At 61.3% G+C, this 115,343-nt stretch carries 85 protein-coding genes and 5 pseudogenes (1 of these 90 cut by a window edge); 56 read left to right on the forward strand and 34 right to left on the reverse strand.

Features of this window, described 5'->3' with window-relative positions:
* The 5 genes from LRS11_RS15720 to LRS11_RS15740 all read left to right on the forward strand — a co-directional run.
* On the forward strand, window positions 1-313 hold the 3' end of the coding sequence (locus tag LRS11_RS15720; RefSeq protein WP_260493850.1) for an ATP-NAD kinase family protein. The gene continues 830 nt to the left of window position 1, outside the view; only the last 313 of its 1,143 coding nucleotides appear in the window; the start codon falls outside the window, past its left edge; the stop codon is at window positions 311-313.
* Between the two features lie 21 nt (window positions 314-334).
* The gene (locus tag LRS11_RS15725) at window positions 335-934 is read left to right on the forward strand and encodes a DUF1287 domain-containing protein (protein ID WP_409519817.1); all 600 of its coding nucleotides are present in this window, start codon (window positions 335-337) and stop codon (window positions 932-934) included.
* A gap of 39 nt (window positions 935-973) precedes the next feature.
* Entirely contained in the window at window positions 974-1,408 is a 435-nt protein-coding gene (locus LRS11_RS15730; protein WP_260493852.1) for a thiol-disulfide oxidoreductase DCC family protein, read from the forward strand.
* Between the two features lie 142 nt (window positions 1,409-1,550).
* Window positions 1,551-3,329 carry an ABC transporter transmembrane domain-containing protein gene (locus LRS11_RS15735; protein WP_260493853.1) on the forward strand — a complete coding sequence of 593 codons (1,779 nt, stop codon included), beginning with the start codon at window positions 1,551-1,553 and terminating at the stop codon, window positions 3,327-3,329.
* Between the two features lie 16 nt (window positions 3,330-3,345).
* On the forward strand, window positions 3,346-4,449 hold the full coding sequence (locus tag LRS11_RS15740; protein ID WP_260493854.1) for a saccharopine dehydrogenase family protein: 1,104 nt from the start codon (window positions 3,346-3,348) through the stop codon (window positions 4,447-4,449).
* A 211-nt stretch (window positions 4,450-4,660) separates the two neighbouring features.
* Here the strand turns inward: LRS11_RS15740 and rhtA are convergent, their stop codons facing one another.
* The 3 genes from rhtA to LRS11_RS15755 all read right to left on the reverse strand — a co-directional run bounded on the left by rhtA (window position 4,661) and on the right by LRS11_RS15755 (window position 6,522).
* A complete protein-coding gene (gene rhtA, locus LRS11_RS15745) occupies window positions 4,661-5,533 on the reverse strand; it encodes a threonine/homoserine exporter RhtA (protein ID WP_260493855.1) in 873 nt (290 codons plus the stop codon).
* 86 nt (window positions 5,534-5,619) lie between these two features.
* Window positions 5,620-5,901 carry a pyrimidine/purine nucleoside phosphorylase gene (locus LRS11_RS15750; RefSeq protein ID WP_260493856.1) on the reverse strand — a complete coding sequence of 94 codons (282 nt, stop codon included), beginning with the start codon at window positions 5,899-5,901 and terminating at the stop codon, window positions 5,620-5,622.
* Window positions 5,902-5,979: 78 nt separating this feature from the next.
* Complete coding sequence (locus LRS11_RS15755) at window positions 5,980-6,522, reverse strand: exonuclease domain-containing protein (RefSeq protein WP_260493857.1); 543 nt, start codon at window positions 6,520-6,522, stop codon at window positions 5,980-5,982.
* A 143-nt stretch (window positions 6,523-6,665) separates the two neighbouring features.
* On the opposite strand from LRS11_RS15755, the gene LRS11_RS15760 reads away from it, so the two are divergent.
* The gene (locus LRS11_RS15760) at window positions 6,666-7,544 is read left to right on the forward strand and encodes an NAD(P)-dependent oxidoreductase (protein WP_260493858.1); all 879 of its coding nucleotides are present in this window, start codon (window positions 6,666-6,668) and stop codon (window positions 7,542-7,544) included.
* Here LRS11_RS15760 and LRS11_RS15765 read toward each other — a convergent pair whose 3' ends face one another.
* Complete coding sequence (locus LRS11_RS15765; protein ID WP_260493859.1) at window positions 7,545-7,886, reverse strand: DMT family protein; 342 nt, start codon at window positions 7,884-7,886, stop codon at window positions 7,545-7,547.
* Between the two features lie 136 nt (window positions 7,887-8,022).
* On the opposite strand from LRS11_RS15765, the gene LRS11_RS15770 reads away from it, so the two are divergent.
* Entirely contained in the window at window positions 8,023-8,274 is a 252-nt protein-coding gene (locus LRS11_RS15770; protein WP_260493860.1) for a YkgJ family cysteine cluster protein, read from the forward strand.
* 57 nt (window positions 8,275-8,331) lie between these two features.
* The gene (locus LRS11_RS15775) at window positions 8,332-8,943 is read left to right on the forward strand and encodes an START domain-containing protein (RefSeq protein ID WP_260493861.1); all 612 of its coding nucleotides are present in this window, start codon (window positions 8,332-8,334) and stop codon (window positions 8,941-8,943) included.
* A gap of 69 nt (window positions 8,944-9,012) precedes the next feature.
* On the opposite strand, the gene cobA is transcribed toward LRS11_RS15775, so the two are convergent.
* The 7 genes and pseudogenes from cobA to LRS11_RS15810 form a co-directional block, all read right to left on the reverse strand.
* On the reverse strand, window positions 9,013-9,750 hold the full coding sequence (gene cobA / locus LRS11_RS15780) for a uroporphyrinogen-III C-methyltransferase (protein ID WP_260493862.1): 738 nt from the start codon (window positions 9,748-9,750) through the stop codon (window positions 9,013-9,015).
* A 10-nt stretch (window positions 9,751-9,760) separates the two neighbouring features.
* On the reverse strand, window positions 9,761-12,493 hold the full coding sequence (locus LRS11_RS15785; protein WP_260496934.1) for a nitrate reductase: 2,733 nt from the start codon (window positions 12,491-12,493) through the stop codon (window positions 9,761-9,763).
* Between the two features lie 52 nt (window positions 12,494-12,545).
* Window positions 12,546-13,754, reverse strand: a pseudogene (locus LRS11_RS15790) (NAD(P)/FAD-dependent oxidoreductase); the annotation flags it as partial.
* 407 nt (window positions 13,755-14,161) lie between these two features.
* Window positions 14,162-15,826, reverse strand: coding sequence for a bifunctional protein-serine/threonine kinase/phosphatase (locus LRS11_RS15795; protein WP_260493863.1), 1,665 nt, complete (start codon window positions 15,824-15,826; stop codon window positions 14,162-14,164).
* Window positions 15,827-16,022: 196 nt separating this feature from the next.
* A complete protein-coding gene (locus tag LRS11_RS15800) occupies window positions 16,023-17,234 on the reverse strand; it encodes a nitrate/nitrite transporter (RefSeq protein WP_260493864.1) in 1,212 nt (403 codons plus the stop codon).
* A gap of 420 nt (window positions 17,235-17,654) precedes the next feature.
* On the reverse strand, window positions 17,655-18,134 hold the full coding sequence (locus LRS11_RS15805; RefSeq protein ID WP_260493865.1) for a cytochrome C: 480 nt from the start codon (window positions 18,132-18,134) through the stop codon (window positions 17,655-17,657).
* Between the two features lie 78 nt (window positions 18,135-18,212).
* Window positions 18,213-18,653 carry a thioesterase family protein gene (locus LRS11_RS15810; RefSeq protein WP_260493866.1) on the reverse strand — a complete coding sequence of 147 codons (441 nt, stop codon included), beginning with the start codon at window positions 18,651-18,653 and terminating at the stop codon, window positions 18,213-18,215.
* 245 nt (window positions 18,654-18,898) lie between these two features.
* Here LRS11_RS15810 and pyrF point away from each other — a divergent pair, with 245 nt between their 5' ends.
* From pyrF to LRS11_RS15830, 4 genes are all read left to right on the forward strand, one after another.
* Window positions 18,899-19,594, forward strand: a complete 696-nt coding sequence (gene pyrF, locus LRS11_RS15815) for an orotidine-5'-phosphate decarboxylase (protein ID WP_260493867.1) — start codon at window positions 18,899-18,901, stop codon at window positions 19,592-19,594.
* Window positions 19,595-19,637: 43 nt separating this feature from the next.
* Complete coding sequence (locus LRS11_RS15820) at window positions 19,638-20,015, forward strand: hypothetical protein (protein ID WP_260493868.1); 378 nt, start codon at window positions 19,638-19,640, stop codon at window positions 20,013-20,015.
* A gap of 113 nt (window positions 20,016-20,128) precedes the next feature.
* A complete protein-coding gene (locus tag LRS11_RS15825; RefSeq protein WP_260493869.1) occupies window positions 20,129-20,890 on the forward strand; it encodes an SDR family oxidoreductase in 762 nt (253 codons plus the stop codon).
* A gap of 355 nt (window positions 20,891-21,245) precedes the next feature.
* Window positions 21,246-22,142, forward strand: a complete 897-nt coding sequence (locus LRS11_RS15830) for a bile acid:sodium symporter family protein (protein WP_260493870.1) — start codon at window positions 21,246-21,248, stop codon at window positions 22,140-22,142.
* Between the two features lie 123 nt (window positions 22,143-22,265).
* On the opposite strand, the gene LRS11_RS15835 is transcribed toward LRS11_RS15830, so the two are convergent.
* Together LRS11_RS15835 and LRS11_RS15840 are read right to left on the reverse strand one after the other, a co-directional pair.
* Entirely contained in the window at window positions 22,266-23,456 is a 1,191-nt protein-coding gene (locus LRS11_RS15835; protein WP_260493871.1) for a benzoate/H(+) symporter BenE family transporter, read from the reverse strand.
* Window positions 23,456-24,067, reverse strand: coding sequence for a LysE family translocator (locus LRS11_RS15840; RefSeq protein WP_260493872.1), 612 nt, complete (start codon window positions 24,065-24,067; stop codon window positions 23,456-23,458). Before LRS11_RS15840 ends, LRS11_RS15835 begins: the two co-directional genes overlap by 1 nt.
* 143 nt (window positions 24,068-24,210) lie before the next feature.
* Between LRS11_RS15840 and LRS11_RS15845 the strand changes: the two genes are divergently transcribed.
* Window positions 24,211-24,855: a hypothetical protein gene (locus LRS11_RS15845; protein WP_260493873.1), complete on the forward strand. Its 645-nt coding sequence runs from the start codon at window positions 24,211-24,213 to the stop codon at window positions 24,853-24,855.
* Here the strand turns inward: LRS11_RS15845 and LRS11_RS15850 are convergent, their stop codons facing one another.
* On the reverse strand, window positions 24,856-25,311 hold the full coding sequence (locus LRS11_RS15850) for a MarR family winged helix-turn-helix transcriptional regulator (protein WP_173206849.1): 456 nt from the start codon (window positions 25,309-25,311) through the stop codon (window positions 24,856-24,858).
* An 83-nt stretch (window positions 25,312-25,394) separates the two neighbouring features.
* Between LRS11_RS15850 and LRS11_RS15855 the strand changes: the two genes are divergently transcribed.
* Entirely contained in the window at window positions 25,395-26,555 is a 1,161-nt protein-coding gene (locus LRS11_RS15855) for a PLP-dependent aminotransferase family protein (RefSeq protein WP_260493874.1), read from the forward strand.
* A 1-nt stretch (window position 26,556) separates the two neighbouring features.
* Window positions 26,557-27,159, forward strand: a complete 603-nt coding sequence (locus LRS11_RS15860) for a glutathione S-transferase family protein (RefSeq protein ID WP_260493875.1) — start codon at window positions 26,557-26,559, stop codon at window positions 27,157-27,159.
* Window positions 27,160-27,201: 42 nt separating this feature from the next.
* Here the strand turns inward: LRS11_RS15860 and LRS11_RS15865 are convergent, their stop codons facing one another.
* The 5 genes from LRS11_RS15865 to LRS11_RS15885 form a co-directional block, all read right to left on the reverse strand.
* Window positions 27,202-27,573, reverse strand: a complete 372-nt coding sequence (locus LRS11_RS15865; RefSeq protein WP_260493876.1) for a glutaredoxin family protein — start codon at window positions 27,571-27,573, stop codon at window positions 27,202-27,204.
* Window positions 27,574-27,707: 134 nt separating this feature from the next.
* Window positions 27,708-28,253: a GTP cyclohydrolase I FolE gene (gene folE / locus LRS11_RS15870; protein ID WP_173206837.1), complete on the reverse strand. Its 546-nt coding sequence runs from the start codon at window positions 28,251-28,253 to the stop codon at window positions 27,708-27,710.
* Between the two features lie 95 nt (window positions 28,254-28,348).
* Window positions 28,349-28,906: a Smr/MutS family protein gene (locus LRS11_RS15875; protein WP_260493877.1), complete on the reverse strand. Its 558-nt coding sequence runs from the start codon at window positions 28,904-28,906 to the stop codon at window positions 28,349-28,351.
* Window positions 28,907-28,939: 33 nt separating this feature from the next.
* A complete protein-coding gene (locus LRS11_RS15880; protein WP_260493878.1) occupies window positions 28,940-29,266 on the reverse strand; it encodes a hypothetical protein in 327 nt (108 codons plus the stop codon).
* 94 nt (window positions 29,267-29,360) lie between these two features.
* Window positions 29,361-29,954, reverse strand: a complete 594-nt coding sequence (locus LRS11_RS15885; protein ID WP_260493879.1) for a cysteine hydrolase family protein — start codon at window positions 29,952-29,954, stop codon at window positions 29,361-29,363.
* Between the two features lie 146 nt (window positions 29,955-30,100).
* On the opposite strand from LRS11_RS15885, the gene prmB reads away from it, so the two are divergent.
* Complete coding sequence (gene prmB / locus LRS11_RS15890) at window positions 30,101-31,015, forward strand: 50S ribosomal protein L3 N(5)-glutamine methyltransferase (RefSeq protein ID WP_260493880.1); 915 nt, start codon at window positions 30,101-30,103, stop codon at window positions 31,013-31,015.
* A 219-nt stretch (window positions 31,016-31,234) separates the two neighbouring features.
* Here the strand turns inward: prmB and LRS11_RS15895 are convergent, their stop codons facing one another.
* Window positions 31,235-32,017 carry a hypothetical protein gene (locus LRS11_RS15895; protein WP_260493881.1) on the reverse strand — a complete coding sequence of 261 codons (783 nt, stop codon included), beginning with the start codon at window positions 32,015-32,017 and terminating at the stop codon, window positions 31,235-31,237.
* 189 nt (window positions 32,018-32,206) lie between these two features.
* Between LRS11_RS15895 and aroC the strand changes: the two genes are divergently transcribed.
* The 5 genes from aroC (at window position 32,207) to mtnC (ending at window position 36,614) form a co-directional block, all read left to right on the forward strand.
* The gene (gene aroC / locus LRS11_RS15900) at window positions 32,207-33,298 is read left to right on the forward strand and encodes a chorismate synthase (RefSeq protein WP_260493882.1); all 1,092 of its coding nucleotides are present in this window, start codon (window positions 32,207-32,209) and stop codon (window positions 33,296-33,298) included.
* Window positions 33,299-33,452: 154 nt separating this feature from the next.
* Window positions 33,453-34,592 (forward strand): MFS transporter, encoded by a 1,140-nt coding sequence (locus LRS11_RS15905; RefSeq protein WP_409519819.1) that lies wholly within the window; start codon window positions 33,453-33,455, stop codon window positions 34,590-34,592.
* Window positions 34,589-35,200 (forward strand): methylthioribulose 1-phosphate dehydratase, encoded by a 612-nt coding sequence (locus LRS11_RS15910; protein ID WP_260493883.1) that lies wholly within the window; start codon window positions 34,589-34,591, stop codon window positions 35,198-35,200. The genes LRS11_RS15905 and LRS11_RS15910 overlap by 4 nt, the downstream gene beginning before the upstream one ends.
* A 22-nt stretch (window positions 35,201-35,222) precedes the next feature.
* Window positions 35,223-35,768 carry an acireductone dioxygenase gene (locus tag LRS11_RS15915; protein WP_260493884.1) on the forward strand — a complete coding sequence of 182 codons (546 nt, stop codon included), beginning with the start codon at window positions 35,223-35,225 and terminating at the stop codon, window positions 35,766-35,768.
* Between the two features lie 162 nt (window positions 35,769-35,930).
* Window positions 35,931-36,614 carry an acireductone synthase gene (gene mtnC / locus LRS11_RS15920; protein WP_260493885.1) on the forward strand — a complete coding sequence of 228 codons (684 nt, stop codon included), beginning with the start codon at window positions 35,931-35,933 and terminating at the stop codon, window positions 36,612-36,614.
* A 141-nt stretch (window positions 36,615-36,755) separates the two neighbouring features.
* On the opposite strand, the gene LRS11_RS15925 is transcribed toward mtnC, so the two are convergent.
* Both LRS11_RS15925 and LRS11_RS15930 read right to left on the reverse strand, forming a co-directional pair.
* Window positions 36,756-37,901, reverse strand: coding sequence for a catalase family protein (locus tag LRS11_RS15925; RefSeq protein WP_260493886.1), 1,146 nt, complete (start codon window positions 37,899-37,901; stop codon window positions 36,756-36,758).
* Between the two features lie 14 nt (window positions 37,902-37,915).
* The gene (locus tag LRS11_RS15930; protein WP_260493887.1) at window positions 37,916-39,790 is read right to left on the reverse strand and encodes a di-heme-cytochrome C peroxidase; all 1,875 of its coding nucleotides are present in this window, start codon (window positions 39,788-39,790) and stop codon (window positions 37,916-37,918) included.
* Between the two features lie 123 nt (window positions 39,791-39,913).
* Here LRS11_RS15930 and LRS11_RS15935 point away from each other — a divergent pair, with 123 nt between their 5' ends.
* The gene (locus LRS11_RS15935) at window positions 39,914-40,042 is read left to right on the forward strand and encodes a hypothetical protein (protein ID WP_260493888.1); all 129 of its coding nucleotides are present in this window, start codon (window positions 39,914-39,916) and stop codon (window positions 40,040-40,042) included.
* Between the two features lie 183 nt (window positions 40,043-40,225).
* Window positions 40,226-40,648 (forward strand): DUF3429 domain-containing protein, encoded by a 423-nt coding sequence (locus tag LRS11_RS15940; protein WP_260493889.1) that lies wholly within the window; start codon window positions 40,226-40,228, stop codon window positions 40,646-40,648.
* Between the two features lie 4 nt (window positions 40,649-40,652).
* Here LRS11_RS15940 and LRS11_RS15945 read toward each other — a convergent pair whose 3' ends face one another.
* Window positions 40,653-41,267 (reverse strand): hypothetical protein, encoded by a 615-nt coding sequence (locus LRS11_RS15945; RefSeq protein WP_260493890.1) that lies wholly within the window; start codon window positions 41,265-41,267, stop codon window positions 40,653-40,655.
* A 588-nt stretch (window positions 41,268-41,855) separates the two neighbouring features.
* Between LRS11_RS15945 and LRS11_RS15955 the strand changes: the two genes are divergently transcribed.
* Together LRS11_RS15955 and LRS11_RS15960 are read left to right on the forward strand one after the other, a co-directional pair.
* On the forward strand, window positions 41,856-42,689 hold the full coding sequence (locus tag LRS11_RS15955; protein ID WP_260493891.1) for an undecaprenyl-diphosphate phosphatase: 834 nt from the start codon (window positions 41,856-41,858) through the stop codon (window positions 42,687-42,689).
* Between the two features lie 4 nt (window positions 42,690-42,693).
* Window positions 42,694-43,395 (forward strand): DUF1294 domain-containing protein, encoded by a 702-nt coding sequence (locus LRS11_RS15960; protein WP_260493892.1) that lies wholly within the window; start codon window positions 42,694-42,696, stop codon window positions 43,393-43,395.
* Here the strand turns inward: LRS11_RS15960 and LRS11_RS15965 are convergent.
* The gene (locus tag LRS11_RS15965; RefSeq protein WP_260496936.1) at window positions 43,389-43,739 is read right to left on the reverse strand and encodes an MmcQ/YjbR family DNA-binding protein; all 351 of its coding nucleotides are present in this window, start codon (window positions 43,737-43,739) and stop codon (window positions 43,389-43,391) included. The genes LRS11_RS15960 and LRS11_RS15965 overlap by 7 nt on opposite strands.
* A 79-nt stretch (window positions 43,740-43,818) precedes the next feature.
* Here LRS11_RS15965 and LRS11_RS15970 point away from each other — a divergent pair, with 79 nt between their 5' ends.
* Window positions 43,819-44,325, forward strand: coding sequence for a DUF1993 family protein (locus LRS11_RS15970; RefSeq protein ID WP_260493893.1), 507 nt, complete (start codon window positions 43,819-43,821; stop codon window positions 44,323-44,325).
* Between the two features lie 62 nt (window positions 44,326-44,387).
* Here the strand turns inward: LRS11_RS15970 and LRS11_RS15975 are convergent, their stop codons facing one another.
* The 3 genes from LRS11_RS15975 to LRS11_RS15985 all read right to left on the reverse strand — a co-directional run bounded on the left by LRS11_RS15975 (window position 44,388) and on the right by LRS11_RS15985 (window position 48,848).
* On the reverse strand, window positions 44,388-45,974 hold the full coding sequence (locus LRS11_RS15975) for an ABC-F family ATPase (RefSeq protein WP_260493894.1): 1,587 nt from the start codon (window positions 45,972-45,974) through the stop codon (window positions 44,388-44,390).
* 20 nt (window positions 45,975-45,994) lie between these two features.
* Window positions 45,995-47,188 (reverse strand): site-specific integrase, encoded by a 1,194-nt coding sequence (locus LRS11_RS15980; protein WP_260493895.1) that lies wholly within the window; start codon window positions 47,186-47,188, stop codon window positions 45,995-45,997.
* 1,531 nt (window positions 47,189-48,719) lie between these two features.
* Window positions 48,720-48,848: a LuxR C-terminal-related transcriptional regulator gene (locus LRS11_RS15985; RefSeq protein WP_312027008.1), complete on the reverse strand. Its 129-nt coding sequence runs from the start codon at window positions 48,846-48,848 to the stop codon at window positions 48,720-48,722.
* Between the two features lie 317 nt (window positions 48,849-49,165).
* Between LRS11_RS15985 and LRS11_RS15990 the strand changes: the two genes are divergently transcribed.
* Both LRS11_RS15990 and LRS11_RS15995 read left to right on the forward strand, forming a co-directional pair.
* Window positions 49,166-49,756, forward strand: a complete 591-nt coding sequence (locus LRS11_RS15990; RefSeq protein WP_260493896.1) for a restriction endonuclease subunit S — start codon at window positions 49,166-49,168, stop codon at window positions 49,754-49,756.
* Window positions 49,749-51,218, forward strand: a complete 1,470-nt coding sequence (locus LRS11_RS15995; protein WP_260493897.1) for an N-6 DNA methylase — start codon at window positions 49,749-49,751, stop codon at window positions 51,216-51,218. The genes LRS11_RS15990 and LRS11_RS15995 overlap by 8 nt, the downstream gene beginning before the upstream one ends.
* Window positions 51,219-51,706: 488 nt before the next feature.
* Here the strand turns inward: LRS11_RS15995 and LRS11_RS16000 are convergent, their stop codons facing one another.
* Window positions 51,707-55,927 (reverse strand): YCF48-related protein, encoded by a 4,221-nt coding sequence (locus tag LRS11_RS16000; RefSeq protein WP_260493898.1) that lies wholly within the window; start codon window positions 55,925-55,927, stop codon window positions 51,707-51,709.
* Here LRS11_RS16000 and LRS11_RS22530 point away from each other — a divergent pair.
* The 4 genes and pseudogenes from LRS11_RS22530 to LRS11_RS16010 all read left to right on the forward strand — a co-directional run.
* A pseudogene (locus LRS11_RS22530) lies at window positions 55,848-56,228 on the forward strand (hypothetical protein); the annotation flags it as partial. The gene LRS11_RS16000 and the pseudogene LRS11_RS22530 sit on opposite strands and share 80 nt — an antisense overlap.
* A gap of 25 nt (window positions 56,229-56,253) precedes the next feature.
* Window positions 56,254-56,373, forward strand: a pseudogene (locus LRS11_RS22535) (SulP family inorganic anion transporter); the annotation flags it as partial.
* Between the two features lie 181 nt (window positions 56,374-56,554).
* Window positions 56,555-56,986 (forward strand): SulP family inorganic anion transporter, encoded by a 432-nt coding sequence (locus tag LRS11_RS16005; RefSeq protein ID WP_260493899.1) that lies wholly within the window; start codon window positions 56,555-56,557, stop codon window positions 56,984-56,986.
* Window positions 56,987-57,009: 23 nt separating this feature from the next.
* Window positions 57,010-57,264, forward strand: a complete 255-nt coding sequence (locus LRS11_RS16010) for a hypothetical protein (protein WP_260493900.1) — start codon at window positions 57,010-57,012, stop codon at window positions 57,262-57,264.
* Between the two features lie 545 nt (window positions 57,265-57,809).
* Here the strand turns inward: LRS11_RS16010 and LRS11_RS16015 are convergent.
* Window positions 57,810-58,064 (reverse strand): hypothetical protein, encoded by a 255-nt coding sequence (locus tag LRS11_RS16015; RefSeq protein WP_260493901.1) that lies wholly within the window; start codon window positions 58,062-58,064, stop codon window positions 57,810-57,812.
* Window positions 58,065-58,961: 897 nt separating this feature from the next.
* A complete protein-coding gene (locus LRS11_RS16020; protein ID WP_260493902.1) occupies window positions 58,962-59,711 on the reverse strand; it encodes a hypothetical protein in 750 nt (249 codons plus the stop codon).
* A gap of 149 nt (window positions 59,712-59,860) precedes the next feature.
* On the opposite strand from LRS11_RS16020, the gene LRS11_RS16025 reads away from it, so the two are divergent.
* Window positions 59,861-60,169, forward strand: coding sequence for a helix-turn-helix domain-containing protein (locus LRS11_RS16025; protein WP_260493903.1), 309 nt, complete (start codon window positions 59,861-59,863; stop codon window positions 60,167-60,169).
* A 117-nt stretch (window positions 60,170-60,286) separates the two neighbouring features.
* On the opposite strand, the pseudogene LRS11_RS16030 reads toward LRS11_RS16025, so the two are convergent.
* Window positions 60,287-60,496: pseudogene (locus LRS11_RS16030) on the reverse strand (hypothetical protein); the annotation flags it as partial.
* Window positions 60,497-61,303: 807 nt separating this feature from the next.
* Here LRS11_RS16030 and LRS11_RS16035 point away from each other — a divergent pair.
* The 23 genes and pseudogenes from LRS11_RS16035 to LRS11_RS16145 all read left to right on the forward strand — a co-directional run bounded on the left by LRS11_RS16035 (window position 61,304) and on the right by LRS11_RS16145 (window position 111,557).
* Window positions 61,304-65,497 (forward strand): RHS repeat-associated core domain-containing protein, encoded by a 4,194-nt coding sequence (locus LRS11_RS16035; RefSeq protein WP_260493904.1) that lies wholly within the window; start codon window positions 61,304-61,306, stop codon window positions 65,495-65,497.
* The gene (locus LRS11_RS16040) at window positions 65,494-65,865 is read left to right on the forward strand and encodes a hypothetical protein (RefSeq protein ID WP_260493905.1); all 372 of its coding nucleotides are present in this window, start codon (window positions 65,494-65,496) and stop codon (window positions 65,863-65,865) included. The genes LRS11_RS16035 and LRS11_RS16040 overlap by 4 nt, the downstream gene beginning before the upstream one ends.
* Window positions 65,866-66,174: 309 nt before the next feature.
* Window positions 66,175-66,732, forward strand: a complete 558-nt coding sequence (locus tag LRS11_RS16045; RefSeq protein ID WP_260493906.1) for a type II secretion system protein N — start codon at window positions 66,175-66,177, stop codon at window positions 66,730-66,732.
* 1 nt (window position 66,733) lies between these two features.
* Complete coding sequence (gene gspD / locus LRS11_RS16050; protein ID WP_260493907.1) at window positions 66,734-68,545, forward strand: type II secretion system secretin GspD; 1,812 nt, start codon at window positions 66,734-66,736, stop codon at window positions 68,543-68,545.
* Window positions 68,535-69,227: a hypothetical protein gene (locus tag LRS11_RS16055; RefSeq protein ID WP_260493908.1), complete on the forward strand. Its 693-nt coding sequence runs from the start codon at window positions 68,535-68,537 to the stop codon at window positions 69,225-69,227. The genes gspD and LRS11_RS16055 overlap by 11 nt, the downstream gene beginning before the upstream one ends.
* Complete coding sequence (locus LRS11_RS16060; RefSeq protein WP_260493909.1) at window positions 69,190-69,990, forward strand: transglutaminase family protein; 801 nt, start codon at window positions 69,190-69,192, stop codon at window positions 69,988-69,990. The genes LRS11_RS16055 and LRS11_RS16060 overlap by 38 nt, the downstream gene beginning before the upstream one ends.
* A 14-nt stretch (window positions 69,991-70,004) precedes the next feature.
* On the forward strand, window positions 70,005-70,352 hold the full coding sequence (locus tag LRS11_RS16065; RefSeq protein ID WP_260493910.1) for a hypothetical protein: 348 nt from the start codon (window positions 70,005-70,007) through the stop codon (window positions 70,350-70,352).
* Window positions 70,349-81,766 (forward strand): hypothetical protein, encoded by an 11,418-nt coding sequence (locus tag LRS11_RS16070; protein ID WP_260493911.1) that lies wholly within the window; start codon window positions 70,349-70,351, stop codon window positions 81,764-81,766. The genes LRS11_RS16065 and LRS11_RS16070 overlap by 4 nt, the downstream gene beginning before the upstream one ends.
* A gap of 89 nt (window positions 81,767-81,855) precedes the next feature.
* On the forward strand, window positions 81,856-82,209 hold the full coding sequence (locus tag LRS11_RS16075) for a glutaredoxin (RefSeq protein WP_260493912.1): 354 nt from the start codon (window positions 81,856-81,858) through the stop codon (window positions 82,207-82,209).
* Between the two features lie 603 nt (window positions 82,210-82,812).
* Window positions 82,813-92,289: a hypothetical protein gene (locus LRS11_RS16080; RefSeq protein WP_260493913.1), complete on the forward strand. Its 9,477-nt coding sequence runs from the start codon at window positions 82,813-82,815 to the stop codon at window positions 92,287-92,289.
* Between the two features lie 175 nt (window positions 92,290-92,464).
* Entirely contained in the window at window positions 92,465-96,697 is a 4,233-nt protein-coding gene (locus tag LRS11_RS16085; RefSeq protein WP_260493914.1) for an RHS repeat-associated core domain-containing protein, read from the forward strand.
* 13 nt (window positions 96,698-96,710) lie between these two features.
* Window positions 96,711-97,178, forward strand: coding sequence for a hypothetical protein (locus LRS11_RS16090; protein ID WP_260493915.1), 468 nt, complete (start codon window positions 96,711-96,713; stop codon window positions 97,176-97,178).
* Between the two features lie 211 nt (window positions 97,179-97,389).
* The gene (locus tag LRS11_RS16095) at window positions 97,390-103,026 is read left to right on the forward strand and encodes a hypothetical protein (RefSeq protein WP_260493916.1); all 5,637 of its coding nucleotides are present in this window, start codon (window positions 97,390-97,392) and stop codon (window positions 103,024-103,026) included.
* Between the two features lie 253 nt (window positions 103,027-103,279).
* Window positions 103,280-104,800, forward strand: a complete 1,521-nt coding sequence (gene gspE / locus LRS11_RS16100) for a type II secretion system ATPase GspE (protein WP_260493917.1) — start codon at window positions 103,280-103,282, stop codon at window positions 104,798-104,800.
* A 16-nt stretch (window positions 104,801-104,816) separates the two neighbouring features.
* Complete coding sequence (gene xcpS, locus LRS11_RS16105) at window positions 104,817-106,031, forward strand: GspF family T2SS innner membrane protein variant XcpS (protein WP_260493918.1); 1,215 nt, start codon at window positions 104,817-104,819, stop codon at window positions 106,029-106,031.
* A gap of 149 nt (window positions 106,032-106,180) precedes the next feature.
* Window positions 106,181-106,603, forward strand: a pseudogene (gene gspG / locus LRS11_RS16110) (type II secretion system major pseudopilin GspG); the annotation flags it as partial.
* 6 nt (window positions 106,604-106,609) lie between these two features.
* Window positions 106,610-107,155 (forward strand): type II secretion system minor pseudopilin GspH, encoded by a 546-nt coding sequence (gene gspH, locus LRS11_RS16115; RefSeq protein WP_260493920.1) that lies wholly within the window; start codon window positions 106,610-106,612, stop codon window positions 107,153-107,155.
* 5 nt (window positions 107,156-107,160) lie between these two features.
* The gene (gene gspI / locus LRS11_RS16120; RefSeq protein ID WP_260493921.1) at window positions 107,161-107,550 is read left to right on the forward strand and encodes a type II secretion system minor pseudopilin GspI; all 390 of its coding nucleotides are present in this window, start codon (window positions 107,161-107,163) and stop codon (window positions 107,548-107,550) included.
* Window positions 107,547-108,245: a type II secretion system minor pseudopilin GspJ gene (gspJ, locus tag LRS11_RS16125; protein ID WP_260493922.1), complete on the forward strand. Its 699-nt coding sequence runs from the start codon at window positions 107,547-107,549 to the stop codon at window positions 108,243-108,245. Before gspI ends, gspJ begins: the two co-directional genes overlap by 4 nt.
* On the forward strand, window positions 108,242-109,222 hold the full coding sequence (gene gspK / locus LRS11_RS16130) for a type II secretion system minor pseudopilin GspK (RefSeq protein ID WP_260493923.1): 981 nt from the start codon (window positions 108,242-108,244) through the stop codon (window positions 109,220-109,222). Before gspJ ends, gspK begins: the two co-directional genes overlap by 4 nt.
* On the forward strand, window positions 109,222-110,328 hold the full coding sequence (gspL, locus tag LRS11_RS16135; protein ID WP_260496937.1) for a type II secretion system protein GspL: 1,107 nt from the start codon (window positions 109,222-109,224) through the stop codon (window positions 110,326-110,328). The genes gspK and gspL overlap by 1 nt, the downstream gene beginning before the upstream one ends.
* Window positions 110,325-110,852 carry a type II secretion system protein M gene (locus LRS11_RS16140; RefSeq protein WP_260493924.1) on the forward strand — a complete coding sequence of 176 codons (528 nt, stop codon included), beginning with the start codon at window positions 110,325-110,327 and terminating at the stop codon, window positions 110,850-110,852. Before gspL ends, LRS11_RS16140 begins: the two co-directional genes overlap by 4 nt.
* Window positions 110,853-111,047: 195 nt before the next feature.
* Window positions 111,048-111,557 carry a hypothetical protein gene (locus tag LRS11_RS16145; RefSeq protein ID WP_260493925.1) on the forward strand — a complete coding sequence of 170 codons (510 nt, stop codon included), beginning with the start codon at window positions 111,048-111,050 and terminating at the stop codon, window positions 111,555-111,557.
* Window positions 111,558-111,868: 311 nt separating this feature from the next.
* On the opposite strand, the gene LRS11_RS16150 is transcribed toward LRS11_RS16145, so the two are convergent.
* The 3 genes from LRS11_RS16150 to LRS11_RS16160 form a co-directional block, all read right to left on the reverse strand.
* Complete coding sequence (locus LRS11_RS16150) at window positions 111,869-112,489, reverse strand: hypothetical protein (protein ID WP_260493926.1); 621 nt, start codon at window positions 112,487-112,489, stop codon at window positions 111,869-111,871.
* Between the two features lie 79 nt (window positions 112,490-112,568).
* Window positions 112,569-114,152 (reverse strand): triacylglycerol lipase, encoded by a 1,584-nt coding sequence (locus LRS11_RS16155; RefSeq protein WP_260493927.1) that lies wholly within the window; start codon window positions 114,150-114,152, stop codon window positions 112,569-112,571.
* Window positions 114,153-114,216: 64 nt separating this feature from the next.
* Window positions 114,217-115,149, reverse strand: coding sequence for a peptidoglycan-binding protein (locus LRS11_RS16160; RefSeq protein WP_260493928.1), 933 nt, complete (start codon window positions 115,147-115,149; stop codon window positions 114,217-114,219).
* Window positions 115,150-115,343: the final 194 nt, after the last annotated feature.

The following is a 115,343-nucleotide window of genomic DNA, read 5'->3' on the forward strand; positions in this document are numbered from 1 at the left end:
CCAGCTGTTCGAGCTGGTCGACGGCTACCCTGCGCGCCTGCTGGTCACCGCCATCGGTGGCCAGGGCCATATCATCGGCCGCGGCAACCAGCAGATCAGCCCACGGGTGCTGCACGCCATCGGCCTGGAACACCTGCGGGTCATCGCCACCAAGCGCAAGCTCGCTACCCTGGAAGGCCGCCCGCTGCTGGTGGACAGCGGCGACCCGGCGCTGGACGAGGCTTTCCCCGATGCGGTGCGGGTGTGGGCCGGCTACAAGGAAGAGCTGCTCTATCCGGTAGGTTGGAGTGCGGAATCACCCAAGGAGGGTTAAATGCGCCAGGGTTGCAAGAGGATGGAGCGTTATCAGGCAGTGGGCCGTGCCGTTGTGGTCTGGCTGTGTCTGTGTCTGGCGCTGCCGGCATGGGCGCAGTCGATCCAGCCGGAGCAGCTGATCAGCGCCGCCCGCCAGCAGGTTGGCGTGACCCTCAGCTATGACCCTGTCTACCGCCAGCTCGACTATCCCGGCGGCGATGTACCGCTGGCTACCGGCGTGTGCACCGATGTGCTGATCCGCGCCCTGCGTGTCCAGAGCCTGGATCTGCAGCAGGCGGTGCACGAGGACATGCGCGGGCATTTCGCCGCCTACCCGCAGAACTGGGGGCTCAAGCGCCCTGACCGCAATATCGACCACCGCCGGGTGCCCAATCTGATGACCTGGTTCAAGCGTCAGGGCCTGGCCCAGCCGATCAGCCAGCAGGCGGCGGATTATCTGCCCGGCGATATCGTCACCTGGGATCTGGGCCGCGGCCTGACCCATATCGGCATCGTCTCCGATCGCCGTACCGCGCAGGGCGTGCCGCTGATCCTGCACAACATCGGTCGTGGCACCCAGGAAGAGGACATCCTGTTTGCCTTCACCGTGACCGGCCATTACCGCTTCGTCAGCCCTTGATTGGCGTAGCATGCAGGCAAGACTGCCAAGGAGCGTGCGATGACAGCTAAGCCGTTGCCACCCTTTATCCAGCCCGGCGAGCGCGTGGTGCTGTTCGACGGGGTGTGCAAGTTGTGCAATGGCTGGGCGAAGTTCCTTATCCGCCATGACCGCGAGGCACGCTTTCGCTTGTGCTCGGTGCAGTCCAGCGAAGGCCAGGCGATCCTGCAGTGGTTCGGTTTGCCGACCGATCATTTCGACACCATGGCCTATGTCGAAGGCGCCGAGCTGTTTGTCCGCTCCACGGCGGTGCTGAGAATCCTCGCCCAGCTGCCGGCGCCCTGGCGCTTCATGGCTGGGTTGCGGCTGATTCCGCGGCCGCTGCGTGACTGGTGCTACGACCGCATCGCGCTGAACCGCTACCGCCTGTTCGGGTGTTATGACCATTGCTTGCTGCCGGATGCCGACCATGCCCGGCGTTTCCTGCATGAATAAGCACGCCGGACACTGCTGGCTTGATCTGCTGCCGTACAGCCCCCATCTGCTGTAACAGGCCGTCTTATCGGCGAGCAATCTGAGCAAGCCGTTGCTGGCTTATTCGACTAATCCGGGCCACTGGCCTGTCTGCGAGAACCGCATGCCGTCGATTCTGTCTTCCCGCCAGCGCACCGCCTTGCGCATGGCCGCCCGCTTTGTCGCGCCGTATCGCTGGCGGGTGCTGGGCGCCTTGCTGGCCTTGATGTTCACCGCCGCTATCACCCTGTCCATGGGTCAGGGCATTCGCCTGCTGGTCGACCAGGGCCTGGCGACCCAGTCGCAGCAGGCGCTGAACCAGTCGATCGGGCTGTTCTTCGCCCTGGTGCTGGCCCTGGCGGTCGGTACCTTCACCCGTTTTTACCTGGTGTCGTGGATCGGCGAGCGTTTCGTAGCCGATATCCGCAAGCGCGTGTTCAATCACCTGATCGGCCTGCATCCGGGCTTCTACGAGAGCAACCGCGCCTCGGAAATCCAGTCGCGGTTGACCGCCGACACCACGCTGCTGCAGACGGTAATCGGCTCGTCGCTGTCGATGGCGCTGCGCAACATCATCATGATGCTCGGCGGCATCGTCCTGCTGTTCGTCACCAACCCCAAGCTCAGCGCCATCGTGATCGTCGCTTTGCCGCTGGTGGTGGCGCCGATCCTGATCTTCGGTCGGCGGGTGCGCGCGCTGTCCCGGCAGACCCAGGACCGCGTGGCCGATGTCGGCAGCTATGTCGGCGAAACCCTCGGCCAGATCAAGACCGTGCAGGCCTACAACCACCAGGCCCAGGACAAAAGCCGCTTCGGCCAGACGGTGGAGGCGGCCTTCGATACCGCACGCAAGCGCATCAAGCAGCGCGCCTGGCTGATCACCGTGGTCATCGTGCTGGTGCTCGGTGCGGTCGGGGTGATGCTCTGGGTCGGAGGCATGGACGTGATCGCCGGTAAGATTTCCGGCGGCGACCTGGCCGCCTTCGTGTTCTACAGCCTGATCGTCGGCATGGCCTTCGGTGCGGTCAGTGAGGTGATCGGCGAGCTGCAGAGCGCTGCCGGCGCCGCCGAGCGCATTGCCGAACTGCTGCAGACGGACAATGCCATCACTGCGCCGAGCGTTGACCTGCAACGCTTGCCAGCGCGGATCAGCGGCGAGTTGGCGCTGGAGGAACTGCGTTTTGCTTACCCGTCGCGGCCCGAGCATTTCGCCGTGGATGGCATCAGTTTGCAGGTGCGTGCTGGCGAGACCCTGGCCCTGGTCGGGCCGTCTGGCGCCGGCAAGTCGACCCTGTTCGACCTGCTGCTGCGTTTCTTCGATCCACAGGAGGGCAGGGTTCTGGTCGAAGGAGTGGCCATCGACCGCCTCGATCCGGCCGATCTGCGCCGCTGCTTCGCCTTGGTTTCGCAGAATCCGGCGCTGTTCTACGGCAGCGTGGAAGACAACCTGCGCTACGGCAAACCCGAGGCCAGTCAGGCCGAGGTCGAGGCGGCGGCGCGCGCGGCGCATGCCCACGAATTTATCCAGCGTCTGCCGCAGGGTTACCAGACCCACCTGGGCGATGCCGGCCTGGGCCTGTCCGGCGGCCAGCGTCAGCGCCTGGCGATTGCCCGCGCGCTGCTGGTGGACGCGCCGATCCTGCTGCTGGACGAGGCCACCAGCGCCCTCGATGCGGAAAGCGAACACCTGATCCAGCAGGCCCTGCCGACCCTGATGCAGGGCCGTACCACCCTGGTGATCGCCCATCGCCTGGCTACGGTGAAGAGTGCCGACCGCATCGCGGTGATCGAGCATGGCAAGCTGGTCGCGATCGGCAGCCACAGCGAGCTGGTGGCGAGCAACCCGCTGTACGCGCGGCTGGCCGAGCTGCAATTCAATAGCGACAGCAATGACGCGGACTGAACAAGGAGTAGGGCGGGTGACGGATTATCGGGTGGTGGTGCTGGGCGGTTACGGCAATTTCGGTACGGTGATCGTCCGCCGCCTGCGCACTATTGCCGGCATTCGTGTGTGTGTGGCCGGCCGCGACCTGGCCAAGGCCGAAACCCTGGCGAAAGAGACGGGCAGCCAGGCCGTGCGTCTGGACATGAACCAGGCCGATCTGGCCGAGCGTTTACGCGTGCTGGGGGCGCAGCTGGTGATCTCCACGGCCGGGCCGTTCCAGAACCAGGATTACCGGGTGGCCGAGGCCTGCATCGCGGCGGGCGCGCATTACGTCGATCTGGCCGATGCGCGCGAGTTCGTCTGCGGCATCGGTGTGCTGGATCAGGCGGCGCACGCGGCCGGCGTATTGGTCTGTGGCGGCGCCAGCTCGGTGCCCGCACTCAGCGCCGCGGTGATCGACAGCCTGCTGCCACGCTTCTCGCGGCTGGATGCGATCTGGCATGGCATCAGCTCCTCGGAGAAGACACCGGGCGTATCGACCCTGGCGGCGGTGCTCAACTACTGCGGTAAACCCTTTCAGCAGTGGCGCGATGGCGCCTGGCAGGCGGTCTATGGCTGGCAGGATCTGAGTCCGCATGACTTCGCCGCGCCGCTGGGTCGGCGCTGGGTGGGCAACTGCGATATCCCCGATTTGCAGCTGTTCCCGGCGCGTTATCCGGGCGTGCGCAGCGTGCGCTTCTCGGCTGGCGTCGGCCTGCGCCTGACCCAGTTCGGCACCTGGCTGCTGTCCTGGCTGGTGCGCGGTGGTCTGTTGCGCAGTGGTGTGCCGCTGGCCGGCCTGCTGCGGCGTGGTGCCGTGCTGGTCGAACCCCTGGGCGATGGCCTGAGCGGTATGTTCGTGCGTCTGCAGGGCCTGGATCAGGCCGGTCAGGCGCAAACCCTGTGCTGGGAGCTGCAGGCGCTGCATAACGACGGGCCGAATATCCCCTGCATGGCCGCGGTAGCGCTGGCGCGCAAACTGGCCGGCGGCACCCTCGCCACGCGTGGAGCGCTGCCGTGCCTGGGCCTGCTGACGCTGGAGGATTACCTGGCCGAACTAGAGGGGTTGGCTATCAGCAGTGAGCTGAGGGTGCTCTGAGAATCTGCTCGCCCGCGTAGATACTGTTATTCAGCACAATTTTTTGTAGGAGCCAGCTTGCTGGCGATCAGTGGGACACTGTCTGCCTATCGCCAGCAAGCTGGCTCCTACAGGATCGGGCCGCGGATGGATAACGCTCTGTTTATCCACCATGAGCCGGCACGCAGCCAGCCAGAACGCGATGTTGGAAAGACTCTGGGTAGCCGATAATTTAATGCTCGACTGGCGGCACCGGCTTGCCTTTGCTGGTCGCTGCGGCGCCGACCGAAGCAAGGATGATTGCGCCAATGGCCAGCCACTGGTTGCCACTCAGGCGTTCGCTGAGCACCAGCAGGCCGATCAGCGCGGCAACTGCCGGTTCCATGCTCATCAGGATGCTGAAGGTGCGCGCCGGCATGCGGGTCAGGGCGATCATCTCCAGGCTGTAGGGCAGGGCCGAGGAGAGCAGGGCGACGCCCAGGGCGATGGGCAGCAGGTCCAGGGAAAACAGCGCGCTGCCGTTCTGCCATAGGCCGATCGGGAACACCAGCAGTGCCGCCACTATGGTGCCGAACGCCACGGTCTGCGCGCCGTGGGCGGCTCCAGCCTTCTGCCCGAAGACGATGTACAACGCCCAGCACACTCCGGCGCCCAGGGCCAAGGCCATGCCCAGTGGGTCGAGATGGCCGCTGGAGGCGGTATCCGGCAGCAACAGCCACAGACCGAACACCGCCAGGGCGATCCAGACGAAATCCAGCAGCCGGCGCGAGGCGAACAGCGCCAGGGCTAGCGGCCCGGTGAACTCCAGGGCGACGGCGATGCCCAGGGGAATGGTCTTCAGCGACATGTAGAACAGCAGGTTCATGCTGCCTAGCGACAAGCCATAACCGAGCAACGACGGCCAGGCGGAGAAATTGACCGGTGTGCGCCAGGGGCGCATGACCAGGCAGAGGATCAGCGCGCCGAGACTCAGGCGCAGGGCGGTGGTGCCTTCGGCGCCGATCAGCGGGAACAGGCCCTTGGCCAGGGACGCACCGCTCTGGATGGAAACCATCGCCACCAGGAGCAGGAGAATCGGCAGAAGGATGGTGCGGGAGCGTGGCATGGGGCTGTCCGTAACTATGACTGGTCAGTCGTTTTGCAAGGATAAAAAAACCGGCCACCGGGGCCGGTTCTTCACAGCGGCCTGACTCAGCGGTATTCGCAGAGATAGGCGGTGTCCACGGCGACCTGCAGCTGGAACTTGCTGTTGGCCGGCACGGTGAACTGGCTGCCGGCGGCAAAGGTTTCCCAGTTGTCGCTGCCCGGCAGCTTGACGGTAAGGGCGCCAGCCACCACGTGCATGATTTCCAGCTGGCTGGTACCGAATTCGTATTCGCCCGGGGCCATCACGCCGACAGTGGCCGGGCCTTCGTTCATGGCGAAGCCGATGGATTTGACGGTGCCGTCGAAGTACTCGTTGACCTTGAACATGCGGGGTTCCTCGAAGGGGGTTAAAAATGGCTTGCCAGTATGCCCAAGGCGACGCGCTCCGTCACGGGCTTGCGGGCTTTATGCGGCAAAGATCAGTGGCAGCAGGCGCGCGGTATTGCGCGCGTCTTCCAGGGCGCGGTGCTGCTGGCCCTGAAACGTCAGACCGGCCAGTTGCAGGGCTGTGTGCAGGCCGACGGCACGTTTCAGCTGGCGGGCTTCGGCGAAACGCTGCTTGAGATTGGCATGGGGGCGCTGCTGCAGGCTGCTGTGCAGGTCATGGCGCCGCCATTCCAGCTCGAACTGGCGACGGTCGTAGTCGCCCCAGCTGGCCCAGCCGGCAAGATTGCCCAGGTGCGGTGCCAGCCAGCGCTCGAACTGCGGCCAGATCGTCGCCAGCGGCGCGGCGCTGTCGACATTGGCTTGGCTGATATGGGTGAGTTCACGGCAGAAACTGGTCAGGCAAGGGCGACGCAGTGGCCGGACGAAACGCTGGAAGTGGTCCAGTTCGTGGCCATCGGCAGCCACCAGGCTGGCACCGATCTCGATGATTTCCATGTCTTCCACTGGCCAGCCACCTTCTTCGGTGGTGGCTTCCAGGTCGATTACCAACCAGTTGCGCATAGGCCCTCCATTGCTTGCGGGCAGTATGGGAGTTGCGTGGTGTTTGGGCAAAACGATATCCATACAGTTTTTCCGCACCGCTGTGCTGGCCGGACACCCCAGGTGGCAGGCTATGCTTGCGGCCATTGATGACGGAGGTGTACATGGCGAAGGTAGCGTTTATCGGGCTGGGGGTGATGGGCTCCCCCATGGCCGGGCATCTGGCGCGCAAGGGGCATCAGGTGTGCGTGTACAACCGCTCGGCGGCCAAGGCGGCGGCGTGGGTTGCGCAGTTTGCCGGCGAGTCGGCGGCAACCCCGCGGGAAGCGGCGCAGGGCGCCGAACTGGTGATGACCTGCGTGGGTAATGACGACGATCTGCGCAGCGTGGTGCTCGGTGTCGACGGGGCCTTTGCCGGCATGGCGCCAGGCAGCGTGCTGGTCGACCACACCACGGCCTCGGCGGATGTCGCCCGTGAGCTGGCGGTGCTGGCTGCCGAGCGCGAGCTGGGTTTTCTCGATGCGCCGGTGTCGGGCGGCCAGGCCGGCGCGGAAAATGGCGCGCTGACGGTGATGGTCGGTGGCGAGCAGGCCTTCTACGAGCGCGCTGCGCCGGTGATCGACAGTTACGCCAAGATGGTCAAGCTGATGGGGCCGGTGGGTAGCGGGCAACTGACCAAGATGGTTAACCAGATCTGTATCGGCGGCCTGGTTCAGGGGCTGGCCGAGGCACTGCATTTCGCCCAGTGCGCGGGGCTCGACGGGCATGCGGCGATGGAGGTAATCAGCAAGGGCGCGGCGCAGTCCTGGCAGCTGGAAAACCGTCATCAGACCATGCTGGCCGGCAAGTTCGACTTCGGCTTCGCAGTGGACTGGATGCGCAAGGATCTGTCGATCCTGCTGGACGAGGCTCGCCGCAACGGCGCGCAACTGCCGGTGACGGCGCTGGTCGATCAGTTCTACGCAGACGTGCAGGCCATGGGCGGTGGACGTTGGGACACCTCCAGCCTGCTGGCGCGCCTCAAGCAGGTGCCCAAGGGCTGATCAGGTGCGAAAGATAAAGTAAACCGCACCCAGCAGACACAGACCGGCCCACAGGTAGTCGAGCTTCAGCGGCTGTTGCATGTACAGCACGCTGAAGGGCACGAACACCGCCAGGGTGATGACCTCCTGCATGATCTTCAGTTGGCCGACCGACAGCTCGGTGTAGCCGAGGCGGTTGGCCGGCACCATGATCAGGTATTCGAACAGGGCGATGCCCCAGCAGATCAGGGCGGCGATGTACCAGGGTTTGTGGCCCAGGGACTTGAGGTGGCCGTACCAGGCGAAGGTCATGAAAATGTTCGACAGGGTCAGCATCGCAGCGGTTTGTAGCCAGATGGGCATGCCAGTGCTCCAGAAAATCGATGGGCCAGCCTAATCAGGCGTTGCCGGTGCGACAAGTCCGGCTGGGCTGTGTTTTTTTGGCGCGAGGGATAAAATCGGCTGTCTTTGCTGAGTTGATTGTTCTGAGGTTGCTGTCATGAATTGCCGTGCGGGCTGCGGAGCTTGTTGCGTTGCCCCTTCCATCAGTTCGCCGATCCCCGGCATGCCCGATGGCAAGGTCGCGGGGCAGCGTTGCATCCATCTGACGCTCGATTACCTCTGCGCCATCTTCGGTCAGGCCGAGCGCCCTGCCGTGTGTTCTGGCTTCAGCGCCGACCCTGCGGTGTGTGGCGAGAGTCGGGAGGAGGCAATTCGTCTGCTGGGTTGGCTGGAACAGGCCACGGCATAGTGATGTTCATCCGGGCGGCACTTTCTGCCGACTGATTTTCTTGTTTAAGGAATATCCATGAAGGGATTGACGCGTGTGGCTGCATTCTGTGGTCTCGGTATCTTGGCCGCCAGCGGATTGGCGCGGGCCGAAGACTGGCAGCTGGTCAAGGATGAGGAGGGTATTCGCGTCTATCTGAGTGCCGTCGAGGGCTCGAAATACAAGGCCTACCGGGGTGTGACCACGATCAAGAGCGATGTCGCCAGGCTGCGCGCTCTGCAGGATGACGTGCAGGGCTCCTGTCCCTGGATTCATGCCTGCGCCGGGCAGATGTTGCTCAAGCATGAGGGGGCGCAAAGCTGGGTCTATACCCGCTTCGAGATGCCTTGGCCAGTGACCTCCCGCGATTCGATCCTGCGTGTGGTGACCCAGGTGAATGCCGACGGTAGCCTGGTGCGGCTTATGGATGGCCAGCCGCAGTACCTGCCGGAGGACAAGGGGTATGTGCGGGTCACCAGCCTGAAAGGCTCGTGGACCTTCATGCCGAAGGCGGCAGGCGAGGTGGAGGTGACCTATCAGGTTCACACCGAACCGGGCGGCAGCGTCCCGTCCTGGCTGGCCAACAGTTTTGTGGTGGATGCGCCGTTCAACACCCTGCAGGGGCTGCGGGCCAAAGCCGAGGGCCGTTGATGCGCCACTGCGCAAAAAAAGCCCGGCCAAAAGGCCGGGCAAAGCATTTCTCCGCAGGAGCGAAGGGGATTAGGCAATCTCTGCCAAAGCTTGAATCTGTTGCTGCGCGGCCACTTCGCCGATCACCAGGATCGCCGGGCTCTTGAGCTGAAAGTCGTGAGCAGCCTGCTGCATGCTCGCCAGGCTGCTGCGGCACTCGCGCTGGTGCGGCAGCGAGGCGTTTTCGATCATCGCCACCGGCATGTCGGCGCGCATGCCGCCGGCCAGCAGGCTTTCGCGGATGTCCGGCAGTTTGGCCACGCCCATGTACACCACCAGGGTGGTGCCGCTCTGCGCCAGGGCCGGCCAGTTGAGGCTGCTGTCGTCCTGGGTGTGGGCGGTGACTAGGGTCACGCCGCGGGCCACACCGCGCAGGGTCAGCGGGATGCCGCAGTTGGTGGCACCGGCCAGGCCGGCAGTGATGCCGTTGACCATTTCCACTTCGATGCCGTGCTCGGCCAGCCAGTCGGCTTCTTCGCTACCGCGGCCGAAGATGCACGGGTCGCCACCTTTCAGGCGCACCACGCACTTGCCCTGGCGCGCATAGCGCAGCATCAGGCGGTGGATGAAGGCCTGCGGGGTGGAGCGGCAGCCGCCGCGTTTGCCCACCGGGACGATGCGTGCATCCGGGCAGTGCTCCAGCACGGCCGGGTTGACCAGGTCGTCGATCATCACGATCTCGGCCTGGTTGAGGGCTTTCACCGCCTTGAGGGTCAGCAGTTCCGGATCACCAGGACCTGCGCCTACCAGCCAGACTTTTGCGCTCATGGTCATCTCCTCAGGCAGTCGCTACTGCTGGCACGACTTGGGTCGCCAGCAGACGTTTGATTTCCGGTACACAGGAGCCGCAGCTGGTGCCGCATTTCAGCTCCTGCTTGAGGCCGTTCAGGTCGAGGCCGCGGGCGATGCCGGCGCACACCGCGTCCTGGCTGACGTTCAGGCAGTTGCACAGGGTCTTGCTGAGCTTCTTGCCGTTGCTGCCCGGCGGGGTGGACAGCGGGGCGAGCAGCCAGCGGCGCAGGTCGGCGTCGGCCTGGCCGTCGTTCCACAAGCCTTTCAGCCAGTCGCGGGCGGCGGTTTCGCCGGCCAGGCGGATGCTGACGATGCGCCCGTCCTCGATGCGCACGCGCTTGCCCACGGTGCGCCGCGGATCGTCGTAGGCCAGTACCGGGCCAGCGTCGACCGCCAGCAGAGCGTCGATCTGCGCCAGCAGATCGGCCGGTGGAGCTTCGCCGCTGGCGGCCTTGATCAGCAGGGCCGGGCGCTCGCGGCCGGTAAGACTCAGGCTGGCGTAGGTGAAGGTCTCGAACAGCGGGCGCAGCGCCTCGAAACGGCGCTGCACATCGCCTTCGACCAGGGCGAAGAACTGCCATGGCAGCTCGGCCTTGCTCACTTCGACACCGCTGAGCTTGAGCTCCGGCTGTTTGGACAGCGGGTCGAAGGCCGGCTGGGTCAGCACGTTGGTGCCCAGGCCCTTGAGGAAGCGATTGCCCCAGTGCATCGGCAGGTAGGCCTGGCCGGGGCGCACGTTTTCGTCGGCCTGTACCGGCAGGCTCAGTTCGCCGCGGCGGCTGCGCAGGGTGACCAGTTCGCCAGTCTGCAGACTGCGCCGGCGCAGTTCATCCGGGTGCAGGCTGAGGACGGCCTCCTCGGCGTGGCCGAACAGGCGCGCGGCGGTGCCGGTGCGGCTCATGCCGTGCCACTGGTCGCGCAGGCGGCCGGTGTTGAGCAGCAGCGGATAGCGCGTATCACGCTTCTCCTTGCCCGCGCAGTATGGGTCGGCAAGGAACTGCGCGCGCCCGCTGGCGGTGGGAAATTGGCCATTCTCGTACAGTCGCGCGGTGCCCTGCTGGGCGCCGGCCGGGAAGGGCCACTGTTGCGGACCTTGGTTATCCAGGATCGCGTAGCTCAGGCCGGACAGGTCGAGGTCGCGATTGCTGGTCAGGTGTTTGTATTCCTCGAACAGCGACTCGCTGTCGAGGAAGGTGAACAGGCTGGGCAGGCCGGGGCGGAGCAGTTGTTCCAGACGACGGGCGAAATCACAGGTGATCGCCCAATCCGGCCGCGCCTCTGCGGGCGCTGGCACGGCGCGGCGCACATGGGTGATGCGCCGCTCGGAGTTGGTCACGCTGCCTTCTTTTTCGCCCCAGCTGGCGGCTGGGAGCAGAAGGTCGGCGTAGTGGCAGGTTTCGGTGGTGAAGAAGGCTTCCTGCACCACCACGAAGGGGCAGGTGGCCAGGGCTTCGTGGATTTTCTGCTGGTCCGGCAGCGATTGGGCCGGGTTGGTGCAGGCGATCCACAGGGCTTTGATCTGGCCGACGCGTACCGCCTCGAACAGCTCGACAGCGGTCAGGCCGGGGCGCTCCGGCAGGCTGTCGACGCCCCAGTAGCGGGCGACTTCGGCGCGGTGCTCGGGGTTGCCGGCCTCACGGTGGCCCGGCAGCAGGTTGCTCAGGCTGCCGGTCTCGCGGCCGCCCATGGCATTCGGTTGGCCGGTGAGGGAGAACGGACCGGCGCCGATCTTGCCGATCTGCCCGGTGGCCAGGTGCAGGTTGATCAGTGCGCTGTTCTTGGCCGAGCCGGCGGTGGACTGGTTGAGGCCCATGCACCACAGCGAGAGGAATGCCGGCGATTTGCCGATCAGCTCGGCGGCGCGCAGCAGGTCGGCCTGGGCAATGCCGCAGATATCGGCGACGACCGTTGGGGTAAATTCGCGCACCAGGCTCTTCAGGGCCTCGAAGCCCTCGGTGTGGGCGGTGATGTAGGCGTGGTCGACCCAGCCTTCCCACATGAGGATGTGCAGGATGCCGTGGAACAGCGCCACATCGGTGCCCGGCAGGATCGCCAGGTGCAGGTCGGCCAGGTCGCAGGTATCGGTGCGCCGTGGGTCGACGACGATGATCTTCATCTCCGGGCGCGCGGCCTTGGCCGCTTCCAGGCGGCGGAACAGGATCGGGTGGGCGTAGGCCATGTTGCTGCCGGCGATCAGCAGGCAGTCGGCCTGCTCGATGTCCTCGTAGTTGCACGGCGGGGCATCGGCACCCAGGCTGCGCTTGTAGCCGACCACGGCGGAGGACATGCACAGGCGCGAGTTGCTGTCGATATTGTTGGTGCCGACCAGGGCGCGGGCCAGCTTGTTGAAGGCGTAGTAGTCCTCGGTCAGCAGCTGGCCGGAAATGTAGAAGGCCACGCTGTCCGGGCCATGCTCGCGAATGGTCTCGGCAAACACATTGGCGGCGTGATCCAGGGCGCTGTCCCAGTCCGTGCGGGTGCGGGCCAGACCCTTGCCCAGGCGCAGCTCGGGATAGAGCGCGCGGGCATCGAGGTCGCCGGTCAGGTGCAGGGTCGAGCCCTTACTGCACAGCTTGCCAAAGTTGGCGGGGTGATCCGGGTCGCCCTGGACGCCGAGGATCTTCTCGCCGTCATGCTCGATCAGCACGCCACAGCCGACGCCGCAGTAGCAGCAGGTGGCGGCGGTGTGCTGGGTGGCCGGGGCCGCGACGGGTTGCAGGCTGAGTTCAGGCACGGGTGGTATCCTTGGCTGCGCTGGCGTTGGCCGCATCGATACTGGCCTGGCCAAACATCAGGTGATCGCGCACCTGGCTGATATCGGCCGCGCCGCAGATCTGCTGGAAGTACCAGCCGCCGTCCAGGGTGTCGCCGTACAGGCAACCGCCGACCAGCACGTCGTCCTTGATCACCAGCTTCTTGTACACGCTGCTGATGGGGTCGGAGAGGGTGATGGTCTCGGTGCCTTCGGCGCCCATGAAATCGCCGGCGGAGAACAGGTCGATGCCGGTCACCTTGAGCTTGGTCGAGGTCACCGAGCCCTGGTAGCGAGCGGTGCCGAGCATGGCCAGGTGATTGGCGCAGACCTTGGCCTGTTCGAACAGCGGGGCGACCAGGCCGTAGGCGATGCCACGGTGATTGGCGCATTCGCCGACCGCATAGATGCGTGGGTCATAGGTTTGCAGGCAGTCGTCGACCAGGATGCCGCGGTTGCACGGGATGCCGCTCTTCTCCGCCAGCTCGGTGTTGGGGCGGATGCCGGCGGCCATCACCACCAGGTCGGCTGGGATCACGTCACCGCCCTTGAACTGCACGGCGCAGACGCGGCCGTTGCCGTAGTCCTGCAGCTCCTCGGTCTGCTCGCTCAGGCGGAAGTGGATGCCGCGGGCCTCGAGGGCCTGTTGCAGCAGCTTGCCGGCGGTCTTGTCCAGTTGCCGCTCCAGCAGCCACTCAGAGAGGTGCACCACGGTGACGTCCATGCCGCGCTGGCGCAGGCCGTTGGCCGCTTCCAGGCCGAGCAGGCCGCCACCGATGACCACGGCGTGGCTGTGGGTGCGGGCGGTTTCCATCATCTTCTCGGTGTCGGCGATGTCGCGGTAGGCGATCACGCCTTCCAGGCGGTTGCCCGGCACCGGCAGGATGAAGGGGTTGGAGCCGGTGGCCAGGATCAGGCGATCGTATTCGGCCGTGCTGCCGTCGTCGGCGGTGACCACGCGCTTCTTGCGGTCGATGCTGACCACTTTGCGTCCCAGGCGCAGCTCGATGTTGTTGTCGAGGTACCAGTCGAGGTCATTGAGGACGATTTCATCGAAGCACTGTTCGCCGGCCAGTACCGGCGAGAGCAGGATGCGGTTGTAGTTCGGGTGCGGCTCGGCCCCGAACACGGTGATGTCGTAGAGGTCGGGAGCGAGCTTGAGCAGCTCCTCCAGCGTCCGCACGCCGGCCATACCGTTGCCAACCATTACCAGCTTGAGTTTTTTCATGCCGGCCATCTCCTGCGTAGAAAACACGGAAAACAAAAAAGGCGTCCCGCTAGTTGCCTAGCGAGGACGCCTTTGTCCTGCCCCGATCTGTCGGGAAGCAGCGCCTTCTACGTTGAAGGCAGTGCTTTTATGTAATGTCGATTTCTCTAAAGCAGGCAGCGTGCCAACTCTGTAGATGTTTGATTTTTAGGGGCTTTCCGCGGTTTTGTGGGGCGCTTGCGGGTGCGCTTGGCGCACCCGTTTAAAGCAAGTTGCGCTGTTGTGGTGCGCTTTGGGTTGTTGTAGGAGCCAGCTTGCTGGCGATCTAGGCAGGTCAAACGCATCGCCAGCAAGCTGGCTCCTACAAAAGCACAGTCAGGCGTAGGGCGGGTGAAACCCGCGTCAGGGGCTCGCGGGTTTCATCCGTCCTACAGGAGGACAATCAGCAGCACCAGGTTGGCCAGCAGCGAGACCAGTGCCACCGTACGCCAGACCTTGAGCGGCTCGCGTTCCAGCAATGGACGCGGACGCAGGCTGAGGGTCTGGCGTTCGCCCTGTTCCAGGGCTAGCAGCCATTCCTCGGCGGTTTCGAAGCGCTCGGCGGGGCTAACCGCCACCGCGCGCAGCAGGCAGTCGTCGAGCCAGCTCGGAATGTCCGGGCGGTAGCGACTGGGTGCGGTCGGCTTGCCGAAGCGCGGGTGCTGGAAGGCTTCGATCTCGCCGTAGGGGTAGTGCCCGGTGAGCAGGTAGTAGAGGGTCACGCCAGCGGCGTAGATATCCTGCTGCGCGCTGGGCTTGCCGCCGCTGAAGGCCTCCGGGGCGATATAGCTGGGCGTGCCGGGCAGGGCGTGGGCTTCGTCGCGAGACAGGCCGGGGCAGTAGGCCAGGCCGAAATCCAGCACGCGCAGCTCGCCATCGTCGCACCACAGCAGGTTTTCCGGCTTGATGTCGCGGTGCAGCAGGTTGCGTCGGTGCAGCATGCCGAGGGCCTTGAGCAGGCGCGGCGCCAGCTCCAGCCACTCCGGCAAGCCCAGGGGACCGGACAGGCGCAGGTGCTCGGCCAGGGTCTGGCCCTGGTGTTCGCGCTGTACGTAGTAGAGATGCTGGCGCTGCGGCAACGGGTGGGCTTCGGCGAAGTTGCGTCCGGCGACGCGGCGCAGGAACCATTCCTCGAGGAGCAGGGCGGGGCCGGCCTGTTCTTCGTCATGCCGGCTGGCCGGCAGGGTTTTCAGCAGCCAGCGGCGTGACTGGTTGTCGCGTACCCGGTAGACCAGCGACTGACGCGATTCGGCGAGCAGGCGTTCGACCTGCCAGCCTTCGAAGTTCTGCCCGTCGCGCAGGCGCGGCGGCAGCGGCCAGTGCTTGAGCTGGGCCAGGGTGTCGGCCAGGTCGTTGTCCGGCAGGCTCTGTACGTCTACCAGCACGGCGCTGGCATTGTCCTGACTGCCGGCCAGGTGGGCGGCGCTGACCAGGGCGCGACAGGCCGCGGCCGGATCACTCTCGTCCTTGAGCATGCTGTGGATGCCCTGGTCGCCGAGGGTCGACCAGACACCGTCACTGACCAGCAGGAAACGTTCGCCTTCGCGCAGCTCGCCTTCCAGGTAATCCACCACCAGGTGCTGATCCAGGCCCATGGCGCGCTTGAGTACGTGCTGCATGCCCGGTTGTTCCCAGACGTGGTCTTCGCTGAGGCGTTCGATCTGTCCATCCAGGCAGCGATAGGCCCGGCAGTCGCCGACATGCGCCAGGGTGAAGCGGCGGCCGCGCAGAACCAGGGCGGTGAGGGTGGTCAGCAGCGGCTGGCCGCCACCGTTGGCCTGCAGCCAGCGGTTGTGGGCGACCAGCAGGCGATCCAGGGATTGCGCCACGGCCCAGGTTTCCGGGGTGGCGTAGTAGTCGAGGGCCAGGGCCTGCAGGGTGGCGCGGGCCGCCAGGCCGCCATCGGCGCACTGGCTGACGCCATCGGCCAGGGCGAACAGGAAGCCTTTGCTCGCCGCCAGGGCGGGCGCCGGGGTAACTACGCGGATGGCGTCCTGGTTCTCGGCGCGGGGGCCGGTGGCAGAGGCTTCGCCGAAGCTGAGTTGCAGGGCCATCGGGCTCTCTCGTGCGAAGAGCGCCCTGAGGCGCCCGAGGATTCAAGTCGGTTGAGACAAAGGCCGAGCCACCTAGACGCCCAGGAGTGTTGCCACTCCACCTTTCCTGACCAGTGCAGGGAGTCTGTGGTCGCCCCGCCTTTGTCGCAACCGACCTGTGTGGCGCCGGGCAGTGAGCCCGGCACCGCACACAGGGTTATACGCGGGCGGCAGTAACAGCTGCCGAACCCCAGGTGGTGCGCCAGCGCAGCTTGACGCCGTACAGGCCGACCCAGGCCAGGATGCCCAGGCTGGCGAACAGCCACAGGCCGAGCTGGTAGGAGCCGGTGGACTGCTTGATGGCGCCGAGGCCGGCGGTCAGGCAGAAGCCACCGATGCCGCCAGCCATGCCGATCAAGCCGGTCATCACGCCGATTTCCTTGCGGAAACGCTGCGGTACCAGCTGGAACACTGCACCGTTGCCGGCACCCAGACTGAGCATAGCGACCACGAACAGGGCCAGGGCGGCCAGCGAGCTGGGCAGGTTGAAGCCGACGGCGGCGATGCAGATCGAGGCGCAGGTGTACATCACCAGCAGCGAGCGGATGCCGCCGATGCGGTCGGCCAGGGCGCCGCCGAGTGGGCGCATCAGGCTGCCGGCGAACACGCAGGCGGCGGTGTAGTAGCCAGCCTTGACCGGGTCGAAGCCGTACTGGTCATGGAAGTAGCCGGGCAGGGTGCTGGCCAGGCCGAGGAAGCCGCCGAAGGTCACGCTGTAGAAGAACATGAACCACCAGCTGTCGCGGTCACCCAGGGCCTTGAGGTAGTCGGCCATGGATTTCACCGGCGGACGTTCCGGGGCGTTGCGCGCTACCGTGGCGAAGATGATCAGCGTCAGCACCAGCGGGATCAGTGCCAGGCCGAACACGTTGCTCCAGCCGAACATGGCGGCCAGGCCCGGGGCGAACAGGGCGGCGAGCACGGTGCCGGAGTTGCCGGCGCCGGCGATGCCCATGGCCTTGCCCTGGTGCTGCGGCGGATACCACTGCGAAGCCAGCGGCAGGGCGACGGCGAAGGAGGCGCCAGCGAAACCGAGGAACAGGCCGAGCAGCAGGGCTTGCTCGTAGCTATGCACGCCGTGCAGCCAGGCCACCGCGAGGGCGGCGATGACAATCACCTGGCCAATCAGGCCGGCGGTCTTCGGCGATGTGCGGTCGGCCAGCAGGCCCATCAAAAAGCGCAATACGGCACCCGCCAGAATCGGCGTGGCCACCATCATGGCGCGTTGCTGGGTGGTCAGGCCCAGGTCGGTAGCGATTTGCACGCCCATCGGGCCGAGCACGTACCAGACCATGAAACTCAGGTCGAAATAGAGGAATGCGGCAAACAGCGTCGGTGCGTGGCCGGCTTTCCAGAAACTTGTATTCATCCAACACCTCGTCAGCAAAAGAGAGTCCCGGCAGGCTGCAGGTTGCCGTGATCGTGGGCACGTCGCCTGCAGTTGCCGGGTGAGCCGGGCGCTTGTGGCGCCCAACCCTGCGGCCGAAGCCACAGCCAGATTGAGAGAGTTACCGGTCGACGTCCGGATCGCGGCCCGTCGACCCACCCCATGCGTTGGGGCTGAAACGCAAAAAGCGCCGCACCACCTGATCGCTAGTTAGCGGGGGTAGTGCGACGCCTTTGTCGTATCTGGGGCAACCGCCATTGGATGCCATGACGGTACTACAGCAAGAGCCGGGCCAACGTGCCTGTTTGCCTGCTGCGCGGGCTGTACAGCCGTGTTGCTCGAGGTGGTCGGTTCAATACAGTGCGTAAGTGATGGCCTTCGCACTGTATTGAGGCGCGACGCTCAGGGTTCTGTGGGCGGTTGCGGGAACTGCACCACCGGGCCTTGGGCCGTCTGCCCGGGCGGCAAGGCGGCGGGGGCAGGCTGGCCGGCTTCACCGAGCTGCTTGGCGAAACGATGGATACTGCGCAGATCGTCTTCTTCCATGATGCGCAACGCGTGGTTGGGCATGGGCGGCCGGTAGTTGGCGTTGCGCGCCAGTAGCAGCCACTGCTCTTCGGTCAACTTGGGCAATACCAGGCGCAGATTGCTGGCGTAGGTGACGCCCCAGGGCCCGCTCCAGCCCAGGCTGTCGCCCAGCAGCCAGGCGCTTTCCGGCACCTGATCCGGGGCCATGATATAGCCGGCGGTATGGCAATCGTTGCAGCCGGCCACCTGCACCAGGTAGCGGCCACGCTCGACGGAAGGGGCGGCCTGGCTGGCCATGGGCAGTGCTGCCAGGCTGGCCAGCAGCAAGGGTTTGAAGGGATGACGTATGCGCATGTGTGGGCTCCTCGGCTGATGCCTCTTGCTGGGCAATCCGTGATTAACCCTAGAACCTGCTCCAGCGCTGCGCCAGCCTCAGTCCAGCCAGTTGACCGCGGGGAACTTGGCGCGGAAATCAGCCGGCATTGCCGCCACCTTGCCCAGGCGGTAGTCGAAGAACACGAAGCCGGATTTGGCCAGGGCGATCAGCGTGCCATCGGCTGGGCGGGTGATGCGGAAGATGATGTCGCCGCCGTAGCGGTTGAAGTCCATCACCCCGACTTCGAACAGCAGCTGGTCGCGGGCATGGGATTCGGCGCGGTACATGGTGGCTAGGTCGGTGACGATGATGTCGTCGGCCTCGGCCGCTTCGCGGATGCCGAAATCGAATAGGAAGCGCGCCCGTGCTTCGGAAATCATCGAGATCATCGAATCGTTGCCCAGGTGGTTGCTGGCATTGATGTCGGTGCTGCGCACGGTCATGTGGCTGCTGTAGCAGAACTGCTGCTGGGAAAAGTCGAGCTGGAGACGGGCCATGACTGCTGCCTGGTCGTTGGAGATGGCGCACAGTCTAACCGCGTCGCCGCAGTGCGGAAGCATTGCCGCGGTGAATGGCCAGCAACCGGCTGATTGGCGCTGTAGTGGTTTTTTCCTGCACCGGCCCCATGCGCCAAGTGGACGGATTACCCTGGCCGGCTAGCGGCGAAGCGGGCAGCAGTTCTGACGCCGGCGGCGGCTTTCGCTACAATGCGCGGCGTTTTCGACCTGCCTGTGAGTCCGCCATGTCCTGCCAGACCCCGATCATCGTTGCCCTCGACTTTCCTTCCCGTGACGCCGCGCTGGCCCTGGCCGATCAGCTCGACCCCAAGCTGTGCCGGGTCAAGGTGGGCAAGGAACTGTTCACCCGCAGCGGCCCGGCGGTGGTCGAGACCTTGCAGGCCAAGGGTTTCGAGGTGTTCCTCGACCTGAAATTCCACGACATCCCGAATACCACGGCGATGGCGGTCAAGGCCGCCGCCGAGCTGGGCGTGTGGATGGTCAACGTGCACTGTTCCGGTGGCCTGCGCATGATGGCGGCCTGCCGCAACGAGCTGGACAAACTGAGTGGCGCCAAGCCGCTGCTGATCGGCGTGACCGTGCTGACCAGCATGGAGCAGGACGACCTGGCCGGTATCGGCCTGGATATTACCCCGCAGGAGCAGGTGCTGCGCCTGGCGGATCTGGCTGCCCAGGCCGGCATGGATGGCCTGGTCTGCTCGGCCCAGGAAGCGCCGGCCCTCAAGGCCGCGCAACCGGCCCTGCAACTGGTCACGCCGGGGATTCGTCCGGCGGGCAGCGCGGCCGATGACCAGCGGCGCATTCTCACCCCAGCCGACGCGCTCAAGGCCGGCTCCGACTACCTGGTGATCGGCCGTCCGATCAGCCAGGCCAATAACCCGGCCAAGGCCCTGGCCGACATAGTGGCCGAACTGGGCTGATCACCCAGACGACGGTTCGGCATCGACGAGGAGAGCCACCGCCATGCTGCTCCGTCACCTCATGCGAGCCCAGGCGGCACAGGCTCGACTAAGAGCGCCATACAGAACGCTGGTTTTCGTCCTCGGCTGGGTGATGGTCCTCACCGGCTGTGTTCTGGTTGCAGTGACCATGTACTACACCCGGATCGCACTGGGCCTGCCTCTCAGTGAGGCGCCTCTGGCCGGTATGCGACTGGCCTTTTTCTGCTGGCTGGCCATTACGCTGCTTTCGGTGCCGGTCTTGTTCATTGCCAGCCTCTTCGTCGTCAGGGGGCTTTTCAGTCTTCTGTTGCTCACCATCGGCAAGTGCTCGCCAGCACAAGCCTATTGGTATGCCATCCAGGGTCGGCCGCCTGCTTCGTGGCTCAAACCCGAGGCCTAATCGGGTCATCAGTTTTCTGCATGAACCTTCACACGGCAGCTTGATAGTGCTGCTCGTGACGCGGGCGGCTGGCTAGACTGCGCTCATTCCCAACTCCCAGCGAGGATAGAGACATGAGCATGACCTTCTCCGGCAAAGTAGCTCTCGTAACCGGTGGTGCCGCCGGCATTGGCCGTGCCACCGCCTTGGCTTTTGCGGGCGAAGGCCTGCAGGTGGTGGTTTCCGATGTCGACGTGGCCGGCGGCGAAGGCACCGTGCAGTTGATCCGCGAAGCCGGTGGCGATGCGCTGTTCGTACGCTGCGACGTGACCCGCGAAGCCGAGGTCAAGGTGCTCATGGAGCGCACCCTGGCCGCCTATGGCCGCCTGGACTACGCCTTCAACAACGCCGGCATCGAAATTGAGAAGGGCAAGCTGGCCGAGGGCAGCGAGGCCGAGTTCGACGCCATCATGGGCGTCAACGTCAAAGGCGTGTGGCTGTGCATGAAGCACCAGATCCCGCTGCTGCTGGCCCAGGGCGGTGGTGCCATCGTCAACACCGCCTCGGTGGCCGGCCTCGGTGCGGCACCGAAGATGAGTATCTATGCTGCCTCCAAGCACGCGGTAATCGGTCTGACCAAGTCAGCTGCGGTCGAATATGGCAAGAAGAAGATCCGCGTCAACGCCGTGTGCCCGGCGGTGATCGACACCGACATGTGGCGCCGTGCGGCCGAAACCGATCCGAAGAAAGCCGAGTTCGTCGCCGGCATGCACCCGGTCGGGCGTATCGGGCGAGTCGAGGAAATCGCCACTGCGGTGCTCTACCTATGCTGTGACGGGGCCGGCTTCACCACTGGCCACTCGTTGGCGGTGGATGGCGGGGCTACCGCGATCTGAACCCGAAAAACCTGTTTACGAGCTCCTGACTCGCGGCCATACCGCGTTAAAAACGGCCTCGGTAAGCCGCTTGCGGCTAACGCGCTTCAGCGCGACCCGAAGGGCGAGTACAACGAGTCATGCTCATTTACAGTCCGTAAACTGCGCTTCTTCGGCGTTTTGACCAGCCGGAGGCTGTTACTGACGTAGCGCCTTGTCTGGCTCTAATTCAGAAGCTCGTAAATAGGTTTTAAGGCGCCGCAAGGCGCCTTTTTTGCATTCTGTAACAGCAACACCGCCCCTTGGCGCGCAAAGCCAGTTACAAGGTGGCTGGCAGTCGTGAGAATCGGCCGACTCGTTTCGGAGAACAACAAGAATGACCGCATCACCCTTGCTCACCGCATTTCTCCCCATTGCCCTGGGCATCATCATGCTCGGCCTGGGCTTGTCGCTGACCCTGGCGGACTTCGCCCGGGTGGTGAAGTTTCCCAAACCGGTGTTGATCGGCCTGGCCTGCCAGCTGCTGCTGTTGCCGCTGCTGTGCTTCCTGATTGCCAAGGGCTTCGGCCTGGCACCGGCGCTGGCGGTCGGCCTGATGCTGCTGGCGGCTTCGCCCGGTGGTACTTCGGCCAACCTCTACAGCCACCTGGCCCACGGTGACGTAGCGCTGAACGTGACGCTGACTGCGGTCAATTCGGTGATCGCCATCCTGACCATGCCATTTATCGTCAACCTGTCGCTGGCCTATTTCATGGAAGGCGATCAGGCCATTCCGCTGCAGTTCGCCAAAGTGGTGCAAGTGTTTGCCATCGTGCTCGGCCCGGTGGCTATCGGCATGGTGATTCGCCGCCTGGCGCCCGGCTTCGCCAACGCTATGGAGAAGCCGGTGAAGATCATCTCCGCGCTGTTCCTGGTGCTGGTGGTGGTGCTGGCCTTCATCAAGGACTGGCAGACGGTAGTGGACTACGCCCCGGTGGTCGGTCTGGCGGCGCTGCTGTTCAACCTGGTCAGCCTCGGCGTGGGTTACGGCGTGCCGCGCCTGATGAAGCTGCCACGGCGTCAGGCGGTGGCCATCGGCATGGAAATCGGCATCCACAACGGCACCCTGGCGATTGCCCTGGCGCTCAGTCCGATGCTGCTGAACAACGCGACCATGGCCATTCCGGCGGCGATCTACAGCTTCATCATGTTCTTCACGGCTGCCGCCTTCGGCTGGTGGGTCAACTTTGCCCACGGCAAGGAGCTGGCCAGCGAGGAAACCGAAGCGGCCTGATACGCTGCGCCACGAGAAAGCCCGGGCATGCCCGGGCTTTTTGTTTGCTGTATCTGCGTTGTAGCGTCGTAGTCCGGATGCAATCCGGGAGACCGGCGACTCCGATCCCGGATTACATCCGGGCTACGCCTTGCGCCAGTTGAGGATCAGCAGAGTCAGCGCACCGCCAATCAAACCCCAGAAGGCCGAGCCGATACCGAGCAGGGTCATGCCCGAGGCGGTGACCATGAAGGTGATCAGCGCGGCGTCACGCTCGCCGGGGTTCTGCATGGCCTGGGCCAGGCCATTGCCGATGGAACCGAGCAGGGCCAGGGCGGCGATGGACAGCACCAGGGCGGCCGGCAAAGCGGCGAACAGGGCGGCCAGGGTCGCAGCGAAAATCCCGGCGACACCGTAGAACAGCCCGCACCAGAGCGCCGCGGTGTAGCGCTTGTGACGATTCTCGTGGGCTTCGGCGCCGGTGCAGATCGCCGCACTGATGGCCGCCAGGTTGATGCCATGGGAGCCAAACGGCGCCAGCAGCAGCGAGGCGATGCCGGTTGTGGAAATCAGCGGCGAAGGCGGTACGTCATAGCCATCGGCGCGTAGCACGGCAATGCCTGGGATGTTCTGCGAGGCCATGGCCACCACGAACAGCGGAATACCGATGCTGATCACCGCGCTGAAGGAGAAGCTCGGTGTGGTCCACACCGGCACCGCCACCTGCCACTCGAACTGGCTGAAATCCAGCAGACCCAGCCCGCCGGCCAGGCTTGCGCCGACCAGCAGCGCCGCCGGCACCGCATAGCGCGGCAACAGGCGTTTGCCGAGCAGAAAGGTGAAGAACATGGCCAGCACCAGCAGGCTGCTGTTTTGTGCGGCGATAAAGATTTCGCTGCCGATGCGAAACAGAATCCCGGCCAGCAGCGCCGCGGCCAGCGAGGCCGGCAGGTGGCGCATGACCCGCTCGAAGGCGCCGGACAGGCCCAGCAGGCTGAGCAGCAGGGCGCAGACGACAAAGGCGCCGATGGCTTCCGGGTACGTTACCCCCGGCAGGCTGGTGATCAGCAGCGCCGCACCCGGTGTCGACCAGGCCACCACGATCGGCGCACGGTAGCGCAGCGACAGGCCGATGGTGCAGACCGCCATGCCGATCGACAGCGCCCACAGCCAGGAGGAAATCTGCGCGGTACTCAGGCCGGCAGCCTGGCCGGCCTGGAACATCAGCACCAGCGAGCTGGTATAGCCGGTGAGCATGGCGACGAAGCCGGCGACGACCGCCGATGGCGAGCTGTCTGCCAGTGGGCGCAAGGGCAGGGGGTGAGCCTGGGTCATCAGAGCTGTCCTTGGAAATCGCTAAGAATAGGGTAGAGCGAGGCCACCAGCAGCAGGGCCATGCCGATGTTGAAAGCGCGCAGCACCCGTGGTGCCTCCAGCCAGCGGCGCAGGAAGCTGCCGGCCACGGTCCACAGGCCGACGCTGGGGCAGTTGACCAGGGCGAACAGGGCGGCGATCAACAGCACATTGAGCAGAAAGCCTTCATGCGGGGTGTAGGTGGTGATGGCGCCGATGGCCATGATCCAGGCCTTGGGGTTGACCCACTGGAAGGCCGCGGCCTGCAGGAAGGTAAACGGCTTGCTGTTGCCGGTGGCGGCATCCGGTGCGCCGGCGCCGGCGATCTTCCAGGCCAGATAGAGCAGGTAAGCTGCGCCACCGTAGCGCAGCGCGCTGTACAACGGCGGGAACTGTTCGAACAACTGGCCAAGCCCCAGGCCCACGGCGATCACCAGGATCATGAAGCCCAGGCTGATGCCGAGCATATGCGGCAGGCTGCGGCGCACGCCGAAATTCACCCCCGAGGCGAGCAACATCATGTTGTTCGGCCCCGGGGTAACCGAGGTGACGAAGGCAAAGGCGATAAAAGCGAGTAACAGTTCAGTGGTCATGGCGGCACTCCGGGCTTGCTGGCAGCCTATGCCCTGTTAGGCTGAGCGTCGCGGTACAGCAGTGCGTGCTTTGAGCGTTACAGTTTTCGCCAGAGTTGAAACTGCACGGTACTGTTCCTTTCATTGCAGACACAGGAAGTCGTATGGAGCAAAACAACCCTTATGCCGCGCCTCAGGTGGCGTTGGTCGATCAGCAATCGCCTCAGCAACTGCTGGGCTGGAGTGCCGGGCAACTGCAGGTGCTCGGCTGGCTTTGCCTGGTGTCGCTGCTTGCGTCCCTGGTTGACCTGGTGCTGGTGTTCGTCGTCGACGAGCAAGCCGATGCCCTTCGGCAACAGGGCGTGGTGGCCCTTGGTCTGGTCAACACCTTGCTCGGCATGTACGTGCTGCTGCGTTTCAAAGGCTTTGCCGAGCAGCGTTTCAGTGCCCGCGGCCTGAGCCTGCCGGTGTGGCTTTCGCTCTTCTTTATGCTGGTGCTGGAGGGGCTGGACCTGGCTTTCGGCGATGTTGAGCTGGCTCAGTTCGGCTGGCCGATGTTCGTCTACTTCGGCTTGTTGGCCATGCTGGGCGGGGTGACGCTGTGGCTGGGGATCAGACTGTTGCAGGTCAAGGACGTCTATCCAGTGTTCCGCGTGCTGGCCTGGATGGAAATCGTCGGTGGCGGTTTGCTGGCCACCATCCTGCTGATGGTGCTGGCCGTTGTGCCGCTGGTGGGCGCCACGCTGTGCATGATGCTGGTGTTCTTCCGCGCGGCCGAGGAGTTGCGCGGGCAGCCGGCCCAGGGCTGATCAGTCTTCGCCGAGCAGCACCTGGCGGGTGTTGCCGAGCCGCTGGTTGACCGCCAACCAGCTGCTCACTGCATCCGCGCCGGCTTCTGCGAGCATGCGCTCGAGCAGTTTCACCTGCTCGCGGCGCAGCGCCTGCTCCAGCTTGGCGCCATCGTCAGTCAGCGCCAGCAGGCGTTTGCGCTTGTCGTCCGGCGCCGCCAGGCTTTCCACCAGATTCATTTCCAGCAACTGGCGCAGCGGAATGTTCAGCGCCTGCTTGCTCACGCCCAGGTAGCCGAGCAGCTGCTTCATGCTCAGCCCCGGATAGCGGGCGATGAAGAACAGAATGCGATGGTGAACCCGCGACAGACCCCGGCGGGCGAGCATTTCGTCCGGTTTGGCGGTGAAGGCCTGGTAGCCGAAGAAGAAGGCTTCCATGGCGGCCTGCTGGCTGGTCGGCTTTTTCAGGTCAAGCATATTGACGTATCTGTCCGAGTCGGCGTAGTTTCGGTCAATCAGTTTGACCCAATTTGTCCTGCCTTTGCTACCGGTGATTTGTCATGGCCTTCTCCGAACGTGTTGCCCGCCTGAAAAGCTCCCTGATCCGCGAAATCCTTGCTGCGGCGCAGCGTCCGGAGGTGATGTCCTTCGCTGGCGGCCTGCCGGCCGAGGCGATGCTGCCCAAGGTGGATTGGAACGACATGCCGGTCAGCATGGGCCAGTACGGCATGAGCGAAGGCGAGCCGGAACTGCGCGAGCGGATTGCCGCCGAAGCGCGCCTGCTCGGCGTACCGTGCGAGGCCAGCCAGGTGCTGATCGTCTGCGGTTCGCAGCAGACCCTCGACCTGGCCAGCAAGCTGTTTATCGATCCGGGTACGGAAATTCTCGTTGAGGCGCCGACCTACCTGGCCGCGCTGCAGTCCTTCCAGCTGTTCGGCGCTGACTGCATCACCGTGCCCCAGGAAGCCGACGGCCCCGAGCTGGAGGCTCTGCGCCAGCGCCTGCAGCAGCACAAGCCGGCTTTCGCCTACCTCATTCCGACCTTCCAGAATCCGTCCGCCGTGCGTTACAGCGAAGCCAAGCGCGATGCGGTGGCGGCGTTGCTCGACGAGTTCAACGTCACCCTGATCGAGGATGAGCCGTACCGCGAGCTGGTCTTCGATGCTGGCAGCGCCACGCCTATCGTCAGCCGCCTCAAGCGCGCCAGCTGGATCTACACCGGCACCGTATCCAAGACTCTGCTGCCGGGTCTGCGCGTGGGTTACCTGATCGCTACCCCGGACCTGTTCCCGCATCTGTTGCGCCTGAAACAGTCCGCCGACCTGCACACCAATCGTATCGGCCAGTGGCAGGCGCTGCAGTGGCTAGGCAGCGACAAGTACCGCGCGCACCTGGCCGAGTTGCGCGACTTCTACCGTGTGCGTCGCGACGCCATGCAGGTGGCGCTGCAGGAACACTTCGGTGACTTGGCAACCTGGGAGATTCCTCAGGGTGGCCTATTCTTCTGGCTGACCCTGAAGGACAAGCTGGATACCCGCACCCTGCTGCAGCCGGCGATGGCGCAAAACGTGGCGTTCATGCCGGGCGAGCCGTTCTTCGTCGAGCCGGATGCCAACCCCGGTCACCTGCGGTTGAATTTCAGCCACGTCGAGCCGGAGCGTCTGGGCGAAGGCCTGCGTCGCCTGGCGGCGGTGGTGCGCGAAGCGCAAGGGAGTAAATAGCATGCTCAAGGTCTACGGTGATTACCGTTCAGGCAACTGCTACAAGATCAAACTGATGCTGCACCTGCTCGGCCGCGAGTGCGAGTGGCTGCCGATCGACATCCTCAAGGGTGAAACGCAGACTGCCGAGTTTTTGGCCAAGAACCCAAACGGCAAGATCCCGGTGCTGGAACTGGAAGACGGCACCTACCTGTGGGAATCGAATGCCATCCTGAATTTCCTCGCCGATGGCAGCGAGTTCATTCCCAGCGAGCCGCGCTTGCGCACGCAGATGCTGCAATGGCAGTTCTTCGAGCAGTACAGCCATGAGCCCTACGTGGCGGTGGCGCGCTTCATCCACCTGTACCAGGGGCGCCCGGCCGAACGCGAGGAAGAACTCAAGGTGTGCATGGTGCGCGGCCACAAGGCGCTCAAGGTGATGGAGCAGCAGCTCAGCCGTACGCCCTACCTGGTCGGCGAGCAGTACACCATCGCCGACATCGCCCTGTACGCCTATACCCACGTGGCCGACGAGGGTGGCTTCGACCTCAGCGCCTATCCGGCGGTGCAGGCCTGGCTCGCGCGCGTGGCCAGCCATCCCAAACATGTGAGCATGCTCGGCTGACAGTGGGCTGGGGGCAGGGCGATTGCGTCTTGCCCCACAGGCTTACTGCGCGGCGAAACGCTCGTTCAGATAGGCGCTGATGGCCTTGGATTCATACAGCCAGCGGCTCTCGCCCGACTCCTCGATACGCAGGCACGGCACCTGAATCTTGCCGCCTTGCTCCAGCAGCTCTTGGCGGTGAGTGGCGTCGTTTTTTGCGTCACGCAGCGCTACCGGCACGTTCAGGCGGTGCAGGTTGCGCCGAGTCTTCACGCAGAACGGGCAGGCATGAAACTGATACAGCGCCAGGCCGGCGGCTTCGCGTTCGACCTGGGTCTGGGCTTCTGCGCTGCGCTTGAGTTTGCGCGGACGGGTGATGAAATCGATGAAGATGATGATCTGGCCGAGGCCGATCCGCAGTGCCTTGATAAGCATCGCCGGTCATTCCTGTAGGAGTGTCTGAAAGGGGCGGCAGGGTACCCGACTTGCTCGGGCTTGGCTGTACCGGATATCGATTAGCTCGCCATAAAAAACCGGCCCTGGAGGCCGGTTTTCTGTTGCAGCGGCAATCAGCCGATCAGGCTGAGGAACTCGCTGCGGGTGGCGGCGTTTTCGCGAAACTCGCCGAGCATCACCGAGGTGACCATCGACGAGTTCTGCTTCTCCACGCCGCGCATCATCATGCACATGTGCTGCGCTTCGATGACCACCGCCACGCCGAGGGCGCCGGTAACCTGCTGGATCGCCTCGGCGATCTGCCGGCTGAGGTTTTCCTGGATCTGCAGGCGGCGGGCGTACATGTCGACGATCCGCGCGACCTTGGACAGGCCCAGTACCTTGCCGCTGGGAATGTAGGCCACATGGGCCTTGCCGATGAACGGCAGCAGATGGTGCTCGCACAGCGAGTACAGCTCGATGTTCTTCACCAGCACCATTTCGCTGTTGTCGGAGCTGAACAGGGCGCCGTTGGTGACTTCTTCGAGGGTCTGCTGGTAGCCCTTGCAGAGGTACTGCATGGCTTTGGCGGCACGTTTCGGCGTGTCGAGCAGTCCTTCGCGGGACACGTCCTCGCCGAGCTGGCCGAGGATGGCGGTGTATTGCTGTTCCAGGGACATGGGTCTTCCTGTGGAGTCAAAAAATCGCAGAGGCGCAGGGTAGGGCGCAGCTGCCGGACTGGCAAGGGCGCATTGCGCCAGATCGACGGGCCTGGCTACTCGTCGCGACCCTCCATCATGGTGCGCTTGAGCAGCACATAGACTGCACCGGCGCCACCATGTTTGGGCAGGCAAGAGGTGAAACCGAGCACCTGCTGGTGCTGACGCAGCCAGGTGTTGACGTGGCTCTTGATCAGCGGGCGCTTGCCATCTTTGCGCGCGGCCTTGCCGTGGGTCACGCGCACGCAGCGCACTTCCATCTTGGCGGCTTCGGCGAAGAAGTCCCAGAGGATTTCACGGGCTTTTTCCACGCTCATGCCATGCAGGTCGAGGCTGCCTTCGAAAGGCACCTGGCCGGCCTTGAGCTTGCGCAGCTGGCTGTCCTGCACGCCGTCGCGGGCCCAGTACAGCTCGTCCTCGGCGCCGACATCGATGACGAACAGGTCGGACAGGCCGTCGACCGTGACGCTGTCGGTCTTCAGCGTAGCGGCCTGGCGCAGGGTGCTCAGGCGCTGGCGATCGGTCTTGGCTTTGCCGGTGTCGGCGCGGTCATGGCTGATCGGTTTGACGCCACGCACGGCGGATTGGAATAGAGATAAGTCGTCGTCTTGCATAATGCCTCCAAACAGGAGGCCAGTTTACCGGGATCAGCCGCGCTTTTTCAGCAGGCGTGGTGACAGACTCAGTTCGTTGCTGTAGCGCTGGCGCATATGTCGCCGACAACGGCGCCACAGGCTCACGCCGAGCCATAGCAGCAACAGACCGCCGAGCAACAGGGTGATGGCGGCGCCGATGCTGTCATTCAGCGGGCCTAACGCTGCCGGGCGGCCAAGCAGGGTAGACGCTCCAGCCAGCGTCAGCAGGACGCCTAGGCTGGCCAACAACGCTGCGAACAAGGCACCGAGACGCCAGCGCAAGCCACCGGGGCCGCGCGGGCGCAGGCGGCGAGCATCAAAACCTTCAGACAACTTCATCCCGATTTCCTCATGGGCTATCGGCGCTATGACCGGCCCTGGCTGTCAGGGTTCCGTTCGCGGGGTGCAGCCGTGACGCTGCTGAGTGACTAGCTCAGATCAGCGCGTGGGCCTGGGGCACCACAATCGCGTAGTTGTCGGCCAGGGCGGCCATCTCCATGCGGTGCAGTTGGCGAGCGCCGATCAGTTCGCCGGCATAGGGCAGGTCGCGGGTGGCGCAGGCGCTGTCCACCAGGGTGCAGCGGTAGCCGTAGTCCTTGGCCGCACGCACGGTGGTGCTGATGCTGGAGTGGGTCATGAAGCCGCAGACGATCAGGTCGAGGTGGCCGAGTTGCTGCAGACGCTCGTGCAGGTCGGTACCGGCGAAGGCATTGGGCAGGCGCTTCTCGATCACCGCTTCGCCGATTTCCGGCTCCAGGCCGGCGAGGAAGTGGCCACGCGGGCCTTGTGGGTCGAGCAGGCCGCCGGGGATGCCCAAGTGGCGCACGTGCACGATCGGGGTGCCGATGCGCCGGGCGGCCTGCACCAGAGTAGTAATTTCCGCCACGGCAGCGTCCACGTCCGGCAGCTGCAAGACACCGCTGCGATACTCTTCCTGCGCGTCGATGATCAACAGGGTGGCCTTGCCCAGGGTGGCGGGTGCATAACCACGACCAGTCAGCTGGAACAGGGTTTTGGGATCGGACATGACGCAGGCTCCTGATGTGGCTGTGGCTCTATTCTCTGCTTGCCAGAGCGATCTGTGAACCTTTTGCAGTGCAAGGCGCCGATTCGCCGAGGCAATTTGCTTGCACTTGCGGCTAGAATCGCCCACCCGTTCTGGAGGTATGTCCCGTGTCCCAATCCCGCCTGCGCACCGTGCGCGACCACATTCGCTGGGCTGTCAGCCGTTTTCATGACGAGCAGCTGTTCTTCGGCCATGGCACCGACAATGCCTGGGATGAGGCGCGCCAGCTGGTGCTCGGCGCCTTGCACCTGCCCTGGGAAATCGCCGATGGCTACCTCGATTGCCGTCTCGAAGCCGATGAGCAGGAGCATCTGCTGGCGTTGCTGAAACGGCGTATCGAAGAGCGCGTACCGACCGCCTATCTGCTGGGCGAAGCCTGGTTCTGCGGCCTGCCCTTTATCGTCGACGAGCGCGTGCTGGTACCGCGCTCGCCGATTGCTGAGCTGATCGGCCAGCACTTCGCGCCATGGCTGCCCGCCGAGCCGGCACGCATCCTCGACCTATGCACCGGCTCCGGTTGCATCGGCATCGCCTGCGCCTTTGCCTTCCCCGAGGCCGAAGTGGTGCTCGCCGACCTGTCCTTTGACGCCCTCGAAGTGGCCAACCAGAACATCGAGCGACATGAACTGGACGAGCGCGTGTACACCGTGCAGGGCGATGGTTTCGCCGGGCTGCCGGGTCAGCGTTTCGACCTGATCGTGTCCAACCCGCCCTATGTCGATGCCGAGGATTTCGCCGACATGCCGGCCGAGTACCAGCACGAACCGGAGCTGGGCCTGGCCTGTGGCGACGATGGCCTGGACCTGGTGCGGCGCATGCTGGCCGAGGCGGCCGATCACCTGAGCGAGCAGGGCATCCTGATCGTCGAGGTGGGCAACAGCCAGGTGCATGTCGAGGCGCTGTACCCGGAGGTCGACTTCACCTGGCTGGAGTTCGAGCAAGGTGGCCATGGCGTGTTTCTGCTGGCGGCTAAGCAGTGCCGCGAGCATCAGGCCATGTTCCGCTCGCGGCTGAACGGCTGATCTGGTGTAGCCCGGATGCAATCCGGGAGCTTGCGCTCAGTCGGGCGAATCTTCCCGGATTGCATCCGGGCTACCGGCTGAGTTCGGACTTCTGGATCTAGCGAGCTAGAGTCGGGCAAGGCGAAATTGGGCGAGGGCGCGGAGTTTACTGAGTGTAAATGAGCAGCCCGAGCCCAATTTCAACGCAGCCCGGCCGACGCGCAGCAGATCGCTGCACAATCAGCGGGTGGCGATCCAGATCAGTAGTCCAGCCTGGAACAGCGCCAGGGTCACCAGACAGGCGATGGTGAAACGCAGGCTGCTGTCTTCGCGCTTGAGCAGTGCGATCTTGCGCTCCAGCTTGCCGATCTTGACCTCCTGCTCGTGCAGGCTCTGGTCGGCCTGTTGCAGCATGGCGCCGGCTTCGAGTGGCTCCACCTGCTGCAAGCGTTCGCGGTTCCATTCACCGACCAGCGCGCTGACGCTTTTCGCCCCGTAGGTAGCTTTCAGCTGCAGCAGGTCCTGGTACTCGACCTCGAAGCCCATGGCACGCAGGAAGTGGTCGCGGCGCAGGCGGGCGTCGTCGCTGAGGATGTCCTTGACCGCCAGGGCGCCGCCCTCGACCTGATAGTTGGGCCAGCGCTGACGGGCCCAGAGAATGCCCTGGGCCATCAGGAAACGGCCGATGCCACGGTTGACTGGCTCGATCTGCAGGCCCTTGTCGGCGCCGAAGCGTACTTCACGGCGGCGGTGGTCGGCCCAGACCTCCAGCACATTCTGTTCGCGCCGCACGCGCTGTCCTGGCAGGTCGATGCTCAGGCGCAGCAAGCTCTGTTCCGGGCTATGGCGTTCGGCGCGGCCAAGCTGAACGAAACGCAGCGGCCGCGCGCCGGTATGCCGATCGGTCGGCAGTGGGGCCAGGCGCAGCAGGCGCAGTTGTTCAGCCGGCAGGTCCTGCCAGGGATGCGGCTGCGGCGTTGCGGGCGTTGCATCGGCGGGTTGCTGGGCGTCGGTATCGGTCATGGCGGGCGTCCTTGAGCCAGGCGGGCAGGGCACTGGTAAGCGAATTATCGACTGTTTCTACGTATTCTGGAGGCTGGCAGAGCGCCAGACCTATGCAAGTCGCCGGGTTGATCCGGTTCGAGGGTGAACTGACCGGGCGCCGCGGGTATACTGGCGCCCCCTCGTTCAGGCCCTCGCGGAGCTTTCTGCATGTCCGGCAATACCTACGGCAAGCTGTTCACCGTCACCACCGCAGGCGAAAGCCATGGTCCGGCGCTGGTCGCCATCGTCGACGGTTGCCCGCCGGGCATCGAGCTGTCCCTGGAAGACCTGCAGCGCGACCTGGACCGGCGCAAGCCCGGCACCAGCCGCCACACCACCCAGCGTCAGGAAGACGACGAAGTCGAGATCCTCGCCGGCGTCTTCGAGGGCAAGACCACCGGTTGCGCCATCGGCCTGCTGATCCGCAACACCGACCAGAAGTCCAAGGACTACTCGGCGATCAAGGATCTGTTCCGCCCGGCTCACGCCGACTACACCTACCACCACAAGTACGGCATCCGCGACTACCGTGGTGGCGGCCGCAGCTCTGCGCGCGAAACCGCCATGCGCGTCGCCGCCGGCGCCATCGCCAAGAAGGTGCTGGCGGCTTTCGGCATCAGCGTGCGTGGCTACATGAGCCAGCTCGGCCCGATCGAGATCCCGTTCAAGACCTGGGACAGCGTCGAGCAGAACGCCTTCTTCAGCCCTGACCCGGACAAGGTGCCGGAGCTGGAGGCCTATATGGACCAGCTGCGCCGTGACCAGGACTCGGTCGGTGCGAAGATCACCGTGGTCGCCGAAGGCGTGATGCCGGGCCTCGGCGAGCCGATCTTCGATCGTCTGGATGCCGACCTGGCCCATGCGCTGATGAGCATCAATGCTGTGAAAGGCGTGGAAATTGGCGCGGGTTTCGCCTCGGTGGCCCAGCGCGGTACCGAACACCGCGATGAAATGACGCCGGAAGGTTTCCTGTCGAACAATGCCGGCGGCATCCTCGGCGGCATTTCCTCCGGTCAGCCGATCGTCGCCCACCTGGCGCTCAAGCCGACCTCCAGCATCACCACCCCGGGCCGCTCCATCGATGTCGACGGCAACCCGGTGGAAGTGATCACCAAAGGTCGCCATGACCCCTGCGTGGGCATCCGCGCCACGCCGATCGCCGAGGCGATGATGGCCATCGTTCTGCTCGACCACCTGCTGCGCCACCGCGCGCAGAATACCGGCGTGCAGGTCAGCACACCGGTACTCGGCCAGCTGTAAGAACCTGTCCATGATCTGCTGCGCGTTGGAAAAACGGTGTTGAAAATGGCTTCGGGATGCTCATTTAGCGCTTGTAAATTCCGCTCCCTCAGCCATTTTCGCCTTGTTTTTCTCTAGCTCGCGAGATCCTGAACAGGTTCTGACGGACACGCCGCTGCCGTACTGGCGCCTGTCCGGCTTCTACCTGTTCTACTTCGCCCTGCTGGGTGCCACGGCACCCTTTCTGGCGTTGTATTTCGACTTCCTCGGCTTCAGCCCGGCGCGCATCGGCGAGCTGGTGGCCATTCCCATGCTGATGCGCTGCGTGGCGCCCAACCTGTGGGGCTGGCTCGGCGATCGCAGTGGCCAGCGCCTGCGCATCGTGCGCTTCGGCGCGGTCTGCACGCTGCTCAGCCTGAGCCTGATCTTCGTCGACCAGAGCTACGCCTGGCTGGCCCTGGTGATGGCCCTGCATGCCTTCTTCTGGCATGCGGTGCTGCCGCAGTTCGAGGTCATCACCCTGGCTCACCTGCAAGAGCAGACAGCGCGCTATTCGCAGATCCGCCTGTGGGGCTCGATCGGCTTCATCCTCACCGTGGTCGGCCTGGGCAAGTTGTTCGAGGTCTACAGCCTGGCGATCTACCCCTGGACGTTGCTGCTGATCATCGCCGGTATCGCCCTGAGCAGCTTCTGGGTGCCTAACGCCACGCCGCAGGCAAACAACGGCGCGGGCGGCGAGGGCGGCTTCCTGGCTCAGCTGCGCCGGCCCGGTGTGCTGTCGTTCTACCTGTGCGTGGGGCTGATGCAGATGTCCCACGGGCCGTACTACACCTTCCTCAGCATTCACCTGGAGTCGCTCGGCTACAGCCGCGGGGTGATCGGCCTGCTGTGGGCCTTGGGCGTGGTGGCGGAGATCGTGTTGTTCCTGTTCATGACCCGCATCCTCGCGCGCTTCAGCCTGCGCCAGGTGCTGGCGGCCAGTTTCGCCCTGGCGGCGCTGCGCTGGTTGCTGCTGGGCAACCTGGCCGATCACCTGGCGGTGCTGCTGTTCGCCCAGCTGATGCATGCCGCCACTTTCGGCAGCTTCCATGCGGCTGCGATCCACTTCGTCCAACGCAGTTTCGGTGCCAACCAGCAGGGCCAGGGGCAGGCGCTGTATGCGGCCATGGCCGGGATTGGCGGGGCGCTGGGGGCGTTGTACGCCGGTTATAGCTGGAACAGCCTGGGGCCGGCCTGGACCTTTGCCATCGCCAGCTTGGTCGCGCTGGCCGCGACCCTTATCATTGCCACCCGATTGCGCGAGGAGCAGGCATGAAACGCGAACAACTCGCCGAGCAGATCATCGAAGCCGGACGTTTTCTCTACGACCGCGGCTGGTCGCCGGCCACCAGCAGCAACTATTCGGCGCGCCTGTCTGCCGATCAGGCACTGCTCACCGTCTCCGGCAAGCACAAGGGCCAGCTCGGCGCGGACGATGTGCTGGCCACCGACCTCGACGGCAACAGCCTGGAACCGGGCAAGAAGCCTTCTGCCGAGACCCTGCTGCATACCCAGCTGTACCGCTGGCAGCTGCAGATCGGCGCGGTGCTGCACACCCACTCGGTCAACGCCACGGTGCTGTCGCGCCTGTGCCTGAGCGATTCGCTGGTGTTCGCCGATTACGAACTGCAGAAAGCTTTTGTCGGCATCAGTACCCATGAATGCCAGGTCGAGGTACCGATCTTCGCCAACGACCAGGACATTGCCCGCCTGGCAGCCAAAGTGCAGCTCTGGCTCGACGAGCACCCGGATTGCGTCGGCTACCTGATCCGCGGCCACGGCCTGTACACCTGGGGCGCGCAGATGAGCGACGCCCTGCGCCAGATCGAGGCCTTCGAATTCCTGTTTGAGTGCGAGCTGAAAGTTCGCGCCTTGCAGCGCTAAGCATCCCGCAGAGGACATTGCCATGAGCAGCCTGACCGTCTACCACCAGTCCAGCCCGGACGTGCCAAACAAGGTGCTGACCCACCTGGAAGACATCGCCAGCACCCTGGGCGCAGTCGGCGTGCGCTTCGAGCGCTGGCAGGCCGGCGCAAAGATCCAGCCGGGCGCGAGCCAGGACGAGGTGATTGCCGCCTACCGCCCGCAGATCGACCAGCTGATGCGCGAGCAGGGCTATGTCACCGTCGACGTGGTCAGCCTGAACAAGGATCACCCGCAGAAGGACGAACTGCGCGCCAAGTTCCTCGACGAACACCAGCATGGCGAAGACGAGGTGCGTTTCTTCGTCGCCGGGCGTGGTCTGTTCAGCCTGCACATCGAGGACTACGTGTACGCCGTGCTGTGCGAAAAGAATGACCTGATCTCGGTGCCAGCCGGCACGCGGCACTGGTTCGACATGGGCGAGTTCCCGCATTTTGTGGCGATTCGCCTGTTCAACAATCCCGAGGGCTGGGTGGCCAATTTCACCGGCGACGAGATCGCCAGTCGCTTCCCGCGTTTGGAAGACTGATCACTAAACCCTCTCCCTAGCCCTCTCCCATAAATGGGAGAGGGGACTGCTGCGGAGCTGCCGGTGGAGCGTAAGCCAGCCTGAGCGCACCGAGCCGCTTGTCTCCCCTCTACCGCTTGCGGGAGAGGGGCCGGGGGAGAGGGAAACTCAACTGGAGCCCCCATGCCGATCAAAGCCATCCTCACCGATATCGAAGGCACCACCAGCTCGGTGAGCTTCGTCTTCGACGTGCTGTTTCCCTATGCCGCACGGCATCTGCCGGATTTTGTGCTGAACCACGCCGATGAGCCGCTGCTGATCGAGCAACTGGACGCGGTGCGGGCGCAAAGCGGCGAGGCGGATGCGGACCTGATCCGCGTCATCGAGATTCTCCTCGGTTGGATCGTCGAAGACCGCAAGGCCACGCCGCTCAAGGTGCTGCAGGGGATGATCTGGGCCGAAGGCTATCAGGCCGGGCAGCTCAAGGGGCATGTCTACCCGGATGCGGTGGAGGCGCTCAAGCGCTGGAAGGCCGAGGGCTATGGCTTGTATGTCTACTCGTCCGGCTCGATCCAGGCGCAGCAGCTGATTTTCGGCTGTTCCGAGGCGGGCGACCTGACGCCGCTATTCAGCGGCTATTTCGACACCACCAGCGGGCCCAAGCGCGAGGCGGACTCGTACCGGCGTATCGTCGAGAGCATCGGTCTGCCAGGCGAGGAGATCCTGTTCCTTTCCGATATCGTCGAGGAACTGGATGCCGCGCAGCAGGCCGGCCTGCAGACCATCGGCCTGGCCCGCGAGGGCGGCGAGTTGCGCGGCCACGACACGGTGGCCAGCTTTGCGGTGATCGACCTGAGTTGCTTCTAGCCGTAGCCGAATTGCATCCGGCGACAACGGAATACTCAGTAGCCCTGTAGCCCGGACTTCAGTCCGGGAGCAGATCGCGCAGGCTTCAGCTCAGGCTAGCTCGCCTATTCCCGGACTAAAGTCCGGGCTACAGATTGAGCCTCAGTACTGATCCTTTGCGCCGTTGCGCTGGTGCCGGTACACACTCACCGCTTCATACACCGCCTTGCGCAGGCGGTTGATGCCGCCAATCGGGCGGTGTTCGGGCAGGGCGTGCCAGGGGTTGAACGACAGGTTGTCGCAGAGCAGGTTCTGTTCGCGGCTATCAAAGTCCTGGGCTGGCACCTTGATCGTTGCCACGGTCTCGAAGGGCGAGATGGCCTCGCTCCATTCCACGCTGGGGTCTTCGATGGGCATGTAGTGCTCGGGGTTCTGCCGTTGTACCTGCAGGGCGAAGCAGGTCGGCACGCGATCCAGCGACAGCTGCTGGTAAAGGGCGCTGCGCAGGAAGTTGGGCAGGTCGGCGTTCTGTTCCGGTAGTTCGTAGGACGGGCAGCTGGCTGGATCGGGGATAACCCGGTACTTGATGTTGTGCGGGCCGAGCTTGAACGGCGCGATGGAGTTGTAGGTGGTCGCTACCGGGCTTTCCGGTGCCGGGCTGAGGGTCTTCAGGGCGATGATCAGGTGGCGGATTTCCCAGCTGCGCGGATCCCAACTGGGGAAGAAGGCGAGGATCTTCTGGCCGCTAGCCTGGGCGGCGAAGTTCTGTTTGTACTCGGCCACATCGCGCACGAAGAACACCGGATGGTTGAACATCACGAAGTCCTGGTTGCCCGCGGTGGCTGGGCTGCTCAGCAGCTTGTCGCCCGGCACGTCGAGCAGCTTGATGGCCATGCCACGGGCATCGCGAGCGCGATCGAACTGCGGGTAGGCGTTGCCGTTGGACAGGCGCATCCAGGCTTGCCAGGTCTTGCCCGGCTCGCTGAGCACACCCTGGCGCAGGCTCGCATCCAGGCCCGGCAGCACGGTGACTTCCGCTTTCATGCAGCCATGGGCCTTGGCATGGGCATCGCGCAGCACGCGGGTATTGTCGCGGTGCTGTTCGACCACGCTGATGGCGTCTTCGATGATGCCCTGGGTCAGGGCGGCCTCATTGGCCGGGATCTGCTCCTCGGTCGACACCGGGCCGGAAAACTTCCAGCCGTAATACAGCGCGCCGATGGCCCAGCCCAGTAGGCCGAGCAGGAGCAGGATGAGTAGCAGCTTGCCGAGCAGGCGGCCGAGCCAGAGCCAGAAACGCTTGAGCATGGTGGATATCCTTGTCAGATCTGGCAGCTGGGGCCAGGGGTCCAGGCTTTGGCTTCGACGGACTTGAGCTGGCCTTCCAGCGCCGGATCACCCATGACCTTGAGGTATTCGATCAGCGCCCAGCGTTCTTGCGGAGCCAAGGCGCGGCCGATCACCCCGTCGACCCGGCAGCCGTCGCGGAATTCGTGGCCGCGGTTGCTGTTGCCGGTGATGCGGGTGTCAAACAGGAAGCCACCGTCGAACTTGCCGGTGAGGAAGCCGGCGCGCTTGGGGTCGTACTCGAAGTTGCCGACCCAGAATTGCTTGTCACGCTCGACCACGGGCGACAGCAGCTGGAACAGGTTGGGCACCGAGCCGTTGTGCAGGAAGGGCGGAGTGGCCCAGATGCCGTGCAGCGGGCGGGCCTTGTAGCCGCGCTTCTCCTGCACGCCGATGGCCAGGCCGTAGCCGTCCATGCGCCAGCGCTCACGTGGCTGGATGCCGGCGTCCTGGTAAGCGCGGTTTTCCACGTAGGCGGTGATGTAGGCCAGGCCTTTGGCGCTGGAGATGCTGGCGAAGTCGACTTCATCGAGGCTGGCGCCGAACAGTTTGACGTCCAGTTTGGCCAGTTCTTCCTTCTTCCAGCCCAGCTTGCTGATATCGAAGCGGTGGTCGGCAATGTTGTCGGCGGTGGTCGGATCGGTGCCTATGATCCGTGTCGGCACAATGCGCATGCGCCATTCTGGGTCGCGCGCGGCCGCCAGGCGCTCGTCGCGCGGCTTGGGATCAGGCGCGTGGCAGTAGGCGCAGTTCTCGCTGAACAGGGCGCGGCCCTGGCTGGCTAACTCGATATCGACTTTGCCCAGCACCGCTTCCGGCCACGCCGGCGGCTTCAGCTGCTTGAGGGTTTCTTCCAGGGTGTAGAGATCACGCAGGCGCACGCTGGAGGGGTAGCGCTCGGCCTCGCTCAGTTGCCCGCCATTCTCGTCAAACAGGTGCAGGGTGGCCCCAACGCCCAGGGACTCGCCGATATTGCGCGCCATGGGCTGCATGGCCGAGCCGTTCCACTGTACCCAGTCGAACTTCCAGATATCCCACACCTGCGGGTAGCTGACCGGCGCGTTGGCCACCCGGTAGTTGCTTGCGTCGATGGCATCACCGAACACGCTGTTGGCGATGCGGCCGAAGGCATCGGTACGGCCGAAGCCTTCCTCGGTGGGGTAGAGGCCGCGGTGCCAGTCGTTCATCGCAGTGCCGAGCAGGCGGTCGAGCACCACCTTGAAGTCCGCACGCAGCTGTTTTTTGCCCTGGTCGTAGTTGTCGCCCAGCACCGTCTTGGCGAAGCGCTTGAACTTGATCGGGTTGTAATAGGTAAACGCCATGCTCATGCCCAGCGCCTGACCGAAGCTGCCGCCCTTGAGGGTGGGCACGGTGGAGGCCAGCGAGTGCAGGGCGGCGCCGCCGTCGATGCGGATGGCCTGGCCCTGGTAGCGCAATTCGCCGGTGTGGCAGGCGGAACAGGTGATATCGAGGAACTGCGCGCCACTTTCCACGTCCTGGTGGCGGGCGAAACCCACCGGCAGGTTGCCGGGGTTGAGCGCGCTGGCCTGCTGCTGCGGATCCGTCAGGAAGCCGAAACGGGCCAGATAGTCGGGAGCGGCGAACTTGTCGGTGGAGAAGGGCAGTTCCAGCGCGGTGAACCAGTCGTAGCGCAGGCCTTTGACCTGGGTGCCTTGCGGTGTGTAGTAGTAGGTCTGGCGCGCTTTCTCATCCCACTGGCCGAGGTAATGTACCTGGCTGGGCGGGCTGAACGATGGCAAGTTGGGCTTGGCGATGTAGTAGAGCACCACGGCGCCAGCGATCAGGGCGAGCAGCACGACCAGGTACAGGGCACGGCGCAGGATTCGCATACTTCAACATCCGTGTGGCGATTTTGTTATGGGGTACGTTTATGCCAATCCGTTGGCTGGATGGCAAGTAGCCATTCCAAACTTGTCAGTCAGATGCCTGCTAAATCATACAAGGAGCAAGACATGTACGATTTCAATGCCAGTCATCCGCCGCTGCTGGCCCGGCTGCTGGGCTATGCCGGTTTGCTGCCGTTCATTTCCGGCGCCTTGGGGGTGTGGCTCATCCCCATAGGCTGGCGCCCGTGGGTCTAGGGTCTGTTCCCGATTCGTTCACGGCCGCGACGGAGCCCGTTTTTGCGCGGGGCTAGGCGCGAGACGCGAGGTTTGGTCGTCCAAATGAGCCGTCGAGTAACGACGTTCCGCGCAAAAACGGGCCCGTCCCTGCGGGTTGCGCGCAAAATCGCGCCATGCGTCGTTGCGGGACTTGCCAAGGGAATGACCATTGCCGGCGTCCCGCGCCTAGCCTGGCGCGATTTTGCGCAGCAACGCGGTTCGCGAACGAATCGGGAACAGACCCTGGAGGCCTTGCTCGATTATGCCGCCGTGATCCTGGCCTTCATGGGCGCCATTCACTGGGGGTTGGCCATGCGTGCGGACCAGCAGGAAACGGCCGCGCGCCTGCAACTGGGGCTTTCGGTGATTCCACCCCTGCTGGGCTGGCTGGCGATTGCTAGCAATCTGCCGCACGGCCTGGCGTTGCCCTTGCTGTTGCTGTGCTTTGTCGCGCTCTATATGGGCGATTTGCGCGCCGTGAGCCTGGGCCTGGCTCCAAGCTGGTACCCGGCCCTGCGCAGGCCGCTGACCCTGATCGTCTGCGTGAGTCTGTTGCTGGCCTGGGGTGGTGTACTGCAGGGCTGATGCCCTAGCAGTCGAGGCTGTCGGCCTGGCGATAGAGCGCCAGCAGCTTGCGGGTGATGGTCTGCTGGATATCGTCGCGCTCGAAGGTCGACAGGCGGGTAAGCCGCTGCACCTGCAGACGGTGCAGGTGGATGTAGGGCATCTGCTGGTCGAACTCGCGCAGATCGCCTTTCATCATGATCGGCAGGAACACGTCGCCAATCTTCTTCTGGTTGCTGATGATCTGCGCCAGGGCCTGCTTGAACGGCATGGTCTTGGGCGCTGGGCCGCCATTCTTCATTTGCGTGGTCAGCAGCAGCCCCGGCTTGCCCAGCACCACGCCGGGCAGTACGCAGAGCCCGGTCTGGCGCACGGCGGCGATTTCGATGCCGTGCAGGGTGTCGTGGAAGGCGTAGGGGTTGGGTAGCACCACCATCTTGCGTCCCTGGTCACTGGGGAAGTGCAGGTCGTAGTTGGTGTAGAGCTGGCGCACCGACTCGGAATAGACGCACAGGCGGTTCTCGAACAGCTTGATGAAACGTTCGGCCAGCTCGCGGCGGGCGATGCTGTCCAGATCCCAGATCAGATCCTGATTCTGTGGCCTGCTCAGGTCGACTTCCTGGTGTTCCATGCTGCTCATTCAGCCCCTCATACGCGAAATTGGTTCCGCAACAGGTTGCGTTGCCTTACCGGGTTGCCCAGGTGCTGGCGGGTCTCACTGGATTGATCGGCGGTCAGGGTATTTTCATGAGCCACGAGGCCGCCGGGGTAACAGTGTGGTCGATATCGTCAAGCACATGCGACTGTTGCAGAGTGGCACTGGCGACGGAAGCATTCAAGCCCGTGAGATTACGCAAAGAGCTAGCGATCTGCCTCAGGCTGCCTCTGGTCGGGTGCGCCTGCCCGGCGTGGTGTGGATCACTTGGCTACGGATCAGCGCCATGGCAGGTTACGGGTTGAGTGTGCCGCGGCTTGTCAGACCCTGACACAGAAGCTGGATGCCGCTGGCGCGGGTTAATCGGCAGGCTGTTCATGGGCGTTGGGCGCCGCTCTGGTAGGGGGCTTCTGTCGGCAGCGAAACATCAGCCTGGGAGCTGTGCAATTAGCTGCCGGCCCGGGCGGCGAGCAGGTTGCTGCTCTGGTAGGATGCCATGCCTTTTTTCACCTGACGCTTCAGGTGCCCGATCGAGTTGTGGCCCGCCAACCCTGGCGTGCCGAGAGGTTTTTCATGGATTTATGGACTGCCCTGCAGGTACTGATTCTTGGTTTGGTCGAGGGTTTGACGGAATTCCTGCCGATCTCCAGCACCGGTCATCAGATCATCGTCGCCAAATTGGTTGGCTTCGGTGGCGACCGAGAGTTCGCCTTCAATATCATCATCCAGCTCGGTGCCATCCTTGCGGTTATTTGGGAATACCGGCGCAAGATCCTCACCGTTGCATTCAATGTGCCCCGCCAGGCACAAGCGCAGCGTTTCACCCTCAATCTGCTGATTGCCTTCATGCCGGCGGTGGTGCTTGGCGTGGCCTTTGCCGACCTAATACGCGAATACCTGTTCAACCCCATCACCGTTGCTGTGGCCTTGGTAGTGGGCGGGGTAGTCATGCTGTGGGCCGAGCAGCGCCAGCATGAGGTGACGGTCGAGGAAGTCGATGACATGACCTGGAAAGATGCCCTGAAGATCGGCTGCGCCCAGTGTCTGGCGATGATTCCCGGCACCTCGCGCTCGGCCTCGACCATCATCGGCGGCCTGCTGTTCGGCCTGTCGCGCCGCGCGGCTACCGAGTTTTCCTTCTTCCTGGCCATGCCTACCATGGTCGGCGCAGCGGTCTATTCCGGCTACAAGTACCGCGAGCTGTTCCAGCCCGGTGATCTGCCAGTGTTCGCCCTGGGCTTCGTGGTGTCTTTCGTGTTCGCCATGATCGCCGTGCGTGCGCTGCTCAAGTTCATCGCCAACCACAGCTATGCGGTGTTTGCCTGGTACCGCATCGGTTTCGGTCTGCTGATTCTCGCCACCTGGCAGTTCAGCCTGATCGACTGGGCCACCGTGCAGGCCCACTGAGAGCATGCTGGCGACGGAGAAACGCGGCACCCTGAAAAGCTGGAACGATGCCAAGGGCTTCGGTTTCATCCAGCCGGAGCAGGGCGGTGAACAGCTGTTCGTGCATGTCTCGGCGCTGCGCGGTGAGCGCCGCCCACAGCCCGGCGAAACCGTACTGTTCGTGCCCGGCAAGGATGCCCAGGGGCGCTCCCGCGCCGAGCATATGCGTTGCGAAGGGCTGAGCCTGGATCGGCCGGCGATTCGGCGCAAGTCGCGTGCTGCGGCAGTGGAGTCCGTGCCGCGCTTATCTCGTACTGTCACAGGGGCTATTCAGCAACTGCCGCTTAAACTGGTCGTTCTGCTGGTGCTGTGCGCGCTACCGCTGGCCGGGGCCCTGCAGCTCTGGCTTGGCGCCGGTGTTGCGTGGGCGCTGGGCGCCTATCCGCTGCTCAGTCTGATCAGTTTCGGTCAGTACTGGAACGACAAGCGCAGCGCGCAGAAGGGGCGCTGGCGCACCCCCGAAAGTCAATTGCAGCTCGTGGCTCTGCTCGGCGGCTGGCCCGGTGCGCTGGTGGCGCAGCAGGTGTTTCGCCACAAGACGCGCAAACTGCCGTTCCAGCTACTGTTCTGGTTGATCGTATTGCTGCATCAGGGCTTCTGGCTCGACCATTTGCTGCTGGATGGTCGTTTTCTCGGCGGCTATCTGCGTGACCTGCTGTCTTACTGATCGAGCAGCAGGCCGACCTGGCGAATCTTCGGCAGTTTACGCACCACCAACTGGTGCGAGCGGCGCAGCAGATCGCGCAGTTCGTCGTCGCCAAGCGGCAAAGGGGGCGCCATGCTGATCCAGAAGGCCCGCGCCAGATAGGGTGCCGGGCGGATTCCGGGGCGGTCGACGAAGCCGAGGAACAGCTCCTGGTCGACCTTGAAGGCCAGCTCGTTGCCGAGAAAGTCGAGAATGGCGAACATCTTGTTGCCGGCGATGGAGAACACCCGATTGCCGCCCCACTTGAGGTCTTCGCGGGCGCCAGGCAGGCTCAGGCAGAACTCGGCGATCTGTGCGGCGGTCATCACGATGCAGTCTCCCTTGGCTGAACTGCAGCTACCCTAGCAGAGTCCTGTAGCCATTCTTCATAGAGGAGTCACTTCGATGTCGCTTTCCATGTACCAGGCTTCGATTCCGGTGTTCGTGCGTATGTTCGGCAACCTCTCGGCCATCCTCGACAAGGCTGCCGCCTATGCCGAAGCGAAGAAGATCGACCCTACCGTATTGCTCAACGCACGTCTGGCGCCGGATATGCACCCGCTGACTCGCCAGGTGCAGATCGCCAGCGATGCGGTCAAAGGCTGTGCCGCCCGCCTGGCCGGGGTGGAGATTCCCAGCTACGCCGATACCGAGAGCAGCTTCGCCGAGTTGCAGGCGCGCATTCAGAAGACCGTGGACTTTCTCAAGGGCTTCAGTGCCGCGCAGATCGACGGCAGCGAGGGCAGGGAGGTCGTGCTCAAGTTTCCGGGCGCGGAGCTGAAATTCACGGGCCAGGACTATCTGCAGCATTTCGTGTTGCCGAACTTCTATTTCCACCTGACCACCGCCTACGCGATCCTGCGTCATAACGGTCTGGATATCGGCAAGATGGACTTCCTCGGGCGTCCGTAACTGCCGCGCAGCAATGAAAAAGCCCCGCATCTGCGGGGCTTTTTCATTGCTGTCAGGCTCGGTTAGACGATCACGCCCTGGCTGCGCAGGTAGTCGTCATAGCTGCCGCTGAAGTCGGTGATGCCGTTAGGCGACAGCTCGATGATGCGGGTGGCCAGGGAGCCGACGAACTCGCGGTCGTGGCTGACGAAGATCAGCGTGCCCGGGTAGTTTTCCAGCGCCAGGTTGAGCGACTCGATGGATTCCATGTCCAGGTGGTTGGTCGGTTCGTCCATCACCAGCACGTTGGGCTTCTGCACGATCAGCTTGCCGAACAGCATGCGGCCTTGCTCGCCACCGGAGATGACTTTTACCGACTTGAGGATCTCGTCGTTGCTGAACAGCATGCGGCCGAGGGTGCCGCGCACCATCTGCTCGCCCTGGGTCCACTGACTCATCCAGTCGAACAGGGTGACATCGTCTTCGAAGTCGTGGGCGTGGTCCTGGGCGTAGTAGCCCAGTTCGGCGCTATCGGTCCATTTCACCGAGCCGGCGTCCGGGGTCAGTTCGCCGACCAGGGTGCGCAGCAGGGTGGTTTTGCCGATGCCGTTGGGGCCGATGATGGCCACGCGCTCGCCGGCTTCGACCTGGAAGCTGAAGTTCTTGAACAGCGTTTTGCCGTCGAAGCCCTTGGCCATCTTGTCGACCATCACGGCCTGGCGGTGCAGCTTCTTGTTCTGCTCGAAGCGGATGAACGGGCTGACGCGGCTGGACGGCTTGACCTCGGCCAGCTGGATCTTGTCGATCTGCTTGGCGCGGCTGGTGGCCTGCTTGGCTTTCGAGGCGTTTGCCGAGAAGCGGCTGACGAAGCTCTGCAGTTCGTTGATCTGCGCTTTCTTCTTGGCGTTGTCCGACAGCAGTTGCTCGCGCGACTGCGTGGCGGCGGTCATGTACTCGTCATAGTTGCCCGGGAACAGGCGCAGCTCGCCGTAATCCAGGTCAGCCATGTGGGTGCACACGCTGTTCAGGAAGTGCCGGTCGTGGGAGATGATGATCATGGTGCTGTTGCGCTGGGTGAGGATGTTTTCCAGCCAACGGATGGTGTTGATGTCCAGGTGGTTGGTGGGTTCGTCCAGCAGCAGCACTTCCGGATCGGAGAACAGCGCCTGGGCCAGCAACACACGCAGCTTCCAGCCCGGTGCTACTTCGCTCATCGGGCCGAAGTGCTGTTCCAGCGGAATACCCAGGCCGAGCAGCAGCTCGCCGGCGCGCGATTCGGCGGTGTAGCCGTCCATCTCGGCGAACTCGCCTTCCAGCTCGCCGACCTTCATGCCGTCTTCTTCGCTCATCTCGGCCAGCGAATAGATGCGGTCGCGCTCGGCCTTGACTGTCCACAGCTCCTCATGACCCATGATCACGGTGTCGATCACGCTGAACTGCTCGTAAGCGAACTGATCCTGGCGCAGCTTACCCAGGCGCACGTTCGGTTCGAGCATCACCTGGCCGCCGGAGGACTCCAGATCACCACCGAGGATTTTCATGAAGGTCGACTTGCCGCAGCCGTTGGCCCCGATCAGGCCGTAGCGGTTGCCGTTACCGAACTTGACGGAAACGTTCTCGAACAGCGGCTTGGCGCCGAACTGCATGGTGATGTTAGCGGTGGAGATCAAAGGGCTTACCTATCAATGACTTAGGGGTGTCTGGAATCGCCTGATACCGATTTGATACCAATATTCAGCTTTTCCAGCTCACTCCAATCGGAGCTTGAGTTAATCCAGCGGGCGTACGTAGACAGCAGCATCTGCACGCTATGGCCGAGCTGCTGGGATATGAAAGCGGGGTTCATGCCAGACATTAAGCATATTGTCGCATAGGTATGACGGCAGTTGTACGGCGGCCGATAACGAACACCCAGTGCTTTCAGCACCGGTCGCCACTGATGGTGCAGATCCGAGGTTTGCTTTACATACTCGTTGTTTTTGGACGGAGGGAAGACATAGGGTGTTTCAGTAACCTTTCCCACCCCAGATCTGCGGCGCTCTGCATAAGCCTTGGCGAATTCCAGGGCATGCATGGCTCTTTCATTCAGCAGGACGAAGCGGTCACCACCGGTTTTGGTGCGCTCTTCAATGACACCTAGCGCTACCGTACGGCAAACGTGAGCAACGCGCTTGGTCATGTCTACAGCGTCCCAGCGTAACGCCAATGCTTCGGATAGCCGCATTCCGGTGAAGAACGCAAATTCATAGAACGCTGCATAGATAGTGCTCGGCCAGTGTTCGTGCTGGTACAGCCGCGCAATGATGCGATTGGCTTCATCCAAGGTGAACGGATCGATTTCCTTGCGCGAGCGCTTCGGTAGCTCAAGTGATTCTGCCGGATTGCGCTCAATTACTCCGTCTGCTACCGCCGCCTTAAAAATCGTGGAAATCTTGACGAGAGCATTCCTTTTAACGCCTGCGGATGCCCACTTGGTCCCAGCGATGATGCGACGGAGCAGGGTGGTGGTGATCAGATCCATTCGAACCAGAGCAAGCGACGGCATCCAGTAGCGGTTCAATGTGCTCTTGTAATTGAGCCTGGTACCTTCGGTAATTTCCCGGCTGTTCAACCACAGCTGTGCAAACTCGCCGAAGCAGGCAACTCCTCCAACGGGCACTGCCGATCCTGGGAACAGCTCCGCATACTTGGCATCGTCCAGCAAATCCAGTTTGGACAGACCAACTACTTGATCTCTAAGTAGCGATGCAGCTGCGATCCCTTTCGGCGTGACGGGATAAGGGAGCGTTTCGCTGCAGCGGCGTCCGCGCCACGTGAATCTGATGCGGAGTGAGGTGCGGAAAATTTCCACCCCGGCGGGCATATCCATTGGCTTTCGAGCCATTCATCGTACCTTCGCTTGCTGTAAATGATTTTGCGGCCGATCTTCATCCAGACCCCTTCGGGAATTTCTTTGCGGGCGCGTCGTGCCTGCAGCGCACGCTTAGTAGTGCCAAGCCACTCAGCCATCTGTTCTTCAGATATTTTGTCTATCTCGCATGCACCCGTGGTCGCCGGCATAGCTGAACCTGGCGCTGCAACCTGCACTTGTGAATTTGTGTTCCACCCCATCGCGTCTTCTCCGTTCATCGACGTTTGATGGGGTAATCGTGGAGGGATTGCTTGTTGCGGAGTGGGTCTATTCGTACCCAAAAATGGATCGCAACTAATTGCTGGGTGGGACGCTTCGTTCCTCAATCAGATGCGGTTCAGGATGGTTTGGCCGGAATCAGGCGCCAGTGACCGCGTCGGGATAGGGCAAGAAAAAATCAACAAATGCTTGAGTGCTGGCTGTGCCTCAGCCGAGCATGAGAGTGTCCAAATGCAAGGAACTTGTAGGCTTCGTGAGCTCTACAACGAGTTCTGGCCCGCGTAGTGATGCACGGGTGATTCGGCCCGTTAGCTGCAGGTTGTGCTGAGGGTGCGGCGACTGAAAAGGACATTTCCTAGGTGTGCTTGTGCAAACGAGACTCCGTAGCTACTCGTGCTCGGAGCGCAGAATGTCCTTTTGTAGATGCCTGCAGGGCATGCATGGTCGCGTGATGTGACTGGATTAGCGTGTGGCAGACCTGCACCAGCAAGAACCTTTCAGGCAAAAGGTCTCTGTAAAGGCCATTTTTGTATGGTCTACACGATGCCGAAACCCGTAAGAGTTCATGGAAAACGATCCCCCACTCAGGCCTTGGTAAATCCGCAGGATTTGAGCGGGTCTACCCATCAAAATGGCAACGAAAACATGACGTTCATGCTTATAAAGGGAAAACGCCTGTGTTTCAGGTTTTGCATTGGCAGATTTTGAGTGCCGCCAGCTCCACGTCGCCAAGGATTCGTGGATTGCGCGTTCTGACAGGCTGTTCTTCCGGGCCGGAAGAGGGGTCAAAACAAGCGTTTTATGCTTATAAAGGAAAACCGGAGAAAGCGTGGTTTGGGGCATGAGAGTCTAGGCAAGCACGCGTCGTGCTTAAGCCAAACGAGCGAGATTTGGCATTAACAAGAAAAGCATATTTTTCAATTCCGCCGACCAGGGAGCCAAGCTTGCCGAGCTCTGTTCGAACTACCCCAGAGTGCAGCCGACTCTCTTGAATGTTTGTTTCGCGAGTCCCAGACGTCTCTCCCGCTACAGCTAGGGGCAGGATTGCGCAGTGGCAATCCGCAACGGATCGTTTCCTTTCCTCCATAGCGGATGTTGTTTGCCTGATGGAAGACACGAACGCACTTGAGCGCGAGCACCTGACGCAACATGCTGTTAAAAGCCAGTCCAGTCCATAGAGCGCATGCCGGTAGGTCCTATCTCGACACCGAAGAACTGGGAAAGCTTGGGCGCCAGGTTCAGGCACTGTGGACGGCAGGGCGGGGTTGTGCGAACGGGAGTAAGTTTATTCGAGCAGACCAAGCGACTTTGCCTTGGCCACGACCTGGGTTCGCCGCTTGACCTCTAGTTTGGCGGACAGTCGCTGGATATGGCTCTTCACGGTGAATACCGAGATGAACAGCAATTCAGCGATTTCTTGATTTCAGTGGCCGGCGGCTACCCGATCGATGGGGTGTTTGAGCCGTTATCTGCTTGTGGATCTCTCTTCTCGAGAGGCTCATTTGAAGTTGATGCCCGACGTGGGTTGCGAAGGATCTGCGGTGCTGGTAGGTGAACCCCTCTAGCATCGACCGCTTGGCCCTTTGCTTCCGGCGTTTCTGCCAAGACAGGCGAACGCGAGCCCAGTGCCTTCCGGTGCAAATTACTAAATGCAGTAGATTGCTACTGTCTTGCGGTGCGCTTGCAAAACGGCTATGATCGTTTGCATATGGCTGCAGTAGGTCGATTTGCATGAAAGTTCTTCCGCTCGGGCACGTCGCGAACGTTCGCACTGCCGTAGTTTTCCGAAGCCAAGCTCCCCAGGAAGTCGAGGGCGGCAATGTGCGCGCGCTGGCGATCCGGGATGTCGTCGCAGGCGGCCCTTTGCGGATTGAGGAGCTGCCTCAAATCCATATAGACGAAAGTCTTCAATTGCATTGTCTACATACAGGGGAGGTAGTCCTGCCGTCACGCGGGGATCATTACAGGGCTCTCTACTTCGAGGGGCCCGCTGATCTCGTGTTCCCGCTTGGGCAGCTAAATATCATCACCGCAGGACCTGAGGTGAATCCACGCTATCTCGCTTGGTATTTAAACTCTAAGTCGACGCAGACGAAAATCTCAGTGATGCTCACTGGCACAAGCATTAAGGCCTTTACTAAAGCCTCATTGTTAACTCTCGATATCGAGATACCCTCCCTGGAAAAGCAGCAAGTCATCTCTGAGTTGGATCGCAACACTCAGGATATAAGCGCAGTTAGGCAGCGCTTGAATAATTTAGATCAGATTGAAGCTGCGTTCGTTACACAAACATTGTTGCGAAGGGGGGGGGGCGGTGCTTGATTTAAACATTGCAGCTCCTATTGATCGCGCGATTCCGGAAGCATTTGAGGTTCTGCGTGCAAGTGGCCTGCTCGAGGACAACAGGCATCACGTACTTGCTCTGATCTTGCTTAAATATGTGACCGACACGGGTATTGAGGAGCAAGAGGCTAGCCACAGATGGTCAAGCGGCTTCCGCGTACCACAGGGTGCAAGTTTTAACTCTTTATATGAATTGAGAGGGCAGCGCCAAAATGGTGAGCGAATTAACGAGGCTCTTAGACGTATTGAAAGAGAAAATGAGCAACTAAAAGATGTTTTTATCGCTGCGGATTTTTCTTCGCCGAGACTTGGTGGAGAAAATCAGCGGGATGGTATCTTGGCTGGGTTGTTGGAGGCGATAAAAATTATTCCGTTTGCTAGCGCAGCCAATGAGGAGCACGCAGCACTCGTAGGTTCATATGTCTACGATTCATTTGTAAGGCATCAAGAGCAAAGTATGGGGCGCCGCTCCGGTGAGAATAGTACACCGCAAGAAATTTCCAATCTTCTAGTCGAGCTTATGGATCCTAGTGAGTGGGATACAGTATCTGACCCTTGCTGTGGATTAGCCCAAACGCTTATGGCGTGTGACGATCATTCTCGCAAAAATCGCGGAAATGGATGTCAACTTTTCGGCCAAGAAGTGGCCGCCACCGTCTGGGTATTAGCCAGAATGGGCATGATTCTAGGTGGAAAAAACTGGTATCAGCTCGAGTGGGGTAACACACTTCGCGATCCCAAATTTTTGGATGACCCGGGGCAGCTTAGACGGTTCGATGTTGTTATATCGCACCCGCCATTCTCTATGAAGGACTGGGGGCAAGAAGATTGTCAGTATGACCCGTATGGCCGTTATTCGCGCGGTGTTCCGCCGAAGGCCTCAGCGGATTTCGCGTTTATTAGTCATATGGTAAGTACCTTGAAACAAGGTACAGGCCGTATGGCAGTATTAGTGTCACACGGCGTTCTATTTCGTGGAGGCGCGGAACGCCAAATTCGCGAACGATTAATTGAGGACAATTTCGTTGATGCGATAATTTCATTGCCACCGCGGATGCTGATTAATACCGGTATAGAAACCGCTATCCTAATTTTGCGCGCTGACAGAAAAGAAAGTGATGGCATCATGTTTATCGATGCAGGGCAGAACTATAACGCGGGAAGAGCAAGATGCACGCTTGGTAAAAATAACTTTGACCGGATTCTCTCAGTTTTTAAGTCGCGCGAGGAATGTGCTGGATACTCACGAGTAGTCACAAGGAGTGAGGTCGCATCGAGCGAGTACAGCTTGTCAATTGCTCGCTATATAAAAGTCCTGGAAGAAGAGACAAGCTTCAACTTGGATGAGCTGCGTCGTCAGCGAGTGTATTTGCAGCATGAGTTAATGAAGCTCGAGAGGCGGCGTCAAGAACTGTTAGATGAAATAGCAAGAGTCGAATAGTGAGAAAGCTTTGCGTAGAAGCGACTTCTCATATTGAGTTCATGGGCGTAGGTCTGCTTTTGCAAACTACTATTGTTGTATGCCTTCATTAGACTAGGAGGTGATAATTGAAAAAGCAGACCCGAGGCTCAGGTCGAGTTGATGCGACCGGCGATAAGCAGGCGAGGAGCCCATCCGAACATAGCCAGCGAATTAGCCTGGATCTGCGCTCACTGCGTTTGGAGCTTACGAACTATTCGTCAGTCGGAGCCACGCTGATCCTACTGAGCATGACATGCCTGGTGCTCGTAATCGCGTCGGTTGGCGGGGACTGGTGGAGCGCCCTTTAGCAGATTCATCGCATTGCAATGCGTCTCCCCAGAATCTGACAGTTGTCAGTGTCATCTGCAAGTCATTACATGCTGCAAGAGCCTGATTTGCCGAGAGAAAATAGGCTGACAAGCAATGCTGTGAAAGCAAAACGGGAAGAGTGTTGCCAACGTCGACGCCTAGCCGGCAACACGGAAACCCATTAGCGAACTCTCGAACGCATCAAGCTCTTCAGGTTTAGGGGGCCAGTCGACATCGCGATTGTTCTTGTACCTTTCGATGGCGCTGGCGATCTCGGGCGAGTAGCTTTTGCTCTCGATGCGCTGGCGCCAATCGTCTTGGTAGACGTCATGCAATACCCCCAAGGCTACCAGAAGATGCTCGGCGATGGCTTGGCTAGGCGTGGCCTGCGGTGCGGGTGTGTGGCGCAGTTTAAGTTCGTCCAGAAGCGAATGATCTAACTGCTCGCCTTGTTGCAGCATCGCCAGGTAGCGAATCCGGTTGATAAAGCGCTTGATCGCCCTGGGGGTGATATGGCGTTGGCTGACTAGGGGCAGCCATGCGTGAAGGGCCTCTTTGAAGGCGCCGGAGTCGTTGACCTGGCGTATGTCGGTACGAATTCGATAGAGCATTACCCCGGCCACATAGACGGCAAATACCAGCACTACCGCGAAAATGCTGCTGATACCGAGCACACTGGTGCTAGCGGCCTGCACCGTTAACGCAGGCAACGGCACGCTGGGCTGCGTGACGGTAGGTGCAGGGCTGAGAACCACTGCGTCGGTGGCCGATGTGGCAGCCGGACTGGTCGCTGCGGTCCTAGGGTTTGGTACAGGTGTTGCTGTTGGGTTTAGCGCTGCGCCTGTGTCAGCCGCTGCAGTCAGCGCAGGCTTGCTCGGCGAGTAGGTGACCATTTTTCCGGCTGCTGCACACAGCACTGCAACTAGGATCAGCACAAACAGCGGCCAGCGTTGCAGCATTTTCAGGGCCATATGGGTGGCCGCCGTTTCGTTGCGTTCGCTCGATTGCACCAGTCTCGACTGGTCCTTTGGATTCGGCACCTTGATCTCTACGTTGACCAGTTTTTCCAGGTATTTGCCGGCGTAGATCCAGCGTCGCTCATCCTCGCTCAGCGCTGCGGCTGCAGGGTCATGCAGGGCCAGTTCTTCGGCGAAATGCTCGAAGTGCAGGCCCAGGGCGGCCCTGATATAGCGGGTTTCCATCCCGAAAATCACAAAGCAATTGCCCGAGGTAACCAGAAAGTTCACGGCTTCCAGCACGGTCAAAATGGTTTCTGGCTGGCAGCGGTCCAGGTCGTCGATGACGATAACGGTACGATACGGCAGTGCCTCTGTGACGTCGGCAAACTCCTGGGCGAAAACACTGCGAAAGCTGCTCTGCGCCTGGGCTTCGTTGATACGAAAGCGTGAGGCGGTGTTGGACAATAATACGGCGGGGTCCACACCGTAGGCTTTTAATGCAGTGGACAGGCTCTTCCAGATAACCACGCCGGTTGCCAGTTGGCCGAGTAAGCTGCCTATCTCAGCATCCGAGATCGCTTCTGGGTTTTCCTCCTGTTTCAGTAGGGCCTCAAGCACCGTCAATAAGGTGTTCCATTCATCGTTGCTATGGAAAATCACATAACCGGTCAAAAATGCAGTGGCGCCGATCAGCAGTGCCGCCAGCAACAGATTACTGCGCGACCGGATGTACAGCAGGCGCATGCGAAATGCCAAGCCGTCCAGCGACAAGAGCGAGGGCAAGCCCTGGTCGCGAATGCTGTTTAGCAGTGAGGCGAGCAACTGCTCTTCATTCTGGTGGTGCCAGGCGTTAAACCAGATGGGGCGGTAGTTATAGCGGCGCAGGTCTTGGCAGATCATAGCCATCAGGCTGCTTTTCCCCGAGCCCCAGCCGCCAGATATCGCCACCGTCAACGGCGGCTCCGTGCGCGTATTGCGCAGAAAGCGTGAAATGCCCCGCGCCAGCGGCGCAAAGCCGAGTTTGTCCTGCTCGGCATCGGCGGTGGGCGCGTCGGTGATGGCAATGGCGGCTGCTTTCTTCTCCTGAGGTGGCGGATCTGGCCGGAACATCATCCAGATCAACAGCGCCGCTAGCGCTACCAGGATCCAGAACCATGGTGCTGGAAATTGCCAATAACGCAACGGCCATGCCTCGGTTTGCCAGCTTTCTCCCTTATCTCGGGTGTGCAACAAGGCTGGGGGGTAGCCAACAACCCAGCCTGTTTGGGCGTTAGCAGCCATGGCGATGGCCAGGCGGGTGGAGCCCACGTTGGTCGTGGCCCGCTCCCAGCTATCGCCGCCGTTAGTGGTACTCAGAAGCACTCCGCCATTGCCGGTGACCCAGCCGCGCTTGCCGTCGCTGGTTACATGTAGGCTGTTAAGCGATACCCCTTCGAGGTGGAACTGAATTCGCCAGGTGGCGCCGCCGTCAACGGTTTTGGCGATCAGGCCGTTATCGCCCGTGAGCCAGCCAGTGCTGCCATCCTTGGCAAAGTAGATGGCCTTCAGGTTAGTCGCGAAGGAGCGAACCTCCTTGCCAACGGTTTTCTCCGCAGGGGAGGGTAACTGCGTCGTAAGCAACCAGTGTTCGCCGCCGTTGGTGCTGCTGGCCAGCAAACCTCGGTCACCGACTGCCCAGGCGCGCCGGCCATCGCTATGCACGTAGACGCTTCTGAAGGTATCGCGGGTAGCGGGTGAGTCGCTCTTGGATAAAAGCTGCCTTCCCGCATGCCAGGTATCACCGCCGTCACTGGTCACCAGTGTGCTGGAGGCGCTACCAACCGCGATGCCGACCTGGCCCTGCAGGTCAAAGTCGATATCCTGCCAATCAGCTTTGGGGAGATCTGCATGGGTGGTCCACGTGGAGCCTGCTTGTGCTTTGCTGAGCATCATTCCTTGGTCGCCGACCACCCAGGTACTGCCTTTTTCGACCAGGCTGGAGCCGTTCCAGCGCACCCCACCGGCTGGCATGCTGGCGCTCCAGCTGCGGCCTGCATCGTTGGAGGCCAGAATCAGCCCCGACGCGGCAAACGCATACACCTCGTTACCGGCGTTGCTAACCTCCACGCTGCGCAGCAGTGTATCGGTTGCCGTCGCTACCGCCGCCCAGGGGCTTGCGCGGTTAGGGCCATGGACAATGGTGCCGGCATCGCCCACGGCAATACCGTGGGTGTAACCGGTCAGTGCTTCGCGTCCCTCGGCAATCGGTTCAACCCAAGGCAACGGTGGCATTACGTCCGCAGGAACCTGCGTTGGAACGCGAGACGGTAGCTGCACGGGGCTTTGCCCAGACGATTGCGCATCAGGCCCGCCCGGCAAGTCACGTATTACCCCATCCGAGTTGGCGTCCAGTTGGCAAACCTGGCGGGCACGGCGTTTAGTTAATGCCCCCCCCCCGCCCTGGGTAAGGGCGGCGTCAAGACGAGCCTGGCCAAATAGCGCCAGACTGTTCAGGTTCGCCTGGGTGCCGCTTTCAATAGCCACCCAGTTAACGCCGTCCGTGCTAAACAATAGCGTGCCTTGCTCGCCGGAGGCCCAGATGCCCTCGGCACTGCCGATAACGCTGTTAAGGGTGCTCGTGGTGCCAGTGTTATGCGGAGCTGACCAACTCTCGCCCCAGTCCGTGGAGCTAACGATGAGGCCGTTTTCGCCCACCGCCCAGCCTTGGGGGCCGGAAAACCACACCGCGTTAAGTTGCGGCACTGGCCCATCGGCCGCGTGCACGTTTACCAGCAGCCACTCCCTGCCGCCGTTATTGGTTACCAGCACTGCCCCTTCAGCGCTAATCCAGCCGTACTTGCCGTCCTGACTGAAAAAGATCGACGACAGATTGTGTGCAGCCGTAACGCCTCTGCTTGGTAGCACCAACGAGCGCCAGCTTTGCGCGTTATCACGGCTCATTAGGAGGGTGCCATTGCGGCCAATCGCCCACAGCTCATCTGTCGATTCGTTGCGTTCGAGATCGACCAGGTCGCTGAGGTAACCCAGCTCGGGGCGCGGAGACACGTCTTGCCAATGGGCGCCGCCATCGGTTGTGCGCAGCACGGTGCCACCATCACCCACGGCCCAACCCAGTTCGCCATTGGGCTGGAAACGCACGCTTCTGAGGTTGGCCTCGACGATATGGGCACTTGGCTTCCAGGTTTTGCCGCCGTCATCGCTGCTGACAATGGCGCCGCCCAGGCCCACTGCCCAGCCCCTGTCACCGATCATCTCTACGGCGGTAAGTGCGGCGGGTATCGCGGGTAAACGCAGGGCCGCGTTTACCTCCAGCGGATTAACAAACCAGCCCAGCCCATAGGTGTTTTGGCGCAGTTGCGCGCCAGACAGTTGCCACCAGGAGCCCAAGCAAGCGAGACCCAGCAATAACAAGGCGAACAATCCGAATGCGGAGCGCACTTTTGGCCGTTTGCTGCTGTTACTGCTGCTGGGCGCAGCAGGCTCTTCCGTCCTTGGTTGCATAGCGTCACTCGTTGATAGCTGCCCCACAGTTCAGACCACAAATTGGCCCTTTGCCAGCATCGAGCCGCTAAAGAGCCCAACGCATTTGGTCTATGCGCTGGTGGGCGGCAGCAGCACGCTGTCGATTGGCCCGATGGCGCTCACCTTGCTGGTAACGGCATCGGACCTGGCCACGCTTGCATCCAGCAGCCCAGGTGAGGCCTTGCTAGTGTCCGCCCAATTGGCCTTGCTCTGCGGGGCTGATTCTGCTGCTGTGTGCGTTGTTGCGCTTGGGTTTTCTCAGCGCCTTGCTCAGTCGCACGGTGCTCGGTGGCTTTACCGCGGGCGCCGCACTGCTGGTGGCGCAGGGGCAGCTGGAGGCCATGCGCGGTATGCCAGCCAATTGGCCATCGACCTTGCTGGGCGTCGGTATGTTGCTGGCGTTGTATGGCGCGCGCCGTTGGTTAAGTGGGCCGCTGGCGCGGCTAGCCCCAGCGCTGTTGTTGGCGTTGGCCATGCTGCTGGTAGCGTGGTGGCGGCTGGATCTGCTTGGCGTGCAGATACTAGGTGACTTGCCCAAGGGGGCTGCCGCTGCCGGGACCTGCCTTGCAGCCTTCGCGCTGGCCCGAGCTGCTGTCGTCGGCGTTGCTGCTGGCGTTTGTGATCTTCGTTTCTGGGCATTCTTCTGTACTGGTATTGGCGCAGCGCCGTGGCGAGCGTTTCGATGATGGCCGCCAGTTGCTCGGTCAGGGTTTGGCCAATATGGCCAGCGGACTGTTTGCGGGGCTGCCGGTCAGTGGTGGGTTGTCGCGCTCGGCACTCAATCATGCCGCCGGTGTCCGTAGCCAATTAGCCGGGCTGGGGACTGCGCTGCTCCTGGCTCTGGCGCTTCTGGCGCCCACCGACTGGTTACACTGGCTACCACTATCGGCGTTGGCGGCCACCATTATTTTTGCTGCACTTGGCATGCTTGATCTGGATAGCTTGCACCAAGCCTGACGTTACGACCGTGGGAGGCCGGCGTGTGGTTGGCAACCGCCGCCAGTGAGTTGCTATTGGGCGTGGAGAAGGGCGTGCTGCTGTCCCTCGGTGGCCACCTGGCGCGCAATGCCCGGCCGCATATTGCCGTGCTGGGGCGTATGCCCGACGGCGAGACCTTCCGCAATGTGCTGCGCTACAAAGTCGAGACACAGCCCCATCTTCTGCTCCTGCGTGTCGATGCCAGTCTGTTCTTCGGCAATGCCGCGGCGATACCCCGCGGCTTGAGGAACTGGTAAGCGCACGGCTGTTTTGATATGGACTCGCGTAGCTCTTGGCACTACCCACAACGACTAGTCGTTTGCGTATCCCTTATGGTGAGGGGACATGGTGTCCTGTGTTTCAAGGGACTCGGTCACTGGGTTGCCTTGTTGGGCTCTCAGCGCTTATCAGCAAGGTTGTTGCAAGTTTCGATTGGCGCATGGCTAGCGGTAGGTTCGGTACAGGGAGGAATTGCATTGGTTGCAAATATGGACCCGGCGGCGGTCGTAGCGGCTATCTACACCGGGTTGGCGGATGCTGCGAGAGCCGCAATGACAGCAGGAAATTCCTTGCCGGCGCCCCCCATTATTGGGGTTGCTCTTCATGTAAGCATCGACTTCGGGGATTCTTAGCCAGTTGCGATGAACTTGTAGTTCTCTAGCTTTTTTATTTCTATGATCAAGTATCATAAATCCAATAACAATCGCGATGATGGTGGCTATCAGAAGCATGTCAAGCTCACTGTTGGTCGGTTTTGATTTGTGGGTGAGTGCAAGCAGTATTTTTGATTTTTGTTGCTGGCCTATTCTCGTTCTCTCCATTGTTTCTGGATGCGTTGACTTGCAGCCACTTGCGCGGGTAGAAGAGGGCGATAACCATTGGCCATTGCTGTAAGAGCTGTGCTCTGTCCAGCATGCTCTAAGCAGCGTTGCGGGTCTTCTAAGAAGCGAGACAGTGGGATGTTGAGTAGCGTGGAAATATGGGCGCTGCTGTAGACCTCTGACCAGGTATCTATGTCGGTTTTTTGGGCGGCAGTAAGTTCGTGTTGATTTTTCATTGACTGGCTCCGTATTGGTTACAGAGCCAGTTTCCTTTATTTCAAGAAAACGCAAGCGTTGATAGCGTGATGTGCTTTATACACCGCCAAGGACGGGCCAGAGCACTAGCGCTGCCATCAGGCCCCCGCCCGTCCAGATGGCCAAGGGCATCCTCAGTAGTGCCATGGTTTGATAGAGAGGAACTGAAGTGGTCCTGTACCTGTAGCTCTTATAAATGAACCGAGCCCATTGCAGCGGAGCTGTCTGAAAGACTAGGAGCAGTCCAACTCGCCAAAGTGCCATTTCTAGCAAAGGCTCTTTGCTTGGGTCTGTTGCACTTGGCAACTGTGACAGTCGCAATGCTGCTATAGAAATGGCGGATAAGAGTAGAAAGGTACAGTAAATCAGGTGCCTCCATATCGCTGCACAAACGTCATCTAAGCTCATCAGGGTACTCATCAAGCATCTCCTTTTAGTGGGATCACTAGGTGAGCACGATTTTTTATTCATACAAGTGGCTGGGGTTGATCTTAAGGTTAACGATTATGGGGTTCAATCGTTAAGCCTGACTATCCGCTAGGGAGCAGCTTCATTTTCTGCGGTTCGTTCACCTGCCTGGGCACCTGAAAAAATGCAGAACGCCGAGTTGTAGTTGTTGAAAGTTACTGCGTACGTGAAATCGCAGAAATATGCGGGGTGCTTTGTGCTGATCGCATCTCCCGCATGGCACTTATCCCCCAGCGACTCTACTAAGGTGTCGTTATTCGTGCCGAGGCATGCTTTGCCAGTGGGTGTGGAGTTATGGTCGTTACACCCGCCCAAATTGAATGCAAGGGCGATTACGGCTACAGGCAGTATTGTCTTATTCATTTTGAGTTCTCGATGATTCATCTCTCTTGTAGACCGAGAGTGGCTTACTACTGAGGTTCAACGAACGGTAAATGACTGCCCTTATTCAGGACCGTTGGCGGTGCAACTTGGGCAAGGCCAGGGCTGTATATATAGAACCATTCCGGCAGCAGCGCAGAGAGGCGCTGAATCTTTTCCAGGTCGTCTTGATTGCTGGCGCGGCCATGAATCCCTAAGAACAGGGGTCCATAAGCATTTGCTTGAGCATGGAGAAATTTAGGGGCTGGTTCGAGCGAGGGCGTATGTCCCGCGATCATCTGGTAGAGCTGAGCAACTGAGTGTGTCGGGCTTCCTTCTCCATACGGAACACCCATGACGTACTTTATAGGCGCTGTCTCAATTTGTTCCTTCTCCTGGGGGGTATTGCCATAGACCTCAGCGCTAGCCTTTTTGTAAGTTTTCTCAGCAATTGCAGCCGCCGTCTTTCCATCCGCTGCCATCGCCTCGGGCACCCAAGCCACAATCTGTGTGTTCCTAGCGATGCCTGGCGGCAAAAAGCCTGATACGAGAAACATTGTCGGATCGCGGGTAATCAGGCTATTCATAGCCCCATCGATATTCGCGTTGCCCTGAGCTGTTCCCAAGTCATTTCTGCCAGCCTTGAGGCGGGCAGCAAACTCTTCTCGGCTCATATCTTCGGCAGGTACGTCCATCGCATCAGCAACCTGAAGCGCAGTTGATGGCGTCCCGGTTCGAGGGATCAGGCCGCAGCCTGTGAGAGCAAGGGACAGTCCAATCGCAAAAGCGGCTCTATACATCTTTTCTTCACCTTCTAACTCAAATAGGCCATACCGTTGGCCAGCGTTGGCTGGTAGGCGTAGGGTGGCTTTTTAATGTTACCAAAATGGTGACATTTGGGAAGGGATAACCCCCGACGATTTCGCTCTTCAAGTAGCTGAAGAGCACCATGTCTACGCTATCGAAAAGAATCAGAGAGGCGCGGTTGCGCACTGGGCTGTCCCAAGAGCGGCTCGGCATTCGGATTGGTATTGATCCAGCTTCGGCCAGGGCGCGCATGAACCGCTATGAGCTAGGTAAACGAGTCCCTGACTTGGAACTGGTGGAGCGGCTCGCAGAAGAGCTGGATCTACCAGCAGCTTACTTTCATGCTGTGCGCGACGACGAAGCAGAGCTGCTGGTGAAGTTTCACCGCCTGAGCGATGCCGCACGTGAGCAAGTGATGGTGTTCTTGTCTGAAGCGTTCGTTGCCCCATAAAAGCGACGTAGCGAACTCGATCATGGCTGAAGGCCGGCGGCAAAGGACGGTGGCTTCGCCATTCCCACGCGGGTATCGACACTCGCGCACTACTTACCAAGCTGGGCTTCCGGGCTATCGCCAGCACGCGCCTTGTTCAACCAGTGCGCACAGCCAGGATGTAGCGTCATGCCCGGTGGGTACCAGTTCGTGCGGGTAGTGGTAGCGCAACTGGTCGAGGTCGAAGCTGCAGCGGGCCGCGATACGCAGCGTCTCGGCGAGCAGCTCGGCTGGATAGAGCTCTGCCAGCTCCTCGCGGCGGCGCAGGTGGCGCTCGCCGTTGAGGAACCTGTTGAGGGCTGAGTTCGGGCCCCATGCCAGCAACCAACCCAAAGCTGCCTTGGCTTGCGCCAAAAGCCCACTCGCTATAAGGCTACTTTTGTAGCCCACACGATGCGGAAATACGTAATAACTGATGGCGAATGAGCCGCCCCTCAGTCCCTAGTGAATTCGCGGGTTTGAGCGGTTTTCTATGGTCACGAAACCAAGGCGTTTGTGCTTATAAAGGGAAAATTCTTTTGTTTCAGTTCTGGATTGGCAGATTTTGAGTGCCGCCAGCCCCATGTCGCTAAGAGTTAGTGGGGGCTCGTTCTGACAGGCGCTATCGGGCTGCGCACAGGGGGACGCAAAACAAGCGTTTTTGGCTTATAAAGCGAAACCGGGAAAAATACAGTCTCAGGCATGAAGACCTAGGAAACCGGGCGTTGCTTAAGCCAAACCAGAGAGATTTGGCATTAACAAGAAAAGCACATTTTCGAATTTCACCGCCCACCTAAGACGTGATGTGAGGCAGCCTGTATTTCAGGGCAGATCGAACAACGTCGTCTGGGAACGAGAGCATCTGACAGGCTGCTGGCGCTCCTCAAGCTCACGCAGCAGCCGCATACCTATTCAAGACTCCTCGCTTTGCCTTTCTGATATGACGTGCTCTTGGCCCTTTGATGGGGGGAGGGTCAGTAGGTTGTGCATTTTGTCTGGATCCGCTGCATATGACTGGAACGTACATGGACGCAGCCGGTAATATGAAAAAATTATTTGGGCTGCTTGCGCTGTAGACGCGGCCCCGGCAGTAATCGTGATAGGGACATCCTGAGTATGCTGGCAAGGAATCTGGCTCGCGTAGCCGCTTGTGTCGGGGTTGCGTTCGGTTTTTGGTTTTCCACATCGGTCGGGGCCGCTCCAGGCATTGACCATCGTTTCGCCACCCCGCACTACGCGGAGGGCCGTCTGCAACTGGACGTGCTCGACCTGCAGGTGCAGGCCCTGGGCGCGCCGGTGCGCATTCTGCGCAGCTGGAAGGGCGGTAAGTGGGTGTGGAACGAGCGCTGGGCTGACCTGGAAGTGCTCGGCGCCGCCGATGCTTCGGCGCCGCAGGGCGCCGCCGACCCGGCCAACGCCGACAAACCCTACGCCATCGTCCGCGCCGGGCAGAGCTACCTGCGCGCGAGCAGCACCGCGCAAGGCCAGGACATCTCGTTCAACAACCTGCCGCAACGCACCCTGATTGCCCTGCAGCGCGGCCTGGCGGGCTACCGCTGGCAAGACACCCAAGGCAACCGCAACGAATACGACGCCCAGGGCCGCATCACCGCCTACCTGGACCACAACGGCATCCGTACCAGCCTGGTGCGCGACAGCGAAGGACGCATCGCCGAGATCAAGGATCACCACGGCGAGAGCCTGATCACCCTGACCTACAGCGCCGGCAACCTGACCAGCGTCAAGGACTACAGCGGCCGCGAAGTCAAATACGAGTACAGCAACAACCGCCTCAGCGCCGTGACCGACGTGCTCGGCAAACGCTGGCAGTACCACTACGACGCAAACGGCCTGGCCGGCTACACCGACCCGCTGCAACAGCGCACCGGCTTCGTCCTCGGCAAGGATGACCGCGTGCAGGAACGCCGCCTGCCGGATGGCCGCTTCACCCAATACAGCTACAGCTACGACGAAGCCCAGGAGCAGTACTACCTGCGCAGCGTCGACCAGGCTGGCCTAGTCAAAGAACAGTGGTACGACCGCCTGGGTCAACTGGTGCGCGAGCAACTGGACGGCGAGACCCAGTTCAGCCGCAGCTACCTGCTCTCGGACCGCTCCAGCGACATGAGCAAAGTGGCCGAGGCCTACCGCATCAGCGGCAAAAGCCTGGCCGTGACCAAGGAAATCTCCCAGCGTCAGGGCCGTGCACCGTCGCCCTACGTGGCGCAGATGACCGAAGAAGACGCCCACGGCAACCGCACCCTGACCGAGTACAACCGCTACGGCCAGACCATCCGCGTGCAGTACGCCGATGGCAGCGAGATCAGAAAGAGCTACGACCCGGCGACCAACCGCATTGCTGAAGAGATCAGCGAGCGCGGGATCAAGACCCAGTACCGTTACGACGGTAAGGGCAATCTGATTGAGATGATCGAAGCGGCGGGGCTACCGGAAGAAACCCGTACCGGTTATCGCTACAACGCCCTAGGCCAACTGGAAGGCGAAGACCGCCCCGGTGACGAGGCGGCGCAGACCCCGGCGGCGGGCTGGAACTATGGCTACGACGGCAAAGGCAACCGCAACCTGGTGCGTGACCCGCTGGGCTACGAGACCCGGTACACCCACAACGTGCTGGGTAATGTGCTGAGCGTGACCAATGCCCGCGAGAAGACCTGGAGTGCTACCTACGACGCGGCGGGCAACCTGAAGAGCCTGAAGACACCGCTGAATCAGGAGACGCTGTACAGCTATGATGACCTAGGTCAGCGGGTCAGTGTGCAGGCTCCGAACGGTGCGACACAAACAATTGAGCCGAATGCAGCGGGTTTGCCGGAGAGCATCGTCGACGCGGCGAATGCGCGGACCCAGTTTGAATACGATGCGAGCCAGCGGCTGGTGGCGGTAGTGGACCCCTATGGCAATCGGAAGGAGAGCTATTACGACAGCCGAGGCCGTCTGAAAACGAGTAGGGACCAAGCAGGCAATGCTGCACAGTTTCGCTATGAGCAGGATCGGTTGTCAGGTATCGACTATCCGACGTACCAAGAAAACTACGAATACGATAACCGTGAGCGACGGCTGAGTGAGGCTCGCCTCTATAGCGAGCGGGGTGAGGTTAAGACTCAGCGAGACCAGTTCCGCTATCTGGCAGATGGTTTGCAGTCGGAGTGGATAGATCCTGCACAGAACGCTACTCGCCCCAGCTACGACAACCTGGGACGGTTGACTAGCAGCACCGATGCCGAAGGTGGTGTGACTCGGTATACCTACGATGTTCGCGGCAATATGGTTCAAGTCACTGATCCGGCCGGGCGTATAACTCGTTTTCGCTACGATGCCCGCGATGCAGTGGCGAGCGAAATCAAGGCTGGCAATGGTGATACGCCGACGACAGAGCGCCGCTACGCTTACGACGAGGTGGGCAACCTCAAGCAGGTCATCACCCCGGATGGTCGTGTCAGCACCTATCACTACGACGACGGTAATCGTCTGATTCGTACTGATCATTTCGCTACGGCCTCGGCAGCGGAGGCCGGCCAGGCTGACAGCGCCATCACCTACGGTTATAACGCGCTCAATCGTCTGGCCAGCTACGAGGACGAAACCAGCAAGGCGGTCTACACCCACGACGTGCTGGGTCGGGTGGAAAGCATCACGACCACATATAAGCAGGCTGACCCGGTTTTCAGCAAGACCATCAGTTATACCTACGACCTGAACGGTCGCAAGGCCAGCTACACCACACCCGATCAGCAGACCTACGGCTACCGCTACACCCCGCATGGCCGCTTGGCCGGTGTAAGCATCCCGGACGAAGGCAGCATCAGCTTCCAGGACTTTAACTGGCTGATGCCGAAGAGCATTCTGTTCCCTGGCGGTAATCAGTACAGCCTCTCCTACGACGGCCTGCAGCGTTATGAGGGGCGCGTCCTCAAGGATGCCGCCGGAAACCCGATCCTGAGTTGGCAGTACGACTACGATGCGGTGGGCAATATCACCGCCATCGAGGGCCAGGGCGGAAAGGCCACCTATGGATACGACAAACTGTACCGCCTGACCGAGGCCAAGTACCCGGAGGGTGACGATCGAAAGAACGAGGCCTATGCCTACGACGGTGTGGGCAACCGTCTGGACGAGGCCGTAAGTAAGGACGAGCTGGATATCGGCCAGTGGCAGTACAACGCCCATAACCAACTGATCAGCCACGACGGTATCGGTTACCGTTACAACGTCGACGGTCACCTGATCGAAAAGGGCGCGCTACAGGGCGAACAGCTGGTGCAGAGCGGCGGCATCGACCATTGGCAGTACCAGTACGACAGCCGTGAGCGCCTGGTGGCCGTACACAAGAATGGCCAGCCGCTAGTGGCGTACCGCTACAACCCACTGGGCCAGCGCCTGAGCAAGACCCTGCTGCCCAGCCAGCGCACCACCTACTACCTGTACAGCGAAGAAGGCCTGGTGGGCGAGTACGATGAACAGGGCAACCTCCGGCAGGAATATGCCTACGACCCAACCAAGCCCTGGATGAGCCAGCCGCTGTTCACCCGCGCGAAACGGCAGGACAACCAGCAGTGGAGTATCAGCTACTTCGCCACCAGCCACCTTGGTACCCCCGAGGCGGCCTTCGAGAAGAGCGGCGAAGTAACCTGGCGCGCCAAGGCCCAGGCTTTTGGGAAAACCCAAATAAACCTCGCCACCATCGACAACCCGCTGCGCTTCCCCGGGCAGTACTTCGATGCGGAAACCGGGCTGTACCAGAACTACTTCCGCGACTACGACCCGGCACTGGGGCGGTATGTGCAGAGTGATCCGATTGGGTTGAGAGGAGGGATTAACTATTATGTTTATGTTAATTCTGCACCATTATTTAGTTTTGACCCGGATGGGCTATACGAAACTCAACATGACGCTGCTCGTGCTGCAATGTCAGCGTATAACCCTATTTCAAAAAGGGAAAATAGAGAGTATTGCGGGAATGTTTGCTGGAGTTGTGAGAAGGGGTATTTTTATACTGTGGCGGAGCCGGCGAAAAGCGCTAAATCAACGTGTCAGCCGTATTATGCAAAGTGCCCAGAAGGCGCTATAAAACTTGCTTATTGGCACACTCATGGTGCTGTGAATGACGCTAATCACGATGGCGTGGATGATGACCGCTCGGAGGAGTTTTCTGACGCTGATAAGGAATACGTTGATGATCATGAGATTGATGGCTATGTATCTACGCCTAGCGATGATGTCTATTTCTATAGCTATGAGAAGAGTGATCGGGATCCGGATTATCAACCGGAGGGGTTGGAGAAATTATGATTAGATTGTTTTTTTTTGCTGCGTTGCTTGCTTGCTCCTTTTCTGTTTTTGCAGGTCAGGCGTCATGTAGTTCGATCTCGGAAAGGGCGCTTCAAATCATTGAGCTTTCAAAAGGTGGGCTGAAGCAAGAAACTGGTGAGGTGGGTGGGTATCAGTTGATTTCGGTGGAACGCCATAAAAATCACTGGAATAGAATCACGAAAAATAATCCTGATGGAGACTATTCAAGACGTCTTCGAGGTGTTTTGAAAGATAAGTGTTATTGGTTCGCACTTTATATGCCACAGGAAAGCCAGTTGGGTGGGGATTTTGGCTTTTTTATTGATGACAAAGATGGAAAGATTTTATTTGTTTATAGAGGGAAGTGATTGAGGTCCTTGTAGGGTGGGCCAAATGACCTGCACGGTATGTCGCAAAACAAGAGAGGGGGCAAAGAAAAATAATATTCCAGCTTTGCTAGGCATAAAGACTGTTTACGAGTATGAGGCTGCTGATGTTGTCACTAAGACTTCTGCTAGCGAATGGCGTTAGATTTATTTGATGATTCTCTATCCATGAAAGGCTGATCGAGTGGTGATGGTCTTTCCTCTGGAGGAGGCGGTTTCACCTTCAAAATCTAGGAAGTTTTCATTTATGATGGTCGGGTTTGTCCTGTGAGCAGGCATATATATTCTAAGTTGTGGTTTGCCGCCGCGCTGCTCATGGTGGCCTCTTATTCCGCCATTTTTATCTATTGGCGCGACCAGGCTCTGCAGGTTGAAAGCGCCCCGCTGGAAGTGGTCGGAGCTGAGGTGTCGCCCGATAAAGCTCTCGATATTTCCGCTATCGCCACTTTATTTGGCAGCGCGGAGAAAGAAGAGAAGCAAGAAAGCGTCAAGGAAAGCTCGCTTTCTCTAAAACTGGTTGCCAGTTATGTAGTGCCAGAGAAAAAACGCTCCGCCGCCATCATCAGCAGCGGTGAAGACAATCAGAAGCTGTTCTATGTCGGCGACAAGATTCAGGCCGGCGTGGAGCTGAAAGCGGTACAGGCTGGCCGTATCCTGATCAAGCGCAATGGCGTGCTGGAAAGTATCAGCCTGGAAGATGGTTCAGCCGGCGGTGTTGTGCCGGTCGAGAGCCAGGCGGCAGCGCCGGTCGAGGTGGCTGCGGCAACACCGGTGGCCAAGCCGGGGAATAATCAGGAAATGCTCGAAAAACTAAAAAAATTAAAGTCGATTGCGTCTGGGGAAAACTGAAATGCGTTGGGGTGCTTTGCTGTGCGCGCTGCTGTTCAGCGTGATGTTGCATGCCGAGGAGACCGCTGAGTCGACGGGCATGGAGCTGGACATGAAGGATGCGGATATTCGCAGCCTGATCGAGTGGGTCGCGGACCAGACCGGCAAGAATATCGTGATCGACCCGCGGGTGAAGGGCAAGGTCACGGTGGTGACCAGCGAAGCCATTCCGCCGGAAGACCTCAACCAGTTGCTGAGCTCTGTACTGAGTGTGCATGGCTACGCGCTGATCAAGGAAAACAACGTCTACAAGGTGATCCCGGAAGGCGATGCCAAGTCATCCAGCCTGCCGGTGGATGAGCAGGAGGCGCTGGCCGGGGATAACGTGGTCAAGCTGTTCAAGCTGCAGAACGTTTCCTCCGGGCAGCTGGTAACCCTGCTCAAGCCGATGGTGCCGCAGACGGCCTATATCTCGGCCTACCCGGATCGCAACTTCATCATCGTGGCGGATCGCGCGGTGAACATCGCCAAGATCGATGACTTGATCAATCGTCTGGATCAGGAGTGGGCGGTCAATGCCGATGTGCTGCCGCTCAGCTACGGCAACGCGCCGGATATCCTGACCATGGTCACCAACCTGTTCCCCAAGCCCAAAGCAGATACGCCTGAGGGCTTCTTCTCGATTGGCGCCGATGTGCGCACCAACAGCATCGTCGTGGCGGGGGATGAGGTGATACGCCGCCAGGTGCGTGACGTGGTTGAGCGGCTCGACCGCAAGGTGCAAGGCGTCGGTAACACCAAGGTGTTCTATCTGCATTACCTGCGGGCCGCGGATACCTTGCCGGTGGTGCAAAGCCTGAGTGCGAGCATCCAGAAGCAGGGGTTGAATGCCCAAGGCGCTGGCGCCGAGGTGAATATCCAGGCCAGTGAGGCGACCAATGCCCTGGTGGTGACGGGGCCGCCGGATGTGATCGATGCGGTGGAGTACATCATCAAGAAACTGGACATCCGTCGCGCCCAGGTACTGGTCGAGGCGGTAATTGTCGAAGTAACGGAAGGCACCGGGCGTGAACTCGGCATCGAGTGGCGCACGTCGGATAGCGCCAAGGGCGGTGATGGCTGGTATGGCGGCACGCTGTTCCGTGACGGCGCCTCGGGCAAGGCGGATGAGCGCCCGGATCTGCTCAGTGGCCTGACGTTGGGCTTCTACCGCAACGGTTCGCTGCGTGGCCTGTTCAAGGCGCTGGAGAGCAACGATGAATTGAACATCCTCTCCAAGCCCAACCTGGTCACCCTGGACAACGAAGAGGCCAAGATCGTGGTGGGGCAGAACGTGCCGTTCGTTACCGGCCGCTCGACCAGTGCGGCCACCCCGGTGGACAACCCCTTCCAGACCATCGAGCGCAAGGACGTGGGGATCACCCTGACGGTGAAGCCCCAGGTCAACGAAGGGGATGCCGTCACCCTGGACATCACCCAGGAAATCTCCAGTGTCTCCAACGCCAAGGTTGCCCAGGCCCAGGACATCATCACCAACACTCGTTCGGTGAAGACCCGCGTGCTGGTCGAGGATGGTCAGACCCTGGTGCTGGGTGGGCTGATTTCGGACGAGGTGCAGAATGGCGATGCCGGGATACCTTTCCTGAGCAAGATCCCGCTGATTGGCGCGCTGTTCAAAAGCGAAGAGAAGAGCAAGAACAAGAGCAACCTGATGATCTTCATCCAGCCACGCATCATCCGCGACAGGGCTGATGCGCAACTGATCACTGGCGGGCGTTACCGCTATGTGGATGAGACCGCCAAGCAGATGGGGTATCAACTGGATGGCCAGTAAAGCGCTCTGGTTGGGGCTGTGCCTGCTGCCGGGGCTGATTGCCGCAGAAACCGCTGCGCAGTGCTGGAGTGAGCCGACTGATGCCGTGCGCATCGATATCGATGGTACTGGCGGCATCGTCGGTGCCTTGGCGCTACCCGAAACGCTGGTGAGCCAGCGTCTGGCGCAGTCACGCGTACCGATGGAGCTGTTGCTCAATGGCTACGACGTGCTCAAAGCTGAGCGCGTGTGCCAGCAGGTTTCGGCTACCAAGGGCTCGGCTGCCGGGGTGTTGTTCGGTGGCCGGGAGCGTTATCTGGCGCAGCAGGGCGAGCCCGCCTGGAACTGGCTGATGGTGTCGGCCGATGCCGTGGCCGCCAATCTGGTGATGGGCGTGTTGCCTGGCGTCTTTGTGGGCGAAGGCAAGGCGGTTGTCGGCAAGGGGCTGGAGCAAAGCGCTATCACCGATCCGGCCAAGATGGCCGCCTGGCTGATGGATACCTACCAGGGCAAACGCCAGCCGGTGGTGCTGTTTATCAGTGCCGAGCACCAGCAGCCTTTCTTTGAGTTTTTTTCTTCCAGCCCGCTACCCGGGGTTTTTCTCTCCTTCGAGAGCCCGGAAACCGTGCGCGATGCCTTGAACAAACATGCGAAATTTTCGGCTGATGACCAGGCTCGCCTGCTTAATTACTACTGCAAGTAGCCTGCTCATTTCCACGCTCGCCAGCGCTCAGGGTATTGAGTTGCAGATGAGGGTGCGCAATGACAGTGCTGCCGTAGTCGCGGGGGCCCGCGTTTGCGGGGATTTGCCTATTGCGGTGAATGCCCAGTCGTGGCGCTGGGAGGTCAGCAGCACAAGCGGGTTGGAGCGGGGCGAAGCCGGATATTGCATGGCTCTGCCGGAGTTCGGGCCCTATCAGAGTCAAGTTGTGCGGTTGAACTGGTCGCCCGTCACGGTGGCTAAAGAGGCCGGGGCGAGTGCGCCTGCTTACCCCGTGGAGGAGTTTCCCTCGGCTGAGCTGCAAGCCTTGGCGGATAGCTTCTCGCGTTATCCGCAAGCGGAGCGGGCGCAGCACATTTACCAGTGGATGATCGACAACGTCGCCTTCTCTGGCATCCGGCGGGGTGTCGATGGTGCCGAGCATGCCTTGAGTCAGCGCCAGGGTGACTGTACCGAACACATGCTGCTGGCTGCGGAGCTGCTGAGTCGTAACGGCATCAGCGTAAGAAGGGCGCTTGGGGTGGCCATCCCCGAAGATCAGAATCGAATAAGTGCGGGCGATTTGCATAACTGGGTCGAATATCTGGATAATCGCGAGTGGCGCATTTTCGATTCATCACGGCGCATTTTTGAAAACCCCGCAGGGCGCCGCTACCTCGCGTTGCTCTACTACGAAAACAGTCAGCAGCTATCGGCTGTACCGCTAACGACTGATGCTCAGGGCTTGAAGCTCTACTTGGAATAGACAAAGGGATTTGTATGAAGGGACTCAGAAAGCTCGCTCTTTCCTGCTGCCTTGTGGCCTGCAGTTCGGCAGTTTCCGCAACGGAAATGGCTGGGAATCTGCTCAAGCCTGATCTGCTTGTTTATTCCGGTATCGCGAGTCTTGGTCTGGATCAGGCCGTCGATCGCGGTCGCTCGGATACGCGACTGCCATGGGTCATCAGTACCCCAATGTTTTCTCAAAGCTTCCTTCATGAAGATGCCGGGCGATCCTTCGTCTTGGGTCGTAAAGAGTCACGCCTGCCGCCCATGCGTGTGCGGTCTGCGGATGAACTCGCAAGCAATGAAGCAGCTCCGGTGATGTTTGTTAAGGAGGCCCTATGAACGGATTGGCATTAGCCCGTTACCTGCTGCTTGGTGTGGGCCTCGGTCTTGGTTTGCCGGCTTTGGCACAGCAGGTTGTGATCAATAGCAACAGCAGCCTGCCGCAAGACAGTCAGCAGTATCAGAGCGATGACGTCATCGTAGATGGCGTCATCCTGACTCTTTCCGGTGCCACCCGTTTCGGCACCCTGACCCTGCGCAACAACGCGCGTATCACGTCTGCTACCGGTTCCGTTCTGAGTGTGAGCGCTAGCAGCGTTAGCATTGATGCCAGCTCCAGGATCGATGTCAGTGCCAATGGAAATGGCCCGAACACCGCATCGACCACCAATTACTACGCAGGTGGCAGCTACGGCGGCCGTGGTGGTGGTTACAACGGTACTTATTACTCGCCGGGTACTTATGGTGATTTCCGTCTTCCGCGTTCTCTGGGCACGGGAGGGCGATACAACAACGATGCATCCCCGTTTACTCGCGGTGGCGGCGCTCTGGAGTTGGTGGCTGAAAACCTGAATCTCGACGGTCAGCTTCTCGCCAATGGACAAGCCATCACCGGCTCAACCTACGGTTCGGGCAGTGGTGGTTCGGTGTTGGTGCAGGTCGGTAGCCTGAACCTGGGGGCTCAGGCCCTTATCCGGGCCGATGGTGGTGGTCATGCAAGCTCGCAGACCTACGGCGGTGGTGGCGGTGGTCGGGTGGCCGTGTATTACGCTCAGTTGGCCCAGGGCAGCCTGGAGGGGCGGCTCAGCGCTCGTGGTGGTTTATCGACCCAGGCTGAGCACGGTAGCGCCGGCAGTATTTATCTGAAAAACACTCAGAGCGGCAACGAGGAATTGCTGTTCGATAACAGCGGTGTAACCGGTAATGCTGTCAGCAGTTACCTCGATTTGAGTACTGGACCCGCTTTTGCAGGGACGCTGCGTTTTATCAACGCCAGTGCCTCGTTGCAGGGTGAGCTGGCCTATGACGCCAGTCTGACGGCACAGCGCAGTCTGCACCTTAAGGGAGCGACTCTGTATCTTGCCGGCGAACAGGCCTTTTCCCAAATCAGCCTGCAGTCAGCGACGCTCACCACATCGTCATTTGCCGCGCTCAAGCTGCGCGCTGACCAGATCAGTGTCGATGCCAGCTCCAAGATCGATGTCAGTGCCAAAGGCAATGGTCCGAACACCGCATCGACCACCAACTACTGGGTAGGCGGCAGCTACGGCGGTTCTGGTGGCGGCTACAACGGTACGTATTACGCGCTACCAACCCGTGGTGACTACCGCCTGCCACGCGACTTGGGTTCCGGTGGACGGCAAGGTTCTAGTACCAGCAATTGGACGCGTGGTGGTGGTGCCGTGGAGCTGCAGGCCGAAAGCCTGAGTCTCGACGGGCAGATTCTCGCCAATGGACAAACCATCACCGGCTCAAGCTACGGCTCGGGCAGTGGTGGTGCCGTGTTGCTGCAGGTCGGCAGCTTGAGCCTGGGTGCTCAGGCCCTTATCCGGGCCGATGGTGGTGGTCATGCGACCTTGCAGACTTATGGTGGCGGTGGTGGTGGGCGTGTGGCGCTGCATTACCGCGAGCTGGCCCAAGGTAGCCTGGAGGGCCGGCTTAGTGCCCGCGGTGGTATATCGACCCAGGCCCAGCACGGTGGTGCCGGCAGTGTGTATCTGAAAAGCACCCAGAGCGGCAGCGAGGAGTTGCTGTTCGATAACAGTGGTGTGCCAGTCACGAATGTTCCCTCCAGTTATCTGAATCTGCTTGCGGGGCCGGCTTTTGTGGGGCCGCTGCGCTTCATTAACGCCAATGCTTCGATGGGGGGGGAGCTGGCCTATGATGCGGGGCTGACCGCACAGCGCAGTTTGCATCTGAGTGGAGGTTCGCTGAGTTTGACGGGCGAGCAGGCCTTCCAGCAGGTCGTTCTGCAACAATCTGCGGTTCTCTCCTCGCAGACGGGGACTGCACTCAAATTGCGTGCTGAGCAGGTGAGTGTCGATGCCAGCTCCAAGATCGATGTCAGCGCCAGAGGCAAAGGTCCGATCACCGGATGGACCACCAACCACTACGCAGGTGGCAGCTACGGCGGTCGTGGCGGCGCTTACAGCAACTATTACTCGCAAGCAACCTATGGGGATTTCCGCCTGCCGCGCGACTTGGGTACTGGGGGGCGACATAGTTCGAGCACCAGCAACTGGACGCTTGGAGGTGGTGCTCTGGAGCTGCAGGCCGAAAGCCTGAGTCTCGACGGGCAGATTCTCGCCAATGGACAAACCATCACCGGCTCAGTCTACGGTTCGGGTAGCGGTGGTGCCGTGTTGCTGCAGGTTGGCAGCTTGAGCCTGGGTGCACAGGCCCTTATCCGGGCCGATGGTGGTGGTCATGCGACCTTGCAGACCTATGGGGGCGGTGGCGGGGGGCGTGTGGCGCTGCATTACCGTCAACTGGTCCAGGGCACCCTGGACGGGCGTCTCACTGCGCGCGGTGGTTTATCGACCCACGCTCAGGCGGGCGGCGCCGGCAGTGTGTATTTGAAGAATACCCAAAGCGGCAGCGAGGAGTTGCTGTTCGATAACAGCAGCGTACCCACAACTAATGCCGCTAGCAGTGATTTAAATTTAAGCACCGGGTCGGCTTTTGCAGGGCCGCTGCGCTTCGTTAATGCCAATGCTTCGCTGAATGGTGGGCTGGTCTATGACGCCGTTCTGACTGCGAAGCGCAGTCTGCATCTGAGTGGAGGCTCGCTGAGCCTGGCGGGTGAGCAGGCCTTTGCTCAGGTCAGTCTGCAGTCAGCGACGCTCACCACGCCTTTCAGTGCCGTGCTCAAGCTGCGTGCCGAGCAGATCAGTATCGATGTCAGTTCCAAGATCGATGTCAGTGAAAAAGGCAATGGTCCGAACACGACATGGACCACCAACCACTACGCAGGTGGCAGCTACGGCGGTCGTGGCGGTGCTTACAGCAACTATTACTCGCCAGCAACCTATGGGGATTTCCGTCTACCGCGCGACTTGGGTACTGGGGGGCGGCATAGCTCGAGCACCAGCAATTGGACGCGTGGTGGTGGTGCTGTGGAGCTGCAGGCCGAAAGCCTGAGTCTCGACGGGCAGATTCTCGCCAATGGACAAGCCATCACCGGCTCAGTCTACGGTTCGGGCAGCGGTGGTGCCGTGTTGCTGCAGGTCGGCAGCTTGAGCCTGGGTGCACAAGCCCTTATTCGGGCTGATGGTGGTGGGCATGCGACCGGGCAGACCTATGGCGGTGGCGGCGGTGGACGTGTGGCGCTGCATTACCGTCAACTGGAGCAGGGCTCCCTGGACGGGCGTCTCACTGCGCGCGGTGGTTTATCGACCCACGCTCAGGCGGGCGGCGCCGGCAGTGTGTATCTAAAGAACACCCAGAGCGGCAGCGAGGAGTTGCTGTTCGATAACAGCGGTGTGCCCACCACTAATGCTTCCTCCAGTTATCTGGATCTACGCACTGGGCCGGCTTTTGCTGGGCCGCTGCGCTTCGTGAACGCCAATGCTTCGCTAAGTGGCGAGCTCACTTACGACGAACAGGCCACCCCAAATCTGGAACTAGTGCTACAGGCCGCCAACCTGACACTGGCCAATGGCAAGCACAGCCTGCAGCGCATCCGTTTGCTACAGGCCTCGGTGCTCAACACCTATGTAGGCGCGGCCACACCCCTGAGTGTGAGTGCGGACAGCATCGAGGTTTCAGCGGATTCCAAAATCAATGCCTCTGAACAGGGCGACCTGCCTTCTCTGGCAGTAGCTACCTATTCTGGTGGCAGCCATGGTGGTTTGGGGGGGCGTTACAACAATACTGCGTCGGTGAACCCCACTTTCGGCGATCCATTGCGGCCAATTACCCGAGGTATTGGTGGGAGCAGCAATTCTTCGTCTTATTACACTCGTGGCGGTGGCGCGCTGTTCCTGTCCAGCCGGGTGCTCGATCTGCAAGGTCAGCTATTGGCCAACGGTGGTGTCCCGCTCACGGGCAGTAATGCCGGCGGCGGTGCTGGCGGCTCGATTTGGGTCAATACTCAGTTGCTGCGAGGAGGAGCAGGCAGCCGAATCCATGCCAGGGGTGGCGATGCCAGGGGCGTCGGTGGGGCCGGTGGTGGTGGGCGTATCGCTCTCTATTATGGGCAGCTGGAAAGTTTCGATCCGCTTAGTCAGTTGAGTGTTGCTCCTGGTGCAGGTGTTTATCCGGCTGGCGTGGGCTCATTGCATCTGGAGAACCACGCCGGAGCCGTGGTGGTACAAGGCAGCACTTTGTCGGAGCTGAGCAAGAAGGCCTTCGATAACTTCACCCTCGATTTCAGCACGCCGATCGACGCGACCAGCCTCAATGCGCAAACCTTGCAACTGCAGGGGCCAGAGGGCGCTATTGTGCCGGTACAGTTCAATGTACTGAGCCCGGTGACCTATCGCGTGCGTCTGCCGCAGATGCTTACGGATGGCGTTTATGAGCTGCGTCTGGCCGGGGTGCGTTCTGCGCAGGGGCTAGGGATGGATCAGAACGGCAACGGTACGGAAGACGAAGCCGATGACTTCTTCTTCAAGCGTTTCGAAGTTGACCTCACTGCTCCGGCTGCACCCCAGGTCACCGCGCCGTTGGTGGCTCCTGCCATCAACCAACTGAACGTACGGCAGGTCACCCTTAAAGGTACTCGCGTTGAGCGAAGTGCCATTCTGGTGAACGATGTGGTCAATGTTGACCTGGGTGAGGGTGCCTGGACAGTCAGTAATTATCCGCTGCCTGAAGGCACTAGCAGCCTCAAGCTGCAAGTTCGTGATGCCGCTGGCAACCTGTCCGAAGCGGTAATGCTCAACTTCAGTATCGACAGCACTGCACCGACAGTAAGCAGCTACTATCCCAATTACACTCTATCAAGATGGGCACCCAGTAAGGTTACGGTTACTTTCACTGAAACCGGTACCGGGCTGGACCTTGGCAATAGCTATCTGACCCTGATGAAGGGCAATCTGGGTATTGCTGGTAGCCTCGCTCTGGAAAACAACACCCTGACTCTTATCCCAGGCTCTTCGTTGCTGGAGGGCACTTATACCGCTTACTACCGGTTGCAGGACAAGGCCGGTAACCAGAAGGTCAGCTCTTTCAGCTTCACTCAGGATTACACCGCGCCGGCGGCTGTTGTTTTGAATGCCTACCCGGCTACCACCACCAACAGCAAGGTGACCCTGTCGGGTACAAGAGAAAACGGCGCAACGGTCTACATCTACGATGGTGCAGGGGCACCACTAACTTCTATTTGCTGTTCAGGCAGCACATGGGGCTACACCGCTACATTGCTGCCTGGCGATAACCGCTTGAGCTTCAGGCAGTATGACCAGGCTGGTAACTACAGCCCGCTTTCAGAGGCCCTGATCCGCTTCGATAACCAGGCCCCTGGTCCGGTGAGCATACTGGCTGACCCCAAGGGCAGCGGTACCGAAGTCAAACTCAGCTGGAGCGGTTACAACGAGGCCGACAACGGCAACGACATCCAGCAGTACCGGGTGTACAGCGCCGCCGCCGCTTTCAGCAACATTGCCCAGGCCCAGCAGGTGGCGAACACCAACGCCGGCATCAAACAGATCACCCTGAAAAACCTGCCGCGGGATCAGCAAGCCTTCTTCGCGGTAGTCGCGGTGGATAAACAAGGTTTGCTCAATCCGCAGGTTCAGGCGGTAGCAGCGACGCCGGATGATGTGCAGGCGCCGGAAATCCCGGTTTCCCTGCAGGTCGAGACCGGTGCCGAGCATCTGCTGCTCAATTGGCAGGCCAGTGCCAACGCGGCCGGTGACCTCAAGGGTTACCGCCTCTATGTCGGTGCTGCGGATGAACAGGTTATCGAGCTGCCGCTCAGTGAGTTGGGTGCCGGCCTCAGCTACCGCCTCACCGGCTTGCAGCCAGCATCGGCCAACCCCCTGCGTCTGGTGGCCGTCGATAACGACGGTAACCAGAGTGCCGGCCTGAGCAACCCTGGCATCACCTGGCTAAACAACCCGCAAGACCTGCAATTGACAGCCTTCTCCAGCCGTTTTGAAGCCAGCTGGCAGGCCGTGACGCCCGCGCCATGGATCGCGGGATATCGCCTGTATGTGGCGGATGCCCCCTTCACCAGCGTACAGGGCATGCAGCCGCGACTCAGCCTGCAGCCAGGCCAGCTGAGTGGCCAGGTGGCCGGGCTGGAGAACAACAAGGCGTATCACGTAGCGGTGACGGTGCTCAACGCGAGCAGTGGCGAGAACCCGCAGGTGCAGTCGCAGAGCATCACGCCGGAGGCCGACTCGACGGGGCCGGAGTTGTTGCAGGTGCTGTGGCGCGGCCCGCAGGGCGACCAGGACCTTGCCGAGGATGATGAACTGCGTCAGCTCGGCGAGCTGCGTCTGCGGGCGAAGGACGAGTCAGGTATCGGCCGCATCGAAGTCAGCCTGGCGGGACAATCGCTCGGTCAGATGCAGCCTGCCGGCAGTGACTACCGCCTGCCCTGGGATATCAGCCAGCTAGCCGACGACGATTACAGCCTCAGCTTCAAGCTCTATGACACCCTGGATAACCTCAGTGAGGTGAGCCAGGCGGTGGAAGTGGATCTGCTGGCGCCGGGCGCGCCGCAGATCAGTCTGCAGAGCAAGGCCAGCAGCACCAATCAGGCGCAGCAGGTCTTGCTGGTCACGGGGCAGCCGCTGGCTCGAGCCCGTGTGCAGCTCAATGGGCAATCGCTCACCGAGGATCTGGCGCTCTCCGCCCAGGGCGAGGCGCAATGGCCGCTGACCCTGCAGGAAGGCGACAACACGTTGCAGGCGGCGGTGCGCTTTGCCACCCGCCAGGACTATGGTGACGACAGCCAGTCGCTCAGCGTGGTACTCGACAGTAGCTTGCCCAACGCGCCCACAGGTCTGCAGGCGCAAGCCAAGGCCCAGGGTCAGGTGCAACTGAGCTGGTCGGCGGTTAACAACGTCAAGGGCTACAACCTTTACGTTTCCGCACAGCCCTTCAGTGCGCTCGAGCAGGCCGGCGTGAGCAAGATCAACACCGGCGTGCTCTCCGCCCCCAGCTACTCGCACAAGCCGACCAATGACGGCACCTACTATTACCGTGTGGCGGCCGTGAATGCCCTGGGCTCGGAAAGTAATCTGTCGGGGCAGCAGAGCGCGGTAGCCGATCGGGTCGCGCCGAAGGTCGAAGAAGCGCTGTACAGCAGCGAGGGCGTGGTGGCTGCAGATGGCCGCCATGCGCCGGGCCGTATCGAGGTGTCGTTGCGCTTCAGCGAGGCGCTGCGCAATGCGCCGTTCTTCAGCATGGATGTGCCCGAGGGGGCATCGATCCCCGTGCGCATGGCTCAGGTGGCCAACGATCCTCTGCAATACCGTGGCAGTTTCGACCTGACTGCCTCCGTCCCGGCTGATCTGCTCTATGCGCGTCTCTCCGCCTATGACGCGGTGGGTAACGAGGGCACCGAGGTCGCCATTGGCAACACCTTGCGTGCCGATACCCGCGGGCCGGATGTCGTGCAGTTGTCGCTGCTGCCGGAAAGCCCGATAGAAAACCTGGTGGCCAATAACCAGGGGCGTGAGATGCAGGTAATCCTGCGCCTGAGTGATGAGCCGGTTACCACGCCGGAACTCAAGCCGCTGCTCAATGGCGAAGCACTCTCCAGCCAGCCAGGCGCCATCAGCCTGAGCAAGGACGGCCAGTCCCAGCCAGGCGCTCCGGTGTATACCGGCATGTTCCGTTTGCCGGTCGGGGCGGGTCAGGGGCAGATCGATCTATTGAGCTTTGCCTACCAGGCCAGCGATGACCTGGGCAACCTCAGCCAGCATATTGCGGGCAGTCGGGAGTTCCAGGTGTATCAGGGGCAGTTGCCACCTCTGGCTGTCCCCGATGGCTTGACGGGCAAAGCCCTTCCCGGAGGGCGAGTCGCCTTGAGCTGGAGGGCCGTCAGCAATGCCGGGGTTTACCAACTCTATCGTCGTGCGGATGCCGATGCGCAGTTCGTGCCACTGGCGCGTGTGCGTGGCCTCAGCTTCGAAGACAACCTGCCGGAAAGCGGCTTGGGTGATGGTACTTACCACTACCAGCTGACCTCTATCCGCGAGCATGAAAGCAAGGAGGCCGAGAGCCTGCCCAGTGCCCCCGCGCGCGTGGTGGTGGACAGCACGGCGCCGGGTGCCCCGCGTGAGGTACAGATCGAGCTCAATGGTGCGGGTGTGGTGCTGCGCTGGTTGGCGCCACAAGAGCCTGGCACCTACACCTACAACCTGTATCGCACCAGTGCTGCAGCCCAGCCGGTTGACCTGAGCGGACAGACACCGCTGCAGACCAAGATTCCGGAGCTGATTGCGCTGGACAGTAAACCGTCGGACAGTGCGCGTGGATACACCCTGACGGCGGTGGATGCCGCCGGTAACGAGTCGCCTCCTGCCGATGTGGTTCAACTGCAGGTCGAATTGCTGCCGGTCAGCGATCTGCGGATCAACCTGCCCGTCGAGGGCGCTCCCAGCTTGAGTTGGGAACATACCGGTGAGGATGTAGAAGGCTTCAACATCTACCTGGGTGCTGAGGGTTCCCGGCAGAAACTCAACAGCAGCCTGGTGAGCGCGAAGACCTGGCAAGATCAGGGGGCGAGTCTGCCTCTCAGCGCAGAGCGCCTATACAGCGTGACGGCGGTCGACTCCAATGGGGTCGAGAGCATGCCGCACAGCCTCACGCTGCCGTTGCTCAGTACCGCCCTGCGGCCTGGGCAAGAGTTCAAGCGCGGCCTGTTCAACCAGCTGTTCTTCCAGGTGGGCAACAATGGCAGCCAGGCCTTCAAAGGCTTGCGTCTGCAAGTGTTGGTGCAGGTTAACGGTAGCTATCTGACGCATCAGTCCGAGGCCTTTGATGTGCCCGCTGGCGGCCTGAGCGAGGTTCCGGTCGTGGTGGCCGGGCACCCGAGCTTGCCGGGCGTCGTGCCGCTGCAGTTGACGATTACCCACGCTCCACAACCGGGCGAGCAGGTGACGTTGCGCAGTAACGCCTCGGTGGATGCCGGTGACACCGCGTTGCTGGCCCAGGTGCAAGCAGACACGTTGACCCGTGGCGCGGTGGGGAGTGTGCGGGTGCGCCTGGAAAACCCCTCCAAGGTTCCAGTGGATCTGGTGACGGCGCGCAATGGCGGGCGTGACGCGTCGAGCGAGCTGCGCCTGATCCTCGAAGACCTGCAAGGCAACGTGTTGGCCAGCCAGTCCGCCAAGGTTGCCGTGGGTAATGGCCTGGTCATGGTCAGTGACGGTCGCACCGTGGCGCGTGTGGGGGCGGGCGAGGCCCTTGAGGTCGGTCCGTTCAACATCAGCGTGCCCGGTGCCGCACCCGAGCAGGTGCGTGTGCGCCTGGTCGCCGACAAACTGCATTACCTCACCGGGCAATCGGGCGAGCTGACCTTGCCTGGCTTGTCCGCCAGTCGTGAGCTGACGCTCAGTGATACGCCTTATGTCGGTGAGCTGATTTCGATAGAGCCTGCGCAGGTTGAGGCGGGTGATAGCGTGGTCATTCGTGGCCGTGCGCTCAAACGCGACACTCAGGAGCCGCTGGCGGATGTCGGCTTGAAAGTGCTGCTGAACGTGCGTGGCTTCGAGGAGACGGTGCATGTCACCACCGATGCAGAGGGCCAGTTCAGTTATCAGCGCAAAACCCGTTCGACCGACTCCGGCGTTCACCAGGTATCGGTGATACACCCCGCGCTGACGACGCGTCCGGTGCATGGCAGCTTCACGGTGTCCGGTGCGTCCTTCTCGCCGGCATCGGTGAACACGCAGTTCCCGCGCAACTACGAGCAGTTGGTGACCATCGTGGTCGAGGCGGGACACGACACCGTGCTGAACAACCTGCGTCTGGAGTACGTCAAACCAGCGGGCAGCAACGGCTTGCCGGCAGGCATCAAGGTGCTGACCAGCCCGCCCATGAACCTGGCGGCGCAGAAGCGCGGCAACCTGACCCTGCGCATCAGCGGCGACAACAGTGCGGCAGCCAGCGGCTTGCTGGACTATCGGGTCGTTGCCGATGGGCTGAGCAAACCGATTGGCCAGACGCGTATCCAGTACAGCCTGGTAGCGCCTCAGCCAGTGATCAATGTCAGCCCGAACCAGATCCGTACCGGCCTCAAGCGCGGTGGTGAAGAGCAGGTCGAATCCATCAGCCTGAAGAACACCGGTATGGACGTGTTGCGCAATGTGCGCCTGAGCCTGCTCAACAGCGAGGGCGGCGCACTGCCGGCCTGGGTCAGCCTGCGTAGTGCCGAGCGTCCGGGTGACCTGGCGGCGGGTTCGGCCGTACCGCTCAGCGTTGCCTTCAAGCCGGGTGAGGCGGTGGCAGAAGGCAACTACTACGTCACCCTGCGCATCCAGAGCGACAACCACCCGCAGGTGGATATCGCCATGGAAGCGGCGGTGACCCAGTCGGGCGAGGGCGGGGTGATCTTCCAGGCGTCGGATATCTACACCGGCACCCGGGATGACAACGGTCAGCTGATTCCGGGCCTGGCCGGCGCCAAGATCAAACTGCAGAACCGCAATGTGCTGAGCGTGGAGTACAGCGTCACCACCGATAGCCGCGGTCAGGCCCTGCTGGAGAACATCCCGGCCGGTGAATACACCTACCGGGTTTCGGCCTGGGACCACGACGACCTTTCCGGGCAGCTGTGGATCAAGCCGGGCATGACCCAGGCCGAACAGGTGTTCCTGATGAGCAAGCTGGTCACCGTGGAGTGGTCGGTCAAGGAGATCACCCTGGAGGACCGCTATGAGGTCATCCTCGATGCCACCTTCAAAACCAACGTACCGACTGCACTGGTGATGATCGAGCCGCTGTCGATCAACCTGCCGGCAATGCGCAAAGGCGATGTGCTGCAGGGCGAGTTGGAGCTGACCAACTACGGGCTGGTGCGCGCGGACAATGTGCAGGCCAACCTGCCGGCCGGTGATGCGCGGGCCAAGATCGAATACCTGCGCCCGGTGCCCAGCACCCTCAACGCTGGCGATGTGGTGGTGATTCCTTACCGCGTGCTGGCGTTGCAGAGCTTTGACCCCGAGGACGTGCTCAATGGTGCGGCCGGCTGCTGGAACTTCTCCTACCCGGTGAACGTGAAATACAGCAGCCAGTGCGCCAACGGCACGGTGGTCAATGGCCAGGCCAGTACGGCCTTCACCTCCAACGGCAGCACCGGCTCCTGTGGTGGCGGTTCGGGTGGCGGTGTCGGTGGCGGCGGTGGTGCCACCGGCGGTGGCGCCGGCGGCTGGGGCGGCTGGGGTGGTGGCGGTACGGGTGGCGGCATTTCCGTCATTCCCAAGCCCGTACCCACCGGCACGGCCCAGCAATGCGTGCCGCCTACCGATTGCGAGAGCGGTAACTGCCCGGGCGCCAACGGCGGCGGCAAGTAAGAGGTCGTCCAGGTCGGCATGCTTTGCTGTCGACCTGGCCATCTGGATGCTCGGGCAGTGACGCGCCTTGAAGGGGAAGGGGCTTGAATATGAAGCGATTGGTGTTGTGCCTCATCGTGATGGTCGGCTTATACCAAGGGTGGCAGACGTTCCGGCCGCACGACTCGACGTTGGCTTACTCGTCCGGCTCACCTTATGTGGTGGTTTACGGGCGTGATAGCTGCGGGTTTACCAGCCAGATGCGTAGTGGGTTGACTCGAGAAAACATCGAGTTCGATTACCGCATTGTCGATGACGGTGCGGTTGCGGACGGGTTGCATCAGAAGATGGAGAGCCTGGGGATTAGCACCCAGCTTTACGATCTACCCGTGGTTGAGGTGAATGGCAGGTTGCTGGTTCGGCCAGATATTTCGCTGGTCGTACGAGCGTACGGGGAGGGGTGATGTCGGTGGCGGTGGTAGTGGCCTTTTACCGCGCGCTGGTCCTGCAGAGCTTGACCTAGAGATGAGAGCCCACTAACGAAGGGGGGGCGGGTCTTGGGGTGGGAGAAAAACGGTGAAGATCAAAATCGAATAAAGACAAGATACTTGCAGAGCTCATCTGAATATCAGGATAATCACAGGTGGCGCGTTTTCGACTTTTCTAGACGCATATTCGGAAATACGACAGCCCCGTTATTTTAATCGTGGGTTTACTGCGCCAGCAGCCGATACCCGTCAGCGGTGCCATCCACGATCAGCGCGCAGTGCTCGCGGCTCTATTAGGTAAGTCAAAGGGATTTGAATGAAAGGATTCGGAAGCTTGCTCCGCTGTGCTATTGGGCGGATGGCGGGATCGGTCACTGCGCTTGCTGAGCGTCTTTTCAAGCTCGGCTTCTATTTCAATCTGACCGGTGGCTTTCGCTACTTCGGCAGTCCCTGCTCGTTAGAAAAAATCCGCGCTATAGCGATTATTGTGAGTCCCCCAGGTCAGGCAATCTGGGTCTTCCTCTGTCTGGCGAGTCGAGCCCGGTCAAGGTCTGGTTGCTCTATGAGTCAGGGCGCTTCATGAAAGGACTCCTAGGGTTTTTTTGTGCTGGCCTGCTGATGGCCGGTATCGTGCTCGATGTCTCTGCGTCTGAAGAACTGCTGATTCAGAGCAATACCACCATAGCCTCGACAGACCTTCAGCATGACGGCAAGCGCCTGATCGTTGATGGCGCCACCCTGACCCTTTCCGGCAGTCATGCCTATGAGTCGGTGTTGCTGCGCAATTCGGCGGTGCTGACTTCTCCCGTGGAGGCTTCCATCAACCTGCGGGCCGGCACCGTGGAGGTGGATGCAACATCACGCATCGATGTGAGCGCCAAGGGTAAGCAAGGTGTCGCGGGCACCATCTATTACGCAGGTGGTAGTTATGGCGGCAGGGGCGGCAACTATTCGTCATATGTCTCTCTGGAACCGTATGGGGATTTCCGCGAGCCGAGAGATCTTGGTTCCGGAGGCCGAAATGGAAGCTCCTCTTACACCCGCGGTGGCGGTGCATTTGAGCTGCAGGCCGACACCCTGAAACTGGATGGCCTGTTACAGGCCAATGGCCAGACCAATACGGCAAGTTATGCCTCTGGTAGCGGTGGCTCGTTGCTCCTGAGGGTGGGTGCACTAAGCCTGGGGCAACAAGCCCGTATTGAAGCGAATGGTGGTGGCTCATCGACTGTCTATACCTATGGCGGTGGCGGCGGGGGGCGCGTGGCGCTGTATTACGGCGCGGTGAACCAGGGCTCGCTGGTGACTCAGGTACTGGCCAAAGGTGGTTTGTCCACGCATGCCCAGGCAGGAGCGGCAGGCTCCATCTACCTGAAGGGCACCGATAACGGTACTGAAGAGTTGGTGTTCAATAACGATGGAGTGCCAGTGACTGCCTCGCTGGCGTTACTGGATCTGAGCAGTGGTGCGAGTTACGGCGGCAAGCTGAGCTGGAACAAAGTTGTAGGTGAAATCAAAGGCAAAGTGCCTTTTGATCCGGTGGTCAGCAGTGCCGTACAACTGGTAGTGGACAACGCGACCCTGAGCCTGTCGGGCAGTCATGCCTATGAATCGGTGCTGCTGCGCAATTCGGCGGTACTGACTTCTCCCGTGGAGGCTTCCATCAACCTGCGGGCCGGCACCGTGGAGGTGGATGCAACATCACGCATCGATGTGAGCGCCAAGGGTAAGCAAGGTGTCGCGGGCACCATCTATTACGCAGGTGGTAGTTATGGCGGCAGGGGCGGCAACTATTCGTCATATGTCTCTCTGGAACCGTATGGGGATTTCCGCGAGCCGAGAGATCTTGGTTCCGGAGGCCGAAATGGAAGCTCCTCTTACACCCGCGGTGGCGGTGCATTTGAGCTGCAGGCCGACACCCTGAAACTGGATGGCCTGTTACAGGCCAATGGCCAGACCAATACGGCAAGTTATGCCTCTGGTAGCGGTGGCTCGTTGCTCCTGAGGGTGGGTGCACTAAGCCTGGGGCAACAAGCCCGTATTGAAGCGAATGGTGGTGGCTCATCGACTGTCTATACCTATGGCGGTGGCGGCGGGGGGCGCGTGGCGCTGTATTACGGCGCGGTGAACCAGGGCTCGCTGGTGACTCAGGTACTGGCCAAAGGTGGTTTGTCCACGCATGCCCAGGCAGGAGCGGCAGGCTCCATCTACCTGAAGGGCACCGATAACGGTACTGAAGAGTTGGTGTTCAATAACGATGGAGTGCCAGTGACTGCCTCGCTGGCGTTACTGGATCTGAGCAGTGGTGCGAGTTACGGCGGCAAGCTGAGCTGGAACAAGGTCATTGGCGAACTGAAAGGTGAAATACTTTTTGATCCCGCCCTTGGCAACAAAACGCAGCTACTGCTCGATAGCGCGACCTTGACTCTTTCGGGCACGCACGCTTATGAGTCGGTGCTACTGCGCAATTCGGCGGTGCTGACTTCGCCAGTCGAGATGGCGCTCAACCTCAGTGCCGACACAGTGGATGTGGATGCGACATCGCGGATCGATGTCAGCGGTAAAGGCTCGCTTGCCTCTCTGGCGGTGGGGTACTACTGCGGCGGTAGCCATGGCGGGCTGGGTGGTAGTTACAACGGTGGCAGCGTGAACCCCGTATTTGGTGACAAGTTGATGCCGATTACTTTCGGTATCGGCGGTAAAAGCAGTTCTTCGGCTCAGACCCGCGGCGGTGGTGCGCTCTCACTGGTCGCGCGCGTTTTGCAACTGGATGGCCAGTTGCTCGCCAATGGCGCTAGCGGAGCAGCGGGCGGCATGATCGGCGGTGGTGCCGGTGGTTCGCTGTGGGTTAATGCTCAGCACTTGATTGGCAGCGCCACCACCCGTATCCAGGCTGTCGGTGGTAATGGCCTTAGTTCAGCGGGCGCGGGCGGTGGTGGGCGTATCGCCATTTATTACGCGGGGCTGCTGGATGTCGATGCGCTCAGCCAGATCAGTGTTGCGTCTGGAAGTGGCAGCAGTGCTGGCGGGGTCGGATCGTTGCACCTGGAGCATCGCATTGGCTCCACGGCTGTGCTTGGGACTAGCCTCGTTGATCAGATCAATAAGGATCTCCAGCAATTTAGCCTGGACTTCATCAATGCTGTCTCGCCGTCCTCCATCAACACAGACACCATCAGGCTGCAGGGTGGGGCAGGGGTGGTTCCGATCACCTCGATCAACGCAGTAAACCCCACGAAATACACTGTTGAACTGGGTACGGCCCTGGCTGATGGCGACTATGAGTTGCGTGTGTCGGGCATTCGCTCTGCCCAAGGCCGCGGCATGGACCAGGATGGCAATGGCATTGAAGACGAAGCGAGCGACGTCTTTGTGCGTACATTCACCATCGACCGTGCACCGCCGCCGGTACCCCAAGTGAGTGCACCGGCGATCTCTCCCGCAGTGAATGAACTCACAGTGCGCAAGGTGAGTATCAGCGGCTCTCGGGAAGATCAGACGGCGGTGCTAGTGAATGGGGTGCAACAGGTGCCGTTGGGTGATGGCGCCTGGAATATCGCCGATTTCGCCTTGCCGGAGGGTGTGGGTGAGCTGCAGATTCAAGCGCGCGATGCCGCTGGCAATCTATCGCCGGCAGCGCTGGTGAAGTTCAACGTCGACAGTTTGAAGCCTGCGCCGGCCCAGTACTCCCATTCCGGCAGTATTCGTGAAGTGCCCTCGTTCGTATGGGTACGCTTCGTTGAAGCAGGTAGCGGGCTGGATCTCGCCAATAGCAGCATTGTCCTGAAACGTTCGGGCAGCACCCTCTCCGGGCCGTTGACCTTGGACACTGATGTTTTGCGGTTGACGCCCTCTAGTCCCCTGTTAGAGGGGAGCTACACCTACGAGGTGCGTCTGCAGGACAACTTCGGCAATCGCTGGTCGGGAACCAACACTTTCAATCTCGACTACAGCGTGCCGGCGGCGCTGGTTCTGAATGATTACCCCAGCGTTACCACGAGTGGCAAGCAGCGTTTCTCCGGTTCCAAGGAGGCTGGCACTACAGTTCGTATCCGCAATATTGCCGGTAATGTGCTGGTAACCATCGGCGGCAGTACGGTCTGGCAGTACGACCTGACCCTCTCCCCGGGCGACAACCTGTTCACCGTCGATCAGACCGATGCCGCTGGCAACGTCAGTCCGCGTACGCCGTTCCAGATTCGCTTCGACAACCAGGCACCGGGGAATGTGCTGCTGAGCGCGGACCCGCGTGGCAATGGTACCTCGGTGAAATTGTCCTGGCCGACCTACGATGAAGTCGCCAACGGCAACGACATCAAGGAGTACCAGGTATACAGCGCCGCCCAGGCCTTCACTTCGATCGCGGGCGCCCAGCTGCTGCAGAAAGTGCCGGGTGGCACCAAACAAGTAGTGATCGCTGGCCTGACGCGTAACGAAGAACGTCATTACGCAGTGCTTGCGGTGGATCATCAGGGGCTGCAACAGAGCGATGTGACGTCGCTGGCCGTGACTCCGCAAGATAGCTTGCCGCCGGAAGAGGTCGGCGGGCTGCACGTGAAACCCGGTGCGGATCAGCTGGAGCTGAGCTGGCAGACTAGCGCCAATAGTGCCGCAGACCTGTCGGGTTATGCGCTGTATGTCGGCGCCAATGGCGAGCAGCGTATTGATCTGCCGCTGGCGACGCTGGTCAATGGCCTGCGTTACACCTTGACTGGTCTGGCTGCTGCGCAGGCGTATCCGCTGAGGCTGGTGGCTGTGGACGCCGACGACAACGAGAGTGCCGGTATCCGCAATCCTGGCGTCACGTGGCTGGCCAACCCGCAAGGGGTCGAGTTGGAACCGTTTGCCAACCGCTTTGATGTCAGTTGGTCGGCTGCCGAACCCGCGGCATTGCTCAGCGGATACCGCGTCTATATCGCTGATGCACCGTTCAACTCGGTGAATGGCATGACTCCGCGCCTGTCGCGCAGCGCGACACAGTTGAGCGGTTCGGTGGCGGGCCTGCAGAACGATCAGACCTACCATGTTGCCGTGACGGCAGTGAATACCTCGGGTGGTGAGAACCCGCAGGTCCAGTCATTCACCGTCAAACCACAGGCCGATGCCGCTGGCCCGCAGCTCACGCAATTGAGCTGGAACAGTGTGGCCGGAACTGTCGACCTGCTGAGCGGCGGCGAGTTGGCCACCTTGGGTGAGCTGCAACTGCAGGCCAGCGATGAGTCGGGTATCTCCCGAATAGAGCTGAGCCTGGATGGTCAGCCCCTGGGGCAGGCCATCCAATCGGCTACGGGTTACCGCCAACCCCTTGATCTGGTTCGTATCAGCGATGGCGAGCACAGGCTGGGGCTGAAGCTGTACGACACACTGGAGAATCTCAGCGAGACCAGTGTGGAACTCGATGTTGCACTGGCAGAACCGGCCAAGCCGTCGCTGCGCCTGCAGAGCCAGGCCCAGACCAGCAACACTGCCGCGCAGGTGCTTATCGTGCGCGGGCAGGCCAATGCGTTGGCCCAGGTCGAGTTGAATGGCGACCTACTGGCGGGTGAGTTCGACCTGGCTGGCAGTGGCGAGGTTCTGCTGCCGGTCACCTTGGCCGAGGGCGAGAACCAGCTGACTGCGCGCCTGCGCCATGCCAATCGCAGCGATTTCGGCGATGACAGCGATCCTCTCAGCGTGACGCTGGACACCACCTTGCCGGATGCCCCGCAGGGCCTGCAGGCGGTTGGCAAGACTCAGGGTGTGGTCCAGTTGAATTGGGGGGCGGTCACGCCGAATACGGCAGTGGGTTACAACCTGTATGTAGCCAACCAGCCATTCACCGAGAACAGCGGCGCCAGCCGGATCAACAGCAGCCCGATTGCGGCGGCCAGTTATACCCACAAGCCGACAGCAGATGGGACCTACTACTACCGTGTCGTCAGCGTGAACAAGGTTGGCTCGGAGAGCGCCCTGTCGGCGCAGAAGTCGGCGACGGCTGATCGCGTACTGCCGCGAGTCGACAGCATCACCTACACCTCGCAAGGTCAGGTTGCGGCAGATGGTCGTCATGCCCAAGGACGTGTGGATGTACGCGTGAAAGTCAGCGAGCAGCTGCGTAATGCCCCCTTCCTCAGCTTGGACGTGCCGGAAGGCGCCTCCATCCCGGTGCGCATGACCCAGGCCGCCAACGATCCGTTGTATTACCAGGGCAGCTTCGACATCACCACCTCGCTGCCATCGGGCCTGTTGTATGCGCGGGTATCGGCCTACGACAACGTGGGTAACGAAGGCACTGAGATCATCGAAGGCAAGAGCCTGCGCATCGACACCCAGGGACCGGATGTCCAGCAGCTGTCGCTGTTGCCGGAGAGCCCGGTGGAAAACCTGGTCGCGAACAATCAGGGTCGTGAGGTGCAGGTGATTTTGCGCCTCAGCGATGAGCCGACGGGCATGCCGCAGCTGGCTCCGCAACTCAATGGCCAGTCAGTAGGCAGCCCGCTTGCATTGACCCGCGATGCCCAGTCGCAGCCAGGTAGCCCGATCTACACCGGCAGCTTCAGGTTACCCAGCGCCGCCGGCCAGCAGCAGGTGGATCTGCTCGGTTTCGCCTACGAGGCGGTGGACGATCTGGGCAATCGCAGCGAGCGCATCCAGGGTCGCCGCGACTTCCAGGTGTACCAGGGAACCCTGCCGCCGCTGGACATCCCGCAAGGGCTGAGCGGCAAGGCGGTATCTGCGGGGCGTGTGGTGCTGGGCTGGAAGCCAGTGGCTGAGGCCAGTGCATACCGCATCCTGCGCCGGGCCGAAGCCGAGCAAGGCTTCAGCGAGCTGGCGCGGGTGCGCGAGGCAAGCTTCGAAGACAACCTGCCGGTCGCGGCGCAAGCGGATGGCGTGTACTTCTATCAGGTCGCCAGCATTCGCGAACATGAAGGCAAGGAAGCAGTGAGCCAGTCCAGCGAAGCCGTGCGGGTCGAGGTGGACAGTCAGGCATCTTCGGCCCCGCGCCAGTTGCAGGCCGAGATGAATGGTGCGGGTGTGGTCCTGCGTTGGCAGGCACCTGCCGAGGCCGGTGCCTACAGCTACAACCTGTACCGTGCCGACGTCGGCCAGGATGTGCCGATCACTCTTGCGGGGCGTACCGCGCTGCAGAGCAAGATTCCGGAGCTGATTGCCCTCGACAGCCAGCCCTCCGACAGCGAGCACGCCTACACCGTGACGGCGGTGGACGCCGCCGGCAACGAGTCCGCCCCGGCCGATACCGTCTACCTGAATGCCGGGTTGCTGCCGGTGCGCGACCTGAAACTGGTCTCCCATGAAGGTGAGCCACCGCTGTTGCAGTGGGATCACAGCGGCCAGGATGTTGTGGGCTACAACGTCTATGTCGGTGCCGAAGGCAGCACGCAGAAGCTCAACAGCCAGTTGCTCCAGGTCAAGCAATACCAGGACCAGGGGCTGACGCTGCCACTGACTGCCGACCGCCGCTACAGCATTACCGCGGTGGATGCCCAGGGTGTTGAAAGCCTGCCGCATGCGCTGTTGCTACCGGCCCTGCGTGCAGAGCTGCGCGCGGACCAGCAACTCCAGCGCGGTCTGTTCAATACCCTTTACTACCGGGTCAGCAACAACAGCGCGTTGGAACTGGGGCGCCTGCGTTTGCGCGTCAGTACCGAGGTGAATGGCGAGATCAAGCAGCACCTCTCCGACTACTTCGAGGTTGCCCCAGGCAGCCTCGAGGAAGTGTCGGTGGTGATCGGCGGCTATCCGGAGCTGCCGGGTGTGGTGCCGCTGAGCAGTGAGCTGATCTATGCCCCGCAGCCGGGCGAGGAAGTGCTGATCCAGCGCCGCGAATCGTTGCCGGCCGGTGAGAACGCGCTGCTGGTACAGCTGCTGGCCGATGATCTGACGCGGGGTGGCGCGGCCCAGGTTCGTCTGCGTCTGGAAAACCCCAGCGACGTGGCAACCGAACTGGTTACCGCCCGTGCCAATGGCAGCCAGGCGTCGGACGAAATGCGTCTGGTGCTCGAGGACCTGCAAGGCAACGTGCTGGCCAGCCAGCCGATCAAGGCCAATCTGGGCAATGGTCTGGTGACCGTACGTGACGGCCGTACCGTGCTCCGCGTCGGGGCGCTGGACACCGTGGAAACCGAGCCCTTCAGCATTGCTGTGCCGGTGGCTGCGCCCGATCAGGTACGCCTGCGTCTGGAGGCGGATTACCTGCATTACCAGACCGGCCTGCCCACCGAACAGAAGATTCGCGGCCTGCGCAGCAGTCGCGAGATGACCCTGGTGGAAAGTCCCTACTACGGTGAGCTGACTCAGGTCGCTCCGCAGCAGCTACAGGCCGGCGATAAGGTCCTGCTCACTGGCCGCGCCCTCAAGCGCGAAGATGACCAGCCGCTGGCCAATGTTGACCTCAAGATCGTGCTCACCGTGCGTGGCTTCGAGCGGGTGGTCAGTGTCACCACCGATGCCCTGGGCCAGTTCTCCTATGAGCATCAGACGGCAGTGGCCGACTCCGGCAACTATCAAGTGTCTGTGGTGCACCCGAACATCGCGACGCGGCCACAGCATGGACAGTTCCTGATCCAGGGCGCCTCCGTTTCACCGTCGAGCGTCAGCACGCAATTCCCACGCAACTACGAGCAACTGGTGACCGTTGTGGTCGATGCAGGTCACGACACGGCGCTGAACAACCTGCGCCTGGAGTACGTCAAGCCAACCGGCAGCAGTGGCTTGCCAGTGGGCATCAAGGTGCTGGCCAGCCCGCCCTTGAACCTGGCGGCGCAGAAGCGCGGCAACCTGACCCTGCGCATCAGCGGCGATAACAGTGCCGCAGCCAGCGGTTTGCTGGACTATCGCGTCGTCGCCGATGGGCTGAGCAAGCCGCTGGGGCAGACGCGCATCCAGTACAGCCTGGTGGAGGCGCGCCCTGTGATCAACGTCAGCCCTAACCAGATCCGTACCGGCCTCAAGCGCGGTGGTGAAGAACAGGTCGAGACCGTCAATCTGAAGAACACCGGTCTGGACGTGTTGCGCAATGTGCGCCTGAGTCTGCACAACAGCGAGGGCGGCGCACTGCCGGAATGGGTCAGCCTGCGCAGTGCCGAACGCCTGAGCGATCTGGCAGTCGGCGCGGCCGTGCCGCTCAATATCGCCTTCAAACCGGGCGATGGGGTGGCGGAGGGCAACTACTACGTCACCCTGCGTATTCAGAGCGACAACCACCCGCAGGTGGATGTCGCCATGGAAGCGGCGGTGACTCAGTCGGGCCAGGGCGGGGTGATCTTCCAGGCATCGGACATCTACACCGGCACCCGGGATGACAACGGCCAGCTGATCCCCGGCCTGGCCGACGCCAAGATCAAACTGCAAAACCGCAACGTGCTGACGGAGGAATACAGCGTCACCACCGACAATCGCGGTCAGGCGCTGCTGGAGAACATTCCGGCCGGTGAATACACCTACCGCGTCTCGGCCTGGGACCACGAGGATCTGGCCGGGCAGCTATGGATCAAGCCGGGGATGACCCAGGCCGAACAGGTGTTCCTGATGAGCAAGCTGGTCACCGTGGAGTGGTCGGTCAAGGAAATCACCCTGGAGGATCGCTACGAGGTCATCCTGGATGCCACCTTCAAGACCAATGTGCCGACTGCATTGGTGATGATCGAGCCGTTGTCGATTAACCTGCCGGCGATGCGCAAAGGCGATGTGCTGCAAGGTGAGTTGACCTTGACCAACTACGGCCTGGTGCGTGCGGATGATGTGACGGCCTCGCTGCCAGCGGGCGACGCCCGAGCGAAGATCGAGTACCTGCGTTCGGTGCCCAACACCCTGCATGCCGGGGACGTGGTGATCATTCCGTACCGCATCGTCGCCCTGCAGAGTTTCGATCCGGACGACGAGCTGAATGGCGCGGCCGGTTGCTGGAGTTTCAACTACCAGGGCGTGGTCAGCTATGCGAGCTACTGCGCCAACGGTGTTCGTGTATCGGGTCGGGCCAATGTGGCCTGGCACTCCGCCGGTGGTGGCAGCTGTGGTGTGGCTGGTGGTGCGGGGTCCTGGGGGGGGCTGGGGCGGTAGCGGGGGTGGTAGCTTCATCCCGCGGCCAACGCCGGTCAGCGATCAGCAGTGCGTACCATCGCCGAATTGCGAGAGCGGTAACTGCCCGGGCCTGGGTGCCAACGGCGGCGGCAAATAACTAGATAACGAAAAGGATGCCTGCCCCATCGGGGTAGGCACTAAGGGAGTGCGTGCTGTGGTTAAGGGTATTTTCGGCCGTTTGGGCCTGTGGTTGTGTGGGGGCGTACTGGCAATGGGGGCTGGCTTGGCACAGGCCAAGCCGGGTATCGACCATCGTTTCGCCACCCCGCACTACGCCGAAGGCCGTCTGCAGCTGGATGTGCTCGACCTGCAGGTGCAGGCCCTGGGCGCGCCGGTGCGCATCCTGCGTAGCTGGAAGGGCGGCAAGTGGGTGTGGAACGAGCGCTGGGCCGACCTGGAAGTGCTCGGCGCCGCCGATGCGTCCGCGCCGCAGGGCGCCGCCGACCCGGCCAACGCCGACAAGCCCTACGCCATCGTTCGCGCCGGGCAGAGCTACCTGCGCGCGAGCAGCACCGCGCAAGGCCAGGACATCGCGTTCAACAACCTGCCGCAACGTACCCTGATCGCCCTGCAGCGCGGCCTGGCGGGCTACCGCTGGCAAGACACCCAAGGCAACCGCAACGAATACGACGCTCAGGGCCGCATCACTGGCTACACCGACCACAACGGCATTCGGACCAGCCTGGTGCGCGACAGCGAAGGGCGCATCGCCGAGATCAAGGATCACCACGGCGAGAGCCTGATCACCCTGACCTACAGCGCCGGCAACCTGACCAGCGTCAAGGACTACAGCGGCCGCGAAGTCAAATACGAATACAGCAACAACCGACTCAGCGCCGTGACCGACGTGCTCGGCAAACGCTGGCAGTACCACTACGACGCCAACGGCCTCTCTGGCTACACCGACCCGCTGCAACAGCGCACCGGCTTCGTCCTCGGCAAGGACGACCGCGTGCAGGAACGCCGCCTGCCGGATGGTCGCTTCACCCAGTACAGCTACAGCTACGACGAAGCCCAGGAACAGTACTACGTGCGCAGCGTTGACCAGGCGGGCCTGGTCAAAGAACAGTGGTACGACCGTCTGGGTCAACTGGTGCGTGAGCAACTGGACGGCGAGACCCAGTTCAGCCGCAGCTACCTGCTCTCGGACCGCTCCAGCGACATGAGCAAAGTGGCCGAGGCCTACCGCATCAGCGGCAAAAGCCTGGCCGTGACCAAGGAAATCTCCCAACGCCAGGGCCGTGCGCCATCGCCCTACGTGGCGCAGATGACCGAAGAAGACGCCCACGGCAACCGCACCCTGACCGAGTACAACCGCTACGGCCAGACCATCCGCGTGCAGTACGCCGATGGCAGCGAGATCAGAAAGAGCTACGACCCGGCGACCAACCGCATCGCCGAAGAGATCAGTGAGCGGGGGATCAAGACCCAGTACCGTTACGACGGTAAAGGCAATCTGATCGAGTTGATCGAAGCGGCGGGGCTTCCGGAAGAAACCCGCACCGGCTACCGCTACAACGCCTTGGGCCAACTGGAAGGCGAAGACCGTCCTGGTGACGAGGCGGCGCAGACCCCGGCGGCGAGTTGGAACTACGGCTATGACGGTAAGGGCAACCGCAATCTCACCCGAGACCCGCTGAATTACGAAACCCGCTACACCCATGATGTGTTGGGCAATGTGCTGAGCGTAACCAATGCCTTGGAGAAGACCTGGGCCAGTACCTATGACGCGGTGGGCAACCTGAAGAGCCTGAAGACACCGCTCAATCAGGAGACGTTGTACGGGTATGACGACCTGGGGCAGCGGGTCAGCGTGCGGGCGCCAAATGGGGCGACTCAAGTCATAGAACCGAATGCGACGGGGCTGCCGAAGAGCATTACCGACGCGGCGAATGCGCGGACTCAGTTTGAGTACGATGCGAGTCAGCGGCTGGTGGCAGTGGTGGACCCCTATGGTAATCGGGTCGAAAGGCAGTACGACAGCCGAGGCCGTCTGAAGACGAGTAAGGACCAAGCAGGCAATGCTGCACAGTATCGCTATGAGCAGGATCGGTTGTCTGGTGTCGACTATCCGACTTACCAAGAAAACTACGAATACGATAGCCGTGAGCGACGGCTGAGTGAGGCTCGCCTCTATAGCGAGCGTGGTGAGGTTAAGACTCAGCGAGACCAGTTTCGCTATCTGGCAGATGGTTTGCAGTCAGAGTGGATAGATCCTGCACAAAACGCTACTCGCCCCAGCTACGACAACCTGGGACGGTTAACTAGCAGCACCGATGCCGAAGGTGGTGTGACTCGTTTTACCTACGATGCTCGCGGCAATATGGTCCAAGTTACTGATCCGGCGGGGCGTATAACTCGTTTCCGCTACGATGCCCGCGATGCAGTGGCGAGCGAAATCAAGGCTGGCAATGGTGATACGCCGACGACAGAGCGTCGCTACGTTTATGACAAGGTTGGCAATCTCAAGCAGGCCACCACCCCGGATGGCCGGGTCAGCACCTACCACTACGACGACAGCAATCACCTGTTGCGCATCGATCATTTCGCCACGACTTCGGCGGTAGAGATCGACGAGACGAATGGCACCACCACCTACGGTTACAATGTACTTAATCGACTGGCCAGCTACGAAGATGAAGCCAGCAAGGCCATCTACACACACGATGTGCTAGGTCGGGTGGAAAGCATCACAACCACCTACAAACAGGCCGATCCGGTTTTCAGCAAGACCATCAGCTACATCTACGATTTGAACGGCCGCAAGACCAGCTACACCACGCCGGAACAGCAGAGTTACGGCTACCGCTACACTCCGCATGGCCGCTTGGCCGGAGTCAGCATTCCCGACGAAGGCAGCATCAGCTTCCAGGACTTCAACTGGCTAAGGCCGCAGAGCATCCTGTTTCCTGGTGGTAACCAGTACAGCCTGGGCTACGACGGGCTGCAGCGCTACGAAAGCCGGGTGCTCAAGGATGCCGCCGGCAATCCGATGCTGAGCTGGCAGTATGACTACGATGCTGTGGGCAATATCACCGCCATCGAAGGCCAGGGCGGCAAGACCACCTACGACTACGACAAGCTATACCGCCTGACCGAGGCCAAGTATCCCGAGGGGGATGGCCGCAAAAACGAAGCCTATGTCTACGACGGTGTGGGCAACCGTCTGGACGAGGCCGTCAGTAAAGACGAGCTGGATATCGGCCAGTGGCAGTACAACTCCCATAACCAGCTAGTTAGTCACGATGGCATCGGCTATCGCTACAACCGCGATGGCCACTTGATCGAGCGGGGTGCCCTGCAGGCTGATGGCAGCCTGATCCAGAGCGGCGCCATCGACCATTGGCTGTATCAGTACGACGCCCGCGCGCGGTTGGTGGAGGTGGAGAAGAACGGTCAGGTGCTGGCCCGCTACACCTATAACCCATTGGGGCAACGGATCGGCAAGACCCTGCCGCAACAGGGCACGACCACCTACTACCTGTACAGCGAAGAAGGGCTAGTAGGCGAGTACGACGCTCAGGGCGAATTGCTGCAGGAGTATGCCTACAACCCGACCGCGCCATGGATGAGTCAGCCGCTATTCACGCGTGCCAAGTCGAATGCTCAAGGCTCAGCTCTGCAAGTGCACTACTACGGCACTAGCCATCTGGGTACGCCGGAAGTGGCCTTCCTGAAGAGTGGGGAGGTGACGTGGCGTGCTAAGACTCAGGCCTTTGGCGAAGCGACAGTGACGCTCAATGCCCTCAATAACCCACTGCGTTTCCCAGGGCAGTATTTCGATCAGGAAACCGGGCTGCATTATAATTACTACCGAGACTATGATGCGAGCCTCGGCCGATATATGCAAAGTGATCCAATTGGAATCGCTGGAGGTCTAAATTATTATGCTTATGTCGGAGGTCGCCCGCTACGGTATATTGATCCAAGTGGCACAAATGCGATTGTGGTTGGTGGCTTCATTGCTGCTGTTGTCTATTTAAGTGTTTCTGCAGCAGTAAATAGCGGGAATGTTGCGAATAATGCTGGTGAGTGGGAGGAGGATCAGTGGGGAGAGGGTGACTGGGAAGATGACTGGGAAGATGGCGCAGATGATGATAGTGATTGGTGGGATGATGACTATCATAATGATGAAAATTGGATTTTGGATAAACCTGTCCCCGTGTCGTGTAGTGAGATAAAAGCTGATTTGCAGGTTCTAAGAGATGCATTAGAGCGTCGATTGAGGCAGTTAAGGCCTGATGACGCTAATAATATAGTGGGTAAAGATCATCGCGCTAGAATAAAAAGAGTAAAAGACAGAATAGCTGTTTTGGAAATTGCACTTGAAACATGTCAGGCGGATGTGGCTTCTTGTCCTGTGCCAACTGAGCAGCAGAACTCTTAATTATGGTGGTGAAATGAATACAGTGAGTTTGCATGTTTCTGAGTTGAGGGGCTTTCTTGGGGCTATGCAGGTTCTCTGTGGTGATAGATATAGTTTTGGGGTGGATTGCCTTGATGATGAAGGCGGAGTTGAATCATCGGTTCTGAAGCATTTTTCTATGCTTGGATCAGGATTTCAGTGTAATTCCGTTGATCAAGAATCTTTTGAGGATGTGAAGTCGCTCCTTGATAAATATTTATTCCGCGCTTTACCTGCTCTTGGTCAGGGGTGTAAGAAGAGAATTGCACGGCAGTTGATTGAGTACTATGGGTTGATTGCCACTGCCGAGAATGAGTTTGGAGCTTTTAATCCACTCTCTGTGCAGGGGGCTATATATGTGCCTGATGTAAGCTCTGTTTTCTATGTTGAGTGTTCTTATTATGCGGTGAAAGTGGGGCGCTACATTGTATTGACGGGGCTGGGTGTAAAGCGTGACAGCTAAACTCTGATTTCGGTGAACTTTGTCGATCTTCGACATTTTCTGGTTGTAACCATCTCTGCGGCTTCGAAGTTTTTTCACAAGCATTATGGAGCTCATCTTTGGACGGGTTTCGGTTTTTAGATTGAAGTAATTGTGGGGCTTGCCCCCACTCTAAAAGTGGTTGGCTTTGCATGTGGTGGGTGGTTGCCCGCTCTAGAAATTTGGGGGAATAATGTTCAAGCAATGGATGGCCGGTCTACTGGCCCTATGGAGTGTGGGCGCCTGGGCCGAAGAGGACCTGTGCGCGGTGGTGCTGATCGAGATCGCCCAGGAGTTGACCCTGGAGCGTCAGGCCTTCGAGGCCACGATGCGCATCAACAACGGACTGGATACCATCAGCCTGGACAGCCTGACGGTCAATGTGCTGTTCGAAGACGAGCAGGGCAATGTGGCCAAGGCCAGTTCCGACCCCAATGCTACTGATGCGGCCTTCTTCATTCGCCTGGACGACAGCAATAACGTCAACAGCCTGCAATCCGGCGCAGATGGCGCCATCACCAATGGTGTGGTGCCGGCCAAGGCCAGTGGCGTGCTGCGTTGGCTGATCATCCCCACCGCTGGCGCGGCCGGCGAGAGCCTGTCCGGCAAACGTTACGCCGTAGGCGCCAGCCTCAGCTACAACGCCGGCGGCAAGGTTGAGTCGTTGACGGTGACCCCCGACACCATCACGGTCAAACCCCAGCCGGAGCTGACCCTGGACTACTTCCTGACCAAGGAAGTGATCGCCGACGATGCCTTTACCCCCGCCATCGAAGCGCCGGAGCCCTATACCCTGGGTGTGCGCGTGCGCAACAGCGGTCGCGGTGAAGCCAAGAGCGTGAAGATCGAATCGGCCCAACCGAAGATCATCGGCAATGACCTGGGCCTGGCGATCAACTTCCGCATCACCAACAGCTTCGTCGACGAGGCCCCCGCGGCGCCGACCCTGTTGATCGATTTCGGCAACGTCGCTCCGGGCAAGAACCGCAATGGCCGCTGGCTGATGGAAAGCAGCCTGTCGGGCCAGTTCATCGATTTCAAGGCATCCTTCACCCACCCGGACGAACTGGGCGGCCAGCTGACCTCCCTGCTGGAGGCGGTGAACGCGCATTTCCTCCTGCGCGATGTACTGGTCGACCTGCCGACCCGTGACCGCACCCGCGACTTCCTCGGCTATGTGGGCGATGCGCTGTATGTGTTCGAGTCCGACAGTGTTGGCCAGACGGACAACGCGCCCTGCGTGGACTGCGCCCCGGTGGCTACCCTCAGTGGCTCGCTGAATGGCGGCTCGACCCTGCGTAGCCTGACGGTGAGTGATATCCAGCCGGGCTATGGCTACGTGCGCGTGGCCGACCCCTATGCCGGGCAGAAGGGCCTGCAGCGTGTAGTGCGCAGCAATGGCACGGCGCTGGCGCCGCACAACGCCTGGCTGAGCAAGGAGCGGGCTGAGGACGGCCGCGCCTTCAACTACTACCTGAACGTGTTCGATACCAACCCGGACACCCAATACAGCGTCGAATTTGGTGAGCTGACCCAGGAGCCGAAGGCGCCGGTATTCATGCCCATCACCGACCGCAGCACCTACGAGGGTGGCCAGGTCGGCTTCCTGGTGCGGGCCAGCGACCCCAATGGCAATGTGCCAAAACTGTTTGCCGAGGGCTTGCCCACGGGCGCCACCTTCAAGGATGACGGGGGCGGCAGCGCTACCTTCTCCTGGACGCCGCTACAAGGCCAGGCTGGCCGTTACGTGGTGAATTTCCGTGCTTCCGATGGCTTGCTGGATAGCACCTTGCCAGTCGGCATTCGGGTATTCCGCGAGGGTGACAACGACGGCGACGGCATGGACGACGCCTGGGAGAACGAACAGTTCGGCAACCTCGACCGTGACGGCAGTGGCGACCTCGACAACGACGGCGTCAGCGACCTGGATGAGCATGACCAGGACTCCGATCCCAAGGAGGCTGAGCTGACGCCTTTGCCGCCGCAGCTGGATGTACCGGCGGACAATGCCGAGGTCACCGAGCTGGTCCCGACCCTGCGGGTGCAGAACAGCGCCAATGGACAGGGCAAGAACTTCAAATACTGGTTCGAGCTGTACGAGGACGAAAACCTGGGCAGCCTGGTGGCCAAGTCGGCCGCCATTGAAGAAGGCAGCAGCCACACCGAGTGGGTGGTGAGCGCTGACCAACTGATCGGCAATGCCAGCCTGCACGATAATCGCCGCTACTACTGGCGTGCGCGGGTCAGCCATGCCAGCGGCGACAGCGAATGGCTCAATGGTCGCTTCTTCATCAACCAGGCCAACGACCTGCCCAGCGCCCCCGCGTTGCTCAACCCGACCCCGATGGGGCTGGTGGCGCAGCAGCGGCCGACCTTCCAGTTCAACAACAGCTTCGACCTGGATCAGGATGCGCTGAGCTACCGCGTGCGGGTATTCAGCGAAGCGGATGATGAGTTCACCGAGCCGGTGGTGGAAGTGACCGGTTTGTTGCCTGGCGCCAATGGCGTGACCGAGTGGCAGTCGCCGATCGATCTGCAGGAGAAAAGCTTCTACCTGTGGCTGGTGGAGGCGGTCGACGAGCACGGCGCGGTGACCCAGAGCGAACCGAGCATGTTCGGCGTGAGCCTGAGCAACGAGGCACCGAGTGAGCCGGTGCTGGCCTGGCCGCTGCAAAACCAGCAGATCGACAAGGCCGAAGGCGTGGTGCTGCGCCTGGATGCAGCGAGCGATCCAGAGCGCCAGCCCCTGAACTACCGCATTCAGCTGGACACCAGCGAGCGCTTCGATTCTGGGGCGGTGCTGGATTCCGACTGGTTCGCGGCGGCCCAGGCGGGCGTGCAGTGGAGCGTGCCGCAGGCGCTGAGCGAGAACCAGCAGTACCACTGGCGTGCGCGTGCCAGCGATGGCGAGCAGGAGTCGGCCTGGGTAACCGGTAGCTTCAAGGTCAACCAGTACCAGGAAGCGCCCGCCACACCGACGATCAGCAACCCGGCCAACGGGGCCTGGGTGGAGGTGCGTAACCCGCGCCTGGAGGTGCACCCGGCGGTGGATCCGGATGGCGATGCGCTGTCCTATGAGTTCGCCTTGCACACCCTGGATGATGCCGAGCCACTCGCCACGCAAGTAGTGGCCGAACTAGGCTGGACACCGTCCTTCCCGCTGCAGGACAACAGCGACTACCGCTGGCGCGTGCGCACGCTGGACGCCACCGGGCTGAGTTCGCCGTGGAGCAGCTGGCAGCAGTTCTTCGTCAACGAGAATGGTGTGGACGATGCGCCGGGCCTGAGCTTCGTGCTGCCGGAAGCCGAGCAGACCCTTACCGGTGGGACTGTTTCCATCCAGTGGACGGACCAGGATCCGGACAGTGCCGCGACCATCGACCTGCTCGCCAATGGCCAGGTGATCGCCAGTGGCCTGGTGGAAGACCAGGACGGCGATGCCGACCGGTTCGAGTGGTCGCTGGCCGGTGTGCAGCCGGGCACCTATCGCATCAGCGCGGTGATCCGTGACGCCAGCAACAACGTGACGGTGGAAGCCTGCTGCAGCGTGATTCTGCTGCCGCCGACGCCGCAGGTCCGCGTGACCCCGGTGGGCGGCGTGCAGCTCGACGAGTTTGGCGAGACGGTGGTTGAGGTCGAAGTTGGCCTGGACCGCAGCCCGAAACCGGGCCAGAGCGTGATGCTCAACCTGGCGCTCAGCGATGAAACCGAGGCCCGTCTGCTCAACGAGCAGCCGTACCTGTATTTCACCGCCGAGAACTGGCAGCAACCGCAGCGCATCCGTGTGTTGGGTGTGGACGACTGCAGCATCGATGGCCCGCAGGCCGTGGGCGTGCAGCTGTTGCCGCTGCAGAGCAGTGACAGCGACTTTGCCGGCCTCGATCCGCAGGATGTGCTGCTGACCACGGCAGACAATGAACAGGAAGGGCAGAGCCTGTTCATCTGCCATTACCAGGTGGTTTCCCGCTCTGAGCCGGATGCTGCAGGCCTGGTGGATATCACCCTGCGTCCCGAGTTGCTGAATACCGGCGTGGCGCTGACCTCGGCCGAAGCCGAGCCAACCGTGCAGGGCAGTGACATCACCCTGGCCGGTGCCGCGCAGGTGCGTTTCAGCAAGGTGCTGAGTGGTATGCGCAGTCAGGCCCACGAAACCATTGTGTTGCGTCAGTTGGCCAACGAGCCGGTACTGTTCAGCCGCCTGCACTGGGCCATCGAAGCCGGGGAGCCAGAACCGGTCACCCAGGGTGGCGATGGTGTGGATAATCTGAATGGCACAGCCGCCAACGACACTATCGATGGTAAGGGCGGGGATGATGTGCTCTTTGGTGGTTCGGGTGACGACGTGCTGATTGGCGGTGCTGGTAAGGACACGCTTCTCGGTGACTTCGGCGATGACACATTTATCGTTCTCGGCAATGACATCTCATCGGACACTTTCAATGGCGGCAATGGCTATGACCGTATCTTGGGGGGAGAAGGTGACGATGTGGTTCGGGTCAACGATTACACGCTTGGTAAACGTGTGGAGTTGATCGACGGCGCCGAGGGAAGCAACCGCATCGAAGGTACCGCGGATGCGGATAGCATGGACTTTAGTCTGACCGAGCTGCGCAATATCGACGCTATCGACGGTTTGGCAGGTAATGACTTTATTGTGGGTAGTACTGGGGGGGATGTAATTGTCGGTGGGTTAGGAAACGATGTGATCCGAAGTGGACTCGGAGACGACAGGTACTTGGTGGCCGGTGAGCAAGGCTATGACCGCATCACTGGTGGTGAGGGGGACGATGTACTGCTGGGGTCTGCCGGGGATGATCGCGTTGGCTTCACTTACTATGGCGGTCCCCTCAACTTCGAGGGTATTGCTGGTGCTGATAGCGTGGAGCGTATTGATGGTGGCGATGGCGTGAACATTATCGCCGGTGATGATGCGGACAATACTCTCTACTTCTCGGCAACCATTCTGCAAAACATTACGCGGATCGATGGGCAGGGTGGCAAGGACAAGATACGGGGCAGTGCGGGAAATGACGTCATCGATGGCGGGGCGGGGATCGATACCGTCAACGGCGAGGCCGGGGACGACACATTGCTGTTCTACGGTACGAATGTTGAGCTCGATGCAATGGTGTCGGAGGCAGGGCTGGACCGGCTGATGGGCGATGCGGGTATGGATCGACTGCTAGGCAGTTCCGGCGACGATATCCTGGTGCTTCCGGCCTTCTCGGCGGGCATCAATAGCATCGAGTTGATAGATGGCGATGGTGGCCTCAATCGAATCGTAGGGACTGGAATTGCTAATACCCTGGATTTTTCCTCGACCCGTCTTGTGGGGATTGCTCAGATCGAGGGGTTCGGTGGTGCTGACCGACTCACCGGCAGCGCTGATGCAGATGTATTGGTAGGTGGTAAAGGCTTTGACTACCAGCAAGGCGGCAACGGTGGCGATGTTTACCGTTTTGCCCTGGGGCATGACAAAGACACCCTGGAAGATAACGGCGATGAAGCCGATATTGATCGGCTTGTCATAGAGGCTCCCTGGACTCCGCAGGAAGTTTGGATAGTCAAGAGTGGTTCCGATCTCGGCGTGTACAAGGCACCCCTCAGTGTCTCCGAAAACGTCACCGATCTAGTCACCATCAAAGGGTGGTATAGCACGCCGCGCAATCGCATTGAGCGCATTGAACTCCCTGGTGGTTGGGTGCTGCAGCCTGAGGATGTTGAGCCGCTACGTGAACTGATGTCTGTCACACCGTCTATCGCGGCTAATCGCTCAGCCACCAAACAAGCACTGCTTGATGAGGCATTAGCCAAAGCCTGGAAGAGGTAGGAGCCTTAGTCTTGAAACGGCCCCATCAGGGGCCGTTTTTTCTATGCCTTGTGCTTTTGCAAGTCAGCCCGGCTCAGCGCCACCACTTCGGGACTGCACTGAGACTGGCAGGATGCTTGTTTATGGTTGTGTCCGGCCAAGCGAATTCAATGTTCTAATTGCGCCCGTCTCTTCAGCTGTGTGGGGCGTAGGCCCGAGTACACAGAAGTCTCTTGGTGCTAGAGCGCCAGCTTTGAACGCAATGGATTCTGCGATGCCTCCAGTCAGTCCCCTTAACCCTACTCATGAGTCAGCTGATGAAAGGGTAGTCTCGCGCCCGCTGCCCTTCGCCTTTGCCAAACGCCACGGCGTGCTGCTGCGCGAAGACGCCGGCCAGGTCAGCCTGTGGCTGCGCGAAGGCGCGACCCTGGCCGCCCTGCAGGAAGCCCAGCGCTTTGCCCGCCAGGTGCTGCCGCTGCACTGGCTGAGCCCCGCCGAATTCGAACAGGCCCTGACCACCGCCTACCAGCGCGACTCCTCGGAAGTGCGCCTGATGGCCGAAGGCTTGGGTGCCGAATTGGACCTGGCCAGTCTGGCGGAAATGACCCCGGAATCCGGCGACCTGCTGGAGCAGGAAGACGACGCGCCGATCATCCGCCTGATCAACGCCATCCTCGGTGAGGCGATCAAGGCCGGCGCCTCCGACATCCACCTGGAAACCTTCGAAAAACGCCTGGTCGTACGCTTTCGCGTCGACGGCATCCTCCGCGAAGTGATCGAGCCACGCCGCGAGCTGGCGGCATTGCTGGTCTCGCGGGTCAAGGTCATGGCGCGGCTGGATATCGCCGAGAAGCGCGTGCCGCAGGACGGGCGTATCTCGCTCAAGGTCGGCGGCCGTGAAGTCGACATCCGCGTCTCCACCTTGCCCTCGGCCAACGGCGAGCGGGTGGTACTGCGCCTGCTCGACAAGCAGGCCGGGCGCCTGTCGCTCACCCACCTGGGCATGAGTGAGCGCGACCGCCGCTTGCTCGACGAAAACCTGCGCAAGCCCCACGGCATCCTGCTGGTCACCGGCCCCACCGGCTCGGGCAAGACCACCACGCTGTACGCCGGCCTGGTCACCCTGAATGACCGCACGCGCAACATCCTCACCGTCGAAGACCCGATCGAGTACTACCTCGAAGGCATCGGCCAGACCCAGGTCAACCCGCGCGTCGACATGACCTTCGCCCGCGGCCTGCGCGCCATCCTCCGGCAGGACCCGGACGTGGTGATGGTCGGCGAAATCCGCGACCAGGAAACCGCCGACATTGCCGTGCAGGCCTCGCTCACCGGTCACCTGGTGCTGTCCACCTTGCACACCAACAGCGCGGTCGGCGCCGTCACCCGCCTGGTCGACATGGGCGTCGAGCCGTTCCTGCTGTCTTCCTCCTTGCTTGGCGTGCTGGCCCAGCGCCTGGTGCGCGTGCTCTGCCCGCACTGCCGCGAGGCGCGCCCGGCCGATGCGGCCGAATGCACGCTGCTCGGCCTCGACCCGCAGGCCGCGCCGATCATCTACCACGCCCAGGGCTGCAGCGAATGCCACCAGCAGGGCTACCGCGGGCGTACCGGCATCTATGAACTGGTGATTTTCGACGAGCAACTGCGCACCCTGGTGCACAACGGCGCCGGCGAACAGGAACTGACCCGCCACGCGCGCAACCTCGGCCCCGGCATCCGCGAAGATGGCCGGCGCAAGGTGCTGGAAGGGGTGACCACCCTGGAAGAAGTGCTGCGCGTCACGCGAGAAGACTGATGGCTAGGAAAGACTGATGGCCGCCTTCGAATACATCGCCCTCGACGCCAAGGGCCGCCAGCAGAAAGGCGTCCTGGAGGCCGACAGCGCCCGCCAGGTGCGCCAGCTGCTGCGCGAGAAGCAACTGGCACCGCTGCAGGTAGAAGCCATGCGCAGCCGCGAGGCGCCGCAGGGCAGTGGCTTCAGCCTGCGTCGTGGCCTGGCCGCGCGCGACCTGGCCCTGGTTACCCGCCAGCTGGCGACCCTGATCAGCGCCGCGCTGCCAATCGAGGAAGCCTTGCGCGCCGCCGCCGCGCAATCGCGCCAGCCGCGCATCCAGTCGATGCTGCTGGCCGTGCGCGCCCGCGTGCTCGAGGGTCACGGCCTGGCCGCCAGCCTGGCAGCGTTTCCGGCGGCGTTTCCGGAGCTGTACCGCGCCACCGTAGCGGCCGGCGAGCATGCCGGGCACTTGGGCCCGGTGCTGGAGCAGCTAGCCGACTACACCGAGCAACGCCAGCAGTCGCGGCAGAAGGTGCAACTGGCGCTGCTCTACCCACTGATTTTGATGATCACCTCGCTGATCATCGTCGGCTTCCTGCTCGGCTATGTGGTGCCGGACGTGGTGCGGGTGTTCATCGACTCCGGGCAGACCCTGCCGGCGCTGACCCGTGGCTTGATCCTGGTCAGCGAGCTGGTCAAGGGCTGGGGCTGGCTGGCGCTGATCCTCATCGTGCTCGGCGTGCTGGGCTTTCGCCGGGCGGTGCGCGAGGAGGGCATGCGCCAGCGCTGGCACGGCTTCGTCCTGCGTGTGCCGCTGGTGGGCGGGCTGATTCGCGCCACCGAGACCGCGCGCTTCGCCTCGACCCTGGCGATCCTGGTGCGCAGCGGTGTGCCGCTGGTCGAGGCGCTGGCGATCGGCACCGAAGTAGTGGTCAACCGGGTGATCCGGGGCGACGTGATCCAGGCCACCCAGCGCGTGCGCGAGGGTGGCAGCCTGTCGCGGGCGCTGGAGGCCAGCCGGCAGTTCCCGCCGATGATGTTGCACATGATTGCCAGCGGCGAACGCTCCGGCGAGCTGGACCAGATGCTGGCGCGCACCGCGCGCAATCAGGAAAACGACCTGGCGGCCACCATCGGCCTGCTGGTCGGGCTGTTCGAGCCGTTCATGCTGGTCTTCATGGGGGCGGTGGTGCTGGTGATCGTGCTGGCCATCCTCCTGCCGATTCTGTCTTTGAACCAACTGGTGGGTTGAAAACGATGAACAAATACCGACTGTGCGAAAACGTAGCGAGCGCCGGCGAGGCTAGGCGAAACCTGGCGAAGAAGCGGAGTTTACAGGTCGTAAATGAGCATTCTGAGCCGGGTTTCAACGACGCATCGCCAAGCGCAGTAGTTGTCGCGCGGTCGGGGCAACAAGGCTTCACGCTGATTGAGATCATGGTGGTGGTGGTGATCCTCGGCATCCTCGCCGCACTGGTAGTGCCGCAGGTGATGGGCCGGCCGGACCAGGCCAAGGTCACAGTCGCGCAGAACGATATCCGCGCCATCGGCGCCGCGCTGGACATGTACAAGCTGGACAACCAGAACTACCCGAGCACCCAGCAGGGCCTCGAGGCGCTGGTGAAGAAGCCCACCGGCAACCCGCCGGCGAAGAACTGGAACGCCGAGGGCTACCTGAAGAAGCTGCCGGTCGACCCGTGGGGCAACACCTACCTGTACCTGGCGCCGGGCACCCACGGCAAGATCGACCTCTACTCCCTGGGCGCCGACGGCCAGGAAGGTGGCGAGGGCGGCGACGCCGATATCGGCAACTGGGATCTCTGATTCTCGATGAGAGCCGCGCGCGGTTTCACCCTGATCGAGCTGCTTGTGGTGCTGGTGATACTCGGTACGCTGGTCAGCCTTGCCGTGCTATCCAGTGGAAACGGCAGCAACAGCCGCGAGTTGCGCGATGAGGCCGAGCGGCTGGCCGCCTTGATCGGCGTGCTGACCGAAGAGGCGGTGCTTGAAGGGCAGGAGTACGGGCTGCTGGTGAGCTCCGAAGGGTACCGGGTATTGCTGTATGACGCTGTCGCCGGGAGCTGGAATGCCGTGGAGGCCCAGCCAGAAAGGCGTACGCCGGTGTGGGCGCGCCTGTTGCTCGAGCTGGATGGCGAAGCCTTGCAGCTGCCTGAGCCGAAGCCACAGGGTGAGTCGATGGCTACGCAGGAACAGGCGAAAAAACAGGGGCGGTTGATGCCCCAGGTACTGATCCTTTCCAGCGGCGAGCTGTCCCCATTCCGTTTACGCCTTGAAGAGCGCCGCGCCGGCGGGCGCGCCTATCTGCTGGCCAGTGATGGCTACCAATTGCCCAGCGCCGAGTTGGCAAAGGATTGAGCCGCATGAAGCGCATGCATGGGTTTACCTTGCTCGAAGTGCTGGTGGCGCTGGCGATCTTTGCCACGGTCGCCGCGTCGGTGCTGAGCGCCAGCCAGCGCAGCCTGGCGATCGCCGAACAGCTGGAGCTGAAGGCCATGGCGGGCTGGATCGCCGATAACCGGGTTACTGAACTGCAGCTGCAGACGCCAACTCCGGGCGAGGGACGCGAGGACAAGGTGCTGGAGTTCGGTGGGCGTGACTGGGAAATCCACAGCGAAATCGACAGCACCAGCGACAAGGACCTGCGCCGGGTAACCGTCTGGGTGGCGCCGAAACTGCTGCGCGGTGGTGGTGTACCGGTCAAGGAACGTGCGGTGAAAATGCTTACCGGCTTTCTCGCGGTGCGTGGATGAAGCGCTCGGCACGAGGCTTCACCTTGCTTGAGGTGATGATTGCCATCGGCATCTTCGCCCTGCTCGGGCTGGGTACCTACCGGATGCTGGACACCGTGATGAAGACCGATGAGGTCACGCGTGGTCACGAAAAGGCCCTGCGCGAACTGACCCGTGCCTTTGCCTCGCTGGATCGCGACCTGGCCCAGACCCTGCCGCGCAGCGTACGTGACGCTTACGGAGACGAGCGGGCAGCTTTGCTGTCCGTCGATGGTACTGCGGCGCTTGAATTCACCCGCTCCGGTTGGCGTAATCCCCTGGGTATGAGCCGATCCCAGTTGCAGCGGGTGCGCTGGCGCCTGGCGGACGAAAAGCTGGAGCGGGTTTACTGGACGGTGCTAGATCAGGCGGTCGACAGTCAGCCCAGGGTGCAGAAGGTGCTGGAGGGCGTTATGGCCCTGGAGCTGCGCTATCTGGACGATAAAGGGCAATGGCAAGAGCAGTGGCCTCCCGCGCAGAGCGAATTGAGCCAGGAAGAGGCGCTGCTACGCATGCCGCTGGCCGTGGAGCTGAAGATCGAGCACCGCAGTTATGGCGAGCTGCTGCGCCTGTATCGTTTGCCCGAGCCGGGCATGGACGAGGCTGACACGCCGCAGAGTGCTCCGCCGCCAACACTGGAGCCGCCGCCGACAGCCGAGCCGAAGGTGCCTGCATGAGTAGCCAGCGTGGCGTGGCGCTGGTGACCGTACTGCTGGTGGTCTCGCTGGTCACGGTGGTGTGCGCCGGTCTGATCGCTCGCCAGCAGTTTTCTATCCGCAGCAGTGCCAATCAGCTGGCGACTCAGCAGGCCTGGCATTACGCCTTGGGTGGTGAGGCGCTGGGGCAGGCGGTGCTTCTGCGTGACTTAAAGGCTCCGGGTAGCGATCCACGGGAACCCATCGATCATCCGCTGGAAAGCTGGGCCACGCCGTTGCCGGCGTTTCCCATCGAGCAGGGTGAGCTTGCCGTACGCATCGAGGATCTGGCCGGGCGTTTCAACCTCAATAGCCTGGTGCAGGACGGCAAGGTCAATCAACTCGCGGTCGAGCGTTTCAGTCGCTTGCTGCTGCGCCTGCAGATCGAGAGTCCTTATGCCGAGCGTTTGGTCGACTGGCTGGATCAGGATCAGGAGCCGACGGGTGAATATGGTGCGGAAGACAATCAGTATCTGCTGGCCCAGCCGTCGTACCGCACCGCCGGGCACGAAATGCAGGATGCCAGCGAGCTGCGCTTGCTGCTGGGCATGAGCGAGGATGACTATCGCCTGTTGCTCCCTTACATTGTCGCGCTGCCGGCCAAGGTGCCGCTGAACGTCAACACGGCCAGCGCTCTGGTGCTTTCGAGTCTGTCCGACGTGCTCGATACGGGGGCGGCGCAAGCGTTGATAGAGGCTCGTGGCCGTGATGGATATCCCAACGTCCGCGCATTCCTCGATCAGTCGGCTATGGCGGGCACGGGTGTCAAGGAGGTTGGTCTGGCGGTTGGCAGTATGTATTTCCAGGTGCGCAGCGAAGTTTGGCTGGCTGAGCGCCGACAGGCCCTGCTGAGTACCCTGCAGCGTGACAGCAGGGGCGTGGTGCGGGTTCTGCGCCGTGATTTAGGGCAGCCGGGCTCTCTGGGGCCGGTGACTTCAACGAAACAGGATGAACCATGATGGACTGCCTTTTTCTGCCCGCCGGCAGCGTTAATGCGCTGGACGCCGAGTGCCAGGTGCATTGGCAGCCGGCTGTGGGCGAATGCCTGCAACTGAGCCTGGCCGAATGCGCCGAGCGCGTTGCGGGGCAGCCAGTGGCACTGGTGCTGCCGATCGAGGTGGTGAGCTCCTTTCTGGTGAATTTGCCGACGAGCAAGGCGCGCTGGGTGCGCCAGGCACTGCCGTTTGCGGTTGAGGAAATGCTGGCAGAGGACGTTGATCTGTTCCATTTGGCTCTAGGTGAGCAACTTGAGGACGAACGCCATCGGGTTCTGGCTGTGCGGCGTGATCTGTTGGGGCAGTGGTTGGGGCAGATGAAGGCCCTAGCGGTGAATGTCGCAGCTATTTATGTCGATGCGGATCTGCTGCCGCGCGAAGGCACCCAGGTGCTGTTGCTCGGCGAGCGGGGATTATTGGGCGGCGAATGCGAGTCGCGCCTGGGCTTCGCGCGGGATCACTGGCCGCAACTGCAGGGGCTTTGTGACGCACCGGTACTTCTGGATAACCTGCCGATGCCCTATCGCCTGCTGGCCGAGGGACGGACCAAGGCCACGAATATGGCCCAGGCGGAGTTTGCCCGGCGCAGCGATAACCAGGCATGGCAGGTCTGGCGACCAGTGACCGCTCTGCTGGGGCTGTGGTTGCTACTGCATATGGGCTTCAGTCTGTTCCAGGCCCTGCACCTGGAACGTCAGGGGGAGCGTTACGCCGAGTCCAGTGTGGCCTTGTACAAAGAGTTGTTTCCCGAGGATCGACGCATCGTCAACCTCAAGGCGCAGTTTGCCGAGCACCTCAAGGCAGGTGCGCAATCCGGTAGTGGCTTTATCAGCTTGATGGATAAGGCCGCAGCGTCTCTTGCCCAGAGCAAATCTTCAATTTCTGTAGCCCAGGCGGACTACAGCCAGAGTAGTGGTGATCTCGCCTTGCAGGTTCAGGCTAAAGATTTCTCCGAGGTGGAGCAGCTACGCCAACGTCTCATTGCGGTCGGACTGACTGTGCAGATGGGCTCGGCCAGCCGTGAAGAGCAGGGCGTTACTGCGCGAGTGGTTTTGGGTGGTGGACTATGAGCAAGCTAGAACACTGGAAGAGCCAGCTAAACGAGCGAGTCACTCAATCACCGATCCGACACCGCTGGTTGCTACTTCCGGCCAGAGATCGCCTGGCATTACTCGTGCTGGGTGCCTTCCTCGCTGCGGCATTGCTCTATGCGTTGGTCTGGTTGCCGATTGCTGGCAAGTTGGCCCGCGCAGATATCTATTATCAGCAGCAGCGTCAGCTTTACGCTTACTTGTTGGAAAACTCGGAGCAGGCTCGCCAGTCCCTGAAGACCGCGAAGTCTCAGTTGGCGCCGGAACAGTTGCAAGGGTTGGTGACCAGCACGGCCCAGCAGCATGGCCTGGTGCTGGAACGGTTTGACAGCGAGGGTAGCGGCGGACTGCTGATCACGCTCACGCAGGCTCCTTTCGAGCCCATGTTGCGCTGGGTGACGGAGCTGGAAGCCAAGGGCGTAGCCCTAACCGAGGTGAGCCTGGAGAAGGTCGCTACTGGCAAGGTCGACGCCAGGCTAACTCTGGCTTTGGTGGGGGAATAGTGTCGTGGCCCCCCCTGTTCACTGTTGCCAGGCGCGGGCCGAGAAGCTGAAGCAGGCGCTCTACTCAGCCTGATGACACTGTGTGTTTTTAGCATACCGCCGCGGTAAGGCGGCGCCAGAAGGTTCGGCTGAAGGCGGTTATCATAGAGGTGCGCCAGATAGGCTGGCCCTCGGAAATACCACGCTAGGTACACCATGACTCTCAGCACCACAACGAAAGACTCCCTGCTCACAACCGTCATCAAGGTTGCACTCTTCCTCGCCACCGTATTGAGCGTGGGCGTGGCCATCTACGCTTTGCGCCAGAACGGCTTTGCCTTCGCTCTAGCATACCTGCTGGGCGCGGCCAGCTTGCTGCTGATCTGTGCTGGCCTTTTGTTCAAATCTACAGGTGCGCAGTGTGTGATCGCGTGCATGGGCATTGCACTGGTCTGCACCGGCGTATGGTTTTTCCCTCCGTGGGATGCCGTGCCGCATGACCCCGAGATCACCCACACCTTCACCGCTCCAGGCTACAAGGTGAGCCTCGCCAGCGAGGGCAGCTGCTACTGGTTCAATGGTCAAAACGGCCAGTCCTATCAGTGCGACCTGGTCGTGGAGAAGCTCGTGCCGCAGGAATCCGCCCAGCCGGCCAGTGCGACTCAGGCGGACACCGCGCCGCCTCCACAGGTCACGACTGAGCCCGCGGCAGCCAAGGCGGGCTGACCACAAAGAAGGGCGCTTGAGCGCCCTTTTCTGTACGCCGGAGACCGCGAAGCAATGTGAATGCTTGGCTCGATAATTTTCAAAATTTCGTCGTGGTTTGGAAGAGGTGCTCCTTGTTCGACTTGGAATGCGAGCTTCTGGAAGCTCTTGACTGTAGCGATGGTTCTGCGCCCCATATTCCATCGGCTTCTCCGGGAATGAATTCTTTGGTGACTAGTGCCTCCTGGATTCTTCTTGCCGATATGTTTTCCATTTGCGTCCCCATGGATGAGGGGGGGATGAAAGCACTTCCATGGAAAAAGTCTATTCGGTTACAGTTTAAGTTGTTCGGTTGGAGCGCCTTTGCCATTGGCTTCATCAAGCGCGATTATTCTTATTGAGACTTCAACGTAGTCGTTTCGGTGCTTGTAACTCCGATCAATGTGGTACGGGTTTGGGAGGTCTCTCAGGAATGCGCCTTCAGTCTTGAAAAGTTCATCGTCGCCGTTCGTGGCGAGTTCGCCGGCAACAAATGAGGTTAGCTCTTTAAGTATTGCAACAATTGCTGCTGAGCCGGGGTTTGCAGCGATAATTGCCTTGATTCCAAGGTTGGTGGCTTTGCTTTTTATAACTTTTTTAATTAGTTCTCCGCGCTCTCGCATATCAGCGTCGGATTCCATCATAAGTACTGATATGGCCACGAAGTCGCCTGGGTTCTGTGGGCCATATATCAGATGGCCGTCCCCAAGCATTGTTACAGTTGTGTTTTGGCGAACTTTCGGGAAGGGCATGAAGTTGAAGTTTATTTCTGGGCTTGTTTGTCCGGATCTGTCTATAGCAAAAGAAATTATATATGGCTCGCTGTAGCGTTCGAGAAATGAGTCCGCGTTCTTGAGCAAGGTGAACTCAGGCAGGGTTATGGCGATTTTTGAGTTGTTACGATCAAATGGCATATTATCGGCCTCATTGAAAAAGCGGCGCGTGGTTTGAGATTCTGTCGATCACGACGTGGACTTGCTCTTTCGCATTTCCTTAACTCCAGGGGCGCGCCTCGATACGCAAAGTCCCTGTCACGCCCGGACGTACCTTCTGTTCGATAGGGATGTCGAAGCTCATCCCCGTACCGCCGACCAGCAGCTTACTGTTGGCGGTGATACCGGGCTTGCCTGGATTGGTTTCCTGAAAGCCGTACTTCAGGCTCCAGCCGATAGGTGAATTCGGATCGCGGAATGCTTCGACCAGAATCTGTCGCTGCAGGATGTAGCTGCCCTCATAGTGCCGCTTTAGAAAGAGCGCACCGTCCACCTCGTAGTCGGGCACCATGATTCGCAAATCGAAGGCGAAGCTGACCGATTTCGAAGCTTTCACGCTCTTGTCCGGGTCGAGGAATACCGAGAATAGGTGGGGGCTCTGACGACGATCCGGAAGGCGTATGGCACCGGGTACGCCAGGGAAGAGCTGGTCATAGGTGCGGAAAATCGCCGAGTTCTCCCGCATTTCGCGACGGGTGATCTGCCACTGGCTGCCGCGGATGCTGACTGCCACTTCGAGCTGGTAGGAGGCCTTGACCTGCTTGCCGTCCTTCAGGTGTTTGTCGACCTCGGCGGGCAAGGTGATGTCATCGATGTCCAACACACCATCGATCCGCAGCTTGCCGAACAGGAAACGCGTGAGGTTCTGATAGCCCTCTTCCGAGTTGACGATGCCGTAGTAGCCGGAATGGCTGCGGTGAACGAAAGCACGTGGTGACGTAACGTCTTGCCCGTTGGCGTCAGGGCCGTGGGTCGTGGCGTTTTCGATGCGCACCAGGCCGTCGCTGGCATCGCCTGCCGCCCAGGCCGAGGCGCCAGCGAGGACCCTGTAGTCCTTGGGATTGGTGCCAATCAGGTTGAATATTCGTTCCGGCGGGAAGCCCTGGACGACGGATACGTCAGCGCTGCCCGGCGGTAGGTCCAGGTACCGCGCCATGTGCTGACGGTTGAAATTTTCGATGTCGCCAAAGGGCAACCAGCCCGGCACGTTGCGTACGATGCGCATGTCGATACCATTGTGCGGCGTGGCATAGGTAAACACCTTGTCCACGGCTGCTCGAGCGACGTCAGACCCCAGGCTTCTGTTCTGAAGGAATGCACGGCAGACCAGGCCGCCCATGGAGTGGGCGACCAGATGAACGCGGAAGTTGGCTGCGGTGACGCCATTTTTGATGTTGTCGGGGCTGGCCAGAATCCTCTGCTGGAGCTTGAGGATCAGATCGCTCAGACCTTGGGCGAAATGAGTGATCGGCGGCGTATTGCCGGAACCGAATATATTCGACGCATCGTCGTAATAGCGGTAGATGACCACGCAACGATAGGGAACCTGTTCGTTGGTGTTGTCGAGTTTGTCCAGGCCGTCATGATACAGATCGTCGTACTGGTGCTCACCCATGAGGCGCACCAGCGGCGACTCGAAGTAGAAACGCTGGGTTTCGCCGGTCCAGCCCCTACGCGCACGGGTGGAACCGATATTGAAGCCCATGTAGGGGTCGGAGACGGTGTCTTCGATCTCGCCGGAGGTGGCGGCAAAGCCGCGCACATAAATGATCGGATGGTAAGGGTGCAGTGTCGGGGCAGGCATGCTGGCGCTCCTTGCTGGCGATTAGTGAGCCGCGGCCCCGAGCTGGGCCCGCGGAGGTTCGGCATTAGGCCAGCAGCTGCATGATCAGAGCGGCATCAGCCACTCCGGTCGCCGGCATGCCGTTGGCTTTCTGGTAGTCCTTGAGCCGTGCGGCACTCGTCTGGCCGAACAGGCCGTCAGCCTTGATGTCCGCGCCATGGGTGGATAGACCGAGCTGTACCAGGCGCACGTCAAGGCCTCGTGCCATGGGCGTCTGCAATGCCAGTGGGCGGCTGCCGGGCTGAGGCCCGTCGTAGCAGCCCGGTGGTGCTGCATTCAGGGTGGCTGTGGAAATTTCCAGGCTGCGAACCACCAGCGGCAGATCCAGTCCCCAGTGCCCCAACTCGATCAGCCGGCTGAAGGCCTGAGTGCGATAGACCGTGGCGTGCAGCACCTCGTTGTCGTGGTTGGTGAGCCAATCTTCGCGAGCTTCGACATAGGCTGTAATCCACGCTCGTTCGCCTGCAGCTTTTGGGCTTCCCTTGTGCTGCACGACATGGTCGCGGATGAGCGCCCAGGAACCGTGCACCGTGCTGTCGTAGACCACCGCCAGGCCAAGCGGCGTGGATATATGGAGGTCTTTGGCGGATTTTTCCGCGCGTTGCCAATACTTCTCATCGAAGAACTGATCCTGAGTCTCGCGCATTACCGGGTCGTCGGCGGTGGCGCGCAGGATGTTGTGCAGGAGTCCTGCATGGTCTAAGGAGGTGTCACGGGCCGCCAACCTGGACAGGAAGGAGCTTAGGCGTTCACTGAATCGCGCTCCGGGATTCTGGCAATAGCGCTCGATCAGGTCATGCAGATTGCCCGTGGCCAGGGTGGTTTGCGATCGACCAAAGGTCAGGTGGCCGGAGTCACCCTTGATGACGGTGACATTGCCGTAGTCACCCTGGACACTCCCGGTTTCGAAGATGTTGACGATGGCCTGGGCGGTTCGTTTCTGTAGCGGAGTCAGCATGACTGTTGTCCCTCATGTCCGTCGAGCTCCGCGCAGACGAAGGGGCCCGTCCAAGAGCGAAGCAATGCTGCTGGAGTGCTTGCAACCTGGGATGGCCAGGGCACTTGCCGAGCAGTTCCATGTCTCGCAAGTCCTGGCGAGCAGCCGGATACGACAGCGAGGAAGCCTGAGATGCCCACGGCTGGCTTTCATGA

The sequence above is a fragment of the Pseudomonas sp. J452 genome (assembly GCF_024666525.1).
GTDB lineage: Bacteria > Pseudomonadota > Gammaproteobacteria > Pseudomonadales > Pseudomonadaceae > Aquipseudomonas.

What these genes read in the sequence shown, in the direction of transcription:
- gspJ (WP_260493922.1), top strand. Translation starts at nt 107,547, where the DNA reads ATGAAGCGCTCGGCACGAGGCTTCACCTTGCTTGAGGTGATGATTGCC.
- LRS11_RS16070 (WP_260493911.1), top strand. Translation starts at nt 70,349, where the DNA reads ATGAACGGATTGGCATTAGCCCGTTACCTGCTGCTTGGTGTGGGCCTC.
- LRS11_RS15795 (WP_260493863.1), bottom strand. Translation starts at nt 15,826, where the DNA reads ATGGCCCTGCAACTCAGCTTCGGCGAAGCCTCTGCCACCGGCCCCCGC.
- xcpS (WP_260493918.1), top strand. Translation starts at nt 104,817, where the DNA reads ATGGCCGCCTTCGAATACATCGCCCTCGACGCCAAGGGCCGCCAGCAG.
- LRS11_RS15770 (WP_260493860.1), top strand. Translation starts at nt 8,023, where the DNA reads ATGAATTGCCGTGCGGGCTGCGGAGCTTGTTGCGTTGCCCCTTCCATC.
- gspK (WP_260493923.1), top strand. Translation starts at nt 108,242, where the DNA reads ATGAGTAGCCAGCGTGGCGTGGCGCTGGTGACCGTACTGCTGGTGGTC.
- LRS11_RS15835 (WP_260493871.1), bottom strand. Translation starts at nt 23,456, where the DNA reads ATGACCCAGGCTCACCCCCTGCCCTTGCGCCCACTGGCAGACAGCTCG.
- LRS11_RS15760 (WP_260493858.1), top strand. Translation starts at nt 6,666, where the DNA reads ATGGCGAAGGTAGCGTTTATCGGGCTGGGGGTGATGGGCTCCCCCATG.
- LRS11_RS15955 (WP_260493891.1), top strand. Translation starts at nt 41,856, where the DNA reads ATGGATTTATGGACTGCCCTGCAGGTACTGATTCTTGGTTTGGTCGAG.
- LRS11_RS15855 (WP_260493874.1), top strand. Translation starts at nt 25,395, where the DNA reads ATGGCCTTCTCCGAACGTGTTGCCCGCCTGAAAAGCTCCCTGATCCGC.
- LRS11_RS15910 (WP_260493883.1), top strand. Translation starts at nt 34,589, where the DNA reads ATGAAACGCGAACAACTCGCCGAGCAGATCATCGAAGCCGGACGTTTT.
- LRS11_RS15980 (WP_260493895.1), bottom strand. Translation starts at nt 47,188, where the DNA reads ATGGCTCGAAAGCCAATGGATATGCCCGCCGGGGTGGAAATTTTCCGC.
- LRS11_RS15960 (WP_260493892.1), top strand. Translation starts at nt 42,694, where the DNA reads ATGCTGGCGACGGAGAAACGCGGCACCCTGAAAAGCTGGAACGATGCC.
- LRS11_RS16055 (WP_260493908.1), top strand. Translation starts at nt 68,535, where the DNA reads ATGGCCAGTAAAGCGCTCTGGTTGGGGCTGTGCCTGCTGCCGGGGCTG.
- LRS11_RS15730 (WP_260493852.1), top strand. Translation starts at nt 974, where the DNA reads ATGACAGCTAAGCCGTTGCCACCCTTTATCCAGCCCGGCGAGCGCGTG.
- LRS11_RS15800 (WP_260493864.1), bottom strand. Translation starts at nt 17,234, where the DNA reads ATGAATACAAGTTTCTGGAAAGCCGGCCACGCACCGACGCTGTTTGCC.
- LRS11_RS15940 (WP_260493889.1), top strand. Translation starts at nt 40,226, where the DNA reads ATGACCATTGCCGGCGTCCCGCGCCTAGCCTGGCGCGATTTTGCGCAG.
- LRS11_RS15775 (WP_260493861.1), top strand. Translation starts at nt 8,332, where the DNA reads ATGAAGGGATTGACGCGTGTGGCTGCATTCTGTGGTCTCGGTATCTTG.
- LRS11_RS16035 (WP_260493904.1), top strand. Translation starts at nt 61,304, where the DNA reads ATGCTGGCAAGGAATCTGGCTCGCGTAGCCGCTTGTGTCGGGGTTGCG.
- LRS11_RS15925 (WP_260493886.1), bottom strand. Translation starts at nt 37,901, where the DNA reads ATGCTCAAGCGTTTCTGGCTCTGGCTCGGCCGCCTGCTCGGCAAGCTG.
- LRS11_RS15840 (WP_260493872.1), bottom strand. Translation starts at nt 24,067, where the DNA reads ATGACCACTGAACTGTTACTCGCTTTTATCGCCTTTGCCTTCGTCACC.
- LRS11_RS15895 (WP_260493881.1), bottom strand. Translation starts at nt 32,017, where the DNA reads ATGACCGATACCGACGCCCAGCAACCCGCCGATGCAACGCCCGCAACG.
- LRS11_RS16080 (WP_260493913.1), top strand. Translation starts at nt 82,813, where the DNA reads ATGAAAGGACTCCTAGGGTTTTTTTGTGCTGGCCTGCTGATGGCCGGT.
- LRS11_RS15850 (WP_173206849.1), bottom strand. Translation starts at nt 25,311, where the DNA reads ATGCTTGACCTGAAAAAGCCGACCAGCCAGCAGGCCGCCATGGAAGCC.
- LRS11_RS16140 (WP_260493924.1), top strand. Translation starts at nt 110,325, where the DNA reads ATGAGCAAGCTAGAACACTGGAAGAGCCAGCTAAACGAGCGAGTCACT.
- LRS11_RS16160 (WP_260493928.1), bottom strand. Translation starts at nt 115,149, where the DNA reads ATGCTGACTCCGCTACAGAAACGAACCGCCCAGGCCATCGTCAACATC.
- LRS11_RS15830 (WP_260493870.1), top strand. Translation starts at nt 21,246, where the DNA reads ATGACCGCATCACCCTTGCTCACCGCATTTCTCCCCATTGCCCTGGGC.
- LRS11_RS16065 (WP_260493910.1), top strand. Translation starts at nt 70,005, where the DNA reads ATGAAGGGACTCAGAAAGCTCGCTCTTTCCTGCTGCCTTGTGGCCTGC.
- LRS11_RS16025 (WP_260493903.1), top strand. Translation starts at nt 59,861, where the DNA reads ATGTCTACGCTATCGAAAAGAATCAGAGAGGCGCGGTTGCGCACTGGG.
- LRS11_RS15885 (WP_260493879.1), bottom strand. Translation starts at nt 29,954, where the DNA reads ATGTCCGATCCCAAAACCCTGTTCCAGCTGACTGGTCGTGGTTATGCA.
- LRS11_RS15845 (WP_260493873.1), top strand. Translation starts at nt 24,211, where the DNA reads ATGGAGCAAAACAACCCTTATGCCGCGCCTCAGGTGGCGTTGGTCGAT.
- cobA (WP_260493862.1), bottom strand. Translation starts at nt 9,750, where the DNA reads ATGAGCGCAAAAGTCTGGCTGGTAGGCGCAGGTCCTGGTGATCCGGAA.
- LRS11_RS15735 (WP_260493853.1), top strand. Translation starts at nt 1,551, where the DNA reads ATGCCGTCGATTCTGTCTTCCCGCCAGCGCACCGCCTTGCGCATGGCC.
- LRS11_RS15725 (WP_409519817.1), top strand. Translation starts at nt 335, where the DNA reads ATGGAGCGTTATCAGGCAGTGGGCCGTGCCGTTGTGGTCTGGCTGTGT.
- LRS11_RS16150 (WP_260493926.1), bottom strand. Translation starts at nt 112,489, where the DNA reads ATGCCATTTGATCGTAACAACTCAAAAATCGCCATAACCCTGCCTGAG.
- LRS11_RS15810 (WP_260493866.1), bottom strand. Translation starts at nt 18,653, where the DNA reads ATGGCCCGTCTCCAGCTCGACTTTTCCCAGCAGCAGTTCTGCTACAGC.
- LRS11_RS16145 (WP_260493925.1), top strand. Translation starts at nt 111,048, where the DNA reads ATGACTCTCAGCACCACAACGAAAGACTCCCTGCTCACAACCGTCATC.
- LRS11_RS15750 (WP_260493856.1), bottom strand. Translation starts at nt 5,901, where the DNA reads ATGTTCAAGGTCAACGAGTACTTCGACGGCACCGTCAAATCCATCGGC.
- aroC (WP_260493882.1), top strand. Translation starts at nt 32,207, where the DNA reads ATGTCCGGCAATACCTACGGCAAGCTGTTCACCGTCACCACCGCAGGC.
- LRS11_RS16090 (WP_260493915.1), top strand. Translation starts at nt 96,711, where the DNA reads ATGAATACAGTGAGTTTGCATGTTTCTGAGTTGAGGGGCTTTCTTGGG.
- rhtA (WP_260493855.1), bottom strand. Translation starts at nt 5,533, where the DNA reads ATGCCACGCTCCCGCACCATCCTTCTGCCGATTCTCCTGCTCCTGGTG.
- LRS11_RS15930 (WP_260493887.1), bottom strand. Translation starts at nt 39,790, where the DNA reads ATGCGAATCCTGCGCCGTGCCCTGTACCTGGTCGTGCTGCTCGCCCTG.
- LRS11_RS16040 (WP_260493905.1), top strand. Translation starts at nt 65,494, where the DNA reads ATGATTAGATTGTTTTTTTTTGCTGCGTTGCTTGCTTGCTCCTTTTCT.
- LRS11_RS15880 (WP_260493878.1), bottom strand. Translation starts at nt 29,266, where the DNA reads ATGAAGTTGTCTGAAGGTTTTGATGCTCGCCGCCTGCGCCCGCGCGGC.
- LRS11_RS15915 (WP_260493884.1), top strand. Translation starts at nt 35,223, where the DNA reads ATGAGCAGCCTGACCGTCTACCACCAGTCCAGCCCGGACGTGCCAAAC.
- LRS11_RS16020 (WP_260493902.1), bottom strand. Translation starts at nt 59,711, where the DNA reads ATGTATAGAGCCGCTTTTGCGATTGGACTGTCCCTTGCTCTCACAGGC.
- gspE (WP_260493917.1), top strand. Translation starts at nt 103,280, where the DNA reads ATGCCTCCAGTCAGTCCCCTTAACCCTACTCATGAGTCAGCTGATGAA.
- pyrF (WP_260493867.1), top strand. Translation starts at nt 18,899, where the DNA reads ATGTCCTGCCAGACCCCGATCATCGTTGCCCTCGACTTTCCTTCCCGT.
- folE (WP_173206837.1), bottom strand. Translation starts at nt 28,253, where the DNA reads ATGTCCCTGGAACAGCAATACACCGCCATCCTCGGCCAGCTCGGCGAG.
- gspH (WP_260493920.1), top strand. Translation starts at nt 106,610, where the DNA reads ATGAGAGCCGCGCGCGGTTTCACCCTGATCGAGCTGCTTGTGGTGCTG.
- gspI (WP_260493921.1), top strand. Translation starts at nt 107,161, where the DNA reads ATGAAGCGCATGCATGGGTTTACCTTGCTCGAAGTGCTGGTGGCGCTG.
- LRS11_RS15820 (WP_260493868.1), top strand. Translation starts at nt 19,638, where the DNA reads ATGCTGCTCCGTCACCTCATGCGAGCCCAGGCGGCACAGGCTCGACTA.
- gspD (WP_260493907.1), top strand. Translation starts at nt 66,734, where the DNA reads ATGCGTTGGGGTGCTTTGCTGTGCGCGCTGCTGTTCAGCGTGATGTTG.
- LRS11_RS16155 (WP_260493927.1), bottom strand. Translation starts at nt 114,152, where the DNA reads ATGCCTGCCCCGACACTGCACCCTTACCATCCGATCATTTATGTGCGC.
- LRS11_RS15970 (WP_260493893.1), top strand. Translation starts at nt 43,819, where the DNA reads ATGTCGCTTTCCATGTACCAGGCTTCGATTCCGGTGTTCGTGCGTATG.
- gspL (WP_260496937.1), top strand. Translation starts at nt 109,222, where the DNA reads ATGGACTGCCTTTTTCTGCCCGCCGGCAGCGTTAATGCGCTGGACGCC.
- LRS11_RS15990 (WP_260493896.1), top strand. Translation starts at nt 49,166, where the DNA reads ATGAAAGTTCTTCCGCTCGGGCACGTCGCGAACGTTCGCACTGCCGTA.
- LRS11_RS16095 (WP_260493916.1), top strand. Translation starts at nt 97,390, where the DNA reads ATGTTCAAGCAATGGATGGCCGGTCTACTGGCCCTATGGAGTGTGGGC.
- LRS11_RS16060 (WP_260493909.1), top strand. Translation starts at nt 69,190, where the DNA reads ATGACCAGGCTCGCCTGCTTAATTACTACTGCAAGTAGCCTGCTCATT.
- LRS11_RS16075 (WP_260493912.1), top strand. Translation starts at nt 81,856, where the DNA reads ATGAAGCGATTGGTGTTGTGCCTCATCGTGATGGTCGGCTTATACCAA.
- mtnC (WP_260493885.1), top strand. Translation starts at nt 35,931, where the DNA reads ATGCCGATCAAAGCCATCCTCACCGATATCGAAGGCACCACCAGCTCG.
- LRS11_RS15865 (WP_260493876.1), bottom strand. Translation starts at nt 27,573, where the DNA reads ATGCTTATCAAGGCACTGCGGATCGGCCTCGGCCAGATCATCATCTTC.
- LRS11_RS15945 (WP_260493890.1), bottom strand. Translation starts at nt 41,267, where the DNA reads ATGAGCAGCATGGAACACCAGGAAGTCGACCTGAGCAGGCCACAGAAT.
- LRS11_RS15965 (WP_260496936.1), bottom strand. Translation starts at nt 43,739, where the DNA reads ATGACCGCCGCACAGATCGCCGAGTTCTGCCTGAGCCTGCCTGGCGCC.
- LRS11_RS15875 (WP_260493877.1), bottom strand. Translation starts at nt 28,906, where the DNA reads ATGCAAGACGACGACTTATCTCTATTCCAATCCGCCGTGCGTGGCGTC.
- LRS11_RS15805 (WP_260493865.1), bottom strand. Translation starts at nt 18,134, where the DNA reads ATGCGCATACGTCATCCCTTCAAACCCTTGCTGCTGGCCAGCCTGGCA.
- LRS11_RS15755 (WP_260493857.1), bottom strand. Translation starts at nt 6,522, where the DNA reads ATGCGCAACTGGTTGGTAATCGACCTGGAAGCCACCACCGAAGAAGGT.
- LRS11_RS16015 (WP_260493901.1), bottom strand. Translation starts at nt 58,064, where the DNA reads ATGAAAAATCAACACGAACTTACTGCCGCCCAAAAAACCGACATAGAT.
- LRS11_RS15860 (WP_260493875.1), top strand. Translation starts at nt 26,557, where the DNA reads ATGCTCAAGGTCTACGGTGATTACCGTTCAGGCAACTGCTACAAGATC.
- LRS11_RS15825 (WP_260493869.1), top strand. Translation starts at nt 20,129, where the DNA reads ATGAGCATGACCTTCTCCGGCAAAGTAGCTCTCGTAACCGGTGGTGCC.
- LRS11_RS15765 (WP_260493859.1), bottom strand. Translation starts at nt 7,886, where the DNA reads ATGCCCATCTGGCTACAAACCGCTGCGATGCTGACCCTGTCGAACATT.
- LRS11_RS15935 (WP_260493888.1), top strand. Translation starts at nt 39,914, where the DNA reads ATGTACGATTTCAATGCCAGTCATCCGCCGCTGCTGGCCCGGCTGCTG.